Genomic DNA, 113,336 nt, shown 5'->3' with positions numbered 1-113,336 from the left:
GGCGGTTTTTTGCGCGTTATCTTCCTGAATCCGCACCGCTTTATGGTGGGCGCTCGTCGAAAATGTTACGGTAACGGCCTGTTATTTTCGTAAGGGATGCCGCCATGCCCGTTCATTTGCTGATTGTCGATGCACTTAACCTGATCCGCCGGATACACGCGGTGCAGGGTACGCCGTGCGTGGACACCTGCCTGCATGCGCTGGAGCAACTGCTTGGCAACAGCCAGCCGACGCACGCCGTCGCGGTGTTTGACGACGAAGCCCGCGCGCAGGGCTGGCGCCATCAGTTGCTGCCCGATTACAAAGCCGGACGCCCGCCGATGCCAGACGATCTGCATCAGGAGATGCCTGCGCTACGCGAGGCGTTTACCCGTCGCGGCGTTCCCTGCTGGCATGTCGAAGGCAACGAGGCCGACGATCTCGCCGCCACGCTCGCGGTGAAAGTCGCGGCCGCAGGCCATGAGGCGACGATTGTGTCGACCGATAAAGGCTATTGTCAGCTCTTGCGTCCGGAAATCCGCATCCGCGATTATTTCCAGAAACGCTGGCTGGACGCCCCGTTTATTGAGAACGAGTTTGGCGTGGCGCCAGGCCAGCTGGCGGATTTCTGGGGGCTTGCCGGCATCAGCAGTTCGAAAATACCCGGCGTCGCGGGCATTGGGCCGAAAAGCGCCACGCAGTTGATTAACGATTTTGGTACGCTGGAGGCGCTCTACGCGCGGCTTGATGAGGTGCCGGAGAAGTGGCGTAAAAAGCTGGAAGCGCACCGCGAGAGCGCCTTTATTTGCCGCGATGTGGCGACGCTGAAAACCGATTTACAGCTCGACGGGAATTTGCAGCAGCTCAGGCTGTAGGGGTGATTGCGGGGCGGTCGATGCCTTAATGAAAAAGGCGGGTGCGCTTACGCTTACCCGCCCTACATGAATTATTTAACCGTATATCCCGTAGGGCGGGTAAGCGTAAGCGCACCCGCCATAAAATACTTATTCAACCGTATATTCCACAGGGCGGGTAAGCGTAAGCGCAACCCGCCATACAATACTTATTCAACCGTATATTCCGTAGGGCGGGTAAGCGTGAGCGCACCCGCCATACAATACCTATTCAACCGCATATCCCGTAGGGGGGTAAGCGTGAGCGCACCCGCCACTTACCCATGCGCCACGCAACGCGCTTATCGCTCGTCGCGACGCCCGCCGACGGCCGCCCACCAGCGGCGCACGTGAACGGTCACCTCTTCACGGTCGTGATACAGCTGACGCGCCTGGATCTGCGCGTTAATACCGTGCTCGTCCAGCTGCGCCTGAATTGAGGCGATATTCTGCGACACCTCTTCATAACGCTTTTTCATCGGCAGCTTGAGGTTGAAAATGGTTTCGCGGCACCAGCCGTTCACCAGCCACTGCGCCATCAGCGCCGCGACTTTGGCCGGTTTTTCCACCATGTCGCATACCATCCAGGTGATATTGGTGCGGGTCGGGCGATATTTAAACCCATCCTCACGCAGCCATGTCACCTGCCCGGTATCCATCAGGCTCTGGGCCATCGGGCCGTTATCCACGGACGAGACCCACATGTTGCGTTTGACCAGCTGATACGTCCAGCCGCCAGGACAGGCACCCAGATCCACCGCATACATGCCGTTCGCCAGACGCTCATCCCACTCATCCGCCGGAATAAACACATGGAACGCCTCTTCCAGTTTCAGCGTCGAACGGCTTGGCGCGTCAGACGGGAACTTCAGGCGCGGAATGCCCATATAAAACGGCGAGTTGTTAGTGGTATAGGAATATCCGGTGTAGCAGCAGCCCGGCGCGATGAAAAACACATGCACCACCGGACGTTTCGGCGTTTCGAAATTCGCCAGCACTTTCGCTTCGCGCAGCGCGGCGCGCAGCGGCACGGTGAATTTGCGGCAGAACTTCATCAGCTCTTTGCTTTCGTTGGTGTCCGCCACCTCAACGCGCAGCTCGCCGCCCTTCTCTACCACGCCCTGCAACATCCCGACGACCGGCGTCACGCGATCCTCCGGCGGCAGATCCTGCAACAGTTCGCCTGCGACAAACATCTGGCGGGCGAAAATCAGCGAGCTGAACGGCAGTTCACGGGCAAGCTTATCGGCCTCTTCCGGCTGATAGCATTCAAAAATCACGTAGGCGCTGTTTTCTTTAACGCGGGCGAAACCAAAAACGCCTTGCTGCGCGGCTTTGTCGGTTATCTCTGCCGCACACTCTTTCTCGAAACCCTGACGGCAGTACAAAATGACCTTATTCATGAACCGAACCTTTACGCTTCAGACGCACCGCGCCAATTAACATTAATATCCAACCGGCCAGAAAACTTACGCCGCCGACCGGCGTAACGAAGGCCCATAAATGCAGATGAGAAAGCGCCAGACAATAGAGGCTGCCGCTGAAAAGCACCGTGCCGAGCGCCAGGAAAACGCTGCTCCAGTAAAACCAGATGCTGATGCGACGCTGCATCGCGACCGCCAGCCCTAAAATCGCCAGCGTATGAAACGCCTGATATTCAAGGCCGGTCTGGATCCAGCCCATCTCCGCAACGCCGAGCGTTTTACGTAATACGTGTGCGCCAAAGGCGCCCAGCGCCACAAAAACAAAGCCACTGATTGAGGCGAAAATCAGCATAAAACGGCTGGTCATGATGTAACCCTACAGTAAGGCGCGACACATTCGCGCGAATCATCGTTATTGATCATAGCGAAAACGGAATTTTTCTTGCTCGCTCGCCGCCTTCGCCAGTATCCATTGCCGAAAGGCCGCTATTTTACCCAGTTCTGCCTGGCTGTCATGACAAACGAGGTAAAAAGCATTTTTACTCACCAGCACATCGTTGAACGGGCAGACCAGGCGGCCGGCTTCAATTTCCGACTGCGCCATTACGTTGTTAGCCAGCGCCACGCCCTGGCCGTGAATGGCGGCCTGCAACACCATCGCGCTGTGGCTGAAAATCGGCCCCTGCTGGACATTAATATGATTGAGACCGAGCTGGCGCGTATAAGTTTGCCAGTCGCGGCGCGACGCGTCATGCAGAAGCGTGTGGCGGGCTAAATCCTCCGGCGCCTTTAAGGGCTTGTCGCCCGTGAGCAACAGCGGCGAACAAACCGGCAGCAGATATTCGGCATAGAGTTTTTCCACCCGCAGCCCCGGCCAGTTGCCGCGACCGTAAAAAATCGCCACGTCGACGTCGTCGGCAAGCTTATCTTCCTGCCTGTCGACGGCCTGGATACGCACGTCGATACCCGGCCAGCTACTGTTAAAACTGGAGAGCCGCGGCACCAGCCAGTGGATAGCGAAACTCGGCAGCAGGCTGACCGTTAACGCGCCTTTCGCGCTGCGCGCCTGGAGTTTGCGCGTCGCTTCCGTTAACTGAGAAAAAATCTCTTTTATGTCCTGGAAATAGCTCTGCCCTTCTTCGGTTAAAAGAAGAGAACGGTTGCGTCGGCGGAATAACTTCAGCCCGAGGAAATCTTCTAACGATTTTATCTGATGGCTGACGGCAGCCTGGGTGACAAAGAGCTCTTCGGCAGCTTTTGTGAAGCTTAAATGGCGCGCGGCGGCATCAAAAACACGTAATGCGTTTAACGGCGGTAATCGCTTGGACATGATGTTTGGCTTATGTGTAAATGCGTATTAACAAACGAGAAACAAGTCGTCACCCATTAGTTTTTTTTATCTGAGCCATTATAATTTGTCCGTTGAGGTTACACCAGCAAATACCTATAGTGGCGGCACTTCCTGAGCCGGAACGAAAAGTCTTTAGGAATGAGAGTTCTGGAGGGCTTTTGGCTTACGGTTGTGATGTTGTGTTGTTGTGTTTGCATTTGGTCTGCGATTCAGACCATCGTAGCTAAGCTACTCTTTCACTTCCTGTACATTTACCCTGTCTGTCCATAGTGATTAATGTAGCACCGCACTTTGCGGTGCTTTTTTTTTGCCTGCGCGATACGCGATTATTTCTCCAGCGCAACCATCTCTTTCACGTCAGTACGGTTGATCTGCTGCTGGTTACCGTTGGCATCTTTATATTTAATCATGCCGGTATCGTCATCGGTTTTCGGTTTCCCGTCGGTCACAATCGAACGACCGTCATTGGTATGCATAACATAGTTAGGACCGGAACAAGCGCTCAGAGCAAAAGTCATCATGCATGCTGATACTACAGCGGCAAGTTTATTCATGGTTCTTCTCCTTTAGTGTTTAATGCTATGTAAACTTCGTCTGCAAACAGGCTGAAATATTCACCTAACACTATTCAGCATAACCTGCTTTCTCCCCTTTGCCAGAATAAACAGACTTATCCGATGGTTATCAATGACCTTGTTTAACGACGTCAAATGGGCCACGATCGAAGGACTGGAAAGAGGAGTATCATGAAAGTATTCAGCCCCGCCCATTTTCGTGCGCAGTTTCCTGCGCTCCGTGACGCAGGCGTCTATCTCGATAGCGCCGCCACGGCGCTAAAACCGCAGCCGGTCATCGAAGCCAGCCAGCAATTCTATTCGCTGAGCGCCGGGAATGTGCACCGCAGCCAGTTCGCCGAGGCCCGACGCCTCACCGAACGTTACGAAGCCGCTCGTGGTAGCGTCGCGAGCTTACTCAATGCCCCCGACAGCCGTGATATCGTCTGGACGCGCGGCACAACAGAATCCATCAACATTATCGCCCAGTGCTACGCACGTCCGCGCCTGAAGCCGGGTGATGAGATTATCGTCAGCGAAGCCGAGCATCACGCAAACCTGGTGCCGTGGCTGATGGTGGCGGAGCTGACCGGCGCGAAAGTCGTGAAACTCCCGCTCGGCGCCGATCGCCTGCCGGATCTCGCCTTACTCCCGACGCTGATAAATGAACGCACGTTCCTGCTGGCGCTGGGCCAGATGTCCAACGTGACCGGCGGCTGCCCCGATCTCGCCGATGCGATTGCAAAAGCTCATGCGGCAGGCGCGGTGGTGGTGGTGGATGGCGCGCAGGGCGTGGTTCACTGCCCGCCGGACGTTCAGCAACTGGATATCGATTTTTACGCCTTCTCCGGCCACAAGCTCTACGGCCCGACCGGCATCGGCGTGCTGTATGGCAAAACCGACCTGCTGGCGCAGATGTCGCCCTGGCTGGGCGGCGGCAAAATGGTGACCGAAGTGACGTTTGACGGCTTTAAAACGCAGCCAGTGCCGTACCGCTTTGAAGCGGGGACGCCCAATGTCGCAGGCGTGACAGGCCTTAGCGCCGCGCTCGCCTGGCTTGAGAATATCGATCTGGCGAAAGCCGAAAGCTACAGCCGCGGGCTCGCGACGCTTGCCGAGGCGGAACTGGCGAAACGCCCGGGCTTTCGCTCGTTTCGCTGTCAGGACTCCAGCCTGCTGGCGTTTGATTTCGCCGGCGTGCACCACAGCGATCTGGTGACGCTGCTGGCGGAGTCCGGCATCGCGCTGCGCGCAGGCCAGCACTGCGCCCAGCCGCTGCTGGCGGCGCTTGGCGTCAGCGGCACGCTGCGCGCCTCTTTCGCGCCCTACAACACGCAAGGCGACGTCGAGGCGCTGATCGCCGCTATCGACCGCGCGCTGGACATACTGGTGGATTAAATGACGACTGCTTATCTGGCCGGGCACCCGTTCGGCGCTTCGATTACCCCTGACACGCTGCGTCAGACGTTTGGCCCGCTCACTCAGTGGGAAGATAAATATCGCCAGCTGATCCTGCTTGGCAAACAGCTTCCGGCGCTGCCGGAGGAATTAAAGCAAGAAGCGCAGGAGATCCCCGGCTGTGAAAACCGGGTCTGGCTCGGGTATGAAAAGCGTCCCGACGGCGGGCTGCACTTCTATGGCGACAGCGAGGGGCGTATCGTGCGCGGGTTGCTGGCGGTGTTACTCACCGCCGTGGAAGGCAAAACGCCGCAGGAACTTCAGGAGAGCTCGCCGCTGGCGTTATTTGACGAGTTAGGGCTGCGCGCCCAGCTTAGCGCATCGCGCAGCCAGGGCCTGGCGGCGCTGGCGCAGGCGGTACAGGACGCCGCCCGCAACGCCTGATTACCCGGCGCTGCGCGCCGCTTTCGCCATCATTTTCTTCAGCGCATGCGATACCGCCACAAAACCAAACGTGGCGGTCACCATCGTGGCCGCGCCAAAGCCTGAGGCGCAGTCCATGCGCTTCGGCCCTTCCGCCGTGCTTTTCATCGCGCATACCGAGCCGTCAGCCTGGGGATAGACCAGCGCCTCGGTGGAGAAAACGCAGTCCACACCTAGCTTCCCTTTGCTGTTTTTCACCACGCCAAAATCACTCTTCAGCCGCTCGCGCAGTTTCGCGGCCAGCGGGTCCTGAATCGTTTTGGCGAGATCGACCACCTGAATTTGCGTCGGATCGGTCTGCCCGCCCGCGCCGCCGGTGGTCACCAGCGGGATTTTGTTGCGACGGCAGTAAGCAATCAGCGCCGCTTTTGGCCGCACGCTGTCGATAGCGTCGATGACATAGCTAAACCCGGCGTTCATGTATTGCGCCACATTATCGACAGTGACGAAATCATCTACCACGGTAATGCGGCACTCCGGGTTGATCTGGCGAATACGTTCGGCCATCACCTCCGATTTCGCCTGTCCTACCGTGTCGCGCAGCGCATGGATCTGACGATTGGTATTGGTGACGCACACGTCATCCATATCGATAAGCGTAATCGCGCCGATACCGGTGCGCGCCAGCGCTTCCGCAGCCCATGAGCCGACGCCGCCAATACCCACCACGCAGACATGCGCGTCGGCAAAGAGCTGCAACGCGGCTTCGCCATATAAACGGGCCGTGCCGCCAAAGCGGCTGCGCCAGGCGTCTGTGATAACTACAGCCATAAAACCTCAGATGTAAAAAGGGTGAGAGTTCTCCCTCACCCTTGCTCAGTAATCCGCAGGCCCGGCTGGCGTAACGCCGCCGGGCGACAGGATGCTCAGAATAGCATAATCAGCCGCTGAACACGTTGCCGGCGCCCGGCGCGGTTTTCAGCACCCAGACGCGGCCGTAGTGATTATACCAGCCTGCGCGGTGACCGGCGTCCGGGCCGATGCCCTGATAAATATCGAAATGTTGGCCTTTAATCGCGCCGCCGACATCCAGCGCCACCATCAACCTGAGCTCATATTGTCCGTTGAACTTACCGTTATTGTCCAGCAGCGGCACTTCCGCCAGCAGCGTGGTGCCAGCCGGGATAATCGAGCGGTCAGACGCCACCGACGCGCGGCCAATCAGCGGCACGCCGCTTGCGCCTTTCACCGGCGCGTAGTTTTGCGGTTTAAAGAAGACGAAAGACGGGTTCTCTTCCAGCAGCGCGCGCACTTCCTGCTCACTGTGGGTTTCGCCCCAGTGGCGAATCGCCTGCATCGACATATCTTCACGCTTCACTTCGCCGCGATCGATAAGCACCTTGCCGATGCTGCGGTACGGATGACCGTTTTTCCCGGAATAGGCGAAGAAGTTCAGCGGACGACCATCGCCGAAATCGATATAGCCGCTGCCCTGCACATCCATAATGAAGTTATCCATCAGCGAATTGCTGTACGCGAGCACATAACTGTCGCTGAGCGCGCCGGAATAAATCTCGGCGCGCGACGGCAGACGCCCGCGTTTCGGCGGCATACGGTAAATCGGGTACTGGAACTCGCCCTGACGGGTATAGCGCGCCTGCACCACCGGCGTGTAATAGCCCGTGAACTGGACGTTACCGTAATTATCCGCCCCTTCCATCTGCCAGGCGTCGATGCCGAACTGACGCAGCGAGCGGGTATCGCCACCGGCGCGCAGCCACTCCTGCACGGCGTTATACACGTTGCTTTGAGAGCCAAAAAGACGTGGCGAGGCGCTGCGAATAGCCGCGACCTGTTCGGAGAAATCTCCGGCGTTAATCGGCGCGCCAACGGCGTCCGGCTGGTTTACCAGCGAAAACGGCTGCGTAAACTTGCCGTCTTTATATTGCTGACCGCGATCGGTCGGTTTGGAGGAACAGGCGGAAAGCAGCGCGATCATCGCCCCTGCCGCCAGATATTTTGCCCAACGTCCTTTCATGACTCTCTCCGCAATTGCGCTATCCGCAGGCGAAGATAGCAAACCGGCGGGCGCAAGGAAACGCATAAGCCCCTTCAGACAGGCATCGGGATTAAAGAATCATCAAGGCGGATAATATTTCGACAAGCTGACGCCGATTCAGCTTATTGTTTTAAAAAAAGGTTGCATCGAAAGCTCAGCAGAGTATAGTGCGCTTCCACGGACGCGGGGTGGAGCAGCCTGGTAGCTCGTCGGGCTCATAACCCGAAGGTCGTCGGTTCAAATCCGGCCCCCGCAACCAATTAACGCGCACGGCGCGACAATGTGAAGAAGTAAGACGGACGCGGGGTGGAGCAGCCTGGTAGCTCGTCGGGCTCATAACCCGAAGGTCGTCGGTTCAAATCCGGCCCCCGCAACCAATAAAATGAACACCCTGACGGGTGTTTTTTTATGTCCGCTATTCAGCCATTCCCCTGTACTATTCTGTCCCGGCAAGGCAAAAAGGCGCGTTATCCGCGCCTTGCCAGCGTCCCGCCATCGGCGAAGTAAGCTTTGATCCCTGCGAGAATCGACTCCGCCACTTCCTGCTGGAATGTCGCGGTGCGAAGCTTACGCTCTTCCTCTTCATTACTGATAAACGCGGTTTCCACCAGAATGGACGGAATATCCGGCGCTTTCAGCACGGCGAAGCCCGCCTGATCCACTTTATTCTTATGCAGCTTGTTTACCCGTCCAAGACGCCCTAACACCTCTTTGCCGAATTTCAGGCTGTCAGAGATAGTCAGCGACTGCACCATATCAAACATGGTGTGATCGAGGTAAACGTCCCCGCTTTTACTCACGCCCCCCATCAGGTCAGCGGCGTTCTGGGTTTGCGCCAGATATTTCGCAGCCGTACTGGTTGCGCCTTTGGTCGAGAGCGCAAAGACGGAAGAACCGCGCGCGGCGCGGCTGGTAAAGGCATCGGCGTGAATAGACACAAACAGATCCGCGCGCTGCTTCTGGGCCTTGGCCACGCGCACTTTAAGCGGAATAAAGATATCTTCGTTGCGCGTCATGAATGCCTTCATATTGGCTTCACGTTCAATCAGCGCGCGCAGGCGGCGGGCGATTTGCAGTACCACATCTTTCTCACGCGTCTTATTTTTGCCAATCGCGCCAGGGTCTTCGCCGCCGTGGCCGGGGTCAATCATAATGACAATCGGACGATCGCGCCCCGCTTTGCCCGGCTGCGGCCCGCTGGTGGCGGGCGGCACCTGTTTATCCAGCTCGCCCTTGTTGTAATCTTCAAGTAGCGCCAGCAGCGGATCCTGATCGTTTGTCCCGTTGGCCGGGTAGAGATCGATAACCAGACGCTCGCGGAACTCGGCGACCGGCGCCAGCGCAAACAGATGCGGCGTGACGTTTTTCTTCAGCTCAAACACCATGCGCACGGTTTTTGGATCAAACTGACCGACGCGGGCGGATTTAATAAAGGGATCGTCGACGCGGATCTGGTTGCCCACGCCTTTCAGGACCGCGTTCAGGTTGACGCCTTCGAGATCCACCACGATACGTTCCGGGTTGCTCAGCGCAAACTGCCGATACTTCAGCACACGGTTAGATTCCAGCGTCACGCGGGTATAGGCGGAAGCCGGCCAGACGCGCACCGCGATAACCTGGCCCGACGCAGCCAGGCCCGCCTGACTGACGCTCAATAACCACATCGCCCCCGCGCCCTGTAACAGCTGACGACGACTAAAAAGATGACTGGAACCTGACATGCCACTCCCGAGCATTAATGCGAATAACTCAACATACGACCAAAATGGCCAAAAACTTTAGCGAATGGTATCGAAACTGTCATCTATAAAAGGGTAAACAAATGCCTTTGGCGGCGTACGTTCGCGGTAATGACGCGCCGCCGCCATAAAATTGCCACTTGCGCATGGGATAATAAAAGAATAAAAATACACAAATTACGAATAACCATTCACTGAGAGGTTTTGCCGTGGTGAAGGAGCGTCGAACTGAACTGGTCCAGGGATTCCGCCATTCTGTTCCCTATATTAATGCCCATCGGGGCAAAACGTTTGTCATCATGCTCGGCGGCGAAGCCATTGAGCATGAAAACTTTTCCAGTATCGTCAACGATATAGGCCTTCTCCACAGCCTCGGCATCCGCCTGGTGGTCGTCTATGGCGCGCGTCCGCAAATCGACGCCAACCTTGCCGAACACCACCATGAGCCGATTTATCACAAGCATACCCGCGTCACCGACGCTAAAACGCTGGAGCTGGTAAAACAGGCGGCAGGGCTGTTGCAGCTGGACATCACGGCCCGTCTGTCGATGAGCCTTGGCAATACGCCGTTGCAGGGCGCGCATATTAATGTGGTAAGCGGCAACTTTATCATCGCGCAGCCGCTCGGCGTGGATGACGGCGTCGATTACTGCCACAGCGGGCGTATTCGCCGCATTGATGAAGACGCCATTCACCGCCAGCTCGACAGCGGCGCTATCGTGCTGCTCGGGCCGGTGGCGGTCTCGGTGACGGGCGAAAGCTTTAACCTGACCTCAGAAGAAGTCGCCACCCAGCTTGCCATTAAGCTCAAGGCCGAGAAAATGATCGGTTTCTGCTCGTCGCAGGGCGTAATGAGCGATGACGGCGATATTATTTCCGAGCTATTTCCGAACGAGGCGCAAGCGCGTCTCGACACGCTGGAAGCCGTCGGCGACTACCACTCCGGCACCGTGCGCTTTCTGCGCGGCGCAGTAAAAGCCTGTCGCAGCGGCGTGCGTCGTTGCCACCTCATCAGCTATCAGGAAGATGGCGCGCTGTTGCAGGAGCTGTTCTCCCGCGACGGTATCGGTACGCAGATCGTGATGGAAAGCGCCGAACAGATCCGCCGCGCCACCATTAATGATATCGGCGGTATTCTGGAGCTCATCCGCCCGCTTGAGCAGCAGGGCATCCTGGTACGCCGCTCGCGCGAACAGCTGGAGATGGAAATTGATAAGTTTACGATTATCCAGCGCGATAACCTGACCATCGCCTGCGCCGCCCTCTACCCGTTCCCGGAAGAGAAAATCGGTGAAATGGCCTGTGTAGCGGTGCATCCGGATTACCGCAGCTCGGCGCGCGGCGAAGTGCTGTTGCAGCGCATCGCAACCCAGGCCAAACAGATGGGCTTATCCAAACTCTTTGTGCTCACCACGCGCAGCATTCACTGGTTCCAGGAGCGCGGTTTCGCGCCGGTGGATATCGACCTGCTGCCCGAAAGTAAAAAGCAGATGTACAACTACCAGCGTCGCTCTAAGGTGTTGATGGCCGATTTAACCTGATAGTCCTCACCGCGTGGCCGGGCCGTTGCCGGGCCGCGCTTACTGCTCAAAACAGGCCATCAGGCCGCTGCGCCGTTCCGTTCGGGTCGCGATAGCCATCTCCAGCACCCGCTCATCCGCATACAGCGACAACCGCCGCCGCGCGCGGGTAATCGCTGTATAGACCAGCTCCCGCGTCACTACCGGCGCAAACTGCCCCGGCAGGATCAGCGCCGCATGGTCGAATTCCGAACCTTGCGACTTATGCACCGTCATCGCCCACGCGGTGTCGTTATCCGGCAGACGGCTCGGCACCACGGGCTTTAACTTACCGCCGGGCATCGGGAACCAGACGCGCAGGCCGTCGCCCCGATCCAGCGCCACGCCGATATCGCCGTTAAACAGCCCCAGCGCGCTGTCATTGCGTGAAATCATCACCGGACGCCCTTCATACCAGCGCGATAGCGGCGTGCGGCGGATCAGTCGCCGCTGCGCCAGCGCATGCTCCACGCGCTCGTTAAGCCCGGCGACGCCGAATGGCCCTTCGCGCAGCGCACAGAGCATCTGAAATTCGCTGAAGGCCGCAAGAATGGCCTCCGGCTCGGCGCGCTCGCGCACCAGCGTTAAAAACCGCTCATAGCCCGCCAGGGTTTCGTCGATCATCTGCGCGTAGTCGTCGTTGCCTGCCAGCGTTTTACAGGCGATATCCTCAAAGCCGCGGCTGAACGTCGCGCTGGCGGCGCGATGATCGCTGCGGTTGACCGCAAACGCGAGCTGCCCGATGCCGGAATCGCTGCCAAAGCGATAGCTTTTCTGCAGCAGGCACAGACAGTCGCGCAGTGCTCCCGCCGGATGCGGCTTGCCACCGCCAATGTTACACCCCGTGATGCGACCAAGTTCGGCGGCGCGTTCCGCGGTGAAACCGTGGTTCACATAGTGGCAGATATCGCCAAGCACAGCGCCCGCCTCGACGGAGGCCAGCTGATCGCGATCGCCTAAAAAAATTACCCGCGCGTGTTCCGGCAGCGCCGCGATAAGCCGCGCCATCATCGGCAGGTCTATCATCGAGGCTTCATCCACCACCAGGACATCCAGATGCAGCGGATTGCCCTCATGGTAGCGCAGCCGCTGGCTGCCCGGCTGAGCGCCCAGCAGGCGGTGCAGCGTGCTGGCTTCTTCCGGCAGCGCGTTTTTCTGCGCGTCGCTCAGCGGCAAACGGCGCAGCGCGGCGCCAAGCGATTCCGTCAGGCGCGCCGCCGCTTTACCGGTAGGCGCCGCCAGACGAATACGCGGCAGCTTTTCATCGCAGAGCTGAACCATGGCCGCCAGCAGTTTCGCCACTGTGGTGGTTTTCCCGGTTCCCGGCCCGCCGGAAATCACCGCGATGCGGCGGGTCAATGCGACCGCCGCCGCGACTTTCTGCCAGTCCACTTCATCGCCTGGCGGGCCAAAAAGCGCCGCCAGCACGCTGCTCAGGCGCGCCTCTTCCAGTTCAATACGGTGGTTGCGCTCACGGAAAAACGACGCGACCGCCATCTCATGACGCCACATACGGTTCAGGTACAGACGCTCGTCGATAAGCTTCAGCGGCGTCGGCGCATCGTCCTCGCTGACCGCGGGCGAGTTCAGCAGCAGAGATCGCCAGTCGTCCGGGTTGCCCGCGGCCTCAAACAGCCTCTGCGCCATTTCATCGTGACGCCCGGCGAAGCAGTGCGCCACACACAGCCGGGAGACCGGCAGGCAGACATGCCCTTCTCCGGCGTCGCGGCTGACCAGCGCGGCGGCGAGCATCACCGCGGGTTCTTCATCGCTTGCCACCATCATCGCAAACTGGGCATCCAGCGGGCGCAGGAGCTTTTGCACGACGGCCTGCTGGATCAGTTGATGCATTTTCATGACGCTTTCTCCTCCGCGCCGGCAAACAGCGCGTCCATGGCGGTGACCAGCGCCTGCGCAGGGCGCGTGGTAAAGATGCCCTGACGGGCATCCTCTTTCGTTACGCCGCGCAAAAACAGGTAAATCACGCCACCGAAGTGGCGCTGATAATCATAATCCGGCAGGCGATGGCGCAAGTAGCGGTGCAGCGCCAGCGTGTACAGCTGATATTGCAGATCGTAGCGGTGCGTCTGCATCGCCTGCGACATCGCCTCAAAGGTATAAGCCTGCGGGCTGTCGCCCAGCCAGTTGGATTTATAATCCAGCAGGTAGTAACGCCCCTGCCAGCGGAAAACCAGATCGATAAAGCCTTTCAGCATGCCGCGCACCTGACGGAAATCGAGCGGCGGGCACTGTGCGGAAAGCGGGTCATGCTCGCGGATTAGCGCGTCCAGCGCATCAGGACGCAGCGCGGCGTCAATCGGTACGTAAAACTCCAGTTCGACCTGTTTGTCTCTGGCGCCAAGCTGATTCAGCGACACGCCGGTCTCGTTGAGCGGCGCGCTCAGCACGTCATCAATCCAGCGGCTCAGTACCGGCTGCCAGGCGTCATCGAAGCCACCCAGTTGCAATTGCTGCGACATCCACTCCGGCGACACCGGCTGGGTGAAGTCGAGCGTTTCAAAGAGGCTGTGCAGAAAGGTGCCGGGCGACGCGCCGCGCGGAAATGTATGCGGCGACATTACCGGCTCGTCGGGCACGTCCCGCGCGCCTGCGCCGTCCAGATCCAGCTTCGGCAGCAGATCCAGCGCACGAGCCGCGCCGTGTTGCTGCAAGCCTGAATAACTGGTGACGCGCCATTCATCGACGATACGTCGTTGCAGTTCGCGCGCGGCAAGCGTCGGCGGAGCCGACTCCGGCGGCATCCAGGGCGTATTGTCCGGCTCGCCGGGGATCGCCAGCGCCAGATGTTCATCGCACAATGCCTCGATACAGCGACGCAGGCCGTTCGCATCCAGCGCTTCGCCTTTTTGAATCAGTCTGCCGAGCGCGCTGCGGTGCAGATCGGTTTCGCCCTCTTTCGCGCCGCGACGGCGAAACAGCGGGGCCACGCCGAGGCTGCAATGCCAGATGGAGCGCGTCAGCGCCACATAAAGCAGACGTAAATCTTCCGCCAGCCGCTCCATCTCCGCCAGTTCCAGACTCTCTTCGGCATTGCTGAGATCAAGCATCGGCGCGAACGTCTCGCGATCGTGGTAAAAGGCCTGCCGCTGCTCGCGGAAGTCAGCGATAAAGGGCAGCCAGACCAGCGGATATTCCAGACCTTTCGATTTATGAATGGTCACCACCTGAACCAGATGTTTGTCGCTTTCCAGACGCAACTGCTGGCTTGAGGCGCTGGCGTCCGGCTCGGCGATATGCTGGGCTAACCAGCGCACCAGCGCATATTCGCTGTCGGCCTGCGCGGAAGCCTCCTGCAGCAGTTCGCTCAGGTGGAGAATATCCGTCAGCCTGCGCTCGCCGCCGGGCGTGGCGAGCAGGTTTTCCGCCACCTGCCGGTGCGTCATCAGGGCGCGCAGCATCGGCATGACGCCGCGCCGCAACCAGATCTGTCGGTAGCCGTCGAACTCTTCTACCAGCGCGTCCCAGGCGTTTTCATTTTCATTGAGCGCCTCAATCGCAGGCGCATCCAGCCCCAGCATACTTGCCGCCAGCGCGCTGCGAAGTCTCGTCTCCACCTCCGGCGCCAGTACGGCCTGCAACAGCCAGAGCATCTCCAGCGCCTCCTGAGTGGCGAAGACGCTGTCGCGGTTAGAGAGATAAACAGAGGGAATGTTAAGCGCGTTCAGCGCCTCGCGGACCAGATTCGCTTCGATGCGGTTACGTACCAGCACCGTGATGTCTGACGCCTGAACCGGCCTTGCCCGGTCTTCGCGCCACAACAGCGCTTCACCTTTCATGCCCGCGCTTAACCAGTCGCGGATCTGCCCGGCGCAGACGCGCGCCATAGTTTGTTGGTAATCACTTACTCCTGCGCCATCGCCTTCCATGAGCCACAGCGTCATGGCGGGCTGGGTTTTCCCGGCGAAGGTAAAACGCAGCGACTGGTTACGCGCGGCAGGCTTTACCGCGAGGAACGGGATATCGCGGAACATAAACGCGTTATCCATCTGGCTGAACATGCGGTTCACGCTCTCTACCATCCCCGGCGCCGAACGCCAGTTAGTATCAAGCGTGTAGTGAGCGTTCACTTCGCCGCGGGCTCGCATGTAGGTAAAGATATCCGCGCCACGAAACGCGTAAATCGCCTGTTTCGGATCGCCAATTAGCAGCAACGTAGTCTCTTGCTGGCCCAGCCAGATACGGCGGAAAATACGGTACTGCTGCGGGTCAGTATCCTGAAATTCATCGATCATCGCCGCCGGATAACGCGTGCGGATCGCCGCCGCCAGCGCCTCTCCGCCAGGCTGATTCAGCGCCTCGTCGAGGCGGCTTAGCATGTCGTCAAAGCCCAGCTCGCCGCGGCGGCGCTTCTCCTTCGCGACGGTATCGCGGATTTCCGCCATCGCTCTGGCGATCAGTAAATCGCGAATGGTAAAAGGCTCCGCCAGCAGGGCATCGATAGCATCAAACACCGCATGGCGCGGCGCGTCGCCTTTTTTGGTCTTCTCAAGCAGCGTGCTCTGGGCAAATTTTTCAAGCGCGGCCGGCAGTTGCCAGGAAGTGGTTTCTTCCTGCGCCCAGGCGGCCACCTGGTCAAGCCAGGCAGGCAGGTAACGGCTGCTGTAGCTGCGCTTATCGACGCCCGAATTTTGAATCAGCGCCGCCAGGTCAGCGGCGTTTTCACGCCACAGCGCTTTAACCTCGTCAATACGCGCAATCGCGTTTTCATAGCGCGACTCAATCGTTTCGTCATCCGGCGGCGGGGTTTTAATCTTCGGCACTTCGCCATGCAAAAAGCTGTTTACATCACGCAGCAGCGACTCCGGACCATCCCACTGTTCACAGACCACGCGCGCCAGCGGCTTGGCCAGCGGGTAACAGTGACGACGCCAGAAATCGGCGCAGGCCTGATAACGGAGCAGCGACTCGTCTTCGATTAACTGCTGCTCGAATGGCATCCCGGATTCAAACGCGTTCAGGCTTAGCATCCGCTGGCAGAAACCGTGAATGGTAAAGATGGCCGCCTCGTCTATCTGTCGCTCCGCCAGCATCAGCGTACGGGCCGCCAGCGCTTTATCCGGAATTTCGTCCAGCAGCCGCTGGTAGAGCGGATCGTCGGTGCGCTCTCGCAGGCAGGCCACACGTAGCTCGTGAATATTGCTGCGGATACGCCCGCGCAGCTCTTCCGTCGCGGCCTCGGTAAAGGTCACGACCAGTAGCTCTTCGACGGTTAAGGGGCGCGGGTGAGCCGCCTCGCCGCCCAGCCCTAACAGCAGGCGCAGATACAGCGCTGCGATGGTATAGGTTTTCCCGGTGCCGGCAGAGGCTTCTATCAACCGCTCGCCCGTTAAGGGCAAGCGGAGGGGATCAAGGGACGCTGCGGGCTCATCGGTCATTGCGTATCACTCAGAAGCGGTAAAGATTGTTGCAGGTCGCTGACGTTTTGATATACAGGCCATCCTTCAGGCGCCGCATAATGCGCCTGCGGGCTCTGGCTGCCGGAGACCTGCGAGAGGATCGTCATGCCCTGTCGGGCAAGTACAGCCTGATGGAAAAAGTCGGCCAGTTTTTGCGGCGTCAGTTGTCTGATTTCGGCCACAACTTTATCACGAGAATCGAAATTTAAATTATCCCGATCGAAGTCTTTACTGACCTGCGAGGCTTCTTCGCCCAGAGTCTGCGGGGCCTGTTGCATATCGTTGATGATACTTTGCTGAATATGCGCAAAATCCTGCGCGTTCAGCGCGCGAAGCCGCGACTCGACCTCCGGGAAGAAAGCCTGATAGCGCTTCCAGAGGAAATCCGGCTGCTTTTCGCTGCTTTGCAGCAGGAACCCAATCCCCCACTGACGCCCTACCGGCATCGGGAAGGCGAAGACCGCGTAACCTAACTGTTCCTGCGTGCGTAGTTGGTTATAAAACCAGGGTGAAACAATCTGCCCAAGCATGGCGCTACAGGCGGAGCTGGCGGCCTCGTTATAGCCGACAGGCACAAACAGCGCGGCCAGCGCGGAATCGGTGCTGCTGCCTGCTTTGTTAAAAATGGCCTGCTGCGTTTTCTCAACGCTGACATCCCGGGTGCGCGTCCAGCTTTTCCCTTTAAGCCCCAACTGGCGTACCGCATCCTGGGTGAAATTTTTCACCTGCTCAGGGGCCAGGTTGCCGACCACGAGAAACTCCGCGCGAGCATGGGTTTTCAGGCTCTCGCGATAAGCGAGGATGTCCTTAAGCGTTATTTCCGGCAACAAGGCGCGGCGCGCTTCACGCTGGAAATACGGCACCTGAGACACCATTTGTACCGGCATGATGGCCTGATCGTAAGCTTTGCCCTGTTCCGCCGACGCCAGCATCTGCTTATACCAGGATTTCGCCTGCGCCAGTTGATCCTCGGTGGGCTCATAGCTGAAATAGCCGTCCAGCAGGGTCAGGAACAGCTTACGTAAATGCTGGGTGTAGCCATTCGCGCTAATCATCAGCCCGCTGTTGGCGCTGCTGGAGAAACTAATGCCGCCGACGGACGCCTGATTACTCAGTTGATCAAGCGCAATCCCGGCCAGGTAATCATTCAGCGCGAACAACACCTGGTTTTTCGCGCTGTTCATCGCCTGCTCATTACGCAGCACCAGCGTGATATCCGCTCTCGGCTCGCTGGCGAAATAGCGGCTTGGCATATAGAGCACGCGCAGTTCAGGATCCTGCACCAGCAGTTTAGGGTACGCATACGGCTTCTGCGGTTTAATCAGGCTGAAATCGCTCGGAATATACGGATTTGGCTCAGGCAGCGTGAGCGCAATCTTCTGCCCAAGGGTCTGCCACTGTTTTAGCGTTGCCGCCGGGATTTTCTCGACCTGATAAGGCGCGCCAACAAAGTAAGCCGTTTTGTTGTGCGGTTCGTCAGAGCTGATATACCAGATACGCGCGTTTTCCGGCGTCATCATGGCAAGGCGCGCTTTCACCGCCTCGGGATCAAACCGGTCAGCAATATTCACGACATCAAGCGTATGCTCAACGGGCACGCGCAGCATGCTGTCCGCCAGCCACTCGACATAGTTCATGTCCCGCGTGATGGAGGGATAGCGGAAATCGAGATCCAGCACATGAGAAAGCTCGGTGAAATAGCGTTTGTCGATGCCGTTGTCGCGCAGCATCTGGAGATAACGGAAGATGGCCGCCACGACGTTGTCGCGCTGCGCGAGTCCTTTATCCGTCAGCGAGACGGAAATAACCATCACGCCGCTGTTCCCGGCGACAACCGGATCGGAATCTGCCCTGACGCTTTCGGCAAGCCCTTCTTTTTGCAGCCAGTCTGATAACGTGCCAGGGCTTCGGCTGCCTATCATATAGCCGATCAGTTCGTCGGTTTTGCTACGGAATTTGTCGCTGTTGTTATCAATGCGAAACTCCACGCGCAGCGCCTTAAGCGGCTGTACCGGGACATAGTGAATAAAAATCCCCTGCTGTGCTGGCGTAACGACAGGCGTGGTGATCTCTGGCGCCGACAGATTTTTATTCGGCACCCGCCCCCAGGTGTTAGCAGCCATGCGGGCCAGTTCCGGCAACGGACGATTGCTGTATACCACCGCTTTCATAATGTTGGCGGAGTAATACTTATCCCGGAACCCCACCAGCGCCTGATGCAGCGGGCTGCCCGGTTTGTCACGCAGCGTCTCCAGATTGCCGCCGGAGAAACGCGCGCCCGGATGCGCCGGGTTCAGCGTTTCGGCGCTGATCTGCGCCATACGCATGCCATCACGCGCACGCGCCATGGTTAATTCGGCATTCACAGCGTTACGTTCACGTTCAGCGTAGGTTTTATCCAGTTTTGGCGCGGCAATCGCATCCGCGAGCCTGTCCATCGCCCCGTCGAGCGCATCATTCTCTACTTCAAGATACCAGGCGGTGCGGTAAGGCGCCGTGCTGGCGTTATGGCTGCCGCCGTGGAGCTTCAGGTATTCCGCCAGGCTGTCGGGCTCGGGGTATTTTTGCGAGCCCATGAGCGTCATGTGCTCAAGATAGTGCGCGAGCCCCAGATGATCGTCGGGATCTTCCAGCGACCCCACCGGCAGCACCAGCGCGGAGAGCGACTTTACGGCTTGAGGATCGCAGACCAGTAAAACCACCATCCCGTTATCGAGGCGGATAGCCTGGTATTCCCGGTTATCACGATCGCTTTTGCGGATCGTTTCTTTCAGCGGTTGCCAGCCCGTGTCGGCCTGAGACAAGGGGGCCCAGAAGGCCATGCAGATCAACAGCGCTTTGTACCAGTTACGACATCCAGGCATCAATAAACCTCTCATGACTGCTTCTACTATTCATCATTAACAAGCGGCGCGCGGCCACGTCCTTCTCATGAGAACGTTACAATAGCCGTCGCGCTTAATGGATCAGGGCTGGTGATGGCGGAACAGCGGCAACAAATAACGCTGCGCCTCGCGGATGATAGCCTCGTAATACTCAGGCTCAAGGTTGCGCCACAGACGCTGATACCAGATATCCATCCCTTCGCCTTCCACCATCTGGTTACCCGTCCAGGCCTGAATCAACTTATTACGCGCTTTCTGCTGGGTTTCTTCATCCCACAGAATGGCATCGTTCTTCACGTCATAGCACGCTTTCAACCACTCGCCGCCGCTCTGGGGCAATAAAATCAACGGCTCGCGCATACCCTGCTGATAGCCTTCAACAAGCTCACGCAAATAGTGTTCCGCCTGTTCACGCGGCACAGGCGGAAAGCGCCAGCAGCTGTCTTTTCGACCATAAAGACGACTGGTTCCTTCACCACCGCAGGCACAGTAGACCAGATGCTCAAGCCAAAGTTGCATTCCATGTTCAACGCGCAATATGGAAGGCCGCCAGCGTAACAGGCCATCCTGCTGAACATGCTGCAGCCAGCCGGTCATTTCGACATTCCCAAGCACAAGCGCAATCTCCCGGCTTTCACCGCTATCGCGCTCGGCGAGCACGCGCTCGGCCAGGGTCTGCATTTCCTGCAACTGGCTTTCCCAGAACAGCTCGCCAAACGCGCCGTAGGGCAGCTCCCCTGCCGCACGGTAACGGCGGTAGAGCGCCTCAGGATCTTGCTGTTCCACCAGCGTATTCAGTAGCTGCTGGTTCATGTGGTAGCGGCCAAGGCTGTCCAGCGTAAAAGGCTCGGCGTCCGGTAGTTCGCTTTCTTCCGTCCGGAAGTTGACCTTCAGCCGTAACTGGAAAAATGCCCGTACCGGATGGCGCCAGAAGCGCTGAAACTGCTCAAATGGCAACTCCTCAAGCGTGACGGGGGCAAGCGGTTTGATAAATTCCGGGTGCGCCTCGCCCTGCTCGCTGGCCGCAGGCAGCCACTCGCGGGCGTAGCTCTGGATTTCTCTGTCGGGCTGGAAGTTTTCCGCATCGAAAGGCGTACGTGGGTACAGCTGCATCAGATGGGCTTTCACCCTTCGCGCGCTCTCATCGCAGTTAAGCGCCTCGTCGCCCGGCAGGTAATGGCTCTGGGCAAGATAATCCACCAGTTCCTGTACCAGCACTGAGGGATACTTTTCACTGTTATCCTGTACCGAGCGGCCAATATAGCTGATATAGAGCTGTTGCTGAGCGGAAATCAGGGCTTCCAGGAAGAGATAGCGATCGTCGTCGCGTCGGCTGCGATCTCCGCGCTGCGGCTTCTGGCTCATCAGGTCGAACCCTAGCGGCGCCAGCGTACGCGGATAAACGCCGTCGTTCATGCCGAGCAAGCATACAACCTTAAAAGGAATAGAACGCATCGGCATTAGCGTACAGAAGTTCACCGGCCCTGCGAGGAAACGCTGGCTAATGCGCTCCTGGTCAAGCATTTTCGCCAGTTCATCACGCAACAGATTGAGCGGTACTTCATCTTCATAGTGGGCACCAATGCCCTGCTCGATAATGGCCTGCCACTGCTGTTCAATCAGCGCCAGCGCAGCTTCGGTTTCGGCATCGGGGGCGAAAAAGCTGTCCAGCATCTCCCGACAGACCGGCAGCCATTCCGCCAGCGGCCGCGATTGTGACAGCCCTTTACGCCACAGATTAAGCTGCATTAAAAGTTCAGCAAGATGGCCGACCAGCTCGGCAATCAGCCCGCTGGATTCATCATACGGCAGCACCGACTGCCACTCGCCAAGATGGCTTTCCATGGCGTAGCCCAGCAGCATACGGGTGAGGCCGAACTGCCAGGTGTGCTGACCGGTTGCCGGCAGCGCCAGTTCACGCACGTTGTCATCATCAATGCCCCAGCGCACGCCGGATTCATTGACCCACTGGCGTAGAAAACGCAGTCCCTCTTCGCTGATGTTAAAGCGGGCGGAAAGCGACGGCACTTCCAGTAGCGCCAGAACGTCTTCCGAGACAAAACGGCTGTCCGGTAGCGAGAGTAACGTAATGAAGGCCTGGAGCGCAGGATGCGCCTGACGGGCTCGCCGGTCCGAGATGGCGAACGGCAGGTAACGCTCCTGACTCGCGCTGCCAAACACGGCCTGAATAAACGGACTGTAGCTGTCGATATCCGCCACCATCACGATAATATCGCGCGGCGTTAGTTGTGAGTCCGCTTCAAGCATTTGCAGGAGCTGGTCATGCAGGATTTCGACTTCGCGCTGCGGGCTGTGGCAGACGTGTACGCTTATGCTGCGATCGTTCGGATCCAGCTCGCGTTTCCCGTCGCTGCGCTCAAACTCTTCAAGCGTCACGCCCGCCAGCGCCTGATTGCGCAGCTCCAGCAGGTCAAATTGCAGACTGTGCAACAGGTTATCGGGTTCGAGATCGACAAACACATCCATCTCTTCAAAGCGTTCAAGGCCCGAAAGCAGGTAAGTGTAGTCACGGCCTAATTTGCCCCAGGACGCGAGCAGCGGGTTGCCCACCTCCTGCTCGCCTTCATCATTAAACAGAGCGGAGGCTGTTTCGCTGTCTTTAAAGAGCGGTGCCGTTCCCTCCCGCGCATGCAGTTTACGCTTACGGCTTAACAGCCGCGCCAGGAAAGCCGGGTCTTGTATATCGCCCCAGTAATAGCGACACGGGTTAGTAAAGAGAAGATGCACATCAATATGTTTACCCAGCGCCTGTAACGCCTGTAAATAAACGGGCGGCAGCGCCGAGATCCCGCAAATAAACACGCGGGCGGGCAACCCTTCCGGGCAGCTTTGCGCATTCTCAAGCGTGCGAATAAAGCGCTGATAAAGATTAGCGCGATGCCACTGCGGCTGCCCCAGCTCAGCGGTGTGTTCAACCAGCGCCCGCCAGAGCGGCGCCTGCCAGCGCTGCGGATCGCCAAGACCATCGACAACATCTCCGGCCTCCCAGCGTGTTAACCATTCAGGGCGATACACCAGATATTGATCGTAAAGATCCGCCACGCGCGAGGCGAGCTGGAACAGCTTACGTTTGTCCTCGTCATCGTGAAGGTAGTGACGCAGCATGTCGAAGTCAGGCGAAGCGAGCATGCCAGGCAGAAGCTTCATGAGTTTCCAGCTCATGTTCTGTTTGGTAAACGCGCTCTCCTGAGGGATATCACGCAGCACACGCACAAACATGTCCCAGATGAAGCTTGCCGGAAGCGGAAATTCAATATTCGCGGCGATGCCGAATTTCTGTGCCAGGCTCATCTGCAACCATTGCGCCATACCGGTGCTCTGCACCAGGACGATTTCAGGCTCGAAAGGATCGGGAAGCGGCTGTTGTTCAACAATGAACTCCATAATCGCCTCCAGCACATCAAGCCGGTTGGAGTGATAAACCCGTAACATAGTGACTCCTGACTACTGCTCTTCTGAGGGGCAATGTAAACGTTTTAACTGCCCTTGCCTGCCCCCGGGGCTCGACACAATAACCGAAATGCTGACACATCCCGCCCCGGAAGTCTCCACCCGCGTCGCTTTCCAGCCTGCAGGCAAGGGCGGCGGGCTGATTTCTGCCTGTTGGCTCGCAAAACGCCAGAGCTGTCGATAATGCCACTGGTTAAGAAACCCTTGCGCCAGTACCTGGTAGTACCCTGTTAGCGCCCCGATGATGATGATGAACAATACCAGCGAAACCAGCACTTCCGGCAGGCTAAACCCAGCCTGACGCTGACGGATTACGGAAGCTGGCATTGCTTCGCCTCCGCGAGCGGACAAAAGTCGCTCCAGCCATGCGGCACAAAACGTAGCCGCTCTCCATCAGCCTGCGCCCAGCGCCAAAGCGTAAGAGAGGACATGTTTTCCTGCACGCCCTGCGCTGCGACCAGCAGATACGATTGCATTTGCCTGACGCAGGCGCGACCGTTCACCTCAGGCAGCATCTGACATTGCCACTGAGGCGTAAACTGCCAGTGCTGGCGTTGCGACAGCGCCAGTGCTGAGAGCGCGTCATTAAACGCTTTGATAGCCGCGTTCTCGTTTGCCGCGCGACCAAAACGACTGTCCAGTTGCTGCTGCAATCCCCCCAACATCAGACTCCCTAACAGCAGCAGAGCCAGAACCATAGCAATGGTCGACATGCCTTTCTCCCTGGCATTCATAAATTAAACCCGCTGACGCTATGCTCAACAGTCACAGGATCGCCGTGATAGCGAAGCATCGTTGCTCGTAATGCCACGGTAAACAGTGGGACAAAACCGGGCCGCCGTTTTTCCTGAACCTGAAACCTGTCGATACGCACCATGGCGGGGTTAGTCATTTTTTCCCATCCTTTACCCTCACAGGACGTGGCGCCCCGTTGCGTCTCCAGGCTGCCGTCGCGTAAGCGATACCCGGTCTGCTCCGCCTCCGAAGAAGGCGCGCCTTCAAAGCGTCCATTGCTGTTCGCATCCCACTGCACCAGCAAGCAGCTCCCTTCGCTATTGAGTTCCAGCGCGTGGCTCTGGCAACCGCCGTAGCAATATCCAGCCCGCTGTATCTGTTTTCCTATCGTAAATGCCAGTTGCCAGAGCTCTTCCTGGAGCAAGGTTTGCTGCGCCTGGCGCAGTACGCCGAGCTGCAACGCCGGGAGCAGTCTGGCCGCGCCAGTTAACAATACGCTGCTTATGCCAAGCGCAATCAGCACCTCAAGCAGAGAAAATCCTTTCTCTTTTACACGCATGATGTCCCTTCCCCCGGCTCGCATAACCGGATACGTCCCCAGACCGAAATAATGATCCGCCACTCACCTGCCTGGCTTTTCAAAATGATATGCCCGGGCCAGGCCGTATTACGTAAGCCAAAAAAGGCCAGCCCTGGCGTCATCTCGCCAATCTCCACCTCTGACCACGGGGGTGAAAACTGATCCTTAGCGCCTTTACGGCACGCCTGCTCATCATTCGTCTGCGTTCCGAGGCACCAGCCCTCAGGGCCGCGCTGTAACCGGAGTTTGTGATCGACGTTACGCCAGTTAGCGTCCTCCCTGAGCTGCTCAAGAAAATCCCGCGTTTGCTGCGCGGTCTGCCATAAACGTTGCTGGTTTTGCCAGCGCTGCCAGCCATAAACGCCTGCTGCGCTCATGCTGATAACGATGACCAGCACTACCATGACTTCAATCAGGCTATAGCCCTGCTGTTTTCTGTTCATGGCGCAAGTGTGCCACTGCCGGTAAACGTGACCAGCGCCTGTCAGCGAAACCGGAAGACATCTCGAAAGAAATCGACATATTTGCATGGGCTTGCAGGAAGCCTGGAAGGCGTGCCGAAGAGTGAATAACGGGCATAAAAAAACCGACGCGGGGAAGCGTCGGTTATGGCAGGGTAAGCGTTAAATCGCGACGGGCGCTTTAATGGCCGGGTGGGGATCGTAACCTTCGATTTCGAAATCATCGAAGCGGTAATCGAAGAGCGAATCCGGCTTACGCTTGATAACCAGCTTCGGTAACGGACGCGGCTCGCGAGTAAGCTGCAAACGAGCCTGCTCCAGGTGATTGCTGTAGAGGTGCGTATCGCCGCCGGTCCAGACGAAATCGCCAGGTTCGAGGTCACACTGCTGCGCCATCATATGCACCAGAAGCGCGTAGCTTGCGATGTTAAACGGCAGGCCGAGGAACACGTCGCAGGAGCGCTGGTAGAGCTGGCAAGAGAGCTTGCCGTTCGCTACGTAGAACTGGAAAAACGCGTGGCAAGGCGCCAGCGCCATTTTATCCAGCTCGCCGACGTTCCAGGCGGAAACAATGATACGGCGCGAGTCCGGATCGTTTTTCAACTGGTTAATGACGGTTTCAAGCTGGTCGATATGACGGCCATCGGGGGCCGTCCAGGAGCGCCACTGCTTGCCGTAAACCGGGCCCAGATCGCCGTTCTCATCTGCCCATTCGTCCCAAATGGTGACGTTGTTTTCATGTAAATAAGCGACATTGGTATCGCCTTTCAGAAACCAGAGCAGCTCATGGATGATGGAGCGTAAATGACAACGTTTAGTGGTAACCAGCGGGAAACCTTCCTGCAAGTTAAAACGCATCTGGTGGCCGAAAATAGAGAGCGTCCCGGTGCCGGTACGGTCATCTTTTTGTGCTCCCTCATGGAGCACTTTGTTCATCAGTTCAAGATACTGTTTCATGGCGTCTCACGAAAGTTGCTGCTGTGGGCGGCGGCGATAAGCCCAGACCATCATGGCTGCGCCTGCGACGATCATCGGAATGGAGAGGATTTGCCCCATGCTGATGTACTGCACCCACTCGCCGGTAAACTGCGCGTCCGGCTGGCGGAAAAATTCAACGATGATACGGAATGCGCCGTAACCAATCAGGAACAGGCCGGAGACAGCGCCCATCGGCCGCGGTTTACGGATAAACAGGTTCAGAATGATAAACAGCACGATGCCTTCCAGGAACAGCTCATAAAGCTGCGACGGATGGCGAGGCAGTACGCCGTAGGTATTAAACAGAGACTGCCATTCCGGGTGCGAGGCCAGCAGGCTGATATCTTCGCTGCGCGAGCCCGGGAAAAGCATAGCGTACGGAAAGCTCGGATCTACGCGCCCCCACAGCTCACCATTAATAAAGTTACCCAGACGACCAGCGCCAAGCCCGAACGGGATCAGCGGCGCGATAAAATCCGACACCTGGAAGAAGTTACGTTTAGTGCGTTTCGCAAACCAGATCATCACGCAGATAACGCCGATGAGCCCGCCGTGAAAAGACATCCCGCCATCCCAGACGCGGAACAGGTAGAGCGGATTTTCGAGGAACAGCGGCAGGTTGTAAAACAGGACATAACCGATGCGGCCGCCAAGGAAGACACCGAGAAAGCCCGCATAGAGCAGGTTTTCGACTTCGTTTTTCGTCCAGCCGCTGCCAGGGCGATTAGCGCGACGAACGGCAAGCCACATGGCGAATACAAAGCCCACAAGATACATCAGCCCGTACCAGTGAAGCGAAACCGGCCCAAGAGAGAAGATTACCGGATCAAAATCGGGAAAATGCAGATAGCCACTATTCATCTGTCACCAAAACCTGTTGTTATCCCGCTGAAAGTGGACAGCGGGTGAGATGCTGCGCCCTTTTCCGGACGCTCCTGAGGCAGCGGATCATAGCATAAAGCCCAGCGTGGGCGAGGACACGAAGTTGTAAAAGATATGTAAGAGCACGACCTGTTATCGCCGCGCTACAGGCCGCCGCGAATCAGGCCGCCCATACCGCGGCGCTCCATAAATGCCGCGACTTGATGGCGTACTTCGGTAGCGGATTGCGATTCGAGGCTGCGCCCGCTGAGCGTTTCGGCTTCTTCCAGCGTGATATGCCGCAGCAGATACTTCACGCGCGCGACCGAGCGGCCATTCATTGAGAGATGGTGATAGCCCATGCCAACCAGCAGCGCGACGCACATCGGGTCGCCTGCCATTTCGCCGCACAGGCAGAGGTCAATGCCGAGCCGTTGCGCCTCAAGGGCGATCATTTTCAACGCGCGCAGCATCGCCGGGTGGAGGCTGTCATAGAGGCTGGCGACGCGCGTGTTATTGCGATCTACCGCCAGCAGGTATTGGGTAAGGTCGTTGGTGCCGACGGAAATAAAATCAACGCGGCTTGCCAGGTGAGGCAGCATGAAGAGCATTGACGGAACTTCCACCATCACGCCGAGCCGGGGTTTAGGGATCTCGTAGCCAAGCATCTCTTCCATTTCACGGCCAGCGCGATCGATAAGCCGACGGGCTTCGTCCACTTCGTCGATGCTCGTGATCATCGGCAACAGAATGCTGAGATTACCGGTCGCGGCATTGGCGCGTAGCATGGCGCGCACCTGGATCAAAAAGATCTCCGGCTGATCGAGCGTAATGCGGATACCGCGCCAGCCGAGGCACGGGTTTTCCTCGCTGATGGGCATATAGGGCAGCTGTTTATCCGCGCCGACATCGAGCGTACGCAGCGTCACCGGCTTGTCGTTAAACATCTGCAACATGCCCTGGTACTGCGCCACCTGCTCTTCTTCGGAGGGAAAACCGCTTTGCAGCATAAACGGGATTTCGGTGCGGTAGAGGCCGATACCGTCGATACGGCTGCCCAGTTTCTCTTCATGCTCCGGGCTCAGGCCCGCATTCAGCATGACCTGTACCCGTTCGCCGCTTTTCAGACAGGCGGGCTGCTCGACATAATCTTCGGCGATCCGGCTAAGTTCGTTTTCTTCGCTAATCAGCCGCTGATATTCATGAAGCAGCACCGGGCTTGGGTCGACCAGCAATTCGCCGCGATAACCATCCACCACCAGCATACGGTGATGCAGCACAGCAGGCTGGATATCCGCGCCCATGACCGTCGGGATACCCATCGCGCGCACCATGATGGCGGCATGAGAGTTGGCGGCGCCGTCGCGCACGACAACGCCCATCAGCCGGTCCTGCGGCAACTCGGCGAGCGTCGCAGCGGAAAGCTCATCCGCCACCAGCACAAAACGCTCCGGCCAGGTATTTGGGCTCTGGATGTTATCGTCGAGATGGAACAGCAGGCGCTGTCCGAGCGTGCGCAGATCGCCGGCGCGCTCTTTCATATAGCCATCGGTCAGCGCAGCAAACTGCTCGGCGAATTTCTCGATAACCTTTTTGACCGCCCACTCGGCGACTGAACCTTTATCAACCTCGTCGTAGAGTTCGCGACGCAGCCGCGCGTCGGACAACAGGTGCGAGTAGAGATCGAAAATCGCCGCCGTCTCTTTCTGCGCGCCTGCGGCGAAGCGTTTGCTGTAGCGGCGGAATTCGCCAGCGGCTTCTTCGAGCGCGGTGGTCAGGCGTTCGCGCTCAAGCCCGGTATCGAGCGTTGAGGCTTCATACACCTGCTCCATGAGCGGCAGCGTGGCGTCCATCCAGCCCTGCGCAATCGCCACGCCCGGCGAGGCCGGAAGCGCGCGGATACGCGTCTGACGGTACTGGCCAAACAGCGCGGTAAGCTGAGATTGCGACAGGATAGCCGCCATCTGGGTGGCGAGCGTCACCAGGAAGGATTCTTCGCTCTCGTCATACTGGCGCAGCTCGCGCTGCTGGACGACTAAAACGCCAAGCAACTGGCGGCGCTGAATAATCGGCACGCCGAGAAAGGCGCGGAAACGTTCTTCGCGCACAGCGGGAATGTATTTAAAGCTCGGGTGTTTTTGCGCATCCGCGAGGTTAATCGGCTCGGCGAGACGTCCGACAAGCCCGACGATGCCTTCGTCAAAGGCCAGCGTCACGGTACGCCCGCGCGGCTTTTTCAGCCCCTTGGTTGCCATGAGGTAATAGCAACGCCGGTCATGGTCGGCGAGATAAACCGAACAAACTTCGGTATCCATCGCAAGACAGATATCCGTAACGAGAATATCCAGCGCCTCGTTGAGGCGCGGGGCGCTGGCGACTTTCTCGACTATTTCTCGCAACCGGGTGAGCATAATTTGCGTGGCTTAACCTCTTTTACGTCGCCAGGCAGGCGAAGGATTACGCTGCGGTGGCGCGCTCTCCTGCATCGGCATCACAACGCTTGCGAACTCCTTCATGACCCGACGATATACATCGCGCTTAAAAGAGACCACCTGGCGCACCGGATACCAGAAGCTCACCCACCGCCAGCCGTCAAATTCTGGCGTACTGCTGGTTTGCATGTTGATATCGGCGTCGTTGCTCATTAACTGCAGAAGAAACCACTTTTGTTTCTGGCCGATACATACCGGCTTTGTGTCCCAACGCACCAAACGTTTTGGTAATTTGTAACGTAACCAGTTTCGGGTTGTGGCAAGGATGCGCACATCTTTTCGTTGTAAACCGACTTCTTCGAAAAGCTCGCGGTACATCGCCTGCTCCGCCGACTCGCCAGGATTAATGCCGCCTTGCGGGAATTGCCAGGAGTGCTGACCAAAACGTCTGGCCCACATTACCTGCCCCTGACGATTACAGATCACGATACCAACATTCGGGCGGTAGCCATCATCATCGATCACCGGACTACCTCAAAATAAACCTGGATAGTAACGATTGTTTCATACTCCTCATTGACGGTAAACCACTCTGTTAGCGGGTGCGCACAGGAATAACATTTGAATAACTCACAAAAATATGCGGGGTTATAAACAGGGGAAGCGGCAGAAGCCCGCTTTTATTCACTTTTTCTGTGGATATCTTTGTGAAGAAGTGTCTTATTTCCCAGGGAAAACCCAAAACAACTTATCACTAAGGATAATTCTTATAGATAAAATTTTATTTCTATTCAAACGATTAAAATTAAAAAAGCATGATATTCACTATGCAATGTGACGATCATCACACTCACGATCCTTACTCTGACGAAAGATCGACCAGCGTCGTTTTTATCCACAGATTATGCCAATAACTTAGTCACAATTTGCTAAAAAAGAGGGTTTTCCCCGTCCGTCAAGGCTGTAAATCGAAACAGTAGTAAGGGATTTACACAGTTATCCCATTTTTCTGTGGATAAACTGGTGTAAGATCCTGTTTATTGTCGGTGACCAGAATTGAACAACCTCATTTTCCGCCACGCAGGAAATCTTTTTTCAGAATAAAAAGCATTTTAAATCATAGCATTGTCTCGTTTGCTAACAAGCAGGTAAACTCTTTCCACAAGCACGCTTTTTACTGTTCATTTTTTAAACAAAAGGTAATGGTTATGGCATCCCTCGCTCCTCTTACTCAACCGCCCGTCGATGAAGCGCAGCTGCTGCATCAGGCGCAGCAGTTAGCGGGGCTGACGCTTGGCGAGCTGGCGGCGCTGGCGGGGCTCGAAACGCCTCCCGATTTACGTCGCGATAAAGGCTGGATCGGCGTACTGCTGGAGCGCTGGCTCGGTGCCAGCGCAGGCAGTAAGCCGGAACAGGACTTCGCCGCGCTTGGCGTGGAGCTAAAAACGATCCCGATAGACGGCCAGGGGCGCCCGCTTGAGACCACGTTTGTGTGCGTCGCCCCGCTGACCGGTAATACGGGCGTGACATGGGAAACCAGCCACGTGCGTCATAAGCTCCGTCGCGTGTTGTGGGTGCCGGTGGAAGGCGAGCGTGAAATTCCGCTGGCCGTGCGACGCGTCGGGGCGCCGCTGCTCTGGAGCCCCTCGCCGCAGGAAGACGATCAGCTGCGTCGCGACTGGGAAGAGTTGATGGACTTGATTGTGCTCGGGCAGGTGGAGCGCATTACCGCGCGTCACGGAGAGGTGTTGCAGCTGCGTCCAAAAGCCGCCAACAGCAAAGCGCTGACGCCCGCCTTCGGCGCGCATGGCGAGCCGATACTGACGCTGCCGCGCGGCTTTTACCTGAAGAAAAACTTTACCGCCGCCCTGCTGGCGCGTCATTTTTTGTTATGAACGCCTTAAATTTTTGTCAACAGCCATGCGCAGACGCATATAATTAGCGTTTTGTTTCTTTGAGCAGGACTTTTTGAATGTTGTTTGCATGGATAACAGATCCCAACGCCTGGCTGGCGCTCGGTACGCTGACGCTGCTGGAGATTGTGCTTGGGATCGACAATATCATTTTTCTCTCTCTGGTGGTGGCGAAACTGCCGAAGTCTCAGCAGGCGCTGGCCCGTAAAATGGGCCTCGGCGCAGCGATGATTATGCGCCTCGCGCTGCTGGCGTCGATCGCCTGGGTCGTGAAGCTCACTAACCCGCTGTTTACCGTGTTCGATCAGGCTATCTCGATACGGGATCTGATCCTGCTGCTGGGCGGCCTGTTCCTTATCTGGAAAGCCAGTAAAGAGATCCACGAGACGATCGAAGGCGAAGAAGAAGGCCTGAAAACCAATGTGCACTCCTTCTTTGGCGCCATCTTCCAGATCATGCTGCTGGATATTATCTTCAGCCTGGATTCGGTCATTACCGCGGTTGGCCTCTCCGATCATCTGTTTATTATGATGGCGGCGGTGGTTATCGCCGTGGGTGTGATGATGTTCGCGGCACGCCCTATCGGCGAGTTTGTCGAGCGACATCCGTCCGTGAAGATGCTGGCGCTCTCTTTCCTGATCCTGGTGGGCTTCACCCTGATGCTGGAGAGCTTCGATATTCACGTGCCGAAAGGCTACATTTACTTCGCGATGTTTTTCTCCATCGCCGTGGAAAGCCTCAATCTGCTGCGCAACAAGAAAAAACCGCTGTAATCGGACGCTCCTTCGGGAGCGTTTTTGTTTATTCCCCTGTGCTTTTAAGAATTTGCTGCTTTTTCACGCCGCCTCGCTGCTTTTTACTAGACTCTACGTGGACCCCTTCCTGATGAGGCGAAAAACAATGAAAAAATGGGCTGTAGCAATTTCTGCCGTCGGATTGGCCTTCGCGGTTTCAGGCTGTAGCAGTGATTACGTCATGGCGACCAAAGATGGCCGGATGATCCTGACTGAAGGCAAACCGCAGGTCGATGACGAAACCGGGCTGGTCAGCTATCGCGACCCACAGGGTAACGAGATGCAGATTAACCGCGACCAGGTTTCGCAAATCATTGAGCGTTAAATAAAAGGTCAGCATCGCGCTGACCTTTTGGTTTTTTCTCCCTTCACTCTTTTCCTTTTGTCTCCCCTCTGCCATGTTTATATTCCTTTGTCAGGAATGGCCTGACGCGGACTGAACAACAGAAGGTAGGCCGGCTATGCATTATCACCGTATCCCTCATAGCTCACTTGAAGTCAGCACGCTGGGGCTGGGAACCATGACCTTTGGTGAACAAAACAGCGAGGCCGACGCCCATGAACAGCTCGATTACGCGGTAAGCCAGGGCATAAACCTCATTGATGTCGCCGAAATGTATCCCGTCCCGCCGCGCCCCGAAACGCAGGGCCTGACGGAAACCTATGTCGGCAACTGGCTGAAGAAACGCGCGAACCGCGAGAAGCTGGTGATCGCCTCCAAAGTCAGCGGCCCGAGCCGCAACAGCGACAGCGGCATCCGTCCTAACCAGGCGCTGGATCGTAAAAATATCCGCGACGCGCTCGACGCCAGCCTGAAACGTTTACAGACGGATTATCTCGATCTCTATCAAGTGCACTGGCCGCAGCGCCCGACCAACTGCTTTGGCAAGCTGGGCTATACCTGGAGCGACAGCGCGCCGGTCGTCACGCTGCTGGAAACCCTGGAAGCGCTGGCGGAATTCCAGCGTGCGGGGAAAATCCGCTATATCGGCGTCTCGAATGAAACCGCCTTTGGCGTGATGCGCTACCTGCATCTGGCGGATAAACACGATCTGCCGCGCATCGTCACCATCCAGAACCCGTATAGCTTACTGAACCGTAGCTTTGAAGTGGGTCTGGCCGAAGTGAGCCAGTTCGAGGGCGTGGAGTTGCTCGCCTATTCCGCGCTGGCGTTCGGCACGCTGACCGGCAAATACCTGAACGGCGCGAAGCCCGCTGGCGCGCGCAATACGCTCTTCAGCCGTTTTACGCGTTACAGCAGCGCGCAGTCGCAAAAAGCGGTGGCGGCGTATGTCGATGTGGCGAAACGTCACGGGCTCGATCCGGCGCAGATGGCGCTGGCGTTCGTGCGCCAGCAGCAGTTTGTAGCGAGCACGCTGCTTGGCGCGACAACGATGGAACAGCTGAAAACCAACGTCGAAAGCCTGCATGTGACGCTTAACGAAGACGTGCTGGCGGAGCTGGAAGCGGTGCATCAGGTCTATACCTACCCGGCGCCGTAAGTGCCGCTTCATCATCAGCAATCGATGTAAAAAGACCCGCCGGAGCGGGTCTTTTTTTACTGCTTACGTCGCCACAGCCAGAGCCCGGCGATAGCCAGCGCGAAAATCGCGCCGAAGCCGACGCCAATCCCCACCACCGGCAGCGAGAGTTTCACCGCCAGCGAATAGAGCCCCAGCATCAGCAACATCGCAGTATTCTCGCCGAGGTTTTGCACCGCAATCGCGTTGCCTGCGCCAACGGAACGCTTACCGCGCTCCTGCAACAGCGCGTTGAGCGGCACCACGAAGAACCCGCCGAAAAAGCCTATCAGCAGCAGCAACAGATAAGCCGGCAGCGCCGCCTGCTGGAGCGAGAAGAAGATAACCGCGACGCCAATCAGAATGCCCGCAGGCATGCAGCGCGACACACGCTCCAGCGTCACCAGTTTCGCCGCCGCCCCCGCGCCCGCCACAATACCGACCGCCACCATCGCGTTCAGGTAGGTCGGCGTGGCGTTATCGGTAATGCCGAGCGCTACCGGCACCCACAGCACCAGCAGAAAACGCAGCGTAACGCCCGCGCCCCAGAACATGCTGGTGCCGACCAGCGAGAAGCGGGTTTCGTCGTTATGCCACAGCGTACGGCAGGCGTTAAAGAAGCTGCGCGTCATCGGGGCGACGCGCCACGACTGGCCTGGCCGCGCGGCACCCAGTTTCGGGATAAGCAGGTTCGCGCCCACCGCGCCCGCGTAGGCTAACGCACAGACGCCAAGCGCTGCGCCCACGTGCCAGTCCGCCAGCATACCGCCAGCCATAGAGCCAATCAGGATCGCCGCGATCGTCGACGACTCCATCAGGCCGTTCGCTTTCACCAGACGGTCGCCGGTCGTTATCTCGCCGAGAATGCCGTACTTGGCGGGCGAATACGCCGCCGCGCCAACGCCCACCAGCGTATAACCGGCAAACGGGTTGCCGCCGAAAACAATAGCCACCGCGCCGAGCAGCTTCAGGCCGTTGGCGACCATCATCACCCGCCCTTTGGAGAAGCTGTCCGCGACCTGGCCCACGAACGGCGCCAGCAGAATGTAGGCGCAGACGAATACCATCTGCAGCACCGGCTGGCTCCATTCCGGATAGAGCTGCTGCTTAAGCAGCGCAAGAGTGGCGAACAGCAGCGCGTTATCGCCAAACGCCGAGAGAAACTGCGCGGCGATAACCGCCATCATTCCCCGCGAAAACAGCGATCCGTTCTGGATGTGCGAATCAGGCATGGTGGGCCTCTTCTTCGTCGACGATTTTTTTCAGCGTCACGAAATCCGGTTTGCCGCTGCCAAGTAACGGCAGCTGTTTGAGGAAGCGGATATCACGCGGTACGGCCAGCTCCGGAACGCCTTTACTGCGTGCCTGCTGCGCCAGTTTCTCGCGGTTCAGCTCCGGATCGGTGGTGAAAAGCACCAGCGCTTCACCTTTCGCGGCATCGTGTTTAATCGCCGTGGCGTGCATTTTCTCCGGCGAGACCGCCAGCGCCAGGCCTTCGACCATCTCAAGTGACACCATCTCGCCCGCGATTTTGGCAAAGCGTTTGGCGCGCCCCTGGATCTGCACAAAGCCCTGCTCGTCGAAAGCGACGATATCGCCGGTGTCATACCAGCCTGGCTCGCTGACGCCTTGCGGGTTTTCCGCCGCAGGCGTTTCCAGCACGCCCGGGTTTTCCACGCGCAGATAGCCTTTCATGATGTTCGGGCCTTTCAGCTGCAAACGCCCGCCCTGCTCAATGCCCGGCACTTCCACCAGACGCGCGTCCATCGCCGGCAGAATACGCCCGACGGTGCCCGGCTTCGCCGCCATCGGCACGTTAATAGACACCACTGGCGCGCATTCGGTCACGCCATAGCCTTCCAGAATGCGCAGGCCGAATTTATCCTGCCAGATTTGTTTGGTGCTCTCTTGCAGCTTCTCGGCACCGGCTACCACATAGCGCACCAGGTGGAAATCGTACGGATGCGCGAAGCGTGCATAGTGGCCGAGGAAGGTGGACGTGCCGAAAATCACCGTACAGTTGCGGTCATACACCAGCTCCGGCACCACGCGGTAGTGCAGCGGGCTTGGGTAGAGGAACACTTCCGCGCCGGTCAGCAGCGGCGTAAACAGCCCCACCGTCAGACCAAAAGAGTGGAACAGCGGCAGCGCCGACATAAATTTGTCGTCGGCGGTGAAATCCGCGATGGTGCGGATCTGCTCAACGTTCGCGAGCAGACTCTTATGGCTGTGCACCACGCCTTTCGGGTTGCCTTCTGAACCTGAAGTAAAGAGGATCAGCGCCGCGTCTTCCGGCTGCTGCTCCACCTGCGCCAGGCGCGGCATTAACAGATGCGCGAAGATCCACGCTTTGTCCTTCGCCGTGACTTCGCCTTTCAGATCTTCCAGGAAGACCCAGCGCACGGAAGTGATTTGCTCCGGCAGATGCCAGAGCTTGCCTTTATCCAGGAACTGGCGCGAGGTGAAAATGGTTTTGATCTGCGCGGCGGTAATCGCGCTGGTCAGCCCCTGCACGCCAGCGGTGTAGTTCATCATCGCCGGAATTCGCCCGCGCATCACCGCGCCGAAAATCACCGCGGCGCTGATGCTGGCGTTCGGCAACATCAGGCCGATGGCCTCGCGCGGCGCGCTGTATTTATCAAGAATGCGCCCCACGAACAGCGTTTTCATCATGAGGCTGCGGTAGGTGTCCGGCGTGAAGTTGATATCTTCCAGACAGTTTTTGCCCTCGCCGTAGCGCTTTTGCGCGTTGATGAGCGCTTCAAACAGCGTTTCGCGCGGACGCGCCGCCATGCGCGCTTCCATCATGACCTGATGCAGCATTTCGCCCGCCATTTTGCGGCGGTCGCGCGCTTTCGGCGCGTCAGGCATCGGGATGCTGGTCGGCGGCAGAATATGAATGGAAATACGCGGGAACACGCGGCGTTTCACCAGCCCTTTCAGGCGGCTGAAAAACGTCAGCTCCGCGCCTTCAATACGTACCGGGATGACCGTGGCCTGCGATTTCGCCGCCACAAAGCCCGCGCCTTCATAGATTTTCATCAGCGAGCCGCTGATGGAGATGCGCCCCTCCGGGAAAATCACCACCGGACGCCCCTCGCCGACCAGGCGCACCAGCTGTTTAACCGACATCGGCTTGGTCGGGTCGAGCGGTACAAAATCGATAAGCGGCTTCAGCGCGCGCATATACCACTGCTGGCTGATAGAGGTGTAGACCGCGAATACCGGGCGGACAGGCAGGAAAAGCGCCATCAGCGCGCCATCAAGGAACGAAACGTGATTTGGCGTGATCAGAACGCGCTGCTGAGTCAGCGGCCCGGTATCTCCGTATACCTGGATGCGAAAGAGCAAACGGAACAGCCAACGAAAGAATTTTAAAACCATATCAACGCCCTTTGTTTTCCTTTAGCGAGGGTTAAGTATAGTTATCGCAGATTACACGACTCGGCGAAGAGGGGCGACAGGAGAAATTGGCAGGCCGGGCGTGATGAATAGATGTGGTGAAGGAATTCACGTGCGCAATAGTGATTGCCGGGCGGAAGAGAGGCAAAAAAAAACCTGCGCATCCGCGCAGGTTGGTGTAAGTGTTGTGATCAGCTAAGACGCTGACTTCACCTATCAATACCTCTGGGATCTCAAATGTAGCAACCCGCGAGCGCTACCCGCCAGCCAGCAATCGCAACAGCCCTTCGCAAAGTGTAACTAAAGGTTTTATCTGAAATTATTTGGCTTTTTCTCGTTACATCCGCAGGTACGCGCTCCTTAATTCATTGCCTGGCTTTTGTGAGCAAGCGCCCGCTCACCCGGCATGTGGCTTGAAGTGGCTGCACTTTTCCGTAACACTTACCGCAGTGTAAACGCTTACCCCTGAAGGTACTGAATGCCGACTATTAAGGATGTTGCGCGGCTTGCGGGAGTCTCTGTTGCTACAGTCTCCCGCGTTATTAACGACTCCCCCAAAGCCAGTGACGCCTCCCGCCAGGCGGTGCTGAGCGCCATGGAACAGCTCAGCTATCACCCTAACGCCAACGCCCGGGCGCTGGCCCAGCAAACCACGGAAACCATAGGCCTGGTAGTGGGCGACGTCTCGGACCCGTTCTTCGGAGCGATGGTGAAAGCGGTCGAACAGGTGGCCTACCACACCGGGAATTTCCTGCTTATCGGGAACGGCTACCACAGTGAACAGAAAGAGCGTCAGGCGATTGAGCAACTGATTCGCCACCGCTGCGCGGCGCTGGTGGTGCACGCCAAAACCATTCCTGACGAAGATCTCATTCCACTGATGAAGCAGATCCCCGGCATGGTATTGATCAACCGTATTCTGCCGGGCTTCGAAGCGCGCTGCGTGGCGCTCGACGACCGTTACGGCGCCTGGCTTGCCACCCGGCATTTGATTCAGCAGGGCCATACGCGCATCGGGTATCTCTGTTCAAATCATGCGATTTCGGATGCCGAGGATCGTTTACAGGGCTACTACGACGCGCTGCGCGAACATGATTTACCCTGCAACGACCGGCTGGTCGCCTGGGCTGAGCCGGATGAAAGCGGCGGCGAACAGGCGATGACCGAGCTGCTCGGTCAGGGGAAACAGTTTACCGCCGTGGCCTGTTATAACGATTCGATGGCGGCAGGCGCGATGGGCGTGTTGAACGATAACGGCATCACGGTGCCGCAGGAGATTTCACTGATTGGATTTGATGATGTGCTGGTGTCGCGCTATGTGCGCCCGCGGTTGACGACCATCCGCTACCCGATCGTCACCATGGCGACCCAGGCGGCGGAACTCGCGTTAGCGCTGGCGGATAACCTCCCGCCGCCGGAAATTACCAATATCTTTACCCCGACGCTGGTGCGCCGTCACTCGGTGGTGGCGCCCGCCGAAACGGATAAATCGTAGCGATAGAGATGCACGGTCTGGTCAGGATAGTCCAGACCGTCGCCGATATACGCCCAGCCGAAACGCTCGTAGTAATCCCGGCAGGCGGAGTAGAGAAACAGCTCCTGAAAACCGTGCTGGCGTGCGTAGTTCATCACCGCGCGCTGTAACGCTCCGCCAAGCCCCTTGCCGCGCTGCGCCTCGTCGATATAGAGCGCCGCCAGCCACGGAAAAAGATCCTGACGGCTTATCAAATCACAGCGCCATAGCCCCACGGTGCCAAGCAGCCGTTCGCCGTCGATCGCCACAAACGTCAGCGGCAGTTGTCCCGGCGCCTGGCTGTGCGTCACAATGCTTGCAAAAAACGCGCGCGGCATCGATGCCCCGAACGCCTGCCAGAGCCAGTCAGTCACCTGCTCCGCATGCTGCGGGGCCTCATACAGCGGCACGATATTCATTGCAGTTTTCCCTGGAAAATCGGCACCGACTCAAACAGATAGCCGTCGAAATCGGGCGCATCGGCATCGGAAAGCTCCATCAGGCTGTTTTTCACATTCTCCAGATGCTGCCACATCGCCTGCCAGGCGCCCATCACGTCGCGACGGCGCAGCGCCGCGAGGATCGTCTGGTAATCGCCAAGCCATTTAAGGCGATGCGCGCGGGTTTCGATATGGGCGCGCAGCTGCTGCCAGAGCGGGCTGCTGTCCATGTGATGCCAGATGCTTTCAACCGTCGCCAGCAGCATCTGGTTTTGCGACGCGCCCGCCAGCACCAGATGAAACAGCTTGTTGTTGTCCTGCGTGGTGTCGTTCATGGCGATAGCGCGCTGTTCCTGCTCCAGTATCCGCCGCAGATTGTCGATATCCGCTTTGGTCGCCATTTTCGCGGCGAACGCGGCAATGTTGCTCTCCAGCAGTTGCCGCGCCTGCAGCATTTCAAACGGGCCGATATCGCTTGAGAAAAAACGCTCCTCTTCGGCTTCGTGCTCTGCCGGAATGCGCATCACATAGACGCCTGAGCCCTGGCGAATGTCTACCGTGCCCTGCAACTCCAGCATCAGCAGCGCTTCGCGCACGATGGTGCGGCTGACGCCATATTTCTCGGCGATATTGCGCTCCGGCGGAAGACGGGAGCCGACCGGGTAGTGGCCCTGGATAATTTGCGCGCGCAGATCCTCACCAATCTCCTGATACTGCTTTTTCTCCGGCGGAACGACTGCCTTCTCCACGTGATCACCTGTGCTCTGAATGGACCCAATTTCGCGTGCCGCAAGGCGGCTTCGCGGCGCGTTAGATTACCAGAGATAACGCCTGATCGAGAACTTTCGCGCCGTTAAGCGTGCCATAAGCGACAGAATCAATGACCGCGATCGGGATCTGGTGCTCGTCGGTCAATTTTTTATTTTCCGCAAGCTTAAAGCGCACCTGCGGCCCCAGCAGCACCACCTGAATGTCGCCGCCGTGTTGTTCTAATTCATCGCGCAGATTCTGCTCGGGGATGGCGTAGATTTTCAGGTCAAGCCCGCGCTCGACGGCGGTTTTTTCCATTTTCGTGACCACCAGCGATGTAGACATGCCGGCGGAACAGCACAGTACGATACGTTTCATCAGCGGTTCCTTATTTCCATTCATCATCAATCGTGAGGGTCAGGGTGCGCGACTCGCGCAGTCGCCTGTACCAGTGCAGCGATTTTTTCGCGCGTCTGGCGCGCTGGCGCTCAAGGTCAATCTCGACAAGACCATAGCGGTTTTTAAAGGCGTTCATCGGCGAGACGTTGTCGGTAAACGCCCACAGCATATAGCCCTGGCAGTTTGCGCCCGCCTCGCGCGCCAGCAGCGTCTGGTACAGGTGTTCGCCGATAAACCCGATACGGTAATCATCTTCAATCACGCCGTCGGCGTTGCGAAACTGCGCTTCGTTTTCAACGCCCATCCCGCTCTCCGCGACAAACCACGGAATATTGCCGTACTCATTTTTGAGCCGCATCGCCATGTCGTAAATGATGCGAGGGTAGATCTCCCAGCCACGCGATGTGTTCATTCGCCGCCCCGGCAGCTCGAACGGCTCGTAGTAATACGCCGGATGGAACGGCGTCTCCGGGTGCCAGGCGCGCGACGGCGCTTTGACGCGATGCGGGTAATAAAGATTGATGCCAAGCTCATCCACGGTGTTGTCGCGAATGACGGCAAGCTCCTCTTCGCTGTACTCCCACGCCACGCCGTGTTCCTCAAGTAATTGCACCAGCTCAGGCGGATACATGCCCTTCACTAACGGGTCGAGGAAGATGCGGTTATAGAAGAGATCGTAGCGTTCGGCGGCGTTGACATCGTGCGGCGCCCGCGAGCGCGGATAGGTCACTTCCGGGTTCAGGATCACCCCCACGCTGCCCGCGTAGCCTTTCTCGCGAAACAATCGCACCACCTTCGCGGTGGCGAGTGTTTTATGGTGATTCCACTGCATCCAGGTCGCGGTGTTCTGCTCATACGGCCAGCGCAGCGCGTCGAGATAGACACGCGTCTGCACCACAATCGGCTCGTTGAAGGTAAACCAGCGCGACACTTTCTGGTGGTAGCGCTCAAAGACTGTTTCGGCGTAGCGCACAAACAGCTCGACCACTTTTTTAGACGACCAGCCGCCATATTTTTCAAAGAGATAGCCCGGCAGCTCGTAATGCTCAAGGCAGATCATCGGTTCGACGCCCGCCGCCCTGATCGCGTCCAGAAAGCGGTCGTAATACGCCGCGTACTCTTCATCGACGATGCCTTTTTCATAATCGGTGAAAAAGCGCGACCAGTTGATGGAGGTGCGGTAGTGCGTCAGCCCCGCCTGTTTCATCAGCGCCACGTCTTCTTCGTAGCGGTTGATAAGGTCGGTCGCGCCCGCCGGGCCGTAGCCGTCGTGCCACACATGGCGATCGTTTTGATACCAGAGATCGAGCCAGGAGTCCTGGCCCGGTTTTTTACCGCTCCATCCTTCGGTCTGCCAGGCGGACGACGCCGCGCCGAGAATGAAATCCTGCGGGATGGCGAGAGTTTTTTCGCTCATGCGGTCCTCATACGTTTTTCGCGGTTTCAACGCGGGTGGCTTCTGCCTGCGCCTGCTCCGCGCGGCGCGACGCAATCTTCACAAACGGCAGATAGATAAGAATGGACACCAGAATACAGACCAGTTGCGTGACGACCGCCCCCATCGAGCCTGCGGTGGAGAGCCAGGCGTTAATCAGCGGCGGCGTGGTCCAGGGCACCATGACGACGGCTTTCCCGGCGAAACCCATGACCGTTGCGAAATAGCCTATCGAGCCCGTTACCAGCGGCGTGATAATAAAGGGCACCGCCAGGATCGGGTTGAGCATAATCGGCATCCCGAAAATCACCGGTTCGTTGATGTTGAAAATGCCAGGGCCAAACGAGAGCTTGGCTATCTCCTTCATCTCTTTGCGTTTGGTGGCGATCATCACCGCGATCAGCAGGCCGATGGTCAGCCCGGAACCGCCGATGCTCATATAGACATCCCAGAACGGCATAGTGATGATGTTCGGCACCTCTTTGCCCTGCTCAAAGGCGCTCATGTTGACGGTAATCGCGCCGAGCAGCAGCGGTTCGCGGATGGGCTTAATCATCTGGTTGCCGTGAATGCCTATCACCCAGAAGAGCTGGGCGACGAACATCAGCAGCAGAATACCCGGCAGGCTCTGCACCACGCGCTCCAGCGGCTGCTGCACCACCTGATAAACCGCATCGTAGAGATACATGCCGGTCACCTGATGGAACACAAAACCGAACGTGGCGATCGCGGTGGTCGTGATGATCGCCGGGATCAGCGCTGAGAACGACGCCGAGACGTTCGGCGGCACGGTATCGGGCATTTTAATTTTCAGCCCGTCGCGATGCTCAAGCCAGGTGTAGATCTCAACGGACAGAATGGCGATAAACATCCCAAGGAACAGACTGCGGGTGTCGGAGAACTGGCGCAGCAGCACATCTTTCACGACGTGCATTTCGCCATCCACCAGCATTTCGACCGTGGTCGGCGTCACGCAGATAAAGCAGATCACCGCCAGCAGGCCGGGAAAAAGCGTCTTGATGCCGTTGATACGTCCAAGTTCGATGCCGATTAAAAACACCGCGCCAATGTTTAAGAAATTCAGCGTCGCGTAGTTAATGGCGCTGGTGATGGGCTTGAGCGCCGAGAGAAAGGCCAGCGACTGGAAACTCGCCAGCCCGTTTTTCGGATCCAGCACCATGTTAGAGATCAGCACCGAAAAAGCGCCGACGATGATCACGGGCATCAGCGTAATAAACGACGCCTTGATGGCCATGATATAGCGGTAACTGTTGAATTTTGTTGCGAAACTGCCCAGAGAATCGATCAACTTTTCCTGGAATGCCATAGGGTGTGCCCTCTTTGAATGTGGCTTTTTTATCAGAAAGGTTACCGCTGAATACCTTTTTTGGTATGCCAAAAAATAGGATCGCCCGGCGTAATTATCTGTGACGTCTCTCCCACAAACGGTCATTGGTATTCCAAATATTCAAAACACCCTCATTTGGCATACCAGAATAAACCGACCTCTGAACGACCGCCAGACGCGCGGGGCGGCCCGGTTGCCGCCCGGCTTGTGTGTTAAACTCCATCGAATCACGACGACAACGGGAGCGAAGGGAATGGTGACAATGCGGGATGTTTCAGTTCGGGCAGGCGTTTCCAAAGCGACCGTTTCACGCGTGCTGAATAACACGGGCCAGGTGAAAGAGAGCACCCGCGCGCAGGTTTTTCGGGCAATGGAAGAACTGGGATACCGCCCTAACCTGCTGGCCCGATCGCTGGCGCACCGCACCAGTAACAGCATTGGCCTGGTGGTATCGAGCTTTAACGGCTTCTACTTCGGGCGTCTGTTGCAGCAGGCGTCGCGCCAGACCGAGGCGCATGGCAAGCAGCTTATCGTCACCGACGGCCACGACACGCCCGCCCGCGAGCTGGAAGCCGTGCAGATGCTGGCGGACCGGCAGTGCGACGCTATCGTCCTCTACACCCGCCATATGAGCGAAACCGCGATTATGGAGCTGATCGATAACACCGCCGTGCCGCTGGTGATAATCAACCGCGACGTCAGCCAGGCGCGCGAGCGCTGCGTCTTTTTCGAACAACAGGACGCGGCTTTTCAGGCGGTGGAATATCTGATTGCACAGGGGCACAGGGAGATCGCCTGCATTACGGTGTCGCTCGCCACGCCCACCGGCCAGGCGCGTCTGCTGGGCTACCGGCGGGCGCTGGAAAAACACGGCATCGCAGGGAACGAGGCGCTGATTAAAAACGGCGATTCCAGCATGAGCGGCGGCCATGCGCGCTGCCAGGAGTTGCTGGAGCGCGGCGTGCGTTTCAGCGCGCTGTTCGCCTGCAATGACGACATGGCGCTGGGCGCGTCGAAAGCGCTCTACCAGGCGGGCCTGCGTATCCCTGAAGATGTGTCGTTGTTTGGCTTCGACGACGCGCCGAGCGCCGCCTGGCTTGAGCCGGGGCTCTCGACGGTCTGTCTGCCGATCGAAGATATGATAACCACCGCGATTGAGAGCGCGGTGCGGCTGGCGCGCGACGAACCGCTTGCCGCGATCCCGCCGTTTACCGGCACCCTGGTGTTGCGGGATTCCGTCGCGCCCGGCCCTTACGCCGTCGCGCCGTTAAAAACGCTCAAGCGCCAGTAATTCGTCGATCGTCTGACGACGGCGAATGGTGCGCGCCTCACCGTTTTCCAGCAGCACTTCCGGCAGGAGCGGACGGCTGTTGTAGTTTGATGACATTGACGCGCCATACGCGCCGGTATCGTGCAGCACCAGATAATCGCCCGGACGCACCGCCGGCAGCGCGCGGGTTTCCACCTTGCCGCCCTCCTGCTGCGTAAACACATCGCCCGATTCGCACAGCGGCCCAGCAACCACCGTGTCCAGCCTCGGCGCGTCGCGCAAATCGCGCCCATCCGCCGCCAGCGCGGAAATATGGTGATAGCTGCCGTACATCGACGGGCGCATCAGATCGTTAAAGCCCGCGTCGATCAACACGAAATGGCGCGATCCCATCTCTTTAACGCTGCGCACCTGCGCCACCAGCACGCCCGATTCCGCCACCAGAAAACGCCCCGGCTCAATTTCAAGCTTAATGGGGTGGCCGAAATGCGCGGCGATCTGCTCGCGAGCGCGGTTCCACAGGCCGAAATAGTGGCCGGTATCGATGGTTTCGTCGCCCTCGCGGTAAGGAATGGAGAGCCCGCCGCCGGCGGAGATCGCCTCCAGATCCTGCCCGAACTCAATCACCTGACTTACCATCGCGCCGCATACGCGCTCCAGATGCCCGTAATCGACGCCCGAGCCGATATGCATGTGCATTCCGATAAGCTTCAGTTGATAGCGCTGCATTACCGCCAGCGCGGCCGGGAGATCGCTGTACCAGATACCGTGTTTGCTGTTCTCGCCGCCGGTGTTGGTTTTCTGGCTGTGGCCGTGACCAAAGCCCGGATTGATACGCAGCCAGACGCGATGCCCCGGCGACACCGCGCCGAGCTGCTCCAGCATGTCCACCGAGCCCGCGTTGACCGGCACACCCAGTTCATGCACGCGGGCGAGGGTCGCCTCATCCAGCACATCCGCCGTAAACACGACGTCATCCGGATGACGGCGCGGATCGTAGCCCGCGGCGATAGCGCGTTCGATCTCGCCGAGCGACACGGAATCCACTTTAACGCCCGCCTCGCGCATCAGACGCAGGATATGAATATTCGAGCAGGCTTTCTGCGCATAACGAATGACATCGAACTGACGCAGGCGGTCGATTTGCGCGCGGATGATCTGCGCGTCATAAACCCAGACCGGGCCGCCGTACTGCGCATGTAGCGGCAGCAGCGTGTCGGCGTTAAGGGCGCTGTCGGTGTGATAAAGCGAACGTGGCATAGCGAGACTCCTTTAAGCGAATAACGCTATTACGCCACAGCCGTTAGCGAAGAAAAAATATCGTTTTCTCTGGAGTCTATGCAAAAATGATATGGCTTTTGGATGCCATGAATTAACCTGTAAGGCGGGTAAGCGCAGCGCACCCGCCACTGGCGACGTATCTGTCCTTGTAGGGCGGGTAAGCGCAGCGCACCCGCCACTGGCGACGTATCTGTTCTTGTAGGGCGGGTAAGCGCAGCGCACCCGCCGACTGATCGCCAGCGGCGCCTGTTCACACAACCAAGGATTTACCTATGTCTGGCGTCACGCTCCGCCATATCGAAATTTTTCACGCGGTGATGACGGCGGGCAATCTCACGGAAGCCGCAGCGCTCCTTCGCACCTCGCAACCCACCGTCAGCCGCGAGCTGGCGCGCTTTGAAAAACTGATTGGCCTGTCGCTGTTTACCCGCACCCGCGGACGGCTGCATCCCACCGTGCAGGGGTTGCGCCTGTTTGAAGAGGTCCAGCGCTCCTGGTACGGGCTCGACCGCATCATCAGCGCCGCCGAAAGCCTGCGCCAGTTCCGCCAGGGCGAGCTCTCCATCGCCTGCCTGCCGGTTTTCTCGCAGTCGCTGTTGCCGTTGCTGCTCAAGCCGTTTCTGGATAACTACCCGGAAGTGAGCCTCAATATCGTGCCGCAAGAGTCGCCTCTGCTTGAAGAGTGGCTCTCCGCACAGCGTCACGATTTGGGCATTACGGAAAATACCGCCACGCCCGCCGGCACCGAGCGCCTGACGCTGCTGACGTTAAATGAAGTGTGCGTGCTGCCTGCAGGCCATGCATTGGCCGATAAACCACAGCTTACGCCGCACGATTTCGCGGGGGAAAACTACATCAGCCTGTCGCGTACCGACAGCTACCGGCAACTGCTCGATTCGCTCTTTCAGGAGCATAACGTGCAGCGGCGCATGGTGCTGGAAACCCACAGCGCCGCGTCGGTTTGCGCGATGGTGCGCGCGGGCGTCGGCGTTTCGATTGTGAACCCGCTGACGGCGCTGGATTACGCGGCGACGGGCATCGTGGTGCGCCGCTTTAGCGTGGCGGTGCCCTTCACAGTGAGCCTCATCCGCCCCCTGCACCGCCCTGCTTCCGCCCTGGTCGAAACCTTCAGCCGACATTTACAGCAGCAGATGACCGGGCTCGGCGACACGCTGGAGGCTATGCTGGCACGCCCGGGACGCCCAGCATAAAGTTCACCGCATCGGCGGCATGCAGCGCGGCGGTGTCGAATACCGGCACCGGGCAATCCTGCGCCCCGAGCAACAGACCAATTTCGGTACAGCCGAAAATCACGCCCTGCGCGCGCTGCTCCGCCAGAAGCTCAATCTGCTGCTGGTAGTAGCGTTTTGATTCAGCCGTGATTTTGCCAAGGCACAGCTCGTCGAAAATTATCTGGTTAATGCGCGCCCGCGCAGCTTCATTGGGAATAAGCGACGTCACGCCGAACTCCTGCGCCAGCCGCGCGCGGTAGAAATCCTGCTCCATGGTGTAACGGGTGCCGAGCAACGCGACCTGGCGCAGCCCCGCCTGCGCAATCGCGCGTCCCGTGGCGTCGGCGATATGCAAAAATGGCAGCGCGCAGCGCGCTTCAATCTGATGCGCCACTTTATGCATCGTATTGGTACACAGCACAATCGCCTGCGCACCGGCGCGCTCTAAACCGAGCGCCGCCTGCGCCAGCATGTCGCCCGCCTTATCCCATTCGCCGCTCGCCTGACAGGCTTCGATGTCGTGAAAATCGACGCTGTGCAACAGCAGCTGTGCGGAGTGCAGCCCGCCGAGACGTTCACGGACGCCTTCATTAATTAACCGGTAATAAGGGATGGTTGATTCCCAGCTCATGCCGCCGAGCAAGCCCACTGTTTTCATCGTTGCCTCCTTTTGCGCTTTCCCGGTTATAACATGTCCATGTGGTGGAACAAATGTGATCCGCCCGCCATTTCCCGGCGCGCCGCGTTCTCTTCTTTTTCTCGCCAGGATAGATTAAATGAAACAACGTTTCACAAATCAGAGGCACGGCATGTTTATCTATCATAAAGACACGACGCTTGAAGATGTAGGCGATGGCGTAACGCGCCGCATTCTGGCCTACGGCGGTAAAATGATGGCGGTGGAAGTCAACTTTGACGCCGGTGCGGTCGGCCCGATGCACTGCCACCCGCATGAGCAACTTACTTATGTGCTCTCGGGCGAATTCGAATTCACCATCGGCGAAGAAACCCGCCGCGTGAGCGCGGGCGACACGCTCTATAAACAGCCGAACATCATGCACGGCTGCGTCTGTATTACACCCGGCACGCTGCTCGACACCTTCACGCCGGTGCGCGAGGATTTCCTCAAATAAACCGCGTCCATAAAAAAAGCCGCCCGATGAGGCGGCTTTTTTACACGCGAAAAGTATCACGACAGCAGGGTATCAGCGCCCGCCGAGTGTTGCGTCATGACCTGACGCTGCGTAATGACATCGCGCACCAGCACCAGCGCACAGGCGATAATAAAGCCCATCAGCGTTGCCAGGATAAGCACCAGCGCTTTACCCGGCCCGTCGCTTTTTACCGGCAGCGAAGGCGCCATCTGGTAGTGGAACGGCTGGAAGTCTACGTCGGCCAGGTTAAGTTTTTTCAGCTCCGCCAGACGGTACTCGCGATTCTGAATGGCGGCGTTCAACGCCGTGACATCAGTAATCGGGCGCTCAATGGCAAGCTTCTGCGCAAGCCCGTCGGCGCCAAGCGCAATCGAGTAATCCGGATCGTCCTTCACCGCCTGTCCGTTGCTGTAAACCGGCTTTTTAATACCGGCGGCGTTCGCGACCTGCAACGAATAATTCAGACGTTGAATCGCGATTTTATGCTCGTTAGCCAGCGTGTTGCGGTCAATCACCAGGCGGCTCTCTTCCGATTTCACTTTCAGTTCAATGGTCGTGCGCAGATTCTCAAGCACTTGCCGTTGTACCGCCAGCGCCGCGTAGTTGATGTATTCCTTCAGTACGCGCTGCGCGTCCTGCGCTTTCGGCGCGGTAAAGCTCAGCGTCCAGGAGCTGTAAGGCGAAGCCGTCGGCGCTTTCGGGTTATCGTTGGAGGTCATTTTAATGCGCTGCGCCACCAGCGTAACGGCGCGCTCCAGGCTTTCGGTATCGCTTTGCGCTTCTTTCACCTGCGCCTGCACCCACGGCGAGGTGCGCAGGAATTTCTCCTGGAGCGCGCGCGAATCGAATTTTTTCAGGAACATATTTTCAAGCGACGCGGCGTCAATCGCGGCATCGACATCCAGCACCTGAAGATCCACCAGCACGCGCTGCAACTCTATCAACTGGCGCGTTTCCGGAATGGAAACCACGGCCTCGCTGGTCCATTTCTGCGGCAGCAAAAAGGCCAGCGCCAGGCCCATCACGATAAACAGCGCCGTGATCGAGAGGATCACCTTACGGGCTTTGAACAATACTGCGACCAGCGCAAACAGATCTAACTCGGCGCGCGGGTGATCCAGGAGCGGATAATCCGGCGCGGAGGCAAGCGGATTATTTTTAATATCTATCGATGACATAGTGAGTGAGTTACGTTTAATTGAGCAGCTGATGAAGTCGAAATTATTTGCTTAGAAACAATATGCGTGCGAATTGTTTCACCGGTCAAATACATAAATCCCAGAGAGTGAACGGGCGCACATACCTATCCCTTTGACAAAATTGGAAAAGTTGTGCAAAACAGAGAAACATATCCTTGTTGTAAGGAGAGATACTACGTCCGTAATCATCATTATTACGAATAATCCTAATCCAGGGCAAACACTAATTGAGCCACCTACCAGAAGTTGTGTTGCTTCCCTCCCCCCGAAAATGGCGCTGCTTCAAAAAACCGGAACAGCGTTTCGACCACGATCACATTTCCACCATTTATAGAATGACGGCGAAATAAATAGCAATAAAATAAATTAAAACGCTGTTTTAGAAACAAGAAACAACGGTTCAATAAATAATAACGTCGCGATCTTCATCACGTTACGGTCGCCTGTTTTCTTGGCAAGACATTATTTGCATAGCGATGGCAAGGCCGCCCGGCCACGCGATTCCGGGCCTGGCCCGTTCGCTGTCGCGGTTTACTGCACGCGAAATCCGATCCGATTAATGAACCCTTGAATGCCAGGTAGGTATGTATGAATGAAAACAAGCTTCTGGGTCTGGCCTGGATATCACCCTACATCATTGGGTTGATAGTCTTTACGGCCTTCCCTTTTGTTTCCTCTTTCGCGCTCAGCTTTACCGAGTACGATTTGATGAATCCGCCGGTGTTTAACGGTATTGAAAATTACCGCTATATGCTGATGGATGACGATCTTTTCTGGAAATCGATGGGCGTAACGTTCGCCTACGTTTTCCTTACCATCCCGTTAAAGCTCGCGTTTGCGCTCGGTATCGCGTTTGTTCTCAATTTTAAACTGCGCGGCATCGGCTTTTTCCGCACCGCCTATTACATTCCGTCGATTCTCGGCAGCTCTGTGGCTATCGCCGTGTTATGGCGCGCGCTGTTCGCCATCGACGGCCTGTTGAATAGCTTTATCGGCGTGTTTGGACTCGACCCGGTGAACTGGCTTGGCGAGCCGTCGCTGGCGCTGATGTCCGTCACGCTGCTGCGCGTCTGGCAGTTTGGTTCCGCAATGGTGATTTTCCTGGCCGCGCTGCAAAACGTGCCGCAATCGCAGTATGAAGCGGCGATGATTGACGGCGCGTCGAAGTGGCAGATGTTTATCAAGGTGACGGTGCCGCTGATTACGCCGGTCATTTTCTTTAACTTCATCATGCAGACCACCCAGGCGTTCCAGGAGTTTACCGGCCCGTACGTGATTACCGGCGGCGGCCCGACGTATTACACCTATCTTTTCTCGCTCTATATCTACGACACCGCCTTTAAATATTTCGATATGGGCTACGGCGCGGCGCTCGCGTGGGTGCTGTTCCTGGTCGTGGCGCTCTTCGCCTCTATCGCCTTTAAATCCTCGAAATACTGGGTCTTCTACTCTGCCGATAAGGGAGGCAAAAATGGCTGATATCCAACAGGGACAACTGGCTCCCCGTCCGGCCATGAGCGCGGGCGACCGTGAAGTGGCGCGCACGCTGCGGCGCGAAAAAGTCAGCCGCGTCGTGCGTTACGTGATTTTGCTGTTCGTCGGTCTGTTGATGCTCTACCCGCTGGCGTGGATGTTCTCGGCGTCGTTTAAGCCCAACCATGAGATTTTCACCACGCTCGGCCTGTGGCCGACGCATGCGACCTGGGACGGCTTTATTAACGGCTGGAAAACCGGCACCGAATACAATTTCGGCCACTACATGATGAACACCTTCAAGTACGTGATTCCGAAAGTGGTGCTGACGGTTATCTCCTCCACCATCGTGGCGTACGGTTTCGCGCGCTTTGAGATCCCGTGGAAGAAATTCTGGTTCGCCACGCTTATTGCCACCATGTTGCTGCCGAGCACTGTGCTCTTGATCCCGCAGTACCTGATGTTCCGCGAAATGGGGATGCTCAACAGCTATTTGCCGCTCTGGCTGCCGATGGCCTTCGCCACCCAGGGGTTCTTCGTCTTTATGCTGATTCAGTTCCTGCGCGGCGTGCCGCGTGACATGGAAGAAGCGGCGCAAATCGACGGCTGCAACTCCTTCCAGGTGCTGTGGTATGTGGTGGTGCCGATCCTCAAGCCCGCCATGATTTCGGTCGCGCTGTTCCAGTTTATGTGGTCGATGAACGACTTTATCGGGCCGCTGATTTACGTCTACAGCGTCGACAAATACCCGATAGCCCTGGCGCTCAAAATGTCCATCGACGTGACCGAAGGCGCGCCGTGGAACGAAATTCTGGCAATGGCGAGCATCTCCATTCTGCCGTCCATCATCGTCTTTTTCCTGGCCCAGCGTTACTTCGTACAGGGCGTGGCCAGCAGCGGAATCAAAGGTTAACAGGGGAATATCATGGCTGAAGTTATTTTCAATAAGTTAGAAAAAGTCTATTCCAACGGCTTTAAAGCGGTTCATGGTATCGACCTGAAAATCGCCGACGGTGAATTTATGGTGATTGTCGGTCCTTCCGGCTGCGCCAAATCGACCACGCTGCGTATGCTTGCGGGCCTGGAAACTATCAGCGGCGGCGAAGTGCGCATCGGCGAGAAGCTGGTAAATAACCTGGCACCAAAAGAACGCGGCATCGCGATGGTGTTCCAGAACTACGCGCTCTATCCGCATATGACGGTGCGCGAGAACCTGGCGTTCGGCCTGAAGCTCAGCAAACTGCCGAAAGATCAGATCAACCGTCAGGTAGATGAAGCCGCGAAAATCCTTGAGCTGGAAGAGCTGCTCGACCGCCTGCCGCGCCAGCTCTCCGGCGGCCAGGCGCAGCGCGTGGCGGTGGGCCGCGCGATTGTGAAAAAACCGGATGTGTTTCTGTTCGACGAGCCGCTTTCTAACCTCGACGCCAAACTGCGCGCCTCGATGCGTATCCGTATTTCCGATTTGCATAAGCAGCTGAAAAAGAGCGGCAAACCGGCTACCACGGTCTACGTGACGCACGATCAGACCGAAGCGATGACCATGGGCGACCGCATCTGCGTGATGAAGCTTGGTCACATTATGCAGGTGGACACGCCGGATAACCTTTATCACTACCCGAAAAACATGTTCGTGGCGGGTTTTATCGGCGCGCCGGAGATGAACATCAAGCCCGGCAAACTGGTGGAAGAGGCAGGGCAACTGCTGATTTGCATCGGCGACGATCGCCTGGCGCTGACGCCGCGCCAGCAGGACAAAGTGGCCGCGTACGCCGGGCAGCAAGTGTATTTCGGCATTCGCCCGGAATATATCTCGATTTCCGATACGCCTTACGCCGAACCCTGCGGCACCGGTGAGCTGGTGCGCGTGGAGAATATGGGTCACGAATTTTTCGTCTACCTGAAGGTAGCGGATTTCGAGATGACCTGCCGCATCCCTTCCGATGAAGCTAAGCCGATGATTGATAAGGGCCTTCACCGCAAGGTGTATTTTAAGTTCGACATGAATAAGTGTCATCTTTTTGACGCCAAAACAGAACAGAACCTCTCTCTGACAGGAGTCTTATAATGAAAAAAGCCCTCGTTAGCACAGCATTAGCTTCTACCCTTGCCCTCTGCGCGTTTCCATCGCATTCGGCGGAAAACGTCGAGCTGCGGATGTCCTGGTGGGGCGGCAATGGCCGTCACCAGGTCACGCTGAAAGCGCTGGAGGAGTTTCACAAACAGCACCCGGAGATAAGCGTTAAGCCGGAATACACCGGCTGGGACGGCCATCTGTCGCGTCTTACCACGCAAATCGCGGGCGGCACCGAGCCGGACGTGATGCAGACCAACTGGAACTGGCTGCCGATTTTCTCGAAAAACGGCGACGGCTTTTACGACCTGAATCAGGTGAAAGATATTATCGATCTGAGCCAGTTCGACCCGAAAGAGCTGAAATCCACGACCGTCAACGGCAAGCTGAACGGCATTCCGATCTCCGTTACCGCCCGCGTGTTCTATTACAACAACGAAACCTGGAAGAAAGCGGGCGTCGACTATCCGAAAACCTGGGATGCGCTGATGGCTGCGGGTAAAACGTTTGAGTCGAAACTCGGCAAGCAATATTACCCGGTGGTGCTGGAGCATCAGGATGTGCTGGCGCTGCTCAATTCATACATGGTGCAGAAATACAATATTTCAGCGGTGGATGAGAAAACCAAAAAGTTCGCGTACAGCAAGGAGCAGTGGGTTGAGTTTTTCGGAATGTATAAGAAGCTCATCGACAGCCACGTGATGCCGGACACCAAATATTATGCCTCGTTTGGTAAGAGCAACATGTATGAGATGAAGCCGTGGATCCAGGGCGAGTGGGGAGGCACTTATATGTGGAACTCCACCATCACCAAATACTCCGATAACCTGAAGCCGCCAGCGAAGCTGGAGCTTGGCGCGTACCCGATGTTGCCGGACGCGAAAGATGCGGGCCTGTTCTTTAAACCGGCGCAGATGCTCTCCATCGGTAAGTCGACCAAACACCCGAAAGAGGCCGCGCAGCTGATTAACTTCCTGCTGAACAGCAAAGAAGGCGTGGCGGCGCTGGGCCTTGAGCGCGGCGTGCCGCTGAGCAAAGCCGCGGTAGCGCAGCTCACCGAAGCGGGCGTGATCAAAGACGAGGATCCGTCGGTGTCCGGCCTGAAGCTGGCGCAGTCGCTGCCGACCACGCTTGCTATCTCGCCATATTTTGACGATCCGCAGATCGTGTCGCAGTTCGGCACCGCGCTGCAGTATATCGACTACGGCCAGAAATCCGTTGAAGAAGCCGCCGCGGAATTCCAGCGTCAGGCGGAGCGCATCCTGAAACGCGCGATGCGTTAAGGGCGGTTTTTCTGCTGTTACCCTGCCCTTGCGGGCAGGGTTGGTCAACGGCGGGTGCGCTACGCTTACCCGCCCTACGAACGAAAAGGGTTACGCGTTTTTGTAGGGTGGGTAAGCGAAGCGCACCCGCCACATCCTCGCCCCACCTCTGCGTAGGGTGGGTAAGCAAAGCGCACCCACCGCACTCTCACCCAACCCACCGTGTCCTCTAATAAAAAAACCTCCACATGGGAGGTTTTTTTACCTGCTCATCACGCTTAACGCGCCAGCCAGCCGCCATCGACCGCCACGGTATAGCCGTTAATGTAATCCGACGCGCTGGACGCCAGGAACACCACCGGCCCCATCAGGTCGCTCGGCAGGCCCCAACGCCCCGCCGGAATGCGGTCCAGGATCTCAGCGCTACGCTGCTCGTCGGCACGCAGCTGTTGAGTATTATTGGTCGCCATATACCCCGGCGCGATGGCGTTCACATTGATATTGTGCTTCGCCCATTCGTTCGCCATCAGGCGGGTAATGCCCATCACGCCGCTCTTCGAGGCGGTGTAAGACGGTACGCGAATACCGCCCTGGAAGGACAACATCGAGGCGATATTAATAATTTTGCCGCCGTTGCCCTGGGCGATGAACTGCTTCGCCACGGTCTGAGACATAAAAAACACGCTCTTGATGTTCAGGTTCATCACGTCGTCCCAGTCCTGCTCGCTGAAGTTAATCGCATCTTCACGGCGGATCAGGCCTGCGTTGTTTACCAGCACGTCGACATGACCGAATTCCGCGACGGCGCGTTCAATAAGCTCAGGAATAGCGTCGATTTTACGCAAATCGGCCGTCAGGCTCAGAAAACGGCGGCCCAGCGCGGTTACGCGCTCAATGGTTTCCGTCGGCTCGACAATATTAATGCCCACGATATCGCAGCCCGCTTCCGCGAGGCCCAGCGCCATACCCTGACCAAGACCGGTATCGCAGCCGGTGACGATCGCGACTTTACCCTGAAGAGAAAATGCATCCAGAATCATGTGTGTTTCCTTGTAATCGAGCCTGCCTGTGACAGGCGTGACCGTGATAAGACTGTCCGCCGCTTACGTCCTCTTTTAACCACCTGAATTCGATGTCATAAAACGCCCAGCACCGATGCCCGGCACGGGTCGTTTTACGCCATCTCACGATGACCACGCGTTAAAAAAGACATAAAGAGATACTTCAAACAGCAAAACAGCGTTTCGTTTTCAAGATGTAACTCATCTTAAACTTAGCGAAACGCGTTTTCAATTCTAAATAAAACATTGTTTCATTTTTATGGGTAAGTCTTACCGGAATTGATATTCTGGTCACGTTTGGCTGAAGGCCTATGGAGACGCTGGTTCACATCTCTCTGAATTAGTACTTCAAAATCAGAAAGATAAAAACCAACAATAACGATCAAATAAATCCTGCACGACATTTTTTCGATGCCGGGAAACCGTGGCATCAGGGCTCAAATTGTCCACAAATGGTCTTTTTTTGAAAAGGTTGAGCAGAAATGCGCCCACAGTCACACACATTGAAACACTGTTTTGATAATTTATAATTCTGTTTTCGAAATTTAATCAGCGAACGCCAGCCGGCAACGTAAGGAGCACAGTATGGCCAAAGGCATGCGGGTGAAACTTCAGTATCAGGTAAGCCTCGATCCAGATACCGGAGCGGAAGTAACCCGTTTAACCCCACCGGAAGTGACCTGTCACCGCAACTATTTCTATCAGAAATGCTTTTTTAACGATGGCAGCCACCTGCTGTTTGCCGGCGAATTTGACGGACACTGGAACTATTACCTGCTGAACCTTGAACAGGCCGAGGCGGTTCAGCTCACCGAAGGCGCGGGCGACAACACCTTTGGCGGTTTCCTGTCGCCGGACGACAAGTACCTCTATTACGTGAAAAACGATCGCGTACTGCGTGAAGTCAACCTCACCACGCTTGCCGAGCGCGACGTCTACCGCGTGCCGGAAGAGTGGGTCGGCTACGGCACCTGGGTCGCCAACAGCGACTGCACCAAACTGGTCGGGATAGAAATCGCCAAAAGCGACTATGTGCCGTTGAGCGACTGGAAAATCTTCCATGATTTCTTCCATAAAGGGCCGCACTGCCGCCTGCTGCGCGTGGATTTACAAACCGGCGCGAGCAAAACCATTCATGAAGAGAAAATCTGGCTGGGGCACCCGATTTATCGTCCGTTCGACGATAATACCGTCGCGTTCTGTCACGAAGGGCCGCACGATCTGGTCGACGCCCGTATGTGGATGGTGAACGAAGACGGCAGCAACGTGCGTAAGGTGAAAGACCATGCCGAGGGCGAAAGCTGCACGCACGAATTCTGGGTGCCGGACGGCTCCGCACTGGTCTATGTCTCTTATCTCAAAGGCAAACAGGGCCGCACCATTTATCGCTACCTGCCGGACAGCGGCGTGAATGAAGAACTGATGCCGATACCGGCCTGCTCGCACCTGATGAGTAATTTCGACGGTACGTTGCTGGTGGGCGACGGTTCCGGCACGCCGGTAGATGTGAAAGACACCGGCGGCTATACCATTGATAACGATCCTTATCTGTATGTGTTTGATGTCGCCCAGAAATCCTATTACCGCGCGGCGCGTCACGATACCTCCTGGGAGACCTTTGCTGGTAGTCGTCAGGTCACGCATCCGCACCCCTCCTTCAGCCCGGACGGCAACGCCATTCTTTTCAGCACCGATAAAGACGGCAAACCGGCGGTCTATCTTGCAAAACTGCCCGAACAGCGTGAAATGCTGCGAGTGTCATAATAAAAAAAGTCCTGATTCCGTCACTGACCTTGCCCTCCTCTCCTGGGGGGCTTTTTTATTGCCGCGCCACCATTGCCGTAATGATTATTTGGTGGATAAGAATGAGCGCAGAAAAAACATCGGCAATAATTTTCACCGGGCATAAAAAAACCGCCCCTGCATGGGCGGTGTGCTTATTCTCAGGAGCACGCTATCAGGAAACAGCAAAACAGGAATTATGCCCCCGCCGTCGCGGGGGCAAGCTGAGGGTAAGATGTTATCAGAAGCTATATGCCACGCCGACACGTAAACGGGTCTGGCGCTCATCGCTTTCTTTTACGCCAATATTTCCCACTTCAAAATAAGGCGACCAGTTTTTATCAATTTTATAAGCCAGCTTGGCGTTATATTCGTTGGAATACTTTTTACCGTTATTACGCGTAAAACCTTCTTCGCTCTGCGCGTATACGTAATTCAGCTCGGTACGCCAGTCGCCCAGCGCAAAGCCCACCCAGGCGTCGCCGCGGTTAACTTTATCGTCATCATCTTTGCCTTCCGGCACGCGGGTATATTCGTAACGATAGCGGGCCGCGACATAGAAACCATTCTCAAAGCTGTACTGCACGTGGATGTTGGGCTTATAAATCGTTTTACTGTCAACGCTTTCGATGGTAAATGCCGGAGTAATGGCGATGGCGTCGGTCGCTTTCCAGCGCCAGCTAATCTGATCTTCATGGCCGTTACCGACCACTTCATTAAACGGACGCGACTGATCGTCGCCGCCGGTTTTCCATTTCGCCTCAACGGAAAAACCAAAACCATTATCAAAACGGTGTGAAACGGCAACGCGGTCGGCGTTAGTGCCGCTATCAATGTACTCGTGACGTAAATCCACGGTAACCGCTTGTGACGCGAATGAGGACCCACAGAGGACAGCCAATGCCAGTGCTTTCTTAAACATAGAATACCCCTAATAAAATGGCGTTTCGTTTTTATGAAACTGCATTTTATTTTTTAGGTAATATTATTTTAGTGATCCGGATCGTAATACTTTGTTTCAAAAATAACGAAAACAAAGCGCGTGATTTAGTTCAATAAAAAACCATTCAGAGGCCTGAAAATCATGTTTTAAATCACAGTTTCATTTATGAAAAAACGTAATAACGCGCTTATTTCCAGCATTACATTGGGAATTAACTCAAACAAAGAAATAGTAAACCAGGCAATAGATGTGTTGGTTATAATCAGCGGGGATAAATTATTAGCTGCAAAAGGAAAAGCGCGTAACTGGCTTACCCGGCAACGCGCTCAGAAACGAAGAGGAAAGAAAGGAAAAGGAATGAAGAGCTAATCGCGCTCTATCGCCAGCGCCACGCCCTGCCCGCCGCCGATGCAAAGCGTGGCAAGCCCTTTACGGGAATCGCGTTTCACCATTTCATGCACCAGCGAGACCAGGATCCGGCAGCCGGACGCGCCAATAGGATGCCCGAGCGCAATCGCGCCGCCGTTGACGTTAACTTTGCGCTCGTCCCACTCCAGCAGTTTGCCGACCGACAGCGTCTGCGCCGCGAACGCCTCGTTAGCTTCGATAAGATCGACATCATTAAGCTGCCAGCCCGCACGCTCAAGGCAGCGGCGCGTGGCATACACGGGCGCGATGCCCATCAGAGCCGGATCGACGCCAACACTTGCGAAGGCGCGGATACGCGCCAGCACCGGCAGCCCCATCTCCTGCGCCTTGCTGGCGCTCATCATCAGCACCGCCGCCGCGCCGTCATTGATTGACGACGCGTTACCTGCCGTGACGCTCCCGAGCCGGTCAAAGGCAGGCGACAGACGCGCCAGCCCTTCCGCGCTGGTATCGGCGCGCGGCTGCTCGTCGGTATCCACCACCAGTGGCGCGCCCTGCATCTGCTCAATCACCACCGGCACGATCTCGTCACGAAACCGCCCGCTGTCGATGGCCGCGCGCGCTTTATGCTGAGACGCGAGCGCATACGCATCCTGATGTTCACGGCTGATGTTATATTCGCGCGCCAGGTTTTCCGCCGTGACGCCCATATGGTAATCGTTAAACGCATCCCACAGCCCGTCATGCACCAGGCTGTCGATAATATGACTGTCAGCAGGCGCGCTGCTGCGTCCTTCGGTCAGCACATGCGGGGCGCGGCTCATGTTCTCCTGGCCGCCTGCGATAACCACATCCGCCTCGCCGCACTGAATTGCCTGCGTCGCCAGATGAAGCGCCTTCAGCCCGGAGCCACACACATCGTTAATGGTAATCGCCGACACGGACCACGGCAGGCCGCTGTTCAGCGCGGTCTGGCGCGCCGGGTTCTGGCCTGCGCCCGCCGTCAGCACCTGGCCCAGGATCACTTCATCGACATCCTGCGGATTAAGCCCGGTGCGCGCCAGTAGCGCCTCAATAACCACAGCGCCGAGCTCCACCGCCGAGCGACGCGCAAGCTGCCCCTGAAAGCAGCCAATGGGCGTGCGTGCGGCCCCCACAATTACCACATCTTTCATTGTTATCTCCGGGAAGTGAACCGGGACATAGTAGCCGCTTGTTATAAAATCATTTCGTGAATGTTTAAAAATTGGTGAGGGGTATCACAAGGAATCTGCGCCGCTCGCCCCTGTGCGGCGCGCAGATCGGGAAAAAATAAAAACGGGTTAATAACGTTCAGGGAGTTTATTGATGGATTTAAGGCGCCCGCGAGAAATATCGATATAACCGCCCTTTCTCAAATCACTAAACACTTTGAGAATATAGCTCTGAGAAAGATTCGTTTTACCGCGAATAAAATCGCAGGCGTTAATCTCGTCACGCTCCGGCTCCTTTTTCGCCTCCAGCTCTATTAAGCAGTTGCGGATAAGCGTATAGGACTGCCGCCCCATGAAGTGATAACTTTTCCAGTACAGCACGTCATAGTACCAGGAGACGACCAGCAGCAGCTCGCGCCAGAGCTGGCGGGCCTCGATGATGGCCTCAAACTCGCTGCGCGCCACAATTCGCGCCTCGCAGGCGGATTCAGCTTTAATCGTAAAATGGCGAGTGAACTGATTATTGTACGTAATGCCCAGCAGCTGAGGACGTGTCGATTCGATCATTGTCAGGCTGTCCATGACGCGGTGCATCGACAGGGCGCCCTGCTCTATGACAAAAATATTATCGGGCTGCACGGGAATATGCGCGCCGCTGGCGAAATGGCGCATATCGCCGCTATTTTTCAGGGCATTAATAAGATGACTGATGGCCTCTTCGGGCCGTTCGGGGAGCGGATAAGTTTCCATGCTGATAGCACGCACCAGAGATAACGTTACGATCAGCATAGTAAAAACTTTGCTGCGCGCCGCCCCATTTTTTCATAATGAGACGGCGCGTTAATAAAACCATTACAGAAAGACCTTATTTGCGCCGGATGGCGCTTAACTACGCTGGCGTTAACGCCCTGTCAGCGTTTACTTAATGCCAGTTTTGCAGCGAACAGCAGGAACACGCTGCCTGTGACGCGATCCATCCATTTCACCACGCCGGGTTTTTTCAGCACGCCAGACGCATAACGGGTGGCGACAATCAGCGTCAGCGACCAGAGGGTGCCGATGAGCGCATGAATGGCGACCAGCAGGAACGTCCAGACCATCGGCGAATGCCCCGTCGGAATAAACTGCGGCAGGAAGGAGACATAAAACACGCCCATCTTCGGGTTCAGCACATTGCCCAGCATACCGCGTAAAAAGCTATTGCTGGCGCGCGTTTCATCGCCCTGACGAGTATCAAACGTGGTACGCGGACGCAAAAGAAGCTGAATGCCGAGCCAGCAGAGATACCCCGCGCCGCACCATTTCAGGATGGAATAGGCCATTTCGGACACGGCAAACAGCGCCCCCAGGCCAAACGCCACCAGCGCGCCCCAGACAAAACAGCCAGCATCGATGCCGAGCGCCGCCTGAAAGGCTTTTTTACCCCCATCCGCCGCCGCAGTCCGTAAAATCAGCGCCGTATCCAGCCCCGGCGTCAGGGTTAACAGCGTAGCCGCAAGGGTATACGCAAGCAGTGCATCAGTGACCGACATGTTTATCCTCCGAAAAGAAAAATCTTATAGAAGAAAAACAGGCCCGGCAATCGTGAGTTTAGTTACGCAGGGGGATGGTAAAGCGAGATGATTGCAAGATTTGTGATTAAACTGGGTATCTTTAAGAAAGGAGTAGAGGGATGGATAAACAGAATACAATAATATAATCAAAGCCGCCGACATTCGACGGCTTTGAGTGTTAATTAGCCTGTAAATTTTCAGTGTTATCGATACTGACTAATATCGGCTCACCATTATCATTAACAGTGAGTTGGCTCCCTTCAGGGATTTGTTGCGTTTTAAAAAACCAGTGAGTTTCAGGCAACTCCACTGCTCCGCTAACATCATGTATTCCCGGGATAACCTCGGTTAAAGTAACAGGATTAAACAGGCGCACAATAAACTCTCCATGAAAATGAACTTGCAGAAGGAGTACCATCGGCATTCTGACAGCGAGCTTTAAAACCACTTCGGGTTACCGTGTCATCTAATATACTTGACGTATGAATCTTAGTAGTAATTGCGCCATCCGTTGAGAATCTCTCGGCTATGGAAATAAAACGACTCACATTTTTTAATTCAATGGGATAAATAACCGTAGCGAGTCCATTGACTAATGTAACCCACGCCCCCATCACCTCTATTGCCCCATCAGACCATATAATCCATGAGCCATTGGCATTCGAGCCTCTGTTCACCACATAGCTTGCGTTCCCCAACCCCAGATTCTCCAGCGCTTTTGCCTGCGCGGCGGTGCCGTCACTCTTAATATCGCCGAAGGGGTTCTGGCGTGAGAGATATTGCTTCGCCAGCCCCTGTTTCAGTAATGCCTGAAAGTCAGGAATATTACCGTTGTCGAGCACGTCGGCACCGGTCTGATCAGCGACAAATTGCGCCAGTGCGGAGGCAATAAACGACGACTGCCGGATGGCTTTGTTAACCTGAGCAGAAGCGGCTTTACCGCTGGTGAAGCCCTGGCTCAGGGCTGGCAACATTTCCCAGTTCGCCTGAGACGTCACGTTTGCGCCCGCGCCCGTGGCGAACGGTTTAAAATCATTTTTAGCCATTACAGGTTTTTTCCCCATGCTCCATCGTCAAAACCGACGATGTATTGGTTGTCCATATCAAATCCAAAGAAGCGCGTCCCGACGGACGGCACGAGAATATCGCCGGACCAGACTCCGGCAGCTTTTACCGTTAAGTACCCCATCCGGATTGCAGCGATAAGCTCAAGCGAAACGCTTTCCAGCGTGGTTTCCGGGAAAATCAGCATCGACACAGTCATGTCCTGATGGTCGATAATCTGCATGCCCAGCCCTGAGCCCGCCGTTGCGGCATCCAGAATAGCGGGTAGCGAATCGTTCTGACCGTCCCACTGATTGATGGCGATTTTGGCGCGCAGGATCACGCGGTAAGTGTCGTCACTGAGCGCCGTAAATCCGTCGTCCGGATCGTACGGCCCTTGCCAGACGCCGCGGTCATAGCCCGGTCCGTCGTCATCCCAACTGAAATAGATATCCTTGATAGGCTCTTTCACGTAGCGGGAGCGGCCAATCCACTGGCCGAGAATGTCGAGCTGGACGCCCGTCGCGCTGTCGATATCAAATGCCTCAACCAGCCCTTGCACCGTCGCGACGGAATCCACAAAGTGGCGGGTGGCGAGATCGACGCTGTCGAAAAAACGCGGCTTCGTGGCGTGATAATTAGTGATAAGTTCAGTGTATTTACTCATGCCGTGGCCACTATGGTGATGTTGTCAGGTGTGCAATACGCCGCCTCGTCATAAGCGATATCAATATTGGCCGCCGCGAGCGTGTTGGTCGTGCGGCCTAACGTCAGAGCGGCAATATCGTAGTAACGCGCACTCCCGCCGCTCACCACACCAAGGTTGGCTGGTGAGTAAACGCGGCTTAACAGCACGTCATCGCCAATGGAGAGTGAATTGATGTACCCCGCCACGGCCGCTTTGATCTGCGCGCCGATTTCCGTGGTGTACCCCATAAACGCCTTGAGGCGGATATTGACCTGCACGGAAATAAGCGTGGGGCGGGAAAAGCGAATAACGTGCGGATAGCCATAAAGATCTGCCACGTTTACCGCCAGCGTGCCCGCGGTCGCCACGCCCTGTCCTTTTTTGCCCCGGATCACCTGGGCAATGTCATTGATATCGCCGCCTTCGACAATGGCGCAAATCGCGTGCGGCGGCAGGCCGTTGGCGTCAGGATCTCCGGTGTCGTTTTCATAAAGCTTATGGCGACTCACGCCATGAATATTGGCGATAGCGCCGTCAAGCGCATCGAACGGCGTCAGTGATGACAGCGCCACGCTTTGGGTTTGTCTTGTACGCAGTTGCGCATCCGTTTCGGCGGCGACGCCAACAACGGCTGCCTGTGGATTCGTCACTGACATCCAACCCCGCGTGGGTGTGGCTATCTGACTGACTGTGCCCGCCAGGGCGGCGACGGGCCCTGATTCGGTACAGGTGGCCGTAAACAGGCCGTTTCCGCTCACTGGAATCGTGATAGTTTGCGCCAGCGCCCACTGCGTGCCGTTGGCATCGCGTATCAAGCCCGTCCCGATTATCGTTCCCGGCTCGCCGGTTATCAGCACGTCCACCGTGGAATGTGTCGCGCCATGGCGGCGAATGCCGTTGATTTTGACACGGGACGAGAGCCCCTCCCCCATGGCGGTCGCGGGCGAGAAGGCGTTATAAACAGCAAGCGCTGCGTTGTTGTCATCGTGAATGGCGAGCGCGAGGAGCGCGACCAGCTGGCCATCTTTACTGTCTGGCTCAAGATAAGCATCTTCGCCGTAAATCTGGCGAAAATAGCCGGTAAGGGTCGACAGGATAGTCTGATAATCAGGCGCGACCGGGCCCTCCGGGGTGACCTGCATGGCCAGCCCCAGCGTATCGATATTAAGCGGCATTACGCCTCCGCGGTCAGTGTAGTGGTGCCGTAGACGGTGTCGATTTCGGCGAAGAATGAAACGCGCCGCGTGGCGGTATCCACCGTTGAGTTAAAAGAAAGGAGCGTTTTCACGCCGGGTGTTTCCAGAATGCGCGCCTGAATGGCGAGCTGATAAATCTCCGGTTTCTGTTTCCCGAGCACATTCTGACGCCAGGGCGTGCCTTGTGTGGTATCGAGGAACCACTCGCCGGACCAGAGTTCAAAGCGGGTTTTCACCGCCTGGGCGACGGCTTCCGGCGAACTCACAAGCCAGGTGTTTTCGCCCCGTCCGAAGGTGTAATCGCCCTCATTATCTTCACGTCGGTATTTCATTGTGCTTTCCCCGTACTGCTGCCGCCCGACTGCACCCCTGGGTGCGTATGGCTGACAAGGCTAATGCCTGCGGCTTTGACATCGGTCTGCACGTTCACGGGCCCTCTCAACGTCGCGCCGCCGCCGTTATCGCCCATCCCCTGGGTCAGGCTGCCGTTAATAGTGACGTTGCCGTTGAGGATGATAGAAGGTGAGGTAATCACAGTGCCGCCCTGCGCGCTGGCGGTAAGCCTGCCGGGTGTGCGCAGCGAGATGTCATGCCCCACGGCCAGTTCGATGACCGCCGCGCCGTCATCGGTACGTAGTTGCGTCGCACTAACGCTGATATTGCTGATTTTTCGCTGTTGCGACATCGGCCCCACCAGCGCGAACGCATCGGAAAGATCGTGCATCCGTGGGTCGACGGGTTCCTGGACGTCGCCGCTCTGCCACCAGAAATCGATACAGCGGTCGGCGAATATGACCAGGCATTCATCGCCGGCTGCGACCGGAAACGTCAGCGTGCAGCCGCCGCCGCGAGGAAACACCACTGGTACATCCACAAGCAGCGGCAGCTTCACACTACGCTCGCTGCCATCGTCGTCGCTGCGTTTGCCGCGGATAGCGGGCTGCACCACGCAGGTTACCGCCTGCGGGTTAAAAGACTGAATAATGCCGGGCAGCGCCACGCGCAGCCCGGCGCTGATATGATGCGCCAGCGCGGCGGCAAACTCCTGCTGGCCGCCAAGCCGCGCTTCTGTTGAAACAGGCATAAAGACTCCAGGCGCCGTCGCCCGCAGGCGAACGGCGAGAAAAAGAAGAAAGGAGAAATGTGCTGGGCGGTATTAGCCGTTTTGCAGTTCACGCGCGCCGCGCGGCTCGCACATCAGTTTCATATACCAGTTCTGACCACGGGTATCGCCTTGCCACTCGATAGCTTTAACGATATACACGCCGTCGGCGGCAAGCGCGGCAGGCTGTGTGACCGGTTGAGTGAAAGCGCCATCGCGCGTAATGACCCCGTCGCGTTCCACTTCATGAAGCGGTCCCTTGCTTGCGCCGAGCGTCGATTCTTCATACGCGACGCGCTGTACTGACGCCTGATCGAGTTGCACCAGGCCGTTTAAACGAATGTTCGGGTTAATCAGGCATTGCACATCAACCCCGTCTTTCAGGGTCTGCTGTGCCGCGCCGATAAGACCGGTACGGCTGTTAAGCAGCACTGCCTCATGCACGTAGTTTGCCTCTGGCACCATCCGTAGTTGCCCGTCACTCAGTTGCCAGGAAGCGTCGCACTGCCCCGCTACGTTTTCCATGACCTGCCGCGCTGGTAACCACAGCGTACGGCCACGCGGAAACGTCATGCCAGGCATATCACCGGTCGCTCCCGGCGATATGCCATACTGACCAAAACTCTGCGCCGCCAGTTGATGCACATCGCGGACGCGATACCCCGCTGCCAGCGTTTTTTCTACAGTGGCGTAGAGATACGCCTGATGACCGCTTACCGCCTGTATTTTCACCCAACTGTCGACCTGCGCCGTTTTGCCGGTCAGTGAAAACCGAATATCGCCGGCGAAAATCATTCCACTGCCTGGCGCGTCGTCGTGAGTCTGATAACCAGCAAAAAGCCTGATTTGACTGAACTCTCTGAGCAGGATCCGGTTGCGGGTATGCGGATGCAGATTGTAAATAGTGACGTTGGCGACAGACGTCGCCGCCGTCGCTTTACTGCTCACCATGAACTCCACTTTAAAATCGTTAAGCTGCAACCCGCGTCCTTCTTCCGTCAGCAGTTGAAGTTCAAAATAACGCATCCAGTTACGGGTCATAGTGGCTCCGTCAGTACATAGAGGCGACTGGTGATGCCCAGCGTATTTTCGCCGGGCGGCGCGCCGTCATCGCTCACGACACGCAGCGCAAAACCGAACGCCAGGTGGCTGTGCTGCGCCAGGAGATCGGCGCCTGGCAGCAGCGGCAGCCCGTTTAACCGCCGTTGTCCGGCGGAGTCCTCAATGTCCATAATCCAGGCACCGTCACGCCAGATAAGCCGCAACTGGTACGTCGAACCGTTAAGGTCGATGGAAAAGTGCTGGTTATCAGGCGTAAGCGGAATTTCATAGTTCCCCATTTAGCCTCCTGTCGCCGCATTCAGGCGGCCAGCGCTGACCGGCACCGTCGATTTAACGCCGTTGTTGCTCACCCCTGTTGTCGAAACGCCTGTTTTCATTTGCGACTTTGTTGCTACCTGCACATTTTCCCGGTGCGAAATGATCACCTCGGTCAGGGTTAGCGTGCAGGAGAGGACATATTCGGTGGTGGCATCGGTCGCTACATCAATACCGGTCAGCAGCATGTTCTGGTAGATGCGCTTGCCGGTGACGACATCCAGCAGCGCCGGTGGATCGAGCAGATCCCGCAGCGCCTGGTAGATCTCCTGAGGGCTTTTGCCAGACTGGTGCCACGCCGTAGCGTCGCTGGCGAAATCCAGCAGCGCGCCGCCGCTGCCGAAACCGCATTTCATGGTCAGCGTCGCGGGAGAGCGCCAGGCGTGATCGGCAATTGCCGCGCCAAACTCGACGGGGTGGGTGGTGACGTTAAGCGTATCTTTATGGGTTTCCGAAATAACCACATCCGGAACCAGCACGCCAATACGCCGTTGATTGTTGCGAAGTAACGTTGAGAAAAAATCCATTAGCGCACCCCCGTTGACAGGGTCTGAACCAGGCGGCCGTTAACATCATTCATCTGACGGGCGACTTCTTCGCCGAGTTGGGCAGCGTCGCCTGTGCCGTAGACGTTGATATGCGTCGTCTGGTTAAGGTTCGCGCCCTCGCGTGTTACCGCGCCTGAGCCGTTGCCGGATGGAAGCGCCGCCCAGTCCATGAGAAGCGAAGAGCCCATCGCCTGCTGCTTCTGCTCAAGGCCCCAGACGCCGAATGGCATCTCGTCTGGCCCCAGTTTGCCGGACAGCCAGCGCGAGGCCTCAAGCCCTTTATCCATCAGCGCGTAGACGGCTTTTTGCTGCAACTGCATCACCGGATGCTGAGCAAAGCCTACCGCCGCCTCCTGGAGCGATTCCCACGCGCCGGAAAAATCGCCCTGTGTCACTTTCGTGAGCGCATCCAGCAGCGATCCCAGCGTGCGAATACTGCTGCGCACGCCTTCAATGATCTGATCGAAGAGCCATTTCGCGTTGAATGTTGACGTGTCGATATTAAGAAACTGCATGAAGGCGGAAAACGCCTTCCCCAGCGCGGCGCCTAACGCCACGATTTTGTCGGTGAGGAACTGAAAATCCGTTTTCAGGCTGCCGATGCCTTTCAGCGCGTCCTGTATGCCCGGCGCCCATGTCGACCAGTCAATCAGACTGTCGCCGCCACTTTTCCATTTCTGATAGTCATCCCAGAGCAGCGCCAGCGCGCTGACGAGCCCAAGGATCATACCAAGTGGTGTGGCGAGAAAGCCTGCGTTAAGTACACGCCACGCCGTCAGCAACCCGCCGAGCACGCTTATCACAATCTGGCTTTGTGAATCGAGTTGACCCCAGAGGGTGATAATGCCGCCCACCGCGTCCAGCACATTACCGACGATGGTAATGAGCTTATCCAGCGCGATAACGATCCCATCGACCGCCTTGCCCGTCACCGTCATGATTTGCGGCAGGTTATCCATCACTTTGCCGAGCAGTTTTTCAAGCGGCCCGGCAAGACCTGCCGCGAGATCTCCGCCGATCTTTTGGGTCACGATATTCTGCACGGTTGTCAGGCCATTAACCGCCGTCATATAGCGGTGTCCGGCCGGGGCAAAGGCACCTGCGTCGAACCCCACCTGCGAAGCCATTTTGCGATAATCCTGCAGATAGCCGCTTAACCCCTGTCGCATGGCGTTCAACGTGTCGTCGTCGATACCCAGCGCTTTTGAAAGCTTTTGCGCCTTATCCAGCGGTAGCGCGGCCAGCTTCTGGCTGAGCGCGTCGAAAACCTCTACGGTATCGCGCAGATTGCCCTGCGCGTCGCGCGCGTTAATACCGAGTGAACCCAACAACCCGCCCGCCCCGGTTGCGTTTTGCATCAGTTTGCCGACGTTTTCGAGCGATGCCTGGACATTTCCGGCATCCACGCCTGTCTGCTGAAACGCATAGCCCAGCGCGTTTATTCCTTCAGCGGAGGCGCCGCTGCGCTGGCTGGCGCGCCAGAGCTCATCAAGCCCCCGCGCCGTCTGTGTCGTAAAAGTCAGTACGTCCGCGATGGCGGGCGCGACGGCGAGGCTTAACCTGCGCAAGCCCGCCGCCACGTCCGTCGCTACCTGACCCATGTTTCGCAGGCCCGTCTCATCAAGGCGGGCAGCGACATCGGTGTTGGCGTGCGCCAGTTCTGTGGCCATTAATTTTCCCTCCAGCGTTCTAGGCGCGCCTGGTTATCCGCTTTCAAATCCAGCCAGTCGTTCATCAGCGCGATATCGCACAAATCCACCGCGCCGGATTTCAGATCGCTCCAGGCGATTCGGAAGGCCTCCGCCGGGCGGAGAATGAATTCCTCCCCGCCCGGCAAGGTATCCAGCGTTACGCCGCAGCTGCCCCGGGCGTCGGCGCGCCGGGGAGTTCTTGCAAAAAATTTCCCAGCGAATCGGCCACCACCCGGGCCGCCAGTTGCAGCAGCGTCATCAGGCAAATATCGTCAAACGCCAGCTCACCCTGTCGGAACACCGGTACCCAGGCTTTCATATGGTCGCGCGACACCGCTGCGAGACAGGGATGAAGTATGGCGTTGCAGTCTTCATCACTCAGCGCGCTGACGGCTTCGGCTATCTTCGGCAGTAGCGCGGTAAACGGTGCGCCTTCGCCGGCAGCCGATGACTGGACGTCGCGAAAATCCGCCGCCATGCCAGCAAGCACCGGGAGCAGCTTACGGGAGACTTTCAACTGGTCGAAAACGCTGAGCTTAGCGATACGGTAGTTCGCACCTTTAATCGTGATTTCCATGGCTTAAAATTCCCCCAGCACCTGATCGATTTTGCCGCAGTCAAATTTCCATTCGACCACGCCCGCGTCTTTGGCATTCACATACTCCGGCATCTGCTGAAAGGCGACAGAACGCGCGGTGGTAATATCGCCGGAAGCGGCATTACGAATAACAATGACGTTGTTGCCCCAGAGCGTTGAGGATTGCGTCTGTGCGTTATACGCCAGCGACAGCTTTTTATTGGCAGGCGACGTTTTCAGCAGTTTGACGCTAATCGTGCCGCTTTTACCTGGGCGCAAACTGTGCATGACCTCGCCATCGGCGCCTTCGGTCATGGTGTTTTTCGCGCCGGTCATGGTGACCGTGATCCCCTCTTCCGCAACGGAAGAACCGCTACCGAGATCAATAACGCCGGTCGGGCCGGCAAGCGTTGCAGTAACATCAAGAAATGAATAACCAGACATAATGGCTCCTTAGCGAACGACGTTAATCAGGACATCGGCGTAGTGCACCGCACCCGCCAGTTTGCAGGCCACCTGAATGACCGGGGCTTTGCGCGCTTCACGTTCCGACGGCGCCTGGTCGGCGACCGGCGCGGCGTAGACGTAATACCCTTTAGTCAGGGTATCGCCGGAGGCCAGCTCGCCGATGTCGCCGCCATTCCAGACACCCGGTGCGATAAGCCCGCTGGATAGCGCCTGATCCAGCGACTGCTCGACATTAGCCAGCAAGCGCGTAACACCCGCGTCGGTCTGCGGGATTTTGGTGGTACTGGTGTACAGAAGGTTAAAAAGGTTGGTCTGCACGTAGTTTTGCAGCCAGTCGAGGCCGTGGCGTTCGTCGATGAAATCGCCGTTGCTCATTACGCCTTCCTGAATGATGGCGGTGTCATTGTTGTAGTTCACAAAGACGTTGCAGTTTTTACTGCGCAGCGCGCTGGCCGCATTCTGCGACAGGTTTTCAGCCGTAATGCCCGGTTCTTGTTTGAATTTCAGCGTAATGGCCGTGTTATTGCCGTTGAAATTCACCGTAAAGACGCGGCCAAACAGAGAGGCGGCCGCAAACGGTTTACTGCTGGAGTACTGGATAAACGTCCGGGCGAACTTTGCGGCTTTAAGCTTCGAGGCCAGATCGGCCTGGCTTGCGGCATCCAGTACACGAGTGTCGGCAATCGTGTGGCCGAAAATACGCGAGACGGCATCCGTCTCGATCATGTTCGCCACTGCCAGTACGTCTTCAGATGCCACGTCGGTATCTGCCGCCACCAGGCCGTACCAGTCGCTGGAACGCGCGGCCAGCGTGCTGACACACTGCGCCAGCGTTTCGTTGTTCTGGCCTGCTACTATCGTGGCGCCTGCGCTTTCGCTAAGCCCCAGAAGTGCGGCAAGATCGTTGCCGGTCGCGGGCGCTTTGGCAAAACCAACGGCGGTGCTTTCACCCGTGGTGGTTGAAGCCACAACAAAGCGACCTGCGCTGGCGTCCCAGCGAATAACAGCGCCGGTCAGCGTCTGCTGAATACGTGCGGCAACGCCGGCCAGCGTAGTTTCTTTCGTAAGATCGATACCGCTAAGCGTTTTGTCTTTACCATCCACCGTCAGCGTCATGCCACCGGCCGAGATCGCGGTAAACCGCGCCAGCGTTTGTTGCTCTGGCGTCAGGATAGCGCCACGCAACCGGGCAGCAGCGGCAGTTTTCAGCCAGCGGCCGATCCACAGACGCGTCGGGCGCGGCGCCTGCTGGAAGTAGAGGCTGGCGGCCTGATACTCCGGCGTCTCCAGACCAAAATCGGCACTCACGCCGCTGATATCGGAATAGGCGCGCAGACGCTCGCCGCTGTCGATAACGTCGCTCGCGCCGACAACCAGGAGCGCGCCGAAGCTACGGGTCTGTGCCGCGCGCGCGGCCATGCTCACCGTCACATTGACGATGTCAGAAACAGGTAAACCCTGTGACATAGTTTTATTCTCCAAAGAAAGCGACCGGAGCGGTCGCCAGGGATTTGATGTGATACGTGCGGGTATAAATGCGGCTCAGGGTGACCGTCATCCGGTAACGCCGATGCCAGTGGTTATCGATAAGCTCAGGAACACAAATGACGGGCGTACACGCGCAGACTGCGAGCCCCGTCCGGTTAAGCTCATCCTGATTCTGCGTGACCGCCAGACCGTCGCGAAACTGCGTGGCGAAGGCGGGCGCGCCTGCGCCTGAAAAAAGACACTGCACCTGAAGCTGCTCGCCGACGGTAAGCAGATCGTCATCGGCATTGAGCGGCGCCCAATATGGCGGCGCGGCGTGGATCTCCGTGATGCCGAAGGCGCAGCCAGGCGTGTCCGCAAGCGCAGCGGTGTCTTGCCATAACGGCATTACTGCCGCCTCTGGCAGGCCGCTGACGCCCGCGATCCATCGCGTCAGCTCCCGATTAAGCGTGCTCTCCCAGGCGGGCGGCGAGCCGGTGGGCGTCAGCCACCCCGCGGCAGTGGTATCATTGCTCACTTACTGCTCCTTCTGTGAGGTAACCGGGCATTCCCGCCTGACATACTCCTGAAGGCCACCAAGCTGGCGCGTGACGACGGCGATAGCGGTTCTGAGACGGAAATAATCCCGTTCAGCGGCGTCAGTAAGTCGGGGGCTGGCGCCATCATCCACGCGGGTGGTGGTGCCGGAGGCACGCAGGCAGGTGGCGTTGAGGCGCAGCCGCTGACGGCCAGCAGCCACGTCGCGCTCAAGCGCATCAATCGTTTCCCGGGCATGATTAAGTTCTCTGGTGTAGCGGATATCGAGCTGCGCCGTCTGACGCAGGCTCTGCTGAGTGTGTGAAAGCTGGCGTTGCGCAAGAGAAAGCGCGGCGCGGGACTGTAGTAGCTCGCTGCGGGCATGATGTAAGGCAAGCAGCGAACTTCCCGCCAGCGCCAGGAGCGTAAGCCAGGGAAACAGCCGACTCGTCAGGGCGCGCCATAACATAGCTGCCGCTCCATTTCCCGACGCGTGATAAGCCCCTGCCACTGGCGCCCTCCCGCCCAGGTCCAGCGGCGCAGCTCGTCGCAGGCGCCGGTCAGATCGTGACGATTGAGTTTTGCAAGCAGCGTGGAACGACGAAATGCGCTGACGCCGGCGTTATACGTAAACGAATAGAGCGCGGCTTTCTGATAGTCATTAAGCGTTACCCGAACCCCGCGGTTTACCGCCTCGACAGCAGGCTGCATATGCTTTGCCAACAGTACCCGACACTCACGCTCGCTGTAGGTTTTGCCAGTGATGACATCCACACCTGTTATACCGGCGCAGATCGTCGGAATGCCTACCGGGTCCCGATAAGGCGTAAGCGACACGCCCTCTTGCTGCTCAATAAATACGCTGGCTATCGCCACTGGCCCGCCAACCGAGGCAGCAATCAACGCCTTGCGAAGCGCTTCAGGCATTTTCATCGCGATCCTCCACGCGCTCTGCGCCCTCGTTAAAGATGGAAGCTATCGCCCGGCGATCCGCCGCCAGGGGCTGCGCTGCGCTTTTCAGATACTGCCTCAGGAGCGCGGTTCGTTTACGCTCCTCCGCCAGCCGCGCCTGTTGTGCCCGGCGTCTGGCGTTATAGGTCTTAATAGTGAAAAAAGCAGAGAGCGCAGCCCCCAGAGTGAAGACGTAGTCCTGAAGCGAAAGCACAGAGAAAAAGCCGAGCAGCACGCTCCACCCATACGTCAGGGCGTGCCCTTCTCCTGGATTCATTAATGCCTCCCTTCATGGGAAGAAAAGATAAGAGATCGCTACAGCCACATTCGGTGCTGGTAGCGGTTGTCAACCTGGGGGGCCCGACGGGTTTCGGGAAGCAGCGCCGCGACCACCCAGTGCAGGTAGTCGGCGCTCAGTTGCCGGACGGTTTCTACCCGCCGCGCGTGGTATAAAGAAATAAGGTCATCAGCCTGCTGGCTGGTCAGATCATGGTGATAAAACCACGTTTTACGCATGTGTCCTCCTCGCGCCCTTTGCCGGGCGTGCTGGTGATTTGAAGGCGCAGACGCGCCGCTCAACCGAAAGCGAGGGGAAAAGTAAAACCTGCGCCTTCGAAAAACCCGATAAAAGGCGGCAGGGGGAGAAACACTCCGGGCAGCCCGTAGCGGGTATTTATGCCAGATTCATCGTGTTTGAAATCAGGCGTATGGCTTCTCAGCCACGTTTAATACCGCGTTGTCGGCGGCCCGGATTGTTAAAGAGCGGTGTCGTGTTGAAGAGGCTTTATAAACGCTCTTTCGCGGCGACAAATTCACTCTATCAATCGCTTTATCGATTTGCAATCGCTTTTTCTATTGATTGTCAAAAAATCGCTCAGGCGATACACTGAAGTCAGAAGCCACGAGGATCTGACAATGAATTTTTCCGAGCGCCTTGCGAAAGCGATGGCCGACGCAGGGTATACACAAGGCGCGCTGGCGAAGGCTGTCGGCATGGCGCAAAGTAGCGTCAATAAACTGCTCAATGGGGCGAACGGCTCGCGTAACACTGTCGCGCTGGCGCGGATACTGGGCGTTAGCCCCGAGTGGCTCGCTGATGGGCAAGGCCTGATGCGTCCACTTGCGACAGAGCGCAATAGCGCCGTTGTATCGGGTGCGGATGTTTATCGCGTGGAAGTGTTTGATGTCCGTGCCAGTGCGGGTAGCGGCGTGATGATTCGTGACGAGTTTATCGAGACGATTAAGTCGATTGAGTACTCTTCAGAAGAGGCTCGCTCGTTGTTCGGCAGTCGTCCGGCTGACCACATTAAGATGATTGCCGTGAATGGCGATTCGATGTCCGGCACCTTTGAGCCGCGCGATCAGATCTTTGTCGACGTAAGTGTCGATTTTTTCGACGGTGACGGAATCTATATCTTTACGCTGGATAATTATGTTTATATCAAGCGCTTACAGCTTCAGCATAAGCGTCTGGCGGTTATCTCGGATAACAAAAAATATGAAACCTGGTACATCACAGATATTGATGAGTCAGGGCTAAATATTCGCGCTAAAGTGCTGGTCAGCCAGTCCCGCGCGTATAAATTTCACGGCTGATCCCTGCTCACGCCGGAGTCACTTTTTCTTCGGTGCTCTCCATCGCTCTGATTACTCCATCAACCCGCGCCAGCCGGGTGTCAATCACTTTATCTGCTATGTATCATCGCCTTGGCGATTGAAACCAGCAATCGCCTTATCTATATTTACTGTATGCATAAACAGTAAATAGGCGCATAACGCGCCTGTAATTCAAAAAGGAGGGTTGAATGGCAGAGATTCATTTTGGCGCAAGCGTAAATGCAGATAACGCACGGGCACGCAGGCATCAACGACGCCGTCTGGCGGCGCAGGAAAAAGAAAAGATGGAAAGGATCATGGATGAGATTTTTGGCGCAATACAGCCGCCACTGGCATATACCGCGGCGCGGCAACCGGTAAACCGGATAGATAAAGCGACTCGCCTGCCCACTTTGCGCGAAATGCGCAGCCAACCCCCCTCCGTCGAATCGCAGCGTAAGGTCAGGCGAACGTCCGGGGCGATCACAGGCAGAGCGCATGAAAAACGCCAGCGTTTCAGCCAGCCGCTGGTTTGACACAGCGTCGTTTTAATGAGGTACAGAAAAGGCTAAAGGTTTCTCAGGCGTTGTTAAGAGGTGGTGCTACCACATTCTTCATCGGTAATCGTCTGAACGTAGGGCGATAACCTGAGAGTATTCTGGAGCAGGCAAAGCATAATCTTCCTGCTCCAGCGCTTTCGTTATCTTACAGCCTAGAAAAAGGTCAGACATGTTGCAGCAGAATTTGCAGGTGGAACAACAACGTTTTCAAATGTGTATTAGTTAAAAACGCCAATAACTTACGCTCACTATTTTTGACAAGCCCTACATTTACCTGGAACCAACAAATAAGGTAGGGCTTCAATTGATTCAGCACCAGAAGCGTTCCGCACAGGGCAAAAACCGGGGCATTTTCCGCATGATAAAAAGTGCCTCGCGGGAAAGCGTTGCAAAAGGGTCGTTTGTTAGTATCGAATTGTTTATTCTCAGCGGTTCAACGCCAAAAGGAGAGGCTTTATGGCTGGAATATTCTACGTTAATGGAATTGATACGAAACTGAGTTACCAGGGAACCGGGAGGCTTGCCGACAACGTTCTCATTATCTCTGCCAATGCCCAACCGTTTGGGAAACACGATCTTCACTGTGATCTTTCGAATCCAACACTTTCAAAGTGTTACTATTATCAGACCAGCCCGCAACCGGAACCCGTAGAAGCAAACATAACAATTACCTGGCGGGATGAGAAATTCATTGAGTTAATCTGGACTGAAAATGCAACCAGATGGGAAATTGAAGGAGAATTACCTGACGCTGTTACGTCTGAAAAAAGATAAAGTAGACAGCGCAGGTTGACCTTATTCCTCTCAGAATCGGGGCCCGGAATTACCGCGTCAGCAAGAGCGGATTATCCTTTTTTGCTGCATCCTGCGGGCCTGGATTGCATTCCTCTTTAGTTTCCGGAAGATAAAAATGGCCGTTCTCATCGGGATCTGTTCCTCCAGGACATCCTGCGCGCCCCGATGAATGATTGGTACTGCCACCATCCGAACCATTTCCGCCATCGGCACCCTTTGCAGCACTGGCGGAAACAGCAAATAGCGCGAAAAAGAAGATCAAAATGGGTTTACTCATGTGTGCATCTTCCTTGTTGAATCTCTCTCGCCTGTATCTGTGTAGGTATATTCTACTACGTAGCGGGACAGCATTACTTTGGTTCACAAGCACGCCCTAAAACTATTAAAGGAGATGTTCCCTGAAAACCGTCGAGATACTGCAATACACCTTACGCAAAGGCACTGGTCGCGCTTTTCACTCCATCATGCAGGATAGTAGCATTCCTCTCCATCAGCGCCACGGCATCGATGTCGTGAGGTCTGGTCATTCATTGCATGACCCGGACTGTTACTGTCTGATTCGCGCCTTTTCCGATCAGGAAAACATGGCGGCGGCGCTGGAAGCCTTTTATGCCAGCGATGCGTGGCGCTATGGGCCGCGAGAAGCGATTGTGAATAGCATTGAAACCAGCCACAGAACGCTAATGACATTGCCCGCCGCAAGTATCGAAGGACTCCGTAACGTGTAGCTGGCGTTGCAGGCTCTGCGTCACATGTCGAGGAAGCAAATGTCGGCAACGTTAGAACGCTTCGGCGCGCAGCCAGAAACACGCCCTTGATTTATTCAGCGGACGCGTAAAAACGCAGGAGAGTAAGATTAAAAAAGTTGATACATCTGGCGTGATTCGTAGGGCTCTGGACTCCTGATGGCGCCGTTAATTATTCAGCATTAGTCTTATGCCGCCGTTAATTATCCGGCATTAGAATGGCTGGCGTATCATCCTCACATCCCAGAGAAACGTTATGAACACCAGGACATTGCTTGTAGGTTTTTTTCTATTTGCTGGCTCGCTGAATAACGCGATGGCAGACAACTGCAGGGCCAATATTTTTGGCGGAGAGGATTGCCGCTATGACAATGGAACCACATCAAGCAGCAGAGCCAACATTTTCGGCGGGCAGAACACCAAATATAGCGACGGCAGAAGCTCAAGCAGTCGTCCCAATATTTTCGGCGGAGAGGATACCCGAAACAGTGATGGCAGTTCTTCCAGCAGCCGCGCCAATATTTTTGATGGTCAGGAAACGCAGTACAGCGACGGTAGCTCTTCCAGCAGCCGCGCCAATATTTTCGACGGTCAGGACACGCAATACAGCGACGGCCGCTCTTCCAGTAGCCGTGCGAATATCTTCGACAGCCAGGACACCATAAATAATTAATCGCTATTGGGCATCAGCGCTGACAGGCGATGGCCGCCTGTCTGCTGGTGCCGTGAGGTTAATCAAGCCGCAGCGATGGCGAACTCATGCGCTATACAACGTCATTGCATAAACGTAGCGTGGGTTATCAGGCAAGAGGAAAGAAAAGAGATTCTGGAGCGGGCGAAGGGAAATAACTCCGCCCCAAGCATATAGTAAATATATGTATTTATTGAGGAAATGTTGAGGAATTGCAGTAGGGTTTTGTAGGAGAAACTACAACATGTGCTACTTAAGATCGCTGATAAGTTTAAGCGCGTCTTTTTTGACAGAATCTTGTATTCGCCCTGAGTCAGCGATCAACGTCAGCGCTTCAATACTTAAACCATCCCTGATCACTTTTCGCGCTTTACTAAGACGGGTCTGACAGCTTTTCTCTGTATATCCCTCGCATGAGTGCATTTGCTCAATGATATCAGCGCTTGATAAATTTGAATCGGAAAAATGATGGTAGTAGTTTACGAAACACTCCATTCCGATAGCCTTGAGGAGGCTGACCAAGGTAACACTACTCGTTATCTTCTCTGGTTCATTCAAAACCTCTTCCATAGGTTCAGGCGGAAGTGTTTGTATAGCCGCTTCATTGACTGAAGCTGAGCTCCTGGCAGTCAAGTTTTCTTTGATAGAAGTAACACGAGGATCAGCAAGAATCGCGCCCTTGAGGTTAATGATGTGTGCATTAACGTAGTCACTATGCCGTGCATAATCTCGTATTACTTCATGTGGGATTTTGTAAGCATCAAGAACATTGTAAGTTTCATCGAAAATAACCGCGATTAAATAATCAAAATCGGCTGCCTCATAGTTACGCAAGGCACTAAGCTGCCGGGAAGGATTATCCGGCGTAACTCTCCTCGCTTTGATCTGCACTTTCATGCCATCAGCATCAATGGCATCAACGCCCGCCGACGAATTACGGAGAAGAGTCATCCCCAGTGCTTTAGAAACCAGCCATTCAGCATAGTCACCAACAGGATTATTCTTAGTGCGAATGACACCTCTAAAACGCAACTGCGTTAAAATTTCGGAATGAAGCGACAGTAATTCGAGATCGCTTAACGAAGTTAGTAAACCATCTGATGTTAAAGGGTTATTTTTCAAAAGCACTCTCCATTGCTGAAGTGAAACGCCACTGTAACGCCTATGTAACGAACCTGGATTTTGATATAAAGCGTAAGACTGATGCATAGGTGTCTCACCTTCTGCCAAAGAATACTGTTCATTAATCAGCATCCAGAATTTATAAACTTACACTTACGTCACTTTCTCAGTTTGTCCCACCGCACTGCCGAAACAATGCCCCAGTTGCCACTGGCATTGGGCCTACGCCATTTTGCTGTCTCCATACTACGGAGATACTCAAGAGCCTCAGAAAACGTGCCAAAACGCTTTTGCGCTACTTTCTCACCTACTGCAAATGAACCATCTCGCGAGCTAGCCAGACCGGGATGAAAACACGAGCCATCGGCCGCGTATGGAACCAACAGTTCCGGGTCGTTATCTTCGGAAGAATCAGACGCTAACAACCGCCAAGGTTCAACGCTCAGAGCATTAGCCAGCACCTCAATCGCATCCAAAGACGCATTAGAGCCACCGCGTTCAATGCGGCTCATATAGCTACGAGCAAACCCACACCGATCGGCAAACGCTTCCTGGCTCATTCCGGTGGCAATGCGTAGTTCTTTTACCCGCTCGCCAAACTGTATTCTTAGGGACTTTTTCATGCACTGAATTTGCGCAGATGTCCACTAAAGAGCCACGCTCCAATAGTGACATTTTAAACCAATAGTCTATGATGCGATAACTGACACCGCTGGGGTGGATTCTGAGGGATAACAACATGTCAAAAACACGGCTTAGTAAGCCCGGTTTTTCAGCCAAGTATGTGCTTATCATTATGTTAATCGCTGTGTCATCTGCATCTTATGCAGCGGAAAGCATCGATCAACTGGCGACGCGCATCGGTATGGATCACTTCCGGGAAGCGATCAAAAAAGGTGATCGCATCGCCTTCAAAACGCTGCCGGCAAAAGGCTATAAAAATGGCCTTACCGGCCTGCTTATCAAAACTAGCACCTACGTTAACCCCGAATACAGCTTTGCTGATTGCGATACGGACACCGTTATTACTTCGGTGCAAGAACACAGAACGCTCCCCGGTTGCCGCATATCTCTAAAGCTAGCGACTAAAGATGCTGACGGTAACTATCACGATAATGGCATTCGTATCGAATACGGTATTGCCACCGGCTCCAAAAAGTTTATCGCCAACAATTCAGCGTGGGCGCAACATGCCATTACAGGTGATAAGGTGCTGGAACTTTCTCTCGAATAGCAACTCGTAGAATGCAGCCGGTGAGCAAGTGCAGCTACCGGCTTACCATTTCAACAAGCTAGTGATGCATTTATGCAGACTCAGCAATCGCTGATATAGTCGCTCTGGAAACGCCATATTCACGCACTAACGCACTGATACTGGTTCCGCTATTCTTTTTCTCGATGATCGCCCTACGGGCTTGTGGCGCGATTTTAGACAGTCTTCCCAACTTCTTGCCTTCAGCTTGTGCTCGTGACAGCCTTGCCTGAGTGCGTTCAATCAAAAGATCGCGCTCCATCTCAGCAACCACTGCCAGCATCGACAATAGAAGCTTACCCGCTGCGGAGGTGAGATCAGTCGTTCCAAGCTGCTGGACAATGACCTTGATATTACGGTCAGCCAGCGCCCTTACCGTCTGAAGAACGTCAATCGCGTCACGTCCAAGACGAACAGGCTTCACTACCACCAACGTTTTACCATCGCGGATTTTGCTGAGCATTTCAGAAAACGCTTTGCGTTGTACCCCAGGAACCTCCCCGCTGGCTACATCAGTAAACCAAAAGTCAAACATCCATCCAGCTTGTTCAAGTTCCAAACGCTGGTTCTCAGTATCCTGCTGCGATGTCAAAACACGTCCGTAGCCAAAAGTCGCTATAGTCATCTCCTCATCCGGCCCCTGTCAAAAAACGGTGATGAAAATAGGATGGCCTGCCAGGAAACCAAGGCTAATTTTCAACAGAGTGGAAGCGTGCGATTGAAAGGTGCCGGAAAACGAACGATTAATGACCCCATCAAACACTGGCAGTGTGCCCCCGGCAACACGCGCCTGCAACGGTTGTCTCGGATGAGCAAAATCTTAGGGTTTTCTCAGCGACCCCTGACGCGCGGGCACGCACATACGCACGGGGGCGCTGGCGAGCTATACAGTTAAGGGAGGGGCAACCATAAGCGTGCAATTTTTCAAACAGGGCGCTATTTTATTCTTGAAAACAATTAGCACGCCACATCAAGGACAACTCATGGTCAAGTTAATTGCAGAGCATATAAACACAATAAGCACACTTATCTCCGCTTTTGCAGCATTGCTAATAGCAGTTGCTACGTTTTTCTTGTGGAGATTAACAAGGCTATTAGCAGACGAGACAAAAAAGATGGTTGACGGATCAGTTCAACCTCATGTTGTTGTGACTCTTGAACCAAATTCTTGGGCTGCTTTTTATTTTGATATCAACATTGCTAATACCGGAAATGCCCCAGCTTATGATATTGAAGTCGAATTTAATCCCCCATTAGTAAATGCAGAACATAGAAAAAATAGAGGTATACCATTTAGTAATGGTTAGCATATTGAAAAACGGTCATTCCCTCAACAGCAGTCTTTGCAAGTATGAACAGATTAAAGATCAAGTTTATTCCGTCAGTATTAGTTGGTCGAAACAGCCGGGCTCAACTGAAAGAGAGCGGAATGAGTATTCTTATGATATGGCTTCTTTCGAGGGGGTTAGTTACTTAGGAGCAAGGAGTCCAATGACACAGATAGCCGAGCAGGTCAAAAAGATTAGAGAAGACTGGAGGCCAATTTCCCAAGGGGCCAAAAAAATGAAAACAGACAACTATAATTCAAATGACAGAGCAGAAAAAGAACGAGCACAAGAAGGGTGGTATCAGAACACTGTAAAGGAATGTGAAGAAAGGAAGAAAAGCAAAGAAGACAACTAATGCAATGACATTGTATGGTTGCTACCGGCAAGGTAGAGCTAGTCAGGCCAGCTCATCTCTCTTAACTAGTGGGACGCTATAATCTGGACGAATGCTCTTGGAACCCGGCATAGCTCGCATCTCTTGCGGGAAGTGCCAAATATTGAAATCCTTATTCGGGAACGTATCGTAATGAAACACATCCCAACCAAGCAGGGCAGCCATCCGCTCAAAAGCAAGCTCTTTAGCCACTGACAGTTCTATCCTTGGATTCAAGTACTTCAAGTACCCGGAGTTCACTGCCCCAGTCAGGATGTCCACAACCTGCAATCCCAGATGGTGCTTAGAGTCGTGCATCGTCACAGACTTAACCAGCTTCTTCATCCCTGCCCTAGCCAGCATATGGTTAGCAATAATGCCCGTCACCTCATCATTCTTTTTGTACTTATCAATCTTCTGGTCAATGATGACTTCAACGTCACTCTTAATCTGCTTAGCAACGTTCTTAACGAGCATTGTGTACGTTTGGTAGAAAGCCAGCTCCCTGTCCGTCTGCCAGTTGTTGTACATATTCTTCACAACGATAATCGCGTGAAAGCAGCATGAGTTCTTGAGCACCATTGCCAGCAACTCAATACAGATGTTTGCCTGCCCCGCACTGTTCTTAATCTTCGACCACTTCAACTCACCGACAATGCCGTACTTGTCTTTCAGCTTCTGGACTCGCTCATTGAAAATATGCAGCGTGTCTTTACGCACACACAGCAAACCAATGCCGTAACAACGGTCACTCCCTGTCGTACCACTCTCATCACCAAAGGCCACATATTCCATGCAAAATACCCACTATTAATTTAATGGATATTTTATGCCCAACCCAAGCGGCAGGCAACGCTACTTTAGATACGCTGGCACGTACCCTTCTGGAAGCTTATCCCTGAGCAGTTTCCACAGCTCAAACGCTTCATCTGTCTCATATGTGCTCAAGCCGTACCGTTCACCATCCTTCCACACGCCCTCAAGCGTTTCGTACAGCCAGCCAAGCTCCATCCCCATGACTTCATCCACATGCCGAACAAGCAAGTTAGCCCTCGCCCGTCCAGCTTTCCAACGTTCTTCTCTATCCTCCGAGAGGATGTCACCGAACTCACCTGTAGCAATTATCGTATCCACGTACGCTGTGTAGTACCGAATCAGCAATAGCCGGGTTTTCATCAGCTCATAATCTTCACTCAGGTTCATCATATTTATTTCCTCAAGACGCAGGGTGCCTTGCTTTCGGCACAGGAATGCCTAATGCCCGGTTGGTGATACAGCATAAACCGGAGCAGCGCGACATCGTCAGGGTTATGTCATTACAGCAGGATTTATCAGGGCGCTCGTGTATCGCTAAGGAATCGTGAGCCAGACGGAGAGAGAGCTGGCATCTCGTTTGCAGGTACGAAATCAGCATAAACCTATTTATTCCCTGCAACGTCATCTCAACGTATGGCATAAGGGAGCATCGAGCAAAATACGCCTCGCTGTAAGTTTCAGGGAATCATGCCGGGTGCACGGCTTTCTGTTCATGTCGAGCTATCGCGGTGCGAACGTTGAAACTATCGCCAGCGCTTTGCTGAACGCCCTGCTCACCGTTCAACAAATCGCGGCAACTTTCAGAGTAGATAGCGGTACTTTGGTCACGTTAACTTAGGGATAACTCATTGAGTTTTAAGGCTTTTAAAGGACTGGAGCGGGCGAAGGGAATCGAACCCTCGTATAGAGCTTGGGAAGCTCTCGTTCTACCATTGAACTACGCCCGCGATGAGGTGCGTTAAGCATTATAGGCCTTAACCCATTGCTGGCAAGCCCCTGGCTCGTTAACTGACGGATTTATAAGCAACCGCCCGCGCATCGGCGGGCGGCATAACATTAACAGGAAGGCGATTTGCCCTGCGGCGGCAGGTAACGCAGCGGATCGATAGCGGTCGCACGGTAGCGCAACTGGAAGTGCAGACCGACGGAATCGGAGCCGGTGCTGCCCATCGTCGCGATTTTCTGCCCCGCCTTCACCTGCTGGCCGTTGTTCACCAGCATCGTGTCGTTGTGCGCGTAAGCGGTAATGTACTCTTCATTATGTTTAATCATGATGAGATTCCCGTAACCGCGCAGCTGGTTACCGACATAAACCACCCTGCCCGCCGCTGAGGCGTAAATCGGCTGACCACGGCTCCCGGCGATATCAATCCCTTTATTGCCGCCGTCGGCCGTTGAATACCCCATCACCACTTTACCGCTGGCCGGCCAGCGCCAGCAGCGTTGGCCCGGGGGCGGCGCGTCCACTTTCGGTAGCGAAGCGGTTTTGCGCGCAGGCGTTGTCTGTCGGGAGGCGGTTTTACGCGAGGAGGATGAGCCGGAAGTACTGCTGACGCGCAGCCGCTGCCCGACCTCAATCGTATAAGGCGCAGAGATACCGTTCAGGCGCGCCAGGTCGCTGACGCTGGTACCGGTAATGCGGGAAATGCGATAGAGGGTGTCGCCACGTTTCACCGTATAGACAGAGCCGCTGTAGCCGCCTTTTGTCGCGTCCGAAACGCCCGCCTTATTGCTGGAACAGGCGGTCAGAAACAGGCAGAACAATAAACACAGCGTGTTAAATATCGTGCGGGCGGGCGGCCAGTCCGTGTTCAAAACGGCTCCTTAATTCAGTGACACCTCGAAATAACGGCGCTTATCTTAACAGCTCCCTAAGGATGACCCAAACCCGTATCCACAAAAGAAAAGCCGCGCCCCCTGATGGAGAGCGCGGCTTTAACGGTTACGCCAGACGGCTTATTTTACCGGACGCATGGCCGGGAAGAGGATCACGTCGCGGATGGTGTGGCTGTTGGTAAACAGCATGACCATACGATCGATCCCGATGCCGAGGCCCGCGGTCGGCGGCAGGCCGTGTTCCAGCGCGGTCACGTAGTCTTCGTCGTAGAACATCGCTTCGTCGTCGCCTGCATCTTTCGCGGCAACCTGATCCTGGAAGCGCTGCGCCTGATCTTCAGCGTCGTTCAGCTCGCTAAAGCCGTTGCCGATTTCGCGGCCGCCGATGAAGAATTCAAAGCGGTCGGTGATTTCCGGGTTTTCATCATTGCGGCGCGCCAGCGGAGAAACTTCTGCCGGGTATTCGGTGATGAAGGTCGGCTGAATCAGGTGCGCTTCGGCCACTTCTTCGAAGATCTCGGTCACAACGCGGCCCAGGCCCCAGCTTTTCTCGATTTTAATGCCGACAGCCTGCGCAATGCCTTTTGCCTTCTCGAAATCATCCAGATCCGCCATATCGGTTTCCGGGCGATATTTTTTGATGGCTTCGCGCATGGTCAGTTTTTCAAACGGCTTGCCGAAATCAAACGTCTCTTCGCCGTAAGGCACCTGCGTGGTGCCGAGCACTTCCTGCGCCAGGGTGCGGAACAGAGATTCCGTCAGCTCGATCAGATCTTTGTAATCTGCATACGCCATATAGAGTTCCATCATGGTGAACTCAGGGTTATGACGTACAGAGATGCCTTCGTTACGGAAGTTACGGTTGATCTCAAACACGCGCTCGAAACCGCCCACCACCAGACGCTTGAGGTACAGCTCCGGCGCGATACGCAGGTACATATCGAGATCCAGCGCGTTGTGGTGCGTCACGAACGGACGCGCGGACGCGCCGCCCGGGATCACCTGCATCATCGGCGTTTCAACTTCCATAAAGCCGCGGCCGACCATGAACTGACGGATACCTGCCAGGATCTGCGAGCGCGCTTTAAAGGTCTTGCGGGATTCATCGTTAGCGATGAGATCGAGGTAGCGCTGGCGGTAACGCGCTTCCTGATCCTGCAGGCCGTGGAATTTATCCGGCAGCGGGCGCAGCGCTTTGGTCAGCAGACGCAGCTCGGTGCAGTGAATGGAAAGCTCGCCGGTTTTGGTTTTAAACAGTTTACCGCGGGCACCCAGGATATCGCCGAGATCCCATTTTTTGAACTGTTCGTTGTAGACGCCTTCCGGCAGATCGTCGCGCGCCACGTAGAGTTGAATACGGCCGCCGACATCCTGCAGCGTAACGAAAGACGCTTTACCCATAATACGACGGGTCATCATACGGCCTGCCACGCAGACCTCGATGTTCAGTGCTTCCAGCTCTTCGTTTTCTTTACCATCAAAGTCAGCGTGCAGTTGGTCTGAGGTATGGTCGCGACGAAAATCGTTCGGAAACGCGACGCCGTGTTCGCGAAGCGCAGCCAGCTTCTCGCGACGCGTTTTCAGTTCGTTATTAAGATCGACCGCCGCTTCTGCGCCTTGTGCTTGTTGTTCAGACATGTTGGTTCCTCATAACCCTGCTTTCAGACTTGCTTCGATGAATTTATCCAGATCGCCGTCCAACACCGCCTGTGTGTTGCGGGTTTCAACGCCGGTGCGCAGATCTTTGATACGAGAATCGTCCAGCACGTAGGAGCGGATCTGGCTGCCCCAGCCGATGTCGGACTTGTTATCTTCCAGCGCCTGCTTCTCAGCATTTTTCTTCTGCATTTCCAGCTCGTACAGCTTCGCCTTCATCTGCTTCATGGCCTGGTCTTTGTTTTTATGCTGAGAACGGTCGTTCTGGCACTGCGTGACCGTACCGGTCGGAATGTGGGTAATACGCACCGCGGATTCCGTACGGTTAACGTGCTGACCACCCGCACCTGACGCGCGGTACACGTCGATACGCAGGTCCGCCGGGTTGATTTCGATATCGATATCGTCTTCCACTTCCGGGTAGACAAACGCGGAGCTGAAAGAGGTGTGGCGACGGCCGCCGGAGTCGAACGGGCTCTTACGCACCAGACGGTGTACGCCGGTTTCCGTGCGCAGCCAGCCAAACGCGTAATCGCCGGAGATTTTAATGGTGGCGGATTTCAGGCCAGCCACTTCGCCTTCGGACTCTTCAATGATTTCTGTCTTAAAGCCGCGCGCTTCGGCCCAGCGCAAATACATACGCAGCAGCATGCTGGCCCAGTCCTGCGCTTCGGTGCCGCCTGAGCCCGCCTGGATGTCCAGGTAGCAGTCGGCGCTGTCATATTCGCCGGAGAACATGCGGCGGAATTCAAGCTGCGCGAGTTTGGCTTCAAGCTGGTCCAGTTCGACCACTGCTTCATTGAAGGTTTCTTCATCGTCCGCTTCAACGGCAAGTTCAAGCAGGCCCGCTACGTCATCAAGCCCCTGAGACATTTGATCCAGCGTCTCGACGATAGCTTCAAGGGATGAACGCTCTTTACCCAGCGCCTGCGCGCGTTCGGGCTCGTTCCAGACGTCCGGCTGTTCCAGCTCGGCGTTTACTTCTTCAAGACGCTCTTTCTTAGCATCGTAGTCAAAGATACCCCCTAAGAACGTCTGAGCGCTCCGTGAGGTCCTGAATGCGGTTCTTTACCGGGTTAATTTCAAACATGGCTGTAGAATCTTTTAGTGATGAAGATGGGCAAAATGCGGTCGTAAAACGGAAAGTTTACCGGATTTACGCCGCCTTTTATAGTTTATCCTGGCGCTAAACGGGCCAGAGATGGTCGATAATTAATTGCAGGCTGCGGTTGCCACGAAACTCATTCACATCAAGCTTATAGGCAAGCTCCACTTCGCGCACGCCAGGGTCGGGCCAGCAGGTGGTATCGACGTTAAACGCGATGCCGTCAAGTAGCGGCCCGCCGCCGACCGGTTCCAGCATCAGCTTGAGGTGACGCTCGCCGACCAGCCGCTGTTGCAGAATGCGAAAACGCCCGTCAAACAGCGGCTCCGGGAACATCTGCCCCCACGGGCCCGCGTCGCGCAGCATCTCCGCCACTTCCAGCGTCATCTCCTGCGGCGCAAGCGCGCCGTCAGACCAGATTTCGCCCTGCAGCATCGCCGGATCTAACCAGTCGTTAACAAGCTCCGCGAAGCGCGCCTGAAACTCCGGGAAGCGCGCCTCTTCAAGGGAGAGCCCCGCCGCCATCGCATGACCGCCGAACTTAAGCATCATGCCAGGATAGAGCGTGTCGAGACGCTCCAGCGCGTCGCGCATATGCAGGCCTTGTACCGAACGCCCCGAGCCTTTGAGTATCCCCTCGCCTGCAGGCGCGAACGCGATAACCGGGCGATGAAAACGCTCTTTGATGCGCGAGGCGAGAATGCCGACCACGCCCTGATGCCATTCGGGATGGAAAATCGCAACGCCGCTCGGCAGCGTTTCGCCGCTGCGCTCAAGCTGCTGGCAGAGCGTTAAGGCTTCCGCCTGCATCCCCTGCTCAATCTCTTTGCGGGTCTGGTTCAGCGCGTCCAGCTCGTTTGCCAGCATGCGCGCTTCGCCGATGTTGTCGCACAGCAGCAGCGCGACGCCGACAGACATATCATCCAGCCTGCCTGCCGCATTAAGCCGCGGCCCCAGCGCGAAGCCGAGATCGCTTGCCGTCAGGCGGTGCGCCTCGCGGTTGGCTATCTCAAGCAGCGCGCGAATGCCTGGACGGCATTTCCCGGCCCGGATGCGGCTCAGCCCCTGCCAGATAAGAATGCGGTTATTGGCATCCAGCGGCACCACGTCTGCGACGGTGCCGAGCGACACCAGATCGAGAAACTCCGCGAGATTCGGCTCCGGAATACCCTTTTCAGTAAACCAGCCGACGCTTCGCAAATGCGCGCGCAGCGCCAGCATCAGATAAAACGCGACGCCGACGCCTGCGAGCGACTTCGATGGAAACGTACACTCCGCGAGATTCGGGTTGATGATAGCGCCAGCAGCCGGGAGCGTATCGCCGGGTAAATGGTGATCGGTAACGAGCACCGGAATGCCCAGCTCATGCGCGCGCGTCACGCCCGCGTGGGAGGAGATGCCGTTATCGACGGTCAGGATCATCTGCGCGCCGCGCGCGTGGGCCTGATCGACCACTTCCGGGCTAAGGCCATAGCCATCATCAAACCGGTTAGGCACCAGATACGCTACGTTGCTGCCGCCCAGCGCGCGAAGCGCCAGCACGCTCAGCGCGGTGCTGGTAGCGCCGTCAGCATCGAAATCGCCGACCACGATAATGCGCAGCCCTTCGCGCAACGCGTCGTGCAGCATCGCCACCGCGTCATCAATACCGCAGAGCTGCTGCCAGGGCAGCAGGCCTTTTACGCTGCGCTCAAGCTCCTGCGCGCCGCGCACGCCGCGGCTGGCATAGAGCCTGCGGAGCAGCGGCGGTAAGGTATCCGGCAACGTAATGGAATCATCCGGAGAGCGCCTGCGAAGTTGTGTCTGTTTGCTCACCCGTTACTTTCCGCCCGCCTGAAGCTGTTTTTGATGCTCATCCAGGAACGCCTTCATCTCTTTGGGCCCCTGATAACCCGGCACCATCGCGCCGTTGCTCAGCACAATCGCTGGCGTACCTTGTACGCCAAACTGCACGCCGAGCTCGTAATGTTTCGCGGTGTCGACATCACAGCTTGCCGCCGCGACTTTGCCGCCGCCCATCGCGTTATCGAAGGCTTTATTGCGGTCTTTCGCGCACCAGATAGCCTGCATATCTTTCGCAGGCTCGCTGCGCGGCCCCTGACGCGGGAAGGCCAGATAGCGCACGGTAATACCCAGCGCGTTATAGTCTTTCATCTCTTCATGCAGCTTATGGCAGTAGCCGCAGGTGATATCGGTAAAGACGGTGATGACATGTTTTTCCTGCGGCGCTTTATAGACGATCATCTCTTTTTCGAGCGCGTTGAGTTTGGTCATCAGCATCTGATTGGTCACGTTGACCGGCTGGCCGCCGCTGACGTCATACAGCGGGCCCTGGATGATATGTTTGCCATCCTCGGTGACATAAATTACGCCGCTTTCGGTCAGCACGGTTTTCATGCCTGCCAGCGGAGAGGGCTGAATTTCGGCATTCGCCACACCCAATTTGGTCAGCGACTGCTTGATAGCCGCGTCATCCGCCTGGGCAAATCCTGAGAAAGCCGCCAGCGTAACGGAGAGCAGCGCAATAGTTTTTTTCATAACGTGTCCTTAAATTCTGCACTCACGCTCTGGGGTGGTGCTGTTGATGAAGTTGCCGCAACCGTTCCGTCGCCACGTGAGTGTAGATCTGTGTGGTGGAAAGATCGCTGTGGCCTAAGAGCATCTGTACCACGCGCAAATCGGCGCCATGATTTAACAGATGCGTGGCGAACGCATGGCGTAAAACGTGCGGCGAAAGCTTTTCACTATCGATGCCCGCCAGTTGAGCATAATGTTTGATGCGATGCCAGAAGGTCTGACGGGTCATTTGTCGGGCGCGGTTGCTCGGAAAGAGGATATCCAGCGACTGCCCGTTAAGCAGCCATGGGCGGCCGTGCGTCAGGTATTGCTCCACCCAGTAAACGGCCTCTTCGCCAAGTGGCACCAGCCGCTCTTTATTGCCCTTACCGATAACGCGTACCACGCCCTGTCGCAGGCTCACGTCGCTCATGGTCAACCCAACCAGCTCCGAAACGCGCAACCCGGTGGCGTACAGCACTTCCAGCATGGCTTTATCGCGCAGTTCGATAGGCTCCTCAACCGTCGGCGCCTGAAGGAGCCTGTCCACCTGAGCCTCGCTTAAATCCTTCGGCAAACGCTGCGGCAGTTTTGGCGACGCCAGCAGCGCGCTCGGATCGTCATCGCGAATTTTTTCACGGTAGAGATGCTGAAACAACCGACGCACGGCGCTGAGCATTCGTGCGGTACTGGTCGCTTTGTAGCCGCCCTCGACGCGCTCTGCGAGCAACGTCTGGAGGTCGCCACTCTGTACCGTCGCAAGGGACAACCCGCGATGGTGCAACCACTCCACGACCATGCTGAGATCCCGCCGGTACGCGCTCAGGCTGTTCTCGGCCAGGTTGCGCTCAAGCCAGAGCGCATCGAGAAATTGTTCGATACGGGCTAAATCCTGTTCCACTGCCACCTCACTGACGTTCTCGTCGCTGCATTATGCCTGACTGGAAGCGGGATCTGATACACTGGCGCTTCTGCACAATAGGAAATGAGACGTTATCGTTATGAACATTGGTCTTTTTTATGGTTCCAGCACCTGTTACACCGAAATGGCGGCTGAAAAAATCCGCGATATTATTGGTCCCGAACTGGTCACGCTGCATAACCTTAAAGACGACTCGCCGACGCTCATGGAACAGTATGATGTGCTGATCCTCGGCATTCCTACCTGGGACTTCGGCGAACTCCAGGAGGACTGGGAGGCCATCTGGGAACAACTGGATGCGCTCAACCTCGACGGAAAAATCGTGGCGCTGTACGGCATGGGCGACCAGTTGGGTTATGGCGAATGGTTCCTTGACGCGCTCGGCATGCTTCACGATAAATTGAGCCCTAAAGGCGTGAAGTTTGTCGGCTACTGGCCTACAGAAGGCTATGAGTTCACCAGCGCGAAACCCGTTATCGCAGATGGCGAGCTGTTCGTCGGCCTCGCGCTGGATGAAACCAATCAATATGATCTGAGCGACGCGCGTATCGAAAGCTGGTGCGAGCAAATCCTCGTCGAAATGGCGGCGCACTTCTCCTGAGTTTGCCAGGGCTTCGTCAGCGGTTGTCGCCTACGGGCTGTTGCAGCAACAGCCGACGTAAATCGCGCCACTCCGCCGCCGTCATGCTGTCCGACGCCAGCCACACATGATGGCTGCGTGTCGTTTTCGGATGACGCAGCCGCAGCATCATTCCACTACGCAGCATCCAGGGCGTGGCGCAGATATGCCAGTCGACGCCCTGCCAGCGCAGCTGATAATCGGCTGTCAGGCTGACCTCTCCCTGAAACGCATTGATACGCCGCTGGCTGCGCACGCAGTCAAACACCACCAGAGACAGCAACAGCATCCAAACGGGCAGATACCGCAGCGGCCACGGGAGCAGTAAAATAATAACGGCCACAGCGCCATGCAGCAGCAGCGATACCCACTGCGAGCGCCATGAGACGCGAAGATCAGAGTGCCACAGGACCACGTGCCTGATTCCGCTGTTGGATCAACTCCACCATCCGCGCCAGTTCCGCATCGGCAGGTTTACCATGATTCATTAGCCAGTTGAATAAATCAGGATCATCACACTCCAGCAGGCGGACGAAGACGCGTTTGTCTTCCTCGCTCAGGGAGTCGTAGTCGTGCTCAAAGAAAGGCATGATGGAAATATCCAGCTCGCGCATACCTCTGCGACATGCCCAGTGAATACGGGCTTTATTATTAATATCCATGTCTCTTACCTGCTAAACCACCATTGAATGACGATGGGGTAGTGTAACCCGTTTTTCATGCATCCTTCAGCCCAATGTGAGGATTTGCGAGGCGTTATCCTGAATATGACTTTCCCGGTGCAACCGACATTTTTTCTTTCGAGCCGTCTCGAAGAATGCGTTAACGGCACAAAAGGGGATGCTAAAAGGCTTGCAAACTCCGCTGGCTCTTTAACAATATGAAGCTATCTCTCCACTCGCGTGGACCATTATTGCGATAGCACACTGGGACTTTATTTATGGCATTCACTCCATTTCCTCCCCGTCAGCCAGCCGCCAGCGCGCGTCTGCCGCTGACGCTTATTTCACTGGAAGACTGGGCGCTGGCGACGATAACCGGCCCGGACAGCGAAAAGTATCTGCAAGGCCAGGTGACGGCGGACGTTACCGAACTCGGCGAGAATCAACATCTGCTGGTAGCGCACTGCGATGCCAAAGGCAAAATGTGGAGCAACCTGCGCCTGTTCCGTCACGGTGATGGTTTCGCCTGGATTGAACGTCGTAGCGTGCGTGACACGCAACTCGCGGAAATGAAAAAGTACGCGGTTTTCTCGAAAGTGACCATCGCGCCGGACGACAACGCCGTGCTGCTGGGCGTCGCGGGTTTCCAGGCGCGCGCGGCGCTGGCGAACCACTTTACTACGCTCCCGGATGAGCAAAACCCGCGTGTGGTGGACGGCGCTACCATGCTCCTGTGGTTCGGCCTGCCGGCGGAGCGCTTTATGGTGATTACCGATGCTGACACCGCAGGCCAGCTTACGGAAAAACTGCGTGGCGAAGCGCAGCTCAATGCCAGCGCACAATGGCTGGCGCTGGACATCGAAGCCGGTTTCCCGGTGATTGACGCGCCGAACAGCAATCAGTTCATTCCGCAGGCCACCAACATTCAGGCGCTGGGCGGTATCAGCTTCAAAAAAGGGTGTTATGCAGGCCAGGAGATGGTGGCGCGGGCGAAATTCCGTGGCGCGAATAAGCGCGCGCTCTGGTATCTGGCGGGGCATGGCAGCCGCGTGCCGCAGCCTGGCGAAGATATTGAAATGCAGATGGGCGAAAACTGGCGTCGTACCGGTACGGTGCTGGCAGCCGTGCAGCTGGATGATGGCCATCTGCTGGCGCAGGTGGTCATGAATAACGATCTGGAGGCCGGTACGCTCTTTCGCGTTCGTGAAGAGAGCGGCGCGCATACGTTACACATCGAGCCGCTGCCCTACTCGCTCGAAGAGGCATAACCGCCTGATGCCTGTATAAGGGCAGTCACGCCGCCAGGTGGCATCAGCCGCCTGGCGGACAGTGTGCGAAGAAAGCACAAGTCAGTGAAAACGGTTAGCGCGGCGCGCAAGCCTCAGCGAATGTAGAGGTAGATGGCCAGAAAATGACAGACGCTGCCGCCCAGTACGAAACCGTGCCAGATGGCGTGGTTATACGGGATGCGTTTGCAGACGTAAAAAATGACGCCCAGCGAATAGATGATGCCCCCGGCGGCAAGCAGCGTCACGCTGGCAGGCGCAAGCTTCATCACCATCTGATAAATCACAACCAGCGACAGCCAGCCCATCAAAAGATACGTCACCAGCGACAACACCTTAAAGCGATGCGCGATGGTGAGCTTAAACAGGATGCCGAGCAGCGCCAGGCCCCAGATAACGACCATCAATCCATGCGCCAGCGGAGATTTAAGCCCCACCAGCAAGAACGGGGTATACGTGCCTGCAATCAATAAGTAAATCGCGCAGTGGTCAAACTTTTTAAGCCAGATTTTGGCGCGCGCGTGCGGTATAGCGTGGTACAGGGTAGAGGCGAGGAACAGCAAGATCATGCTGCCGCCGTAGAGGCTATAACTGGTAATGGCGGTGGCGCTGGCATTGCTGTCCACGGCCTGGATAAGTAACAGGACCAGCCCGACTATCCCGAACACCAGCCCTATCCCGTGACTGATGCTGTTGGCTATTTCCTCAGCCAGTGAATATCCCTGCGCAAGTAATGGTTTACGAACCATGTGGCGACTCCGGTAAAACTGAATAAAAAAAACGCAGCCCACATAGCCTAACTGAGAATGATTCCAGTGAACACCTGTTCGCTAAAATAAATCTGTGACAGCCCGTAACTCTCTGGCGCAGCGGCTCTCGCCGCCCTGGTTACTGCCTGCCGCTGATCGATAATTCACTCAGCAACCTTTTTAAAAGCAATCACATAGAAATCGTTAAGCCCAGGGTAAATCGCTGTGATGACCTGTTTAAGTTCAGCCAGCGTCATATTTTCCTGGCGCGCGTGTTCGTCGTTAAGCTGTGCCAGGGTGACCGGCGTCACGCTCAGCACCTCAAGGGTGCAGAAATAGCCGTTATCTTCATAGCGCCCGGTGCGCAGCCGCTGGCCTGGGGTGAAGTGCGCTTCACTGCCGTCACGAATGGTGATCGTTTTGGTCCCGGCGAGGATATCCTGCTGGAAACGGGTATAAAAAGTGATGTCGTTTTTCATCATGCGTTCCTTAAAAGTAACGGCTTATCATAAGCCTGACGGCGCCCAGGCGCTATCCACAGACACACCCCACACGCATAAAGAGTGGCGCACGCTGGTGTGATTTATGGCAGCATGAGCGAGCCGATACCGCTGATAACAGCGCCGGAGCCCGAACGCATTGACCAAAGGATGTTGTGCCGTGACGATGTTTACCCATTCCGCTGTCGCCAGCCTCAATAATCTTGAGATGATGGTTTACAATTTTGTGGTCAAAAACCGCGATAAGGTGATGTACATGACCATTCGCGAACTGGCGGATGCGGCAGGTGTATCCACCACCACCGTGCTGCGTTTTTGTCGCAAGATGAATTGCGAGGGGTACTCCGAATTCCGCGTGCGCTTTAAATTATATCTGGAACAAAATGAACCGCAGCAGGCGAATTTTGGCGCCAGCGAAATAATTAGTTTTTTCCGAAGCGTGAATAATGACGAATTTGATGCACTACTGGAGCAGGCGGCGGAAATAATTTTACAGTCTGAACGTATTATTTTTGTCGGTGCAGGAACATCCGGCGCGCTGGCAAAATATGGCGCAAGGTTTTTCTCAAACGTCGGTAAATTCAGTAACCATATTGACGATCCTTATTTTCCGGTAACCAGCGACATGGCTAAAAATGCGCTGGCGATTGTGCTGTCGGTATCTGGCGAAACAGAAGAGATCCTGCGTTTCGCCAGTCAGTTCAGCCTGCACAACTGTAAAGTGCTCTCTGTGACCAGCCATGAGAACTCATCGCTGGCGAAGCTTGCTGACTTTAATCTTTCCTGGCATATCCCGCAGACGCGCATCGCGGGTGTGTATGATATTACGACGCAAATCCCTGTTATTTATATTTTAGAAACTCTCGGTCGTAAGCTGGCGAAAAAACTCGCATAAAAAAACATCCTGTTTTTCATTTGTAACAAGTCACGCCATACGCTATTTGTTATAGCGTGACTTTTCACTTCCCTTTGTTAGACTCGCAGCCAGCCTCAATAACTTTATCGTTATTATTCCCTTTTATTATTTTTGTTAATGAGATGACACGATGAAAAAGCTTACATTACCGAAAGACTTTTTATGGGGCGGCGCGGTCGCGGCGCATCAGGTAGAAGGCGGCTGGAACCAGGGCGGCAAAGGGCCAAGCATTTGTGACGTGCTGACCGGCGGCGCGCATGGCGTACCGCGTGAAATTACGCAGAGCGTCGTGCCGGGCAAATATTACCCGAACCATGAAGCCGTCGATTTTTACGGACATTATAAAGAAGATATTAAACTCTTCGCCGAAATGGGCTTTAAGTGTTTCCGCACGTCGATCGCCTGGACGCGGATTTTCCCCAACGGCGATGAGACGCAGCCCAATGAAGCGGGGCTCCAGTTCTATGACGATATGTTTGATGAGTTGCTGAAATACAACATTGAGCCGGTGATTACCCTCTCTCACTTTGAAATGCCGCTGCATCTGGTGCAGCAGTATGGCGGCTGGACGAACCGCAAAGTGGTGGATTTCTTTGTCCGCTTCGCCGAGGTGGTGTTTGAGCGCTACAAAAATAAGGTCAAATACTGGATGACCTTTAATGAGATCAATAATCAGCGCAACTGGCGCGCGCCGCTGTTTGGCTACTGCTGTTCCGGCGTCGTCTACACCGAGCATGACAACCCTGAAGAGACGATGTACCAGGTGCTGCATCATCAGTTCGTGGCAAGCGCCATGGCGGTGAAAATCGGCCATCGTATTAACCCGGCGATGAAAATCGGCTGCATGCTGGCGATGGTGCCGCTCTACCCGTTCTCGTGCAAGCCCGAAGACGTGATGTATGCGCAGGAATCTATGCGCGAGCGTTATGTGTTTACCGATGTTCAGCTGCGTGGCTATTACCCGTCTTACGTGCTGAATGAGTGGGAGCGTCGCGGCTTTAACATCAAGATGGAAGCGGGCGATGATGCGGTTCTGCGTGAAGGCTGCTGCGATTATCTGGGTTTCAGCTATTACATGACCAACGCCGTTAAAGCCGAAGGCGGTAGCGGCGATGCGCTCAGTGGCTTCCAGGGTAGCGTGCCGAACCCGCATGTGAAAGCGTCTGACTGGGGCTGGCAGATTGACCCGGTCGGCCTGCGTTACGCGTTGTGTGAGCTTTACGAGCGTTATCAGAAGCCACTGTTCATCGTGGAAAATGGCTTTGGCGCTTATGACAATGTGGAAGCGGACGGCAGCATTAATGACGATTACCGCATCGATTATCTGCGCGCCCACATTGAGCAGATGATGAAAGCGGTGACGTATGACGGCGTGGATCTGCTGGGCTACACGCCGTGGGGCTGCATCGACTGCGTTTCTTTCACCACTGGTCAGTACAGCAAACGCTACGGCTTTATTTATGTGAACAAGCACGACGACGGCACGGGCGATATGTCACGTTCGCGCAAGAAGAGTTTTGCCTGGTACAAAGCGGTGATCGCGAGCAACGGCGAGACGCTTTGATGTGATGATGCCACGAATAGTCGCGCCGGGTTTGCAGTCGCGGAGCGACTATTTCGGTGGGTGCGCTGCGCTTACCCACCCTACGGTTCTGAAAATCGCGCCCGGTTTGCCACCGTGGCGCGGGTATCTGGCGGGTGCGCTGCGCTTACCCACCCTACGATTCTGAAAATCGCGCCTGGTTTGCCACCGTGGCGCGGGTATCTGTTGGGTGCGCTGCGCTTACCCACCCTACAGTTCTGAAAATCGCGCCTGCTTTACCGCCGTGGCGCGGGTATCTGCTGGGTGCGCTGCGCTTACCCACCCTACGGTTCTGAAAATCGCGCCTGGTTTACCGCCGTGGCGCGGGTATCTGGCGGGTGCGCTGCGCTTGCCCACCTTACGGTTTTGAAAATCGCATCCGGTTTGCCGCCGTGGCGCGGGTATCTGGTGGGTGCGCTGCGCTTACCCACCCTACGGTTCTGAAAATCGCATCCGGTTTGCCGCCGTGGCGCGGTTATCTGGTGGGTGCGCTGCGCTTACCCACCCTACAAAAGAGGCATGTTTCTTCCGTAGGGCGGGTAAGCGCAGCGCACCCGCCGCAAACACCCACCCAAATCACTCCGGCTACGACCTATTTCCCGCCCGCCAGATCGAGAAAACTCCCCGTCACGTACGAGGCTTTGTCGCTCAAAAGCCAGGCGATCGCTTCTGCGACCTCTTCCGGCTGTCCGCCGCGCTGCATCGGCAAGGCGGCTTTCACGCGGTCAACGCGTCCGGGCTCGCCGCCGCTGGCGTGAATGTCGGTATAGATAAGTCCCGGGCGCACGCCGTTGACGCGAATGCCCTGCGCGGCGACCTCCAGCGACAACCCAATCGTCAACGAATCCACCGCCCCTTTTGATGCCGCGTAATCGACATATTCGCCAGGCGCGCCAAGCCGCGAGGCGGCAGACGACACATTCACAATCGCCCCACCCTGCCCGCCGTGATGATGCGCCATTCGCTTCACCGCCTCACGGCAGCACAGAAAGTAGCCCGTCACGTTGGTAGCAAGCACCTTGTTGATACGCTCCGCGGTCAGGTTCTCCGTCATGCATTGGGTAAACAGCACACCCGCGTTATTCACCAGCGCGCAGAGCGGCTCGCCCTGCTCGTCAATCGCGCTGAACATCGCCATAACCTGCTGCTCATCACTGATGTCGGCCTGAATGGCAAACGCGCGACCGCCGCTGGCCGCGATCCGCTCTACAACCCCCTGCGCCGCCGCAGCGTTATGCAGATAATTCACCGCCACGGTGTAGCCCTGCGCGCCCAGCAGGAGCGCCGTCGCTCTGCCAATGCCGCGGCTCGCGCCGGTGATAAGTGCAACGGACATACTTCTCTCCTTTTCATCGTGTGGGATACAGAAAGCTTGCAGTACCTTATCCATCCGCGCGACATAGGAACACTCTACCAATCAGGTAGTGTGGCTATAAAAGCGGGCGGCGCGGAATAAAAAAGGGCGCCGAAGCGCCCTCTGTAATGTAATTTTTTATGCCTGATGTTACTGATACTCGCTCATCGGCACGCAGGAGCAGAAGAGATTACGGTCGCCGTAGACATCATCGAGACGCTTCACGGTCGGCCAGTATTTATTCTCAAAGCCCGCCGGGAAGGCCGCCAGCTCGCGGCTGTAAGCATGTTTCCACGTCTGCGCCAGTTCGCGCTGTACATGCGGCGCGTTTACCAGCGGGTTGTCGTCCTGCGGCCACTCTCCCTGCGCCACGCGGTCGATTTCACTGCGAATCGCCAGCATCGCGTCGATAAAGCGGTCCAGCTCGATTTTGCTTTCCGATTCCGTCGGCTCGACCATCAGCGTGCCCGCCACCGGGAAGGACATGGTCGGCGCGTGGAAACCGTAGTCGATAAGACGCTTGGCGATATCCAGCTCGCTGATACCGGTCGTCTCTTTCAGCGGACGAATATCCAGAATACATTCGTGCGCCACGCGGCCATCGCGGCCGGTGTAGAGTACCGGATAGGCGTCTTTCAGGCGGCTGGCGATGTAGTTCGCATTGAGGATGGCCGTCTGGCTCGCTTTTTTCAGCCCCTGCGCGCCCATCATGCGGATATACATCCAGCTTATCGGCAGAATCGACGCGCTGCCGAACGGTGCGGCGGAAACCGCACCCTGTGAGGTCAACATGCCTTCAATCTGCACCACGCTGTGGCCCGGCACGAACGGCGCCAGGTGCGCTTTCACACCAATCGGGCCCATGCCCGGACCGCCGCCGCCGTGCGGAATGCAGAACGTTTTATGCAGGTTAAGGTGCGACACATCCGCGCCGATGTAGCCCGGCGAGGTGATGCCCACCTGGGCGTTCATGTTGGCGCCGTCGAGGTAAACCTGGCCGCCGTACTGATGCACGATGTCACACACTTCGCGGATGGTTTCTTCATACACGCCGTGGGTGGACGGGTACGTCACCATGATGCAGGAGAGCTTATCGCCCGCCGTTTCGGCTTTGGCGCGCAGATCGGCGAGATCGATATTGCCCTGTTTATCACAGGCGACCACCACCACCTGCATCCCCGCCATCTGCGCCGACGCCGGATTGGTGCCGTGCGCGGAGCTCGGGATAAGGCAGATATCACGATGGCCTTCGTTGCGGCTCTCGTGATAATGGCGAATCGCCAGCAGGCCCGCGTATTCGCCCTGCGCGCCGGAGTTCGGCTGCATGCAGAGCGCATCGTAGCCGGTGAGTTTCACCAGCCAGTCGGAGAGCTGGCTAATCATTTGCAGATACCCTTCCGCCTGATCCGCCGGGCAGAACGGATGCAGCTCGGCGAATTCCGGCCAGGTGATGGGGATCATTTCCGCCGCCGCGTTAAGTTTCATGGTGCAGGAGCCAAGCGGGATCATCGCCTGATTCAGCGCCAGATCCTTACGCTCAAGGCTGTGCATATAGCGCATCATCTCGGTTTCGCTGTGGTAGCGGTTAAAGACCGGATGCGTCAGGATCGCGTCGTCGCGAAGCATCGCGGGCGGAATCGAGCGGCTGTCATGCGCCACGTCTTTATCCAGCGCGTCGATATCCACCGCCGCGTCATCGCCCGTGATCGCGCGAAGCAGCGCCAGCACGTCGGCGCGGGTGGTGGTTTCATCAAGCGTGATGCCCACCGCGCCCGGAATATCGCTTCGCAGGTTGATTTCACTGGCCTGCGCGCGCGCCAGCACGGCGGCTTTATCAGCGACGTCAACGCACAGCGTGTCGAACCAGGTGGGGTGACGCAGCTTCAGCCCTTTCTGTTGCAGGCCCGCGGCCAGAATATCAGCAAAACGGTGAATGCGGCTGGCGATGCGCTTCAGCCCTGCCGGGCCATGGAACACGGTATAGAGGCTCGCGATATTGGCCAGCAGCACCTGGGAGGTACAGATGTTGGAATTCGCTTTCTCGCGGCGAATGTGCTGCTCGCGCGTCTGCATCGCCATACGCAGCGCGGTGCGCCCGGCGGCGTCTTTTGACACGCCGATAATGCGCCCGGGCATAGAGCGTTTAAATTCATCGCTGGCGGCAAAGAACGCGGCATGCGGGCCGCCATAGCCCATCGGCACGCCGAAACGCTGGGCGGAGCCGAACACGATATCGGCGCCCTGTTTACCAGGCGCGGTCAGGAGCACCAGCGCCATAAAATCGGCCGCCACGCTCACAATCACTTTGCGGGATTTCAGCTCGCTTATCAGTTCGCGGTAGTCATGCACTTCACCGGTAGTGCCGACCTGCTGCAACAGCACGCCGAAGAGATCCTGATGATCGAGCGCCTTTGGCGCGTCATCGACGATCACTTCAAAGCCGAACGTTTCGGCGCGGGTGCGGACCACATCCAGCGTCTGGGGATGCACATCGGCGGCCACGAAGAAACGGTTAGCGTTTTTCAGCTTGCTGACGCGTTTGGCCATCGCCATGGCTTCCGCCGCCGCGGTGGCTTCATCCAGCAGCGAGGCGGAGGCGATATCCAGCCCCGTCAGATCCAGCGTTACCTGCTGGAAGTTCAGCAGCGCTTCCAGACGCCCCTGCGACACCTCTGGTTGATACGGCGTATAGGCCGTGTACCAGCCCGGATTCTCCAGCATATTGCGCAGGATAACCGGCGGCGTGTGCACCGCGGTGTAGCCCATGCCGATATAGTTTTTAAAGCGTTTGTTGCGCCCGGCGATGGCTTTGAGCTCCGCCAGCGCGGCGAATTCGGTGGCGGCGTCGCCGACATCAGGCGGTGTCTCAAGCTGGATATCCGCAGGAACAATTTGCGAAATCAGCGCATCCAGCGAGTCCGCGCCAACGGTGCGCAGCATCTCCTGCTGCTGGTCAACACCCGGTCCGATATGGCGCTCGATAAAAGCGTCGCGATTTTCCAGGTGGCTCAGGGTCTGGGTCATGGGCGATATTTCCTGAAACGTGCAGTGAGGCAAATAAATGCGATGGTAAGTCGAGCTCCCGCCGGGAGCGGCGCGGGCGAATGCGGTGCCCGCGCGTGCCCCTGACGTTATGCAGGGGCGTGGTCCCGTGAATTACTCGTCTTCTAACAGCGCTTCATACGCGCTGGCATCCAGCAGCGCGGCCACTTCGGCCTCATCGCTGGCTTTGATTTTGAAGATCCAGCCCTGGCCGTACGGCTCGCTGTTGACCAGCTCTGGCGAATCGCTCAGCGCGTCGTTGACGGCCACGATCTCGCCGCTGACCGGCGCGTAGATGTCGGAGGCGGCTTTGACGGATTCCGCGACCGCGCAGTCGTCGCCTGCATTAACGGTCGTGCCGACGTCCGGCAGATCGACAAACACCATGTCGCCCAGCAGCTCCTGCGCGTGCTCGGTGATCCCGACGGTGTAAGTGCCGTCAGCTTCTTTACGCAGCCATTCGTGTTCTTTGCTGTATTTCAGTTCGTTTGGCACATTGCTCATTGCTTCTCTCCTGATAACAAAACTTACTGCGTGACCGGCTTACCGGCGCGCACGAAAACGGGTTTAGTGACTTTCACGGGCATTTCGCGGTTGCGGATCTGCACAATGGCAGTATCGCCGATACCCGCAGGAACGCGAGCCAGCGCAATGCTATAGCCAAGCGTCGGCGAAAAGGTGCCGCTGGTGATAATGCCTTCGCGGGCGTTGCCCTGGTCATCGGTGAAACGCACCGGCAGTTCGCCGCGCAGCACGCCTTTTTCCGTCATCACCAGGCCAACCAGCTGTTCGGTGCCGTTTTCACGCTGGGCTTCCAGCGCGTCGCGACCGATAAATGCGCGATCTTCTGGCTGCCAGGCGATCGTCCAGCCCATGTTGGCGGCGAGCGGCGAAACGCCTTCGTCCATCTCCTGGCCGTAAAGATTCATGCCCGCCTCAAGACGCAGCGTATCGCGCGCGCCAAGGCCGCACGGTTTTACGCCCGCTTCCACCAGTTGGCTCCAGAATCCGGCCGCTTTTTCATTCGGCATCGCGATTTCATAGCCCGCCTCGCCGGTGTAGCCGGTGGTGGCGATAAACAGGTCATCCGCCTGCACGCCGAAGAAGGGCTTCATGCCGTCTGTCGCTTTACGCTGCGCGTCGTTAAAGAGCGTGGCGGCTTTCGCCTTCGCGTTCGGCCCCTGGACGGCAATAAGGGAGAGATCGTCGCGCACGGTCACAGAAACGCCATACGGTTCGGCGTGCTCATTGATCCAGGCGAGATCTTTTTCGCGGGTGGCGGAGTTCACCACCAGGCGGAAATAGTCTTCCGTCATGAAATAAACAATCAGATCGTCAATCACGCCGCCGGAGGCGTTGAGCATGCCGGTGTAGAGCGCTTTGCCCGGCTGGGTCAGCTTCGCCACATCGTTCGCCAGCAGGTAGCGCAGGAATTCGCGGGTACGCGCGCCGCGCAGGTCGACAATGGTCATGTGGGAGACATCAAACATCCCCGCGTCGTTACGTACCGCATGGTGTTCATCAATCTGCGAGCCGTAATGCAGCGGCATCATCCAGCCGTGGAAATCCACCATGCGCGCGCCGCAGAGGTTGTGCTGTTCATACAACGGGGTTTGTTGAGCCATCTTTTCCTCATCCTGTCAGCCGGGTTGGTGTGGGTTTCAGACGGCGCAACGCCCTGAATGAAACCCGGCGCCGACGCCGATCCCGGCGGCAACGCAAACGTTATCTTGCGTCTGAACTTATCACCGAACGGGGGCGTAAACCATAAGGCAAGCTGGGCCATCAGATTAGCTTATGACCAGAAATCGTTTTACACCCGGCAGCATGAAACACTGCCTGAAAGGTTTCAGGTGCTACCAAAACGCTAACGCTTTGCCGTCTTTTCAAAATAAGCGGGCAGAAATCGCTGTTTTGAGGGGAAATTCATGGAAGTGAAAATTTCGAGAGATTAAAAAAACTAATCCGAAAAAGAGAGTGAAATTAGAATATTTCAAACGGGGAGAGACTTCTCTTTCCGGGGGCCGGAAAGAGAAGTGTGACGCAGTTAACGCAACCACTCCGGCAGATCGTTAAGCCCCATCGCCTGGCGAATCAACTGCGGTTTAACACCCGGCAGTTTATCGGCAAGCGTTAAGCCCAGATCGCGCAGGAGCTTTTTCGCAGGATTCGAGCCGGAGAAAAGCTCGCGGAAGCCCTGCATACCCGCCAGCATCATCGCGGCGGCGTGCTTGCGGCTGCGCTCGTAGCGGCGCAGATAGAGATGCTGCCCGATATCTTTGCCCTGCTGATGCAGACGGCGCAGTTCGCTTATCAGCTCCGCGGCATCCATAAAGCCGAGGTTAACGCCCTGCCCGGCCAGCGGATGAATGGTGTGCGCCGCGTCGCCGACCAGCGCCAGACGGTGCGCGGCGAACTGACGCGCGTAGCGGCCGGTAAGCGGAAAGACCTGCCGCTCGCTCTCAAGGGCGCATAAGCCGAGGCGATTATCGAACGCCACGCAGAGCGCCTGATTAAATGCCGACACCGGAGCCTGCTGCATCCGGTCGGCTTCCTGAGGAGAAAGCGACCAGACAATAGAACACAGATGCGGGTCGCTAAGCGGCAGAAACGCCAGAATGCCGTCGCCGTGGAACGCCTGGCGCGCCACGCCGCCATGCGGTTCATCGGTGCGGATCGTGGCGACCAGCGCGTGATGCTGATAATCCCAGGACGTCAGCGGGATTTCCGCCTTCGCGCGCAGCCAGGAGTTTGCGCCGTCGGCGCCGACGACCAGACGCGCCGTCAGCATGTTGCCGTCTTCCAGCGTGATAAAGGCTTCGTTTTCGCCCCAGGCGACCTGTTGCAGCGTCGCGGGCGCCATCAGCGTTACTGATTTGCACTGCTGCGCTTTTTGCCACAGCGTGTAGTGGATCACCTGATTTTCGATAATGTGCCCGAGATGGCTGAAGCCGAACGCCTCGTCATTAAACGCGATGCGCCCAAAACTGTCTTTCTCCCAGACTTCCATGCCGTGGTACGGCGCGGCGCGCTGGCGAATAATAGCGTCCCAGACGTCGAGCCGCTTGAGCAGGGCTTCGCTGGCGGCGTTGATTGCCGACACGCGCAGCGCCGGGGGCGCGCTCGCGTCCAGCGGTTCCGGCGCGCGCTGCTCCAGCACCGCGACGCGCAGCCCGCTGCCTTCCAGCCCGCACGCCACCGCCAGCCCGACCATGCCGCCGCCGACAATCGCTACATCTACACTTTGCACATTCGACTCCTTAGCGCGGCACCCAACCGAGGGTGCGTCTGGCCAGCGCGTCACGCGCCGGGGTAAATAAATCCATGGCCATCAGGCCAAGGTTGCGCCCGACCACCAGCGGCGACCAGCGGTTGGCGAACAGCTGCACCAGCCCGTCGGTAACGCCGATCGTCGCGGCTTTATCCTGCTCGCGGCGCTGTTGATACGCGCTGAGCACCGGATACGCGCCGATATCCTCGCCGCGCGCGAAAGCCTGCGCCAGCGTCTCGGCGAGCGTCATCACATCGCGTAGCCCAAGGTTAAACCCCTGCCCTGCGATCGGGTGCAGCGTCTGGGCGGCGTTGCCAACCAGTGCGGTCCGGTGTGAGATCACGCGCGACGCGAGGCTTAACGCGAGCGGATAACCGCTGCGCGCGCCCGCGTGCGTGATACATCCCAGCCGCCAGCCAAATGCGGCCTGGAGTTCCTGGCAAAAACGCGCATCGCTCCAGCCAAGCACTTCAGCCTGTTTGTCGAGAGGGTGGCACCAGACGAGCGAACTGCGACCGCCCGACATCGGCAGCAATGCCAGCGGGCCGTGTTCGGTAAAACGCTCGAAGGCGCGCCCCTGATGCGGCAGCGCGGTCGCGACATTCGCGATGATTGCCGCCTGATGGTAAGGCTGCTGACGCCATTCGATGCCGCACTGCGCGCCAATAGAGGAGCGCGAACCGTCGGCCGCGACCAGCAGTTGCCCTTCCAGCGTGTCGCCGTTATCAAGCTGTACGCTGACTGCCGCTTCACAGCGGGTAATGCTCGTCACGCGCGCCGGGCAGTGCAGATGAACGCCCGGCGCCTTGCGCAGCAGGCTGAAAAGCCGCTGACCGGCGTCGTGCAGCTCCACGACATTCCCCAGCGCCTGTGTCTGGTAATCTCGCGCGTTCAGCGTCACAAACCCGGCGTGACCGCGATCGCTGACGTGAACGGTGGTGATAGGCGTAGCGCAGGGCGCGAGCGCCTGCCAGACGCCAACGCGCGCCAGCTCGCGGCAGGTGCCGTCGGCAAGCGCGATGGCGCGGGCGTCAAAGCCCGGATGCGCGGCGGACTCCGGCGCGCTGGCTTCCACCAGATGCACCGGCAGCGCGCCATGGGTAAAGCGGGCGATCGCCAGCGCCAGCGTCGCGCCAGCCATACCGCCGCCGGCGATAATCACGCTCATGAGCGCGGCGCTGCCGCCATCAGCGCTTCGATATCGTCCGCCGATTTCACCACGCTGGCGGTCAGGTTTTCATTGCCGGTTTCCGTGATGACGATGTCGTCTTCGATACGAATACCGATGCCGCGATATTCTTCAGGCACGTCGGCGTCCGGCGCGATATAAAGCCCCGGCTCAACGGTGATGACCATGCCTGGCGCCAGGATACGCGAGCGATCCGGGCCGTAGAAGCCGACATCATGCACATCCAGCCCCAGCCAGTGGCTGAGCCCGTGCATAAAGTACGGACGATGCGCGTTTTCCGCGACCAGCTGCTCCACGTCGCCTTTGAGAATGCCAAGCCCGACGAGCCCTTTCACCATTACGCGCACCACGTCGCCGGTCACATCCTGAATCGAGGTGCCCGGACGGAAGAGACGCAGCGCGGTTTCCAGCGATTCCAGCACGATGTCATACACCGCGCGCTGGGCAGGCGTGAATTTCCCGTTGACCGGGAACGTGCGGGTGATGTCTCCCGCGTAGCCTTTGTATTCGCAGCCCGCGTCGATCAGGACCAGGTCGCCATCGCGCAGCTGGCTTTCGTTTTCGGTGTAATGCAGGATGCAGCCATTTTCGCCGCCGCCCACGATGGTGTTGTAGGAAGGAAAGCGCGCGCCGTGGCGGGTGAATTCATGCAGAATTTCGCCTTCCAGCTGGTATTCATACATGCCTGGACGGCACGTCTGCATGGCGCGAATATGCGCCAGCGCGCTGATTTCACCGGCGCGGCGCATGACGGCCAGCTCTTCCGGGGATTTAAACAGGCGCATTTCATGTACCCAGGGGCGCCAGTCGGTGAGCGTGGCGGGCGCGGAGAGATTCTGACGTGCGCCGCGGCGCAGTTTATCCAGCGCAGTGAACACGATGGCGTCGGCGTAGGGGTATTCGCCCTGCGCGTGGTAGACCACATCCAGCCCGTTCAGCAACTGATAAAGCTGCTCGTCGATTTCGTTGAACGCCAGCGCCCGGTCGACGCCAAGCTTCGCCGGGGCCGCCTCCTGGCCGAGACGACGGCCAAACCAGATCTCCGCGGTTTTATCGCGCAGACGGTTGAAGATAACGCTATGACTGTGCGTTTCATCGCTTTTAATCAGCACCAGCACCGCTTCGGGTTCATTGAAGCCGGTGAAGTACCAGAAATCGCTGCTCTGGCGGTAAGGGTATTCGCTGTCGGCGCTGCGCGTCGCTTCCGGCGCGGCGAAAATCAGTGCCGCGCTGGCCGGGGCCATTTTCGCCAGCAACGCCTGACGGCGTCGCAGAAACTCTTGCTGTGTCATTGCACCTCCTGAGTAAACGAATTTTAGTGAAGCGTAGGCTTTTTCACTTCCGGCGCGGTTGGTGACTGGCGCGTAAAGGTGTCGTGGCAGAGCAGCGCCGCGACGCGCACATACTCGATGATCTCCTCAAGCGACATCTCCAGCTCTTCCTGATCTTCGCCTTCGTCATAGCCGAGCTGAGCGATGTTGCGCAGATCGTCGATGGCTTCGCCGGTTTCGCCAGTGATTTTGTCGAGCTTCGGCTGCGTCACGCCGAGGCCCAGCAGGAAATGGTTCACCCAGCCTGCCAGCGCGTCAGCGCGGTCAAAGACCGACACGTCGTCGCCGTCCGGTAGCCAGAGCTGGAACATAAAACCGTCATCCTCCAGCGTATCGCTGGTGGCGGCGTGCAGCTGACGCAGCGCCTGAGCGAGTTGCTGGCCGAACGCCAGTCCCTCGTTGGTCAGGTCGTGCAGCAGCGGTTGCCAGCTGCTGTCATGATTGCCGCCGCACAGGATTCCACTGATAAGGCCGTGCATTTCTGCGGGGGTCAGGCCCACGCCTTGCTGATTGAGCAACTGGCCGACCTCGTCGTAACCAGGCATTTCGTTCTGTATAGACATGCGCATTCGTCGTCGTTGGGAGGAGGAGTTCGTGTTATGCTACCACTTCGTGCCCTGGTGATACCAGAAAAGGGCTTGTGTCTTCATATCAGGGTAGCTATAGTGTCGCCCCTTCGCAGCCCCGGCGCGAATGGTTGGCGAGTCAACAGCAGGAAAGTGGAATGTCTGCACAACCAGTCGATATCCAAATTTTTGGCCGTTCACTACGGGTGAATTGCCCGCCTGAACAGCGAGATGCACTGAATCAGGCTGCGGACGAGCTGAATCAACGGTTGCAAGATCTGAAAGTTCGCACTAGAGTCACCAATACTGAGCAGTTAGTTTTCATCGCAGCATTAAACATCTGTTATGAGCTGGCTCAGGAAAAAGTGAAAACCCGTGACTACGCGGCCAACATGGAACAGCGTATCCGGATGCTCCAGCAGACCATTGAACAAGCATTACTTGAGCAAGGTCGCATAAGCGAAAGAGCGGAGCCAAAGTTTGAATAACGCTTCAGGGTTTACTATGGTAGAGTGACCGTGAAGTAAAAAATTTCTCTGAGATGTTCGCAAGCGGGCCAGTCCCCTGAGCCGATATTTCAAAAAAACAGAATGTGACGCTCCACGGTTGGTGAGCATGCTCGGTTCGTCCGAGAAGCCTGAAAACCGTGACGACGCATTCACCTTGAACCACGGGTTCAAGGGTTACAGCCTGCGGCGGCATCTCGGAGATTCCCCCTTCTTCTACTACCATGACACAACGTCCCGTTACTTCAGACCTTCGTCAGCAAATCCGTAAAGAAATCCGCGATAAGCGCCGTGCGCTGACGGCCGACCAACAGGCGCATTTCGCCGAACAGGCCGCTGCGCGTATGCTGGGCTTCGCCCCGGTGGTGGAAGCGAAAAGCGTCGCGGTGTTTCTCTCTTTTGATGGCGAGCTCGATACCCGCCCGCTGATTGAAGGTTTATGGCGCGCCGGAAAACAGGTTTGCCTGCCCGTGCTTCACCCTTTTAGCCCCGGCAATTTGCTGTTTCTGCGTTATCTTCCGGACAGCCTGCTCGCCACGAATCGTCTGAAAATCCTTGAGCCTGCGCTGGATGTGCGCCATGTGCTGCCTTTAGACCGCCTCGACGTGCTGATAACCCCGCTGGTCGCGTTTGACCGCGCAGGACAGCGCCTCGGCATGGGCGGCGGCTTTTACGATCGCACCCTGCAAAACTGGCGCGCGCACGGATTCTTGCCGGTCGGCTACGCGCACGATTGTCAGCAGGTGAAAAGCCTCCCGGTGCAGGAGTGGGATATTCCGCTGCCCGCGTTGGTGACGCCGACGAAAACCTGGCGCTGGTGAAATAAAAAACCGGGTCGCTTATGCTAACCCGGTTCAAAATGCGTTTCAGCAGGCCGGATAAATTGCCGGCCTTATAACATCAGTAAAGCAGGCGCGCGCGGATCGTACCCTGAATCGCCTTCATGCTTTGCAGCGCGTTGTACGCGATATCTTCCGGCGCATCCACATCAATCACCACATAACCCATCTGCGGCGTAGTTTGCAGATACTGCGCCGCGATGTTAATGCCCTGCTCGGCGAAAATCTGGTTGATGGCGGTCAGCACGCCAGGACGGTTTTCGTGGATGTGCAGCAGACGGCTGACGCTGCCGCCGTGCAGCGGCAGAGAAACTTCCGGGAAATTGACCGCCGAAAGCGTCGAGCCGTTGTCGGAGTATTTCGCGAGTTTGCCCGCCACTTCCAGACCGATATTTTCCTGCGCTTCCTGGGTTGAACCGCCGATGTGCGGCGTCAGGATCACGTTATCGAACTCGCATAGCGGCGAATTAAACGGATCGCTGTTGGTCGCAGGCTCAACCGGGAAGACGTCAATCGCGGCGCCCGCCAGATGTTTGCTGGAAAGCGCGTCGCACAGCGCCGGGATATCCACCACCGTACCGCGTGCGGCGTTGATAAGCAGCGCGCCGGGCTTCATCAGCGCCAGCTCTTCCGCGCCAATCATGTTTTTGGTCGAGGCGTTTTCCGGCACGTGCAGGCTTACCACATCGCTCATGTTAAGCAGATCGGAGAGATGCTGGACCTGGGTGGCGTTGCCGAGCGGCAGCTTGCTTTCGATATCGTAGAAAAACACGTTCATCCCGAGCGATTCCGCGAGGATACCGAGCTGGGTGCCGATATGGCCGTAGCCGATAATGCCCAGTTTCTTACCGCGCGCTTCAAACGAGCCTGTCGCCAGTTTATTCCAGATGCCGCGATGCGCTTTGGCGTTCGCTTCCGGAATGCCGCGCAGCAGCAGCAGCAATTCACCGATGACCAGCTCGGCCACTGAGCGAGTGTTGGAGAATGGCGCGTTAAAGACCGGAATGCCGCGCTTCGCCGCCGCGTTCAGATCCACCTGGTTGGTGCCGATGCAGAAGCAGCCGACCGCGACCAGTTTTTCCGCCGCGGCAAAAATCTCTTCAGTCAGATGAGTACGGGATCGCAGGCCGATAAAGTGCGCATCGCGGATGGACGCTTTCAGCTGTTCGCTGTCGAGCGCGCCCTTGTGGTATTCAATGTTGGTATAACCTGCAGCGCGCAGATTATCGATGGCTTTCTGGTGAACCCCTTCCACCAGCAAGAATTTAATTTTGTCTTTCTCCAGCGATACTTTTGCCATTTCCCGACCCTGTCTTGTCTGAACTGTTATGAAGCTGAAATAAGCCAGCCTTCTGCCAACATATCAAAATTTGCGTTTCCGGCAATATGAACGTTTGCGTCGCGACGTTGAAGAAACATCACGCAGAGATAAAAGGCAGGAGAAAATGTTGCATGGCAGAAATATGACGGAAGGATTAACAGGATGGAAACAAAAATGTGAGAGATGTCACCAAATTTAAGGCGGGGGAATTTTTTTAACCGCAGGGGCGCCGAAGCGCCCCGGTCAGATCATTTTACGATGGTTTTCACGCCGTCGGCGGTGCCGATGAGCGCCACATCCGCGCCGCGGTTCGCAAACAGCCCAACGGTGACAACGCCCGGAATGCCGTTGATGGCGTTCTCCAGCGCAATCGGATCCAGAATGGCCATACCGTAGACATCGAGAATCACGTTGCCGTTATCGGTCACCACGCCCTGACGGTATTCCGGACGCCCGCCGAGCTTCACCAGCTGACGCGCGACCGCGCTGCGGGCCATCGGGATAACCTCCACCGGCAGCGGGAAATTGCCGAGCACATCCACCTGCTTGGACGCATCCGCGATACAGATGAACTTTTTCGCCACCGACGCGATGATTTTCTCGCGGGTCAGCGCCGCGCCGCCGCCTTTGATCATCTGCATCTGGCCGTTGATCTCATCAGCGCCATCCACATAGATGCCGAGAGAATCCACTTCGTTAAGATCGAAAACGGTGATGCCTAAGCTTTTGAGCTTCGCGGTGGAGGCGTCAGAGCTGGAAACCGCGCCTTCAATCTCGTTTTTCATGGTGCCCAGCGCGTCGATAAAATGCGCGGCGGTGGAGCCCGTGCCTACGCCGACAATCGTGCCCGGCTCGACATACTGAAGCGCGGCCCAGCCGACGGCTTTTTTAAGTTCATCCTGCGTCATGAGAATTTTGCCTGTGGTGTAAAAACGGTGACGCATTATAAAACAACCCGTCACGCAATGGGCGAGTCATTCTGCGGCACAGCTCCGATGTTTGCGTTTGGGTCTGTATCCGGTGCAAATTTATGTCATAGTGCGAAACATAACGAGACAGGGAGCACACCACAGAGATGAAACGCCCGGACTACAGAACACTACAGGCGCTGGATGCGGTGATAAGAGAGCGCGGGTTTGAGCGCGCCGCACAAAAGCTGTGTATTACGCAGTCCGCCGTATCGCAACGTATTAAACAGCTGGAAAATACGTTCGGTCAGCCGCTGCTGGTGCGTACGGTGCCGCCTCGACCCACCGAGCAGGGGCAAAAGTTGCTGGCCCTGCTGCGCCAGGTCGAGCTGCTGGAAGAAGAGTGGCTGGGCGATGAGCAGACCGGCTCGACGCCTCTGCTGCTGTCGCTCGCGGTTAACGCCGACAGTCTCGCGACCTGGCTGCTGCCCGCGCTGGCGCCCGTGCTGGCGGATTCGCCGGTACGCCTCAATTTGCAGGTCGAAGATGAAACCCGCACTCAGGAGCGGCTGCGCCGCGGCGAAGTGGTGGGCGCGGTGAGTATTCAGCCTCAGGCGCTGCCGAGCTGTCTTGTCGATCAACTGGGCGCGCTGGACTATCTTTTCGTCGCCTCGAAACCCTTTGCCGATCGCTACTTCCCGAACGGCGTAACGCGCGCGTCGCTCCTGAAAGCGCCCGCTGTCGCGTTCGACCACCTGGATGATATGCATCAGGCGTTTTTACAGCAGAATTTCGATCTACCGCCGGGCAGCGTGCCCTGCCACATCGTTAACTCGTCGGAAGCCTTCGTACAGCTGGCCCGCCAGGGCACGACCTGCTGTATGATCCCGCATCTGCAGATTGAAAAAGAGCTGCAAAGCGGCGAGCTTATCGACCTGACGCCCGGGCTTTACCAGCGCAGGATGCTCTTCTGGCACCGCTTCGCGCCGGAGAGCCGTATGATGCGCAAAGTCACCGACGCGCTGCTGGATTACGGGCGCAAGGTACTGCGTCAGGATTAAAAAACCCGCCAGGTGGCGGGTTTTTCGTTTACTGCTGCTGTGACGGCGCGTTGGTCGCCGCAGGCGCGGTCCCCGGGTTCGCCGTACCGTTCTGGTTCGTTGTTCCGTTCTGCGCCTGAGAAGGCTGGAGTTCAAACACCACATCCACCTGATCGTCAAACTGGATAGTCTGCTGATCGTAGGTGTCCTGCGCGGAAGCTGGCGCCGCCGCCTCGGCTTTCATCATGCGCATCATCGGGGTCGGCTGGTAGTTAGAAACGTGGTAGCGCACGCTGTAAACCGGACCAAGCTTGCTGTTAAAGCCGCTCGCCAGCTGTTGCGCCTGACGCACCGCGTCGTCGATAGCCGCTTTGCGCGCTTTATCTTTATATTCATCCGGATGCGCCACGCCCAGGGAAACCGAGCGGATTTCATTGAGGCCCGCTTTCAGCGCGCCATCCAGCAGCTCGTTCAGTTTATCGAGCTTGCGCAACGTCACGTCGACGGTGCGTACCGCGCGATACCCCTTCAGCTGGGTTTTACCATCCTTGAGATACTCATATTCCGGCTGGGTGCGCAGGTTGGCGGCATTCACGTCTTTTTTCTCGACGCCGTTGTTCTGCAGGTAGGTCAGGTACTGCGCCACGCGCTCGTCCGCCTGTTTTTTCGCGGATGCCGCGTCTTTCGCGGAGACGTTGACCTCAATAGATAGCGTCGCGATATCCGGTACCGCATCCACGCTCGCCGTGCCGGAGGTGACAATATGCGGGCCGTTGGGCAGTTCATTCGCCTGAACGGACGTCGCGCCAAAACCAATCATTGCCGCAAGGGCCATCACTTTAAACTTCACTGTTCTTCCTCCATGCTGCGTGCAAGTAAAACCGCCCGCCAGAGAGAGTCGGGCATCTGCCTGCAAGCTTAGCGGCTCAATGCCGAATGTCCATCAGAGAAGGCTTAGAGGCCGAGCGCGGACAGATGATGTATCCCTTCGCGCGCCAGCTGGAAGGCGATAATCCACATGACCAGCCCCACCAGCAGATTAATCGTCCGTTGCGTTCTTGCGGTGCGAAGACGCGGCGCAAGCCAGGCGGCAAGCAGCGCAAGGCTGAAAAACCAGATAACCGACGCGCTGATGGTGCCGAGCGCAAAGGCGCGTTTCGGGATAGCGTCAAGCTGCCCGCCAAGGCTGCCGAGCACCACAAAGGTGTCGAGATAAACATGCGGATTAAGCCAGGTCACCGCGAGCATCGTGGCGATAAGACGCAGCCTGCCCTGTTTGAGAATTTCCGCTGATGCCAGCTCCGGGTTGCCCGCCAGCGCGGTTTTCAGCGCCCCGAAACCGTACCACAGCAAAAACGCCACCCCACCCCACGTCACCAGCGCCAGCAGCCAGGGCGACTGCATCAGGATAGCGCTGCCGCCGAAAATTCCGGCGCAGATTAATACGATATCGCTCAACGCGCAGAGCGAGGCGATCATCAGATGATACTGGCGGCGAATGCCTTGGTTGAGCACAAAAGCGTTTTGCGGGCCAAGCGGTAAAATCATCGCCGCTCCCAGGGCAAGTCCCTGAAAATAAAAACTTAACACGTTGCGTTCCCGAAGAGTTGTCATCACAGGCGCTCAGTGTAAGGGCTGCCATTCATTAGCAAAAACGAATATTTTTAATCACCAATAAGAATTGCTAATAAGGAAGAATAAAAAAACGGCCTGCACAGGCAGACCGTTTTAGGCGTTACTGGCCGTCGGCCGGTTTTTCCTTTGGCGCGTCAGGCTGCGTAATAATGGCAGACCGCGGCGGTTGCGGCTGCGCCTTCTCTTCAGCCGCGTTGCTGACCGGCTTGTAATGCACATCCATCTGCGGGTAAGGAATACCGATGCCGTTGGCGTCCAGCGTTTTCTTGATGCGCGCCAGCACGTCCCAGTAAACTTCCTGCAGATCGCTGCTCTTACTCCAGGCGCGGATCACGAAGTTCACGGACGACGCGCCCAGTTCGTTCATGCGCACGGTCATTTCACGATCTTTCAGGATACGGTCTTCGGACTGAATAATCTCCGTCAGCAACGCGCGCACTTTATCGATATCCGCATCGTAAGAG

114 protein-coding genes, 3 tRNA genes, 1 other RNA gene and 2 pseudogenes (1 of these 120 cut by a window edge) are annotated in these 113,336 nt (G+C 56.7%); 36 read left to right on the top strand and 84 right to left on the bottom strand.

From position 1 onward, the window contains the following. The first annotated feature begins 104 nt into the window (after nt 1-104). On the top strand, nt 105-854 hold the full coding sequence (gene xni / locus AACV31_RS16805; protein ID WP_165156761.1) for a flap endonuclease Xni: 750 nt from the start codon (nt 105-107) through the stop codon (nt 852-854). A 320-nt stretch (nt 855-1,174) separates the two neighbouring features. On the opposite strand, the gene rlmM is transcribed toward xni, so the two are convergent. The 4 genes from rlmM to AACV31_RS16785 form a co-directional block, all read right to left on the bottom strand. Next, complete coding sequence (gene rlmM, locus AACV31_RS16800) at nt 1,175-2,275, bottom strand: 23S rRNA (cytidine(2498)-2'-O)-methyltransferase RlmM (RefSeq protein ID WP_165156763.1); 1,101 nt, start codon at nt 2,273-2,275, stop codon at nt 1,175-1,177. Beyond that, nucleotides 2,268-2,663 (bottom strand): DUF423 domain-containing protein, encoded by a 396-nt coding sequence (locus AACV31_RS16795; protein WP_007701398.1) that lies wholly within the window; start codon nt 2,661-2,663, stop codon nt 2,268-2,270. The genes rlmM and AACV31_RS16795 overlap by 8 nt, the downstream gene beginning before the upstream one ends. A 45-nt stretch (nt 2,664-2,708) precedes the next feature. Continuing rightward, the gene (gcvA, locus tag AACV31_RS16790; RefSeq protein ID WP_007763727.1) at nt 2,709-3,626 is read right to left on the bottom strand and encodes a glycine cleavage system transcriptional regulator GcvA; all 918 of its coding nucleotides are present in this window, start codon (nt 3,624-3,626) and stop codon (nt 2,709-2,711) included. A 347-nt stretch (nt 3,627-3,973) separates the two neighbouring features. Continuing rightward, nucleotides 3,974-4,201, bottom strand: coding sequence for a YgdI/YgdR family lipoprotein (locus AACV31_RS16785; RefSeq protein ID WP_004385389.1), 228 nt, complete (start codon nt 4,199-4,201; stop codon nt 3,974-3,976). Nucleotides 4,202-4,393: 192 nt separating this feature from the next. On the opposite strand from AACV31_RS16785, the gene csdA reads away from it, so the two are divergent. Continuing rightward, complete coding sequence (gene csdA / locus AACV31_RS16780; protein ID WP_165156765.1) at nt 4,394-5,599, top strand: cysteine desulfurase CsdA; 1,206 nt, start codon at nt 4,394-4,396, stop codon at nt 5,597-5,599. Further along, on the top strand, nt 5,600-6,043 hold the full coding sequence (csdE, locus tag AACV31_RS16775; protein WP_015742320.1) for a cysteine desulfurase sulfur acceptor subunit CsdE: 444 nt from the start codon (nt 5,600-5,602) through the stop codon (nt 6,041-6,043). It begins immediately after the preceding gene. Here the strand turns inward: csdE and tcdA are convergent, their stop codons facing one another. Beyond that, nucleotides 6,044-6,853 (bottom strand): tRNA cyclic N6-threonylcarbamoyladenosine(37) synthase TcdA, encoded by an 810-nt coding sequence (tcdA, locus tag AACV31_RS16770; RefSeq protein WP_007777796.1) that lies wholly within the window; start codon nt 6,851-6,853, stop codon nt 6,044-6,046. Nucleotides 6,854-6,962: 109 nt separating this feature from the next. Further along, nucleotides 6,963-8,060, bottom strand: coding sequence for a murein transglycosylase A (gene mltA, locus AACV31_RS16765; protein WP_105537495.1), 1,098 nt, complete (start codon nt 8,058-8,060; stop codon nt 6,963-6,965). Nucleotides 8,061-8,263: 203 nt separating this feature from the next. On the opposite strand from mltA, the gene AACV31_RS16760 reads away from it, so the two are divergent. Beyond that, nucleotides 8,264-8,340: transfer RNA gene (locus tag AACV31_RS16760), tRNA-Met, on the top strand. Between the two features lie 41 nt (nt 8,341-8,381). Next, nucleotides 8,382-8,458, top strand: a tRNA-Met gene (locus AACV31_RS16755). A gap of 90 nt (nt 8,459-8,548) precedes the next feature. Here AACV31_RS16755 and amiC read toward each other — a convergent pair. Then, on the bottom strand, nt 8,549-9,802 hold the full coding sequence (gene amiC / locus AACV31_RS16750; RefSeq protein WP_015742323.1) for an N-acetylmuramoyl-L-alanine amidase AmiC: 1,254 nt from the start codon (nt 9,800-9,802) through the stop codon (nt 8,549-8,551). A 227-nt stretch (nt 9,803-10,029) separates the two neighbouring features. Here amiC and argA point away from each other — a divergent pair, with 227 nt between their 5' ends. After that, nucleotides 10,030-11,361 carry an amino-acid N-acetyltransferase gene (argA, locus tag AACV31_RS16745; RefSeq protein WP_007763759.1) on the top strand — a complete coding sequence of 444 codons (1,332 nt, stop codon included), beginning with the start codon at nt 10,030-10,032 and terminating at the stop codon, nt 11,359-11,361. Nucleotides 11,362-11,400: 39 nt separating this feature from the next. Here argA and recD read toward each other — a convergent pair whose 3' ends face one another. The 12 genes from recD to rppH all read right to left on the bottom strand — a co-directional run bounded on the left by recD (nt 11,401) and on the right by rppH (nt 29,724). Next, on the bottom strand, nt 11,401-13,236 hold the full coding sequence (gene recD, locus AACV31_RS16740; protein WP_165155293.1) for an exodeoxyribonuclease V subunit alpha: 1,836 nt from the start codon (nt 13,234-13,236) through the stop codon (nt 11,401-11,403). Continuing rightward, nucleotides 13,233-16,775: an exodeoxyribonuclease V subunit beta gene (gene recB / locus AACV31_RS16735; RefSeq protein ID WP_165155295.1), complete on the bottom strand. Its 3,543-nt coding sequence runs from the start codon at nt 16,773-16,775 to the stop codon at nt 13,233-13,235. Before recB ends, recD begins: the two co-directional genes overlap by 4 nt. Continuing rightward, on the bottom strand, nt 16,772-19,660 hold the full coding sequence (gene ptrA, locus AACV31_RS16730; RefSeq protein WP_165155297.1) for a pitrilysin: 2,889 nt from the start codon (nt 19,658-19,660) through the stop codon (nt 16,772-16,774). Before ptrA ends, recB begins: the two co-directional genes overlap by 4 nt. A 102-nt stretch (nt 19,661-19,762) precedes the next feature. Then, the gene (gene recC, locus AACV31_RS16725; protein WP_165155299.1) at nt 19,763-23,134 is read right to left on the bottom strand and encodes an exodeoxyribonuclease V subunit gamma; all 3,372 of its coding nucleotides are present in this window, start codon (nt 23,132-23,134) and stop codon (nt 19,763-19,765) included. Nucleotides 23,135-23,146: 12 nt separating this feature from the next. Continuing rightward, nucleotides 23,147-23,479, bottom strand: a complete 333-nt coding sequence (locus tag AACV31_RS16720) for a prepilin-type N-terminal cleavage/methylation domain-containing protein (RefSeq protein ID WP_165155301.1) — start codon at nt 23,477-23,479, stop codon at nt 23,147-23,149. Further along, complete coding sequence (locus AACV31_RS16715; protein WP_165155303.1) at nt 23,464-23,865, bottom strand: DUF2509 family protein; 402 nt, start codon at nt 23,863-23,865, stop codon at nt 23,464-23,466. The genes AACV31_RS16720 and AACV31_RS16715 overlap by 16 nt, the downstream gene beginning before the upstream one ends. Before the next feature lie 17 nt (nt 23,866-23,882). After that, nucleotides 23,883-24,446 (bottom strand): prepilin peptidase-dependent protein, encoded by a 564-nt coding sequence (locus AACV31_RS16710; protein WP_165155305.1) that lies wholly within the window; start codon nt 24,444-24,446, stop codon nt 23,883-23,885. Next, entirely contained in the window at nt 24,437-24,910 is a 474-nt protein-coding gene (locus tag AACV31_RS16705; protein ID WP_007763786.1) for a prepilin peptidase-dependent protein, read from the bottom strand. The genes AACV31_RS16710 and AACV31_RS16705 overlap by 10 nt, the downstream gene beginning before the upstream one ends. Nucleotides 24,911-25,090: 180 nt before the next feature. Beyond that, nucleotides 25,091-25,885 (bottom strand): thymidylate synthase, encoded by a 795-nt coding sequence (gene thyA / locus AACV31_RS16700; protein WP_165155307.1) that lies wholly within the window; start codon nt 25,883-25,885, stop codon nt 25,091-25,093. Between the two features lie 6 nt (nt 25,886-25,891). After that, on the bottom strand, nt 25,892-26,767 hold the full coding sequence (gene lgt / locus AACV31_RS16695) for a prolipoprotein diacylglyceryl transferase (protein ID WP_007763790.1): 876 nt from the start codon (nt 26,765-26,767) through the stop codon (nt 25,892-25,894). Nucleotides 26,768-26,931: 164 nt separating this feature from the next. After that, complete coding sequence (gene ptsP, locus AACV31_RS16690) at nt 26,932-29,178, bottom strand: phosphoenolpyruvate--protein phosphotransferase (protein WP_007763792.1); 2,247 nt, start codon at nt 29,176-29,178, stop codon at nt 26,932-26,934. A gap of 12 nt (nt 29,179-29,190) precedes the next feature. Next, nucleotides 29,191-29,724 (bottom strand): RNA pyrophosphohydrolase, encoded by a 534-nt coding sequence (gene rppH / locus AACV31_RS16685; RefSeq protein WP_007724422.1) that lies wholly within the window; start codon nt 29,722-29,724, stop codon nt 29,191-29,193. Nucleotides 29,725-30,407: 683 nt separating this feature from the next. Between rppH and mutH the strand changes: the two genes are divergently transcribed. The 4 genes from mutH (at nt 30,408) to AACV31_RS16665 (ending at nt 33,408) form a co-directional block, all read left to right on the top strand. Further along, on the top strand, nt 30,408-31,094 hold the full coding sequence (mutH, locus tag AACV31_RS16680) for a DNA mismatch repair endonuclease MutH (RefSeq protein WP_105537486.1): 687 nt from the start codon (nt 30,408-30,410) through the stop codon (nt 31,092-31,094). A 77-nt stretch (nt 31,095-31,171) separates the two neighbouring features. Then, nucleotides 31,172-31,885 (top strand): TerC family protein, encoded by a 714-nt coding sequence (locus AACV31_RS16675; protein ID WP_165155309.1) that lies wholly within the window; start codon nt 31,172-31,174, stop codon nt 31,883-31,885. Between the two features lie 127 nt (nt 31,886-32,012). Continuing rightward, complete coding sequence (locus AACV31_RS16670) at nt 32,013-32,231, top strand: YgdI/YgdR family lipoprotein (protein WP_007763807.1); 219 nt, start codon at nt 32,013-32,015, stop codon at nt 32,229-32,231. 136 nt (nt 32,232-32,367) lie between these two features. Next, on the top strand, nt 32,368-33,408 hold the full coding sequence (locus tag AACV31_RS16665; RefSeq protein ID WP_146378043.1) for an NADP(H)-dependent aldo-keto reductase: 1,041 nt from the start codon (nt 32,368-32,370) through the stop codon (nt 33,406-33,408). A gap of 56 nt (nt 33,409-33,464) precedes the next feature. On the opposite strand, the gene lplT is transcribed toward AACV31_RS16665, so the two are convergent. Both lplT and aas read right to left on the bottom strand, forming a co-directional pair. Next, nucleotides 33,465-34,658, bottom strand: coding sequence for a lysophospholipid transporter LplT (gene lplT, locus AACV31_RS16660; RefSeq protein WP_165155311.1), 1,194 nt, complete (start codon nt 34,656-34,658; stop codon nt 33,465-33,467). Then, entirely contained in the window at nt 34,651-36,810 is a 2,160-nt protein-coding gene (gene aas / locus AACV31_RS16655) for a bifunctional acyl-ACP--phospholipid O-acyltransferase/long-chain-fatty-acid--ACP ligase (protein ID WP_165155313.1), read from the bottom strand. Before aas ends, lplT begins: the two co-directional genes overlap by 8 nt. A gap of 496 nt (nt 36,811-37,306) precedes the next feature. Between aas and galR the strand changes: the two genes are divergently transcribed. After that, nucleotides 37,307-38,323, top strand: coding sequence for an HTH-type transcriptional regulator GalR (gene galR / locus AACV31_RS16650; RefSeq protein WP_165155315.1), 1,017 nt, complete (start codon nt 37,307-37,309; stop codon nt 38,321-38,323). Here galR and AACV31_RS16645 read toward each other — a convergent pair. From AACV31_RS16645 to AACV31_RS16625, 5 genes are all read right to left on the bottom strand, one after another. Further along, a complete protein-coding gene (locus AACV31_RS16645) occupies nt 38,284-38,760 on the bottom strand; it encodes a GNAT family N-acetyltransferase (protein ID WP_165155317.1) in 477 nt (158 codons plus the stop codon). The two genes, galR and AACV31_RS16645, sit on opposite strands and share 40 nt — an antisense overlap. Continuing rightward, nucleotides 38,757-39,530, bottom strand: coding sequence for an FCD domain-containing protein (locus AACV31_RS16640; protein WP_004385941.1), 774 nt, complete (start codon nt 39,528-39,530; stop codon nt 38,757-38,759). The genes AACV31_RS16645 and AACV31_RS16640 overlap by 4 nt, the downstream gene beginning before the upstream one ends. Before the next feature lie 61 nt (nt 39,531-39,591). Continuing rightward, entirely contained in the window at nt 39,592-39,909 is a 318-nt protein-coding gene (locus AACV31_RS16635; protein ID WP_165155319.1) for a PTS sugar transporter subunit IIB, read from the bottom strand. 10 nt (nt 39,910-39,919) lie between these two features. Further along, nucleotides 39,920-41,347 (bottom strand): glycoside hydrolase family 1 protein, encoded by a 1,428-nt coding sequence (locus tag AACV31_RS16630; protein WP_165155321.1) that lies wholly within the window; start codon nt 41,345-41,347, stop codon nt 39,920-39,922. A gap of 7 nt (nt 41,348-41,354) precedes the next feature. Next, nucleotides 41,355-42,692 (bottom strand): PTS sugar transporter subunit IIC, encoded by a 1,338-nt coding sequence (locus AACV31_RS16625; RefSeq protein WP_075197949.1) that lies wholly within the window; start codon nt 42,690-42,692, stop codon nt 41,355-41,357. Nucleotides 42,693-42,966: 274 nt separating this feature from the next. On the opposite strand from AACV31_RS16625, the gene AACV31_RS16620 reads away from it, so the two are divergent. Further along, a complete protein-coding gene (locus AACV31_RS16620; protein ID WP_032806772.1) occupies nt 42,967-44,004 on the top strand; it encodes a LacI family DNA-binding transcriptional regulator in 1,038 nt (345 codons plus the stop codon). Here the strand turns inward: AACV31_RS16620 and lysA are convergent. Next, on the bottom strand, nt 43,981-45,243 hold the full coding sequence (gene lysA / locus AACV31_RS16615) for a diaminopimelate decarboxylase (protein ID WP_165155323.1): 1,263 nt from the start codon (nt 45,241-45,243) through the stop codon (nt 43,981-43,983). The genes AACV31_RS16620 and lysA overlap by 24 nt on opposite strands. Before the next feature lie 293 nt (nt 45,244-45,536). Here lysA and AACV31_RS16610 point away from each other — a divergent pair, with 293 nt between their 5' ends. Then, complete coding sequence (locus tag AACV31_RS16610; RefSeq protein ID WP_007763831.1) at nt 45,537-46,475, top strand: LysR family transcriptional regulator; 939 nt, start codon at nt 45,537-45,539, stop codon at nt 46,473-46,475. On the opposite strand, the gene AACV31_RS16605 is transcribed toward AACV31_RS16610, so the two are convergent. Beyond that, nucleotides 46,444-47,154, bottom strand: a complete 711-nt coding sequence (locus tag AACV31_RS16605; RefSeq protein ID WP_165155325.1) for an aspartate/glutamate racemase — start codon at nt 47,152-47,154, stop codon at nt 46,444-46,446. The two genes, AACV31_RS16610 and AACV31_RS16605, sit on opposite strands and share 32 nt — an antisense overlap. Nucleotides 47,155-47,305: 151 nt before the next feature. On the opposite strand from AACV31_RS16605, the gene AACV31_RS16600 reads away from it, so the two are divergent. Further along, nucleotides 47,306-47,629, top strand: coding sequence for a cupin domain-containing protein (locus tag AACV31_RS16600; RefSeq protein ID WP_007763836.1), 324 nt, complete (start codon nt 47,306-47,308; stop codon nt 47,627-47,629). A 56-nt stretch (nt 47,630-47,685) separates the two neighbouring features. On the opposite strand, the gene wzz(fepE) is transcribed toward AACV31_RS16600, so the two are convergent. Next, nucleotides 47,686-48,828 (bottom strand): LPS O-antigen length regulator Wzz(fepE), encoded by a 1,143-nt coding sequence (gene wzz(fepE) / locus AACV31_RS16595; RefSeq protein WP_165155336.1) that lies wholly within the window; start codon nt 48,826-48,828, stop codon nt 47,686-47,688. A gap of 609 nt (nt 48,829-49,437) precedes the next feature. On the opposite strand from wzz(fepE), the gene AACV31_RS16590 reads away from it, so the two are divergent. The 4 genes from AACV31_RS16590 to AACV31_RS16575 are packed head-to-tail and all read left to right on the top strand — an operon-like array spanning nt 49,438 to nt 53,676. Then, the gene (locus AACV31_RS16590) at nt 49,438-50,328 is read left to right on the top strand and encodes a carbohydrate ABC transporter permease (protein ID WP_007700813.1); all 891 of its coding nucleotides are present in this window, start codon (nt 49,438-49,440) and stop codon (nt 50,326-50,328) included. Next, nucleotides 50,321-51,235 carry a carbohydrate ABC transporter permease gene (locus AACV31_RS16585; protein WP_007763840.1) on the top strand — a complete coding sequence of 305 codons (915 nt, stop codon included), beginning with the start codon at nt 50,321-50,323 and terminating at the stop codon, nt 51,233-51,235. The genes AACV31_RS16590 and AACV31_RS16585 overlap by 8 nt, the downstream gene beginning before the upstream one ends. A gap of 12 nt (nt 51,236-51,247) precedes the next feature. Next, entirely contained in the window at nt 51,248-52,387 is a 1,140-nt protein-coding gene (locus AACV31_RS16580) for an ABC transporter ATP-binding protein (RefSeq protein WP_165155338.1), read from the top strand. After that, nucleotides 52,387-53,676 carry an ABC transporter substrate-binding protein gene (locus tag AACV31_RS16575; protein ID WP_007763845.1) on the top strand — a complete coding sequence of 430 codons (1,290 nt, stop codon included), beginning with the start codon at nt 52,387-52,389 and terminating at the stop codon, nt 53,674-53,676. The genes AACV31_RS16580 and AACV31_RS16575 overlap by 1 nt, the downstream gene beginning before the upstream one ends. Nucleotides 53,677-53,933: 257 nt before the next feature. On the opposite strand, the gene kduD is transcribed toward AACV31_RS16575, so the two are convergent. Then, nucleotides 53,934-54,695: a 2-dehydro-3-deoxy-D-gluconate 5-dehydrogenase KduD gene (gene kduD, locus AACV31_RS16570; RefSeq protein WP_007700802.1), complete on the bottom strand. Its 762-nt coding sequence runs from the start codon at nt 54,693-54,695 to the stop codon at nt 53,934-53,936. 606 nt (nt 54,696-55,301) lie between these two features. Between kduD and AACV31_RS16565 the strand changes: the two genes are divergently transcribed. Continuing rightward, nucleotides 55,302-56,480, top strand: coding sequence for an oligogalacturonate lyase family protein (locus AACV31_RS16565; protein ID WP_165155340.1), 1,179 nt, complete (start codon nt 55,302-55,304; stop codon nt 56,478-56,480). A gap of 259 nt (nt 56,481-56,739) precedes the next feature. Here AACV31_RS16565 and AACV31_RS16560 read toward each other — a convergent pair whose 3' ends face one another. Then, on the bottom strand, nt 56,740-57,420 hold the full coding sequence (locus AACV31_RS16560) for an oligogalacturonate-specific porin KdgM family protein (protein WP_032806774.1): 681 nt from the start codon (nt 57,418-57,420) through the stop codon (nt 56,740-56,742). A gap of 186 nt (nt 57,421-57,606) precedes the next feature. On the opposite strand from AACV31_RS16560, the gene AACV31_RS16555 reads away from it, so the two are divergent. Continuing rightward, entirely contained in the window at nt 57,607-57,810 is a 204-nt protein-coding gene (locus AACV31_RS16555) for a hypothetical protein (RefSeq protein ID WP_165155342.1), read from the top strand. Here AACV31_RS16555 and AACV31_RS16550 read toward each other — a convergent pair. The 23 genes and pseudogenes from AACV31_RS16550 to AACV31_RS16445 all read right to left on the bottom strand — a co-directional run bounded on the left by AACV31_RS16550 (nt 57,807) and on the right by AACV31_RS16445 (nt 72,718). Next, on the bottom strand, nt 57,807-58,985 hold the full coding sequence (locus AACV31_RS16550; protein ID WP_105539051.1) for an acetyl-CoA C-acetyltransferase: 1,179 nt from the start codon (nt 58,983-58,985) through the stop codon (nt 57,807-57,809). The genes AACV31_RS16555 and AACV31_RS16550 overlap by 4 nt on opposite strands. Before the next feature lie 147 nt (nt 58,986-59,132). Continuing rightward, nucleotides 59,133-59,792, bottom strand: a complete 660-nt coding sequence (locus AACV31_RS16545; protein ID WP_165155344.1) for a helix-turn-helix domain-containing protein — start codon at nt 59,790-59,792, stop codon at nt 59,133-59,135. Nucleotides 59,793-59,914: 122 nt separating this feature from the next. Then, the gene (locus AACV31_RS16540; protein ID WP_007763859.1) at nt 59,915-60,535 is read right to left on the bottom strand and encodes a LysE family translocator; all 621 of its coding nucleotides are present in this window, start codon (nt 60,533-60,535) and stop codon (nt 59,915-59,917) included. Nucleotides 60,536-60,734: 199 nt separating this feature from the next. Further along, nucleotides 60,735-60,932, bottom strand: coding sequence for a hypothetical protein (locus AACV31_RS16535; protein ID WP_165155346.1), 198 nt, complete (start codon nt 60,930-60,932; stop codon nt 60,735-60,737). Further along, complete coding sequence (locus AACV31_RS16530; protein ID WP_075197958.1) at nt 60,919-61,602, bottom strand: hypothetical protein; 684 nt, start codon at nt 61,600-61,602, stop codon at nt 60,919-60,921. The genes AACV31_RS16535 and AACV31_RS16530 overlap by 14 nt, the downstream gene beginning before the upstream one ends. Further along, nucleotides 61,602-62,267, bottom strand: a complete 666-nt coding sequence (locus AACV31_RS16525) for a DUF2612 domain-containing protein (protein ID WP_165155348.1) — start codon at nt 62,265-62,267, stop codon at nt 61,602-61,604. The genes AACV31_RS16530 and AACV31_RS16525 overlap by 1 nt, the downstream gene beginning before the upstream one ends. Then, a complete protein-coding gene (locus tag AACV31_RS16520) occupies nt 62,264-63,463 on the bottom strand; it encodes a baseplate J/gp47 family protein (protein ID WP_165155350.1) in 1,200 nt (399 codons plus the stop codon). The genes AACV31_RS16525 and AACV31_RS16520 overlap by 4 nt, the downstream gene beginning before the upstream one ends. Further along, nucleotides 63,463-63,816, bottom strand: a complete 354-nt coding sequence (locus AACV31_RS16515) for a hypothetical protein (protein ID WP_165155352.1) — start codon at nt 63,814-63,816, stop codon at nt 63,463-63,465. The genes AACV31_RS16520 and AACV31_RS16515 overlap by 1 nt, the downstream gene beginning before the upstream one ends. Further along, complete coding sequence (locus AACV31_RS16510; RefSeq protein WP_165155354.1) at nt 63,813-64,568, bottom strand: Gp138 family membrane-puncturing spike protein; 756 nt, start codon at nt 64,566-64,568, stop codon at nt 63,813-63,815. The genes AACV31_RS16515 and AACV31_RS16510 overlap by 4 nt, the downstream gene beginning before the upstream one ends. Before the next feature lie 72 nt (nt 64,569-64,640). Continuing rightward, entirely contained in the window at nt 64,641-65,627 is a 987-nt protein-coding gene (locus tag AACV31_RS16505; RefSeq protein WP_165155356.1) for a hypothetical protein, read from the bottom strand. Then, nucleotides 65,624-65,926 (bottom strand): phage baseplate plug family protein, encoded by a 303-nt coding sequence (locus AACV31_RS16500; protein WP_165155358.1) that lies wholly within the window; start codon nt 65,924-65,926, stop codon nt 65,624-65,626. The genes AACV31_RS16505 and AACV31_RS16500 overlap by 4 nt, the downstream gene beginning before the upstream one ends. Further along, the gene (locus AACV31_RS16495) at nt 65,927-66,490 is read right to left on the bottom strand and encodes a phage baseplate protein (protein ID WP_165155360.1); all 564 of its coding nucleotides are present in this window, start codon (nt 66,488-66,490) and stop codon (nt 65,927-65,929) included. It lies immediately after the preceding gene. Beyond that, the gene (locus AACV31_RS16490) at nt 66,490-68,181 is read right to left on the bottom strand and encodes a hypothetical protein (protein ID WP_165155362.1); all 1,692 of its coding nucleotides are present in this window, start codon (nt 68,179-68,181) and stop codon (nt 66,490-66,492) included. Before AACV31_RS16490 ends, AACV31_RS16495 begins: the two co-directional genes overlap by 1 nt. Next, nucleotides 68,181-68,348 (bottom strand): DUF6889 family protein, encoded by a 168-nt coding sequence (locus AACV31_RS23225; RefSeq protein WP_015742373.1) that lies wholly within the window; start codon nt 68,346-68,348, stop codon nt 68,181-68,183. The genes AACV31_RS16490 and AACV31_RS23225 overlap by 1 nt, the downstream gene beginning before the upstream one ends. An 11-nt stretch (nt 68,349-68,359) precedes the next feature. Next, entirely contained in the window at nt 68,360-68,779 is a 420-nt protein-coding gene (locus tag AACV31_RS16485) for a phage tail assembly chaperone (RefSeq protein WP_075197966.1), read from the bottom strand. Nucleotides 68,780-68,782: 3 nt separating this feature from the next. Next, complete coding sequence (locus AACV31_RS16480) at nt 68,783-69,223, bottom strand: phage structural protein (protein WP_165155364.1); 441 nt, start codon at nt 69,221-69,223, stop codon at nt 68,783-68,785. Between the two features lie 9 nt (nt 69,224-69,232). After that, entirely contained in the window at nt 69,233-70,714 is a 1,482-nt protein-coding gene (locus AACV31_RS16475; RefSeq protein ID WP_165155366.1) for a DUF3383 domain-containing protein, read from the bottom strand. 4 nt (nt 70,715-70,718) lie between these two features. Continuing rightward, nucleotides 70,719-71,252: a phage neck terminator protein gene (locus AACV31_RS16470; RefSeq protein ID WP_075197968.1), complete on the bottom strand. Its 534-nt coding sequence runs from the start codon at nt 71,250-71,252 to the stop codon at nt 70,719-70,721. Then, nucleotides 71,249-71,401 carry a hypothetical protein gene (locus AACV31_RS16465; protein ID WP_255491268.1) on the bottom strand — a complete coding sequence of 51 codons (153 nt, stop codon included), beginning with the start codon at nt 71,399-71,401 and terminating at the stop codon, nt 71,249-71,251. Before AACV31_RS16465 ends, AACV31_RS16470 begins: the two co-directional genes overlap by 4 nt. Beyond that, nucleotides 71,340-71,720, bottom strand: a pseudogene (locus tag AACV31_RS16460) (lysis system i-spanin subunit Rz); the annotation flags it as partial. The pseudogene AACV31_RS16460 and the gene AACV31_RS16465, both read right to left, overlap by 62 nt. Beyond that, on the bottom strand, nt 71,702-72,184 hold the full coding sequence (locus AACV31_RS16455; RefSeq protein ID WP_370458099.1) for a lysozyme: 483 nt from the start codon (nt 72,182-72,184) through the stop codon (nt 71,702-71,704). The pseudogene AACV31_RS16460 and the gene AACV31_RS16455, both read right to left, overlap by 19 nt. Continuing rightward, nucleotides 72,171-72,479, bottom strand: a complete 309-nt coding sequence (locus AACV31_RS16450) for a hypothetical protein (RefSeq protein WP_075197970.1) — start codon at nt 72,477-72,479, stop codon at nt 72,171-72,173. The genes AACV31_RS16455 and AACV31_RS16450 overlap by 14 nt, the downstream gene beginning before the upstream one ends. 38 nt (nt 72,480-72,517) lie before the next feature. Beyond that, nucleotides 72,518-72,718, bottom strand: coding sequence for a hypothetical protein (locus tag AACV31_RS16445; RefSeq protein ID WP_075197971.1), 201 nt, complete (start codon nt 72,716-72,718; stop codon nt 72,518-72,520). Nucleotides 72,719-73,117: 399 nt separating this feature from the next. On the opposite strand from AACV31_RS16445, the gene AACV31_RS16440 reads away from it, so the two are divergent. The 3 genes from AACV31_RS16440 to AACV31_RS16430 all read left to right on the top strand — a co-directional run bounded on the left by AACV31_RS16440 (nt 73,118) and on the right by AACV31_RS16430 (nt 75,132). Then, on the top strand, nt 73,118-73,798 hold the full coding sequence (locus tag AACV31_RS16440; RefSeq protein ID WP_075197972.1) for an XRE family transcriptional regulator: 681 nt from the start codon (nt 73,118-73,120) through the stop codon (nt 73,796-73,798). Nucleotides 73,799-74,007: 209 nt separating this feature from the next. Continuing rightward, nucleotides 74,008-74,334, top strand: coding sequence for a transcriptional antitermination N peptide (locus AACV31_RS16435; RefSeq protein WP_165155369.1), 327 nt, complete (start codon nt 74,008-74,010; stop codon nt 74,332-74,334). 480 nt (nt 74,335-74,814) lie between these two features. Continuing rightward, nucleotides 74,815-75,132 carry a hypothetical protein gene (locus AACV31_RS16430; protein ID WP_165155371.1) on the top strand — a complete coding sequence of 106 codons (318 nt, stop codon included), beginning with the start codon at nt 74,815-74,817 and terminating at the stop codon, nt 75,130-75,132. A 49-nt stretch (nt 75,133-75,181) separates the two neighbouring features. Here AACV31_RS16430 and AACV31_RS16425 read toward each other — a convergent pair whose 3' ends face one another. Continuing rightward, nucleotides 75,182-75,430 (bottom strand): hypothetical protein, encoded by a 249-nt coding sequence (locus AACV31_RS16425; protein WP_165155373.1) that lies wholly within the window; start codon nt 75,428-75,430, stop codon nt 75,182-75,184. A 121-nt stretch (nt 75,431-75,551) separates the two neighbouring features. Here AACV31_RS16425 and AACV31_RS16420 point away from each other — a divergent pair, with 121 nt between their 5' ends. Then, on the top strand, nt 75,552-75,881 hold the full coding sequence (locus AACV31_RS16420) for an NIPSNAP family protein (protein ID WP_165155568.1): 330 nt from the start codon (nt 75,552-75,554) through the stop codon (nt 75,879-75,881). Between the two features lie 274 nt (nt 75,882-76,155). Further along, entirely contained in the window at nt 76,156-76,572 is a 417-nt protein-coding gene (locus tag AACV31_RS16415; RefSeq protein ID WP_105539053.1) for a hypothetical protein, read from the top strand. Between the two features lie 267 nt (nt 76,573-76,839). Here the strand turns inward: AACV31_RS16415 and AACV31_RS16410 are convergent, their stop codons facing one another. Together AACV31_RS16410 and AACV31_RS16405 are read right to left on the bottom strand one after the other, a co-directional pair. Then, nucleotides 76,840-77,799, bottom strand: a complete 960-nt coding sequence (locus AACV31_RS16410) for a DUF6998 domain-containing protein (RefSeq protein WP_255491269.1) — start codon at nt 77,797-77,799, stop codon at nt 76,840-76,842. Between the two features lie 71 nt (nt 77,800-77,870). Then, on the bottom strand, nt 77,871-78,335 hold the full coding sequence (locus tag AACV31_RS16405) for a helix-turn-helix domain-containing protein (protein ID WP_165155375.1): 465 nt from the start codon (nt 78,333-78,335) through the stop codon (nt 77,871-77,873). Nucleotides 78,336-78,451: 116 nt separating this feature from the next. On the opposite strand from AACV31_RS16405, the pseudogene AACV31_RS16400 reads away from it, so the two are divergent. Beyond that, nucleotides 78,452-78,940: pseudogene (locus AACV31_RS16400) on the top strand (hypothetical protein); the annotation flags it as partial. Between the two features lie 76 nt (nt 78,941-79,016). Here AACV31_RS16400 and AACV31_RS16395 read toward each other — a convergent pair. Continuing rightward, nucleotides 79,017-79,583, bottom strand: coding sequence for a recombinase family protein (locus tag AACV31_RS16395; protein WP_165155572.1), 567 nt, complete (start codon nt 79,581-79,583; stop codon nt 79,017-79,019). 364 nt (nt 79,584-79,947) lie between these two features. On the opposite strand from AACV31_RS16395, the gene AACV31_RS16390 reads away from it, so the two are divergent. Together AACV31_RS16390 and AACV31_RS16385 are read left to right on the top strand one after the other, a co-directional pair. Next, nucleotides 79,948-80,271 carry a hypothetical protein gene (locus AACV31_RS16390; protein WP_255491270.1) on the top strand — a complete coding sequence of 108 codons (324 nt, stop codon included), beginning with the start codon at nt 79,948-79,950 and terminating at the stop codon, nt 80,269-80,271. Between the two features lie 184 nt (nt 80,272-80,455). Continuing rightward, entirely contained in the window at nt 80,456-80,647 is a 192-nt protein-coding gene (locus AACV31_RS16385; RefSeq protein ID WP_255491271.1) for a hypothetical protein, read from the top strand. Nucleotides 80,648-80,689: 42 nt separating this feature from the next. Here the strand turns inward: AACV31_RS16385 and AACV31_RS16380 are convergent, their stop codons facing one another. From AACV31_RS16380 to xerD, 9 genes are all read right to left on the bottom strand, one after another. Beyond that, nucleotides 80,690-81,460 carry a DUF3800 domain-containing protein gene (locus AACV31_RS16380; RefSeq protein ID WP_165155377.1) on the bottom strand — a complete coding sequence of 257 codons (771 nt, stop codon included), beginning with the start codon at nt 81,458-81,460 and terminating at the stop codon, nt 80,690-80,692. Between the two features lie 60 nt (nt 81,461-81,520). Beyond that, on the bottom strand, nt 81,521-81,871 hold the full coding sequence (locus AACV31_RS16375; RefSeq protein ID WP_165155379.1) for a hypothetical protein: 351 nt from the start codon (nt 81,869-81,871) through the stop codon (nt 81,521-81,523). Between the two features lie 483 nt (nt 81,872-82,354). Then, a tRNA-Gly gene (locus tag AACV31_RS16370) sits at nt 82,355-82,428 on the bottom strand. A 109-nt stretch (nt 82,429-82,537) separates the two neighbouring features. Next, nucleotides 82,538-83,296 carry an amidase activator ActS gene (actS, locus tag AACV31_RS16365; protein ID WP_105582684.1) on the bottom strand — a complete coding sequence of 253 codons (759 nt, stop codon included), beginning with the start codon at nt 83,294-83,296 and terminating at the stop codon, nt 82,538-82,540. A 141-nt stretch (nt 83,297-83,437) separates the two neighbouring features. Next, the gene (gene lysS, locus AACV31_RS16360) at nt 83,438-84,955 is read right to left on the bottom strand and encodes a lysine--tRNA ligase (protein WP_015742390.1); all 1,518 of its coding nucleotides are present in this window, start codon (nt 84,953-84,955) and stop codon (nt 83,438-83,440) included. 9 nt (nt 84,956-84,964) lie between these two features. Next, nucleotides 84,965-86,063 (bottom strand): peptide chain release factor 2 gene (prfB, locus tag AACV31_RS16355; protein ID WP_105539046.1). Its coding sequence is split into 2 segments (ribosomal slippage): nt 84,965-85,987 and nt 85,989-86,063, totalling 1,098 coding nucleotides; the frame shifts between segments, so codons are not numbered across the junction. Between the two features lie 96 nt (nt 86,064-86,159). Further along, nucleotides 86,160-87,893 carry a single-stranded-DNA-specific exonuclease RecJ gene (recJ, locus tag AACV31_RS16350; protein WP_165155381.1) on the bottom strand — a complete coding sequence of 578 codons (1,734 nt, stop codon included), beginning with the start codon at nt 87,891-87,893 and terminating at the stop codon, nt 86,160-86,162. 3 nt (nt 87,894-87,896) lie between these two features. After that, nucleotides 87,897-88,616 (bottom strand): bifunctional protein-disulfide isomerase/oxidoreductase DsbC, encoded by a 720-nt coding sequence (gene dsbC / locus AACV31_RS16345; RefSeq protein WP_165155393.1) that lies wholly within the window; start codon nt 88,614-88,616, stop codon nt 87,897-87,899. A 22-nt stretch (nt 88,617-88,638) separates the two neighbouring features. Continuing rightward, nucleotides 88,639-89,535 (bottom strand): site-specific tyrosine recombinase XerD, encoded by an 897-nt coding sequence (gene xerD / locus AACV31_RS16340; RefSeq protein ID WP_007763875.1) that lies wholly within the window; start codon nt 89,533-89,535, stop codon nt 88,639-88,641. A 100-nt stretch (nt 89,536-89,635) separates the two neighbouring features. Between xerD and fldB the strand changes: the two genes are divergently transcribed. After that, on the top strand, nt 89,636-90,157 hold the full coding sequence (gene fldB, locus AACV31_RS16335; protein WP_075197982.1) for a flavodoxin FldB: 522 nt from the start codon (nt 89,636-89,638) through the stop codon (nt 90,155-90,157). 16 nt (nt 90,158-90,173) lie between these two features. Here the strand turns inward: fldB and AACV31_RS16330 are convergent, their stop codons facing one another. Both AACV31_RS16330 and sdhE read right to left on the bottom strand, forming a co-directional pair. Further along, nucleotides 90,174-90,590, bottom strand: coding sequence for a protein YgfX (locus tag AACV31_RS16330; RefSeq protein WP_015742395.1), 417 nt, complete (start codon nt 90,588-90,590; stop codon nt 90,174-90,176). Beyond that, the gene (gene sdhE, locus AACV31_RS16325; protein ID WP_041923895.1) at nt 90,571-90,837 is read right to left on the bottom strand and encodes an FAD assembly factor SdhE; all 267 of its coding nucleotides are present in this window, start codon (nt 90,835-90,837) and stop codon (nt 90,571-90,573) included. The genes AACV31_RS16330 and sdhE overlap by 20 nt, the downstream gene beginning before the upstream one ends. 278 nt (nt 90,838-91,115) lie before the next feature. Here sdhE and ygfZ point away from each other — a divergent pair, with 278 nt between their 5' ends. Next, nucleotides 91,116-92,105, top strand: a complete 990-nt coding sequence (gene ygfZ, locus AACV31_RS16320; RefSeq protein ID WP_165155395.1) for a tRNA-modifying protein YgfZ — start codon at nt 91,116-91,118, stop codon at nt 92,103-92,105. 113 nt (nt 92,106-92,218) lie between these two features. On the opposite strand, the gene trhA is transcribed toward ygfZ, so the two are convergent. Then, complete coding sequence (gene trhA, locus AACV31_RS16315; RefSeq protein WP_075197985.1) at nt 92,219-92,872, bottom strand: PAQR family membrane homeostasis protein TrhA; 654 nt, start codon at nt 92,870-92,872, stop codon at nt 92,219-92,221. Between the two features lie 164 nt (nt 92,873-93,036). After that, the gene (gene yqfB / locus AACV31_RS16310) at nt 93,037-93,351 is read right to left on the bottom strand and encodes a N(4)-acetylcytidine aminohydrolase (RefSeq protein WP_105539042.1); all 315 of its coding nucleotides are present in this window, start codon (nt 93,349-93,351) and stop codon (nt 93,037-93,039) included. 187 nt (nt 93,352-93,538) lie between these two features. Here yqfB and AACV31_RS16305 point away from each other — a divergent pair, with 187 nt between their 5' ends. Further along, nucleotides 93,539-94,267 (top strand): MurR/RpiR family transcriptional regulator, encoded by a 729-nt coding sequence (locus tag AACV31_RS16305; protein ID WP_032807505.1) that lies wholly within the window; start codon nt 93,539-93,541, stop codon nt 94,265-94,267. A 151-nt stretch (nt 94,268-94,418) separates the two neighbouring features. Then, nucleotides 94,419-95,852: a 6-phospho-beta-glucosidase gene (locus tag AACV31_RS16300; protein WP_075197988.1), complete on the top strand. Its 1,434-nt coding sequence runs from the start codon at nt 94,419-94,421 to the stop codon at nt 95,850-95,852. Between the two features lie 610 nt (nt 95,853-96,462). On the opposite strand, the gene AACV31_RS16295 is transcribed toward AACV31_RS16300, so the two are convergent. From AACV31_RS16295 to AACV31_RS16260, 8 genes are all read right to left on the bottom strand, one after another. Continuing rightward, the gene (locus tag AACV31_RS16295) at nt 96,463-97,206 is read right to left on the bottom strand and encodes an SDR family oxidoreductase (protein ID WP_165155397.1); all 744 of its coding nucleotides are present in this window, start codon (nt 97,204-97,206) and stop codon (nt 96,463-96,465) included. Between the two features lie 168 nt (nt 97,207-97,374). Beyond that, entirely contained in the window at nt 97,375-100,248 is a 2,874-nt protein-coding gene (gene gcvP / locus AACV31_RS16290) for an aminomethyl-transferring glycine dehydrogenase (protein ID WP_165155399.1), read from the bottom strand. A gap of 132 nt (nt 100,249-100,380) precedes the next feature. Further along, nucleotides 100,381-100,770, bottom strand: a complete 390-nt coding sequence (gcvH, locus tag AACV31_RS16285) for a glycine cleavage system protein GcvH (RefSeq protein WP_004385667.1) — start codon at nt 100,768-100,770, stop codon at nt 100,381-100,383. Between the two features lie 23 nt (nt 100,771-100,793). Then, nucleotides 100,794-101,891, bottom strand: a complete 1,098-nt coding sequence (gene gcvT / locus AACV31_RS16280; RefSeq protein WP_015742404.1) for a glycine cleavage system aminomethyltransferase GcvT — start codon at nt 101,889-101,891, stop codon at nt 100,794-100,796. A 422-nt stretch (nt 101,892-102,313) separates the two neighbouring features. Further along, complete coding sequence (gene ubiI, locus AACV31_RS16275; RefSeq protein WP_165155401.1) at nt 102,314-103,516, bottom strand: FAD-dependent 2-octaprenylphenol hydroxylase; 1,203 nt, start codon at nt 103,514-103,516, stop codon at nt 102,314-102,316. A gap of 10 nt (nt 103,517-103,526) precedes the next feature. Beyond that, nucleotides 103,527-104,705: a 2-octaprenyl-6-methoxyphenyl hydroxylase gene (gene ubiH / locus AACV31_RS16270; RefSeq protein WP_165155403.1), complete on the bottom strand. Its 1,179-nt coding sequence runs from the start codon at nt 104,703-104,705 to the stop codon at nt 103,527-103,529. Next, a complete protein-coding gene (gene pepP, locus AACV31_RS16265; RefSeq protein ID WP_015742408.1) occupies nt 104,702-106,018 on the bottom strand; it encodes a Xaa-Pro aminopeptidase in 1,317 nt (438 codons plus the stop codon). Before pepP ends, ubiH begins: the two co-directional genes overlap by 4 nt. A 23-nt stretch (nt 106,019-106,041) precedes the next feature. After that, nucleotides 106,042-106,620 carry a YecA/YgfB family protein gene (locus tag AACV31_RS16260; protein ID WP_007701424.1) on the bottom strand — a complete coding sequence of 193 codons (579 nt, stop codon included), beginning with the start codon at nt 106,618-106,620 and terminating at the stop codon, nt 106,042-106,044. A gap of 161 nt (nt 106,621-106,781) precedes the next feature. Between AACV31_RS16260 and zapA the strand changes: the two genes are divergently transcribed. From zapA to AACV31_RS16245, 3 genes are all read left to right on the top strand, one after another. Next, complete coding sequence (gene zapA, locus AACV31_RS16255; protein WP_004385658.1) at nt 106,782-107,111, top strand: cell division protein ZapA; 330 nt, start codon at nt 106,782-106,784, stop codon at nt 107,109-107,111. A 42-nt stretch (nt 107,112-107,153) separates the two neighbouring features. Further along, nucleotides 107,154-107,337, top strand: a non-coding RNA gene (gene ssrS / locus AACV31_RS16250) — 6S RNA. Nucleotides 107,338-107,353: 16 nt separating this feature from the next. Next, nucleotides 107,354-107,950 (top strand): 5-formyltetrahydrofolate cyclo-ligase, encoded by a 597-nt coding sequence (locus AACV31_RS16245; protein ID WP_165155405.1) that lies wholly within the window; start codon nt 107,354-107,356, stop codon nt 107,948-107,950. 79 nt (nt 107,951-108,029) lie between these two features. Here AACV31_RS16245 and serA read toward each other — a convergent pair whose 3' ends face one another. Both serA and rpiA read right to left on the bottom strand, forming a co-directional pair. Next, on the bottom strand, nt 108,030-109,268 hold the full coding sequence (serA, locus tag AACV31_RS16240) for a phosphoglycerate dehydrogenase (RefSeq protein WP_075197996.1): 1,239 nt from the start codon (nt 109,266-109,268) through the stop codon (nt 108,030-108,032). A 269-nt stretch (nt 109,269-109,537) separates the two neighbouring features. Beyond that, nucleotides 109,538-110,197: a ribose-5-phosphate isomerase RpiA gene (gene rpiA, locus AACV31_RS16235; RefSeq protein WP_032807511.1), complete on the bottom strand. Its 660-nt coding sequence runs from the start codon at nt 110,195-110,197 to the stop codon at nt 109,538-109,540. Between the two features lie 167 nt (nt 110,198-110,364). Between rpiA and argP the strand changes: the two genes are divergently transcribed. After that, nucleotides 110,365-111,258 carry a DNA-binding transcriptional regulator ArgP gene (gene argP, locus AACV31_RS16230; protein WP_007701437.1) on the top strand — a complete coding sequence of 298 codons (894 nt, stop codon included), beginning with the start codon at nt 110,365-110,367 and terminating at the stop codon, nt 111,256-111,258. Between the two features lie 28 nt (nt 111,259-111,286). Here argP and AACV31_RS16225 read toward each other — a convergent pair whose 3' ends face one another. The 3 genes from AACV31_RS16225 to AACV31_RS16215 form a co-directional block, all read right to left on the bottom strand. Beyond that, nucleotides 111,287-112,087, bottom strand: coding sequence for an oxidative stress defense protein (locus tag AACV31_RS16225; RefSeq protein ID WP_007763939.1), 801 nt, complete (start codon nt 112,085-112,087; stop codon nt 111,287-111,289). A gap of 104 nt (nt 112,088-112,191) precedes the next feature. Further along, complete coding sequence (gene argO / locus AACV31_RS16220) at nt 112,192-112,827, bottom strand: arginine exporter ArgO (protein WP_165155407.1); 636 nt, start codon at nt 112,825-112,827, stop codon at nt 112,192-112,194. A 145-nt stretch (nt 112,828-112,972) separates the two neighbouring features. Continuing rightward, on the bottom strand, nt 112,973-113,336 hold the 3' end of the coding sequence (locus tag AACV31_RS16215; RefSeq protein ID WP_165155408.1) for a small-conductance mechanosensitive channel MscS. Its footprint extends 575 nt past the window's final position; 364 of the gene's 939 nt are visible here — the last part of the coding sequence; its start codon lies beyond the right edge, outside the window — the gene reads right to left on this strand; its stop codon occupies nt 112,973-112,975.

The sequence above is a fragment of the Cronobacter sp. EKM101R genome, from assembly GCF_963888145.1.
GTDB lineage: Bacteria > Pseudomonadota > Gammaproteobacteria > Enterobacterales > Enterobacteriaceae > Cronobacter > Cronobacter turicensis.
This window is presented reverse-complemented; position numbering and strand designations above follow the sequence as displayed.

Coding starts and splice junctions, on each gene's coding strand:
- xni (WP_165156761.1), top strand. CDS start 105: ATGCCCGTTCATTTGCTGATTGTCGATGCACTTAACCTGATCCGCCGG.
- rlmM (WP_165156763.1), bottom strand. CDS start 2,275: ATGAATAAGGTCATTTTGTACTGCCGTCAGGGTTTCGAGAAAGAGTGT.
- AACV31_RS16795 (WP_007701398.1), bottom strand. CDS start 2,663: ATGACCAGCCGTTTTATGCTGATTTTCGCCTCAATCAGTGGCTTTGTT.
- gcvA (WP_007763727.1), bottom strand. CDS start 3,626: ATGTCCAAGCGATTACCGCCGTTAAACGCATTACGTGTTTTTGATGCC.
- AACV31_RS16785 (WP_004385389.1), bottom strand. CDS start 4,201: ATGAATAAACTTGCCGCTGTAGTATCAGCATGCATGATGACTTTTGCT.
- csdA (WP_165156765.1), top strand. CDS start 4,394: ATGAAAGTATTCAGCCCCGCCCATTTTCGTGCGCAGTTTCCTGCGCTC.
- csdE (WP_015742320.1), top strand. CDS start 5,600: ATGACGACTGCTTATCTGGCCGGGCACCCGTTCGGCGCTTCGATTACC.
- tcdA (WP_007777796.1), bottom strand. CDS start 6,853: ATGGCTGTAGTTATCACAGACGCCTGGCGCAGCCGCTTTGGCGGCACG.
- mltA (WP_105537495.1), bottom strand. CDS start 8,060: ATGAAAGGACGTTGGGCAAAATATCTGGCGGCAGGGGCGATGATCGCG.
- amiC (WP_015742323.1), bottom strand. CDS start 9,802: ATGTCAGGTTCCAGTCATCTTTTTAGTCGTCGTCAGCTGTTACAGGGC.
- recD (WP_165155293.1), bottom strand. CDS start 13,236: ATGAAAATGCATCAACTGATCCAGCAGGCCGTCGTGCAAAAGCTCCTG.
- recB (WP_165155295.1), bottom strand. CDS start 16,775: ATGACCGATGAGCCCGCAGCGTCCCTTGATCCCCTCCGCTTGCCCTTA.
- ptrA (WP_165155297.1), bottom strand. CDS start 19,660: ATGCCTGGATGTCGTAACTGGTACAAAGCGCTGTTGATCTGCATGGCC.
- recC (WP_165155299.1), bottom strand. CDS start 23,134: ATGTTACGGGTTTATCACTCCAACCGGCTTGATGTGCTGGAGGCGATT.
- AACV31_RS16720 (WP_165155301.1), bottom strand. CDS start 23,479: ATGCCAGCTTCCGTAATCCGTCAGCGTCAGGCTGGGTTTAGCCTGCCG.
- AACV31_RS16715 (WP_165155303.1), bottom strand. CDS start 23,865: ATGTCGACCATTGCTATGGTTCTGGCTCTGCTGCTGTTAGGGAGTCTG.
- AACV31_RS16710 (WP_165155305.1), bottom strand. CDS start 24,446: ATGCGTGTAAAAGAGAAAGGATTTTCTCTGCTTGAGGTGCTGATTGCG.
- AACV31_RS16705 (WP_007763786.1), bottom strand. CDS start 24,910: ATGAACAGAAAACAGCAGGGCTATAGCCTGATTGAAGTCATGGTAGTG.
- thyA (WP_165155307.1), bottom strand. CDS start 25,885: ATGAAACAGTATCTTGAACTGATGAACAAAGTGCTCCATGAGGGAGCA.
- lgt (WP_007763790.1), bottom strand. CDS start 26,767: ATGAATAGTGGCTATCTGCATTTTCCCGATTTTGATCCGGTAATCTTC.
- ptsP (WP_007763792.1), bottom strand. CDS start 29,178: ATGCTCACCCGGTTGCGAGAAATAGTCGAGAAAGTCGCCAGCGCCCCG.
- mutH (WP_105537486.1), top strand. CDS start 30,408: ATGGCATCCCTCGCTCCTCTTACTCAACCGCCCGTCGATGAAGCGCAG.
- AACV31_RS16675 (WP_165155309.1), top strand. CDS start 31,172: ATGTTGTTTGCATGGATAACAGATCCCAACGCCTGGCTGGCGCTCGGT.
- AACV31_RS16670 (WP_007763807.1), top strand. CDS start 32,013: ATGAAAAAATGGGCTGTAGCAATTTCTGCCGTCGGATTGGCCTTCGCG.
- AACV31_RS16665 (WP_146378043.1), top strand. CDS start 32,368: ATGCATTATCACCGTATCCCTCATAGCTCACTTGAAGTCAGCACGCTG.
- lplT (WP_165155311.1), bottom strand. CDS start 34,658: ATGCCTGATTCGCACATCCAGAACGGATCGCTGTTTTCGCGGGGAATG.
- aas (WP_165155313.1), bottom strand. CDS start 36,810: ATGGTTTTAAAATTCTTTCGTTGGCTGTTCCGTTTGCTCTTTCGCATC.
- galR (WP_165155315.1), top strand. CDS start 37,307: ATGCCGACTATTAAGGATGTTGCGCGGCTTGCGGGAGTCTCTGTTGCT.
- AACV31_RS16645 (WP_165155317.1), bottom strand. CDS start 38,760: ATGAATATCGTGCCGCTGTATGAGGCCCCGCAGCATGCGGAGCAGGTG.
- AACV31_RS16635 (WP_165155319.1), bottom strand. CDS start 39,909: ATGAAACGTATCGTACTGTGCTGTTCCGCCGGCATGTCTACATCGCTG.
- AACV31_RS16630 (WP_165155321.1), bottom strand. CDS start 41,347: ATGAGCGAAAAAACTCTCGCCATCCCGCAGGATTTCATTCTCGGCGCG.
- AACV31_RS16625 (WP_075197949.1), bottom strand. CDS start 42,692: ATGGCATTCCAGGAAAAGTTGATCGATTCTCTGGGCAGTTTCGCAACA.
- AACV31_RS16620 (WP_032806772.1), top strand. CDS start 42,967: ATGGTGACAATGCGGGATGTTTCAGTTCGGGCAGGCGTTTCCAAAGCG.
- lysA (WP_165155323.1), bottom strand. CDS start 45,243: ATGCCACGTTCGCTTTATCACACCGACAGCGCCCTTAACGCCGACACG.
- AACV31_RS16610 (WP_007763831.1), top strand. CDS start 45,537: ATGTCTGGCGTCACGCTCCGCCATATCGAAATTTTTCACGCGGTGATG.
- AACV31_RS16605 (WP_165155325.1), bottom strand. CDS start 47,154: ATGAAAACAGTGGGCTTGCTCGGCGGCATGAGCTGGGAATCAACCATC.
- AACV31_RS16600 (WP_007763836.1), top strand. CDS start 47,306: ATGTTTATCTATCATAAAGACACGACGCTTGAAGATGTAGGCGATGGC.
- AACV31_RS16590 (WP_007700813.1), top strand. CDS start 49,438: ATGAATGAAAACAAGCTTCTGGGTCTGGCCTGGATATCACCCTACATC.
- AACV31_RS16585 (WP_007763840.1), top strand. CDS start 50,321: ATGGCTGATATCCAACAGGGACAACTGGCTCCCCGTCCGGCCATGAGC.
- AACV31_RS16580 (WP_165155338.1), top strand. CDS start 51,248: ATGGCTGAAGTTATTTTCAATAAGTTAGAAAAAGTCTATTCCAACGGC.
- AACV31_RS16575 (WP_007763845.1), top strand. CDS start 52,387: ATGAAAAAAGCCCTCGTTAGCACAGCATTAGCTTCTACCCTTGCCCTC.
- kduD (WP_007700802.1), bottom strand. CDS start 54,695: ATGATTCTGGATGCATTTTCTCTTCAGGGTAAAGTCGCGATCGTCACC.
- AACV31_RS16565 (WP_165155340.1), top strand. CDS start 55,302: ATGGCCAAAGGCATGCGGGTGAAACTTCAGTATCAGGTAAGCCTCGAT.
- AACV31_RS16560 (WP_032806774.1), bottom strand. CDS start 57,420: ATGTTTAAGAAAGCACTGGCATTGGCTGTCCTCTGTGGGTCCTCATTC.
- AACV31_RS16555 (WP_165155342.1), top strand. CDS start 57,607: ATGAAAAAACGTAATAACGCGCTTATTTCCAGCATTACATTGGGAATT.
- AACV31_RS16550 (WP_105539051.1), bottom strand. CDS start 58,985: ATGAAAGATGTGGTAATTGTGGGGGCCGCACGCACGCCCATTGGCTGC.
- AACV31_RS16545 (WP_165155344.1), bottom strand. CDS start 59,792: ATGCTGATCGTAACGTTATCTCTGGTGCGTGCTATCAGCATGGAAACT.
- AACV31_RS16540 (WP_007763859.1), bottom strand. CDS start 60,535: ATGTCGGTCACTGATGCACTGCTTGCGTATACCCTTGCGGCTACGCTG.
- AACV31_RS16530 (WP_075197958.1), bottom strand. CDS start 61,602: ATGGCTAAAAATGATTTTAAACCGTTCGCCACGGGCGCGGGCGCAAAC.
- AACV31_RS16525 (WP_165155348.1), bottom strand. CDS start 62,267: ATGAGTAAATACACTGAACTTATCACTAATTATCACGCCACGAAGCCG.
- AACV31_RS16520 (WP_165155350.1), bottom strand. CDS start 63,463: ATGCCGCTTAATATCGATACGCTGGGGCTGGCCATGCAGGTCACCCCG.
- AACV31_RS16515 (WP_165155352.1), bottom strand. CDS start 63,816: ATGAAATACCGACGTGAAGATAATGAGGGCGATTACACCTTCGGACGG.
- AACV31_RS16510 (WP_165155354.1), bottom strand. CDS start 64,568: ATGCCTGTTTCAACAGAAGCGCGGCTTGGCGGCCAGCAGGAGTTTGCC.
- AACV31_RS16505 (WP_165155356.1), bottom strand. CDS start 65,627: ATGACCCGTAACTGGATGCGTTATTTTGAACTTCAACTGCTGACGGAA.
- AACV31_RS16500 (WP_165155358.1), bottom strand. CDS start 65,926: ATGGGGAACTATGAAATTCCGCTTACGCCTGATAACCAGCACTTTTCC.
- AACV31_RS16495 (WP_165155360.1), bottom strand. CDS start 66,490: ATGGATTTTTTCTCAACGTTACTTCGCAACAATCAACGGCGTATTGGC.
- AACV31_RS16490 (WP_165155362.1), bottom strand. CDS start 68,181: ATGGCCACAGAACTGGCGCACGCCAACACCGATGTCGCTGCCCGCCTT.
- AACV31_RS16485 (WP_075197966.1), bottom strand. CDS start 68,779: ATGGAAATCACGATTAAAGGTGCGAACTACCGTATCGCTAAGCTCAGC.
- AACV31_RS16480 (WP_165155364.1), bottom strand. CDS start 69,223: ATGTCTGGTTATTCATTTCTTGATGTTACTGCAACGCTTGCCGGCCCG.
- AACV31_RS16475 (WP_165155366.1), bottom strand. CDS start 70,714: ATGTCACAGGGTTTACCTGTTTCTGACATCGTCAATGTGACGGTGAGC.
- AACV31_RS16465 (WP_255491268.1), bottom strand. CDS start 71,401: ATGATGGCGCCAGCCCCCGACTTACTGACGCCGCTGAACGGGATTATT.
- AACV31_RS16455 (WP_370458099.1), bottom strand. CDS start 72,184: ATGAAAATGCCTGAAGCGCTTCGCAAGGCGTTGATTGCTGCCTCGGTT.
- AACV31_RS16450 (WP_075197970.1), bottom strand. CDS start 72,479: ATGAATCCAGGAGAAGGGCACGCCCTGACGTATGGGTGGAGCGTGCTG.
- AACV31_RS16445 (WP_075197971.1), bottom strand. CDS start 72,718: ATGCGTAAAACGTGGTTTTATCACCATGATCTGACCAGCCAGCAGGCT.
- AACV31_RS16440 (WP_075197972.1), top strand. CDS start 73,118: ATGAATTTTTCCGAGCGCCTTGCGAAAGCGATGGCCGACGCAGGGTAT.
- AACV31_RS16435 (WP_165155369.1), top strand. CDS start 74,008: ATGGCAGAGATTCATTTTGGCGCAAGCGTAAATGCAGATAACGCACGG.
- AACV31_RS16430 (WP_165155371.1), top strand. CDS start 74,815: ATGGCTGGAATATTCTACGTTAATGGAATTGATACGAAACTGAGTTAC.
- AACV31_RS16425 (WP_165155373.1), bottom strand. CDS start 75,430: ATGAGTAAACCCATTTTGATCTTCTTTTTCGCGCTATTTGCTGTTTCC.
- AACV31_RS16415 (WP_105539053.1), top strand. CDS start 76,156: ATGAACACCAGGACATTGCTTGTAGGTTTTTTTCTATTTGCTGGCTCG.
- AACV31_RS16410 (WP_255491269.1), bottom strand. CDS start 77,799: ATGCATCAGTCTTACGCTTTATATCAAAATCCAGGTTCGTTACATAGG.
- AACV31_RS16405 (WP_165155375.1), bottom strand. CDS start 78,335: ATGAAAAAGTCCCTAAGAATACAGTTTGGCGAGCGGGTAAAAGAACTA.
- AACV31_RS16390 (WP_255491270.1), top strand. CDS start 79,948: ATGGTCAAGTTAATTGCAGAGCATATAAACACAATAAGCACACTTATC.
- AACV31_RS16385 (WP_255491271.1), top strand. CDS start 80,456: ATGACACAGATAGCCGAGCAGGTCAAAAAGATTAGAGAAGACTGGAGG.
- AACV31_RS16380 (WP_165155377.1), bottom strand. CDS start 81,460: ATGGAATATGTGGCCTTTGGTGATGAGAGTGGTACGACAGGGAGTGAC.
- AACV31_RS16375 (WP_165155379.1), bottom strand. CDS start 81,871: ATGATGAACCTGAGTGAAGATTATGAGCTGATGAAAACCCGGCTATTG.
- lysS (WP_015742390.1), bottom strand. CDS start 84,955: ATGTCTGAACAACAAGCACAAGGCGCAGAAGCGGCGGTCGATCTTAAT.
- dsbC (WP_165155393.1), bottom strand. CDS start 88,616: ATGAAAAAAACTATTGCGCTGCTCTCCGTTACGCTGGCGGCTTTCTCA.
- fldB (WP_075197982.1), top strand. CDS start 89,636: ATGAACATTGGTCTTTTTTATGGTTCCAGCACCTGTTACACCGAAATG.
- sdhE (WP_041923895.1), bottom strand. CDS start 90,837: ATGGATATTAATAATAAAGCCCGTATTCACTGGGCATGTCGCAGAGGT.
- ygfZ (WP_165155395.1), top strand. CDS start 91,116: ATGGCATTCACTCCATTTCCTCCCCGTCAGCCAGCCGCCAGCGCGCGT.
- trhA (WP_075197985.1), bottom strand. CDS start 92,872: ATGGTTCGTAAACCATTACTTGCGCAGGGATATTCACTGGCTGAGGAA.
- yqfB (WP_105539042.1), bottom strand. CDS start 93,351: ATGAAAAACGACATCACTTTTTATACCCGTTTCCAGCAGGATATCCTC.
- AACV31_RS16305 (WP_032807505.1), top strand. CDS start 93,539: ATGTTTACCCATTCCGCTGTCGCCAGCCTCAATAATCTTGAGATGATG.
- AACV31_RS16300 (WP_075197988.1), top strand. CDS start 94,419: ATGAAAAAGCTTACATTACCGAAAGACTTTTTATGGGGCGGCGCGGTC.
- AACV31_RS16295 (WP_165155397.1), bottom strand. CDS start 97,206: ATGTCCGTTGCACTTATCACCGGCGCGAGCCGCGGCATTGGCAGAGCG.
- gcvP (WP_165155399.1), bottom strand. CDS start 100,248: ATGACCCAGACCCTGAGCCACCTGGAAAATCGCGACGCTTTTATCGAG.
- gcvH (WP_004385667.1), bottom strand. CDS start 100,770: ATGAGCAATGTGCCAAACGAACTGAAATACAGCAAAGAACACGAATGG.
- gcvT (WP_015742404.1), bottom strand. CDS start 101,891: ATGGCTCAACAAACCCCGTTGTATGAACAGCACAACCTCTGCGGCGCG.
- ubiH (WP_165155403.1), bottom strand. CDS start 104,705: ATGAGCGTGATTATCGCCGGCGGCGGTATGGCTGGCGCGACGCTGGCG.
- pepP (WP_015742408.1), bottom strand. CDS start 106,018: ATGACACAGCAAGAGTTTCTGCGACGCCGTCAGGCGTTGCTGGCGAAA.
- AACV31_RS16260 (WP_007701424.1), bottom strand. CDS start 106,620: ATGTCTATACAGAACGAAATGCCTGGTTACGACGAGGTCGGCCAGTTG.
- zapA (WP_004385658.1), top strand. CDS start 106,782: ATGTCTGCACAACCAGTCGATATCCAAATTTTTGGCCGTTCACTACGG.
- AACV31_RS16245 (WP_165155405.1), top strand. CDS start 107,354: ATGACACAACGTCCCGTTACTTCAGACCTTCGTCAGCAAATCCGTAAA.
- serA (WP_075197996.1), bottom strand. CDS start 109,268: ATGGCAAAAGTATCGCTGGAGAAAGACAAAATTAAATTCTTGCTGGTG.
- rpiA (WP_032807511.1), bottom strand. CDS start 110,197: ATGACGCAGGATGAACTTAAAAAAGCCGTCGGCTGGGCCGCGCTTCAG.
- argP (WP_007701437.1), top strand. CDS start 110,365: ATGAAACGCCCGGACTACAGAACACTACAGGCGCTGGATGCGGTGATA.